Origin of the sequence: Streptomyces sp. NPDC059788 (assembly GCF_042732265.1) — a bacterium.
Taxonomy (GTDB): domain Bacteria; phylum Actinomycetota; class Actinomycetes; order Streptomycetales; family Streptomycetaceae; genus Streptomyces.
Genome location: NZ_JBHWHY010000001.1, coordinates 1 through 102,112, shown reverse-complemented (window position 1 = coordinate 102,112; position 102,112 = coordinate 1). Strand labels below are relative to the sequence as shown.

Genomic DNA, 102,112 nt, shown 5'->3' with positions numbered 1-102,112 from the left:
CGGCGCACTGCCGCCGGACGAGACGCCCCCTCCGCCGCCGCCCACGGGCACCGAAGAGGCGTGGATCATGGCCTGGGTGGACTGGGGCCTCGCCACCGTGCTGGCCCGCCTCGACCCCGCCAACACCCCGGTACGGGCGGCGCCCCTCCCCCAGGGCCCTCCCCTGTGCGACGACGCCGCGCCCCGCAAGCTGCCGCCGGCCACGGACGCGGACGCCGACGGCCGTCCGGGCGGCCCCGGCGCCTCCGTTCACGAGGGCTGGGTGTCCTGGTCCGTACGGATGGGGAAGCTGTCCTCACTGGCCCTGCCGGGGCTGGACGGGCCGGTGCACGACGCCGCCCGGTCCGGCGTCCTGGGCCTCGCCCGTGGTGCCACCCGCGCCACGCTGCGGCGTGACCACCCCACCGCCGCCCGGATCACCCGCTGGCTCGCCTGGCTCCGCGCCGACGGGGTCGAGCTGCCGCTGGACCCCGCCCCCCTGACCGAACACATCGGGCTGCTCGGTGGCGGCGACCGCCCCGCTCTGGACACCGCCGTCGCCCGCCGGCTGCTCGGCCTGGAGGACATATGAGCCCGGCCCCGGCACAGACCGCGCACACCATCGGCTCCCGGGCCCTCGCCTGGCTGCACGCCAACCGCGAGCACGGCAAGCTCTCCGACTGCCCCCGGGCCGACCTCGTCGACGACGCCGACGCGTACAAGGGCCTGGGCGAGGCGGCACTCGCGGCCTCCCTGGTCCTGCGCAGCGGTGTCGCCGGCACGGCGGAGCTGGCGATGGCCCGCGAGCTGCTGGAATTCTGCTGGCAGCAGGTGGACGGCGGTGCGCTGCTGTACGAGCGGCTGCTGCGCCACCCGCTCAAGACCGACCCGATGGAGACCTACGCCCACTTCGTCCGCGGCGGCTACCGCCACCCCCAGTTCGAGCGACTGGTCGCCCACACCGTCACCCTGCGCTCGACGCACGCCGTGGAACACGTACCGAACCGGCGGCTCGCCGTCGCCAACTCCGCGCGCGTCGTCGGCCTCGACCAGGGCCAGGCAGCCTACGACTGGGCCACGCTGACCCGCGCCACCTGGCTCGGCGCCATGCCCGAGCCCTGGCACATCGACTGGCTGACCGGCTACGGCGTCACCCACGCCGCCTTCCACCTCACCGACTGGGGCCGCCTGCCCACCGGGCTCCCCGCCGACCTCGTGGACTACCTCGTCCGGTGGCTGCCGGTGTGGACCGAGATCTGGGCCGAGTGCGGCCAGTGGGACCTGATGGCCGAGCTGATGATCGTCGGCACCTGTCTGCCCGAGCCCTGGACGGAGACCGACGACTGGCAGCGACTGGCCGGCCTCCAGCGCGAGGACGGACTCGTGCCCCGCGACGACCAGCCCGTCGAAGGCGACCCGGCCGAACTCTTCGACGCCCACCAGCACCCCACCGTCGTGGCCGTCGTCGCCGGGACCATCGCCCTGACCCGGGCACTGGGCGGGCCGGGACAGCCCGGCCCATGACGGCGGGAGCACCGGCCACGGCGGCCGGCGGCCTCCCCGAAGCACTGCTGCGGGGCCTGCCCGAAGCGCTGCTGTCGGCGGCCCCGGGCGCGAGCGCCGTCGCCGTCGGCCTGTACCGGCACGGGCAGCGGTCCTTCCTCGTCCGGGGCAGCACCGCGCGCGAGGACGGCGTGCCCGTGGAGCCGTCCACCCGCTTCGAAGCCGGCTCGCTCACCAAGACGTTCACCGCGCTGCTCTTCGCCGAGCACGCCGCCCGGGGCGACGTGGGCCACCACGACCCCGTCGCCCGCCACCTGCCTCCGGGCACGCGCGTCCCCGTACGCGGTACGGACATCACCCTCACCCACCTGGCCACCCACACCTCGGGCCTGCCCCGCCTGCCTCCGGGGCTGCTGCGCTCCGCCCCCCACCGGCTCCTGGCCGACCCGTACGCCGGCTTCACGCGCGCGGACGTGCTGCGCGCCCTGTCGCGAACCCGGCTGCGGGCCCGGCCGGGCACCCGGATGCGGTACTCCAACTTCGGCGTCGGCCTCCTGGGGCACGCCCTGTGCGGCGCGGCCGGCGGGCTCCCGTACGAAGACCTGCTCGCGGCCCGCGTCCTGCGGCCACTCGGGCTGCGCGACACCACCGCAACGGCCTCCCCGCCGCCTGGGGCCGCCCAGGTCACCGGCTACTGGCACGGCCGCACCCGGCCACCGTTCAGCATCCCGGGGCTGCCCGGCGCAGGCGCCGTCCGGTCCAGCGCGCGCGACCTCCTGACACTCACCGAGGCACTGTCCCGCCCGGGAACCGCGGCCGTCAGCGGCGTACCGTCGGCCCCCTTGCGCACCGCCCTGGAAGACGTCACCCACCCGCGGCTCGTCCTGCCCCGCCGGACATCCCAGCTCGCCCTGATCTGGAACATCCGGCCCCGGCCCGACGGCTCGGACCTCTACCACCACTCGGGCGGCACCCGTGGCTGCACGGCCTTCGCCGGATTCTGCCCGCGGCGCGACACGGCACTGGTCGCCCTGGCCAACTGCGCGCCGGGCTTCGGCGCCGCGTTCGTCCAGCAGGCATACGAAGCCCTGTCGGACCTGATACGCGCTTCCGCCTGATCCGGGGCATACCGATACCCGGTCCCGTACGCCTACCCGTACGCCTCCCCGCCCACCTCCAGGCCCGCCGTGCCCGCCGTCGCGTCGGCCAGCCACGCGCGGAAGGCGTCGAGGTCGGACTCCGGCAGCCCGACCTCGATGCGCACGTCGGACCCGTACGTCACCTCGCGCACATCCCGGCCCGTGGTCCGCAGGTCGTTCTCCACCCGTCCCGCGCGCTGGTGGTCGACGGCGACGGTGACCAGGCGGAAGCGCTGCCGGGTGACCGTGCCGAGCGTGTCCAGGGCCTCCCCCACGACGCCCCCGTACGCCCGGATCAGTCCACCGGCACCCAGCTTGATGCCCCCGAAGTAACGGGTGACCACCGCGACGACGTACCTGACCTCGCGACGCACCAGCATCTGGAGCATCGGCACCCCCGCCGTGCCGCCCGGCTCCCCGTCGTCGCTCGCCTTCTGCACCCCGCCGTCGGCCCCGAGCACGTAGGCGAAGCAGTTGTGCCGCGCGGTCGGGTGCTCCTTGCGGACCCGGGCGATGAAGTCCTGTGCCTCGGCCTCGGTCGCGACGGGCGCGAGCGCGCAGATGAAACGGGACTTGTTGATCTCGATCTCGTGAACGCCCTCGCACGCGAGAGTTCGGTACTGCTCCTGCATCAGGCCACCCTATGCTCCGCCGTGAGCGCCCGAGCACTCCGTACACAGCGATTCCGGCCCCCCGGGAATCTTCGACGCCACGCACACGTTGGCGGATGCAGACGGCCGCCGGCGTGCGGCCGCGACCGGCGGACCCCGGTCCCACCCACGGGAGGCAGCTGTGTACGGCGATCCGGCGACGATCCGCAGGATTCTGCGCGAATCCGGCGACACCTGGGCCGTCGTGGGTCTGTCGACCAACCGCGACCGCGCCGCGTACGGCGTCGCCGCCGTCCTCCAGCGCTTCGGGAAGCGCGTCGTCCCGGTCCACCCGAAGGCCGAGGAGGTCCACGGTGAGCAGGGCTATCCGTCCCTCGCCGCGATTCCGTTCCCGGTCGATGTGGTGGACGTCTTCGTCAACAGCGGGCTCGCGGCCGGCGTCGCCGACGAGGCGGTCGGTGTCGGTGCCAAGGCGGTCTGGTTCCAGCTCGGCGTAGTCGACGAGGAGGCGTACCGCAAGGTACGGGCCGCGGGGCTGGACATGGTGATGGACCGCTGCCCGGCGATCGAGATACCGCGGCTGGGTTAGCGTCCGGTCATGATCGCGACACGTGCGGCGGGCCCCGGGGACGCCGAAGAGCTGGTACGGCTGCGCCGGTTGATGTTCCGCTTCATGAACGGGCGGGACGAGCCCGGGGAATGGGAGCGGACCGCCGTCGAGAGTGCGCGGCGGCAGCTTTCCGGGGATGCGCCGTGGCTCGTCGGATTCGTCGTGGAGGCCGCAGGCGGGGCGGGGCTGGCGGCTTGTGCGGTGGGGCGCGTCGAGGAGCGGTTGCCGGCTCCGGGGCACCCTTCGGGACTGTTCGGGTTCGTCTTCAGCGTCTGTACGGACCCGGAGTATCAGGGGCGCGGCTGTGCGAGGGCCACGACCGAGGCGCTGCTGAAGCATTTCGCGGAGCGCGGGGTGTCGCGCGTCGACCTGCACGCGACACCCGACGCCGAACGGCTCTACCGCAGCCTCGGGTTCGCCGAGCACTCCACACCGCTGTCCCTGGACCTGCGTTCGTGGCGGGGGCGGAGCGGCGCCGAAGGGTGAGGATGGTCCAGGGACAGGTCAGGGGGCGGGGTCGATCAGGAATGCCTGGCCGTCGCCTCCCGTGCACCGTTGCAGTGTCACCTCGGCACCTGCGGTCGTACGGGAGTCCCTGACGCCCAGGCAGTGTCCGTCGTCGGTCCGGAAGACGTAGCGGCCGACCGCCCCAACGGCGGTCTTCCCTGAGGTGCCGGACGGCTCGGCCTCGGGCGCGGGATCGACGCGGAAACTGCCGGCCCGGGCACACGCCTCCCACGGCTCCAGCAGCCCGTCCGCCGCTCCGCCCGACAGGGCTTTCAGACAGCCCTTGCCGTGGTCGGGGTGGAACCAGGCGATGCGGTACGTGTCCGTGCCCACCGGTTCCAGTTCGGTGCGCTGCGGCGGGACGTCCCCGCACGGCCGCTGTACGGCGACCAGCGACTCGTAGCGCTTGTCCTGGACGAGTCCGTCGGTCACGCACAGCGTGGGCGCCGCCGTCGGGCGGATGCGTATCCAGCCTGCGGGGACCGCGGCCTTCCGGGAGCGGACATCGGCCGCCGCGCCGGATTTCGTTCCGGCCGCCCCGTTGCCGCGGCCGGCCTGCCGGGCGTGCTGTCCGCCGTTTTCGGAGGGCGCGGCGGACGCTCCGGCCGGAGATTGCCCGGGTGATCCGCCGGTGGTCAACAGCCAGACCGTGGTCCCTGCGAGGGCGAGGGCGAGCGCGACCGTTGCCGCGATCAGTACGGGGGCCCGGCGCGCGCCGGCCGGGAGCGGCAGGCGCCGGGGGCGTTCCACGGTCGGCGGTTCCGTCGCCGATCCCGGCCCGGTGCGGCCCCTCGCCGCGACGTTCTCACGGGCGTCGAGCCAGACCGCAACCTGCTCGTCGCCCTCGCCGCAGGCGCGTACGAAGACGGCCAGGACTTCGGGGCGGGGCAGGCGTCTGCCGCTCAGCACGTCCGCGAGGGTGCTGCGCGCGAGTACCTCGCCCCGCTCGGCGGCGCGCTGTTCGAGCTGCCGGTAGGTCAGGTTCCGGCGTTCCTTGAGTTCCCGCAGCATGGCGAGGAACTCCGTCACGTCACGGGCCTCGGACGGGCCCGTGCTCCCCCTGGTGTCCATGGCGCGAATGATCGGTGGACGTACCGCCGTACGGCTATAGGAGATTCCGCCAACTCCGCGCGCCTCCGGACGGTGGCCGGACATCGCCCGGACGCGTCCGGATGTCTCCGGACAGGCTCCCCACCTGCCCGGACATCGGTCGGCACGCCCGGACGCACGCCGGGCAAGCGGGGCGTACGGCGCTTATGGCGGCTGTTTCCGGACAGTGCGACGAGGGGTCCCGCACGCTCGGCGGGGCATGCGCCCACCGCGTCCCGCGGCCGAAAGCCCCGTACCGCCGCGCGGCTCCCCGGCCCGCTCCGCCTATTCCCCCGGTACGGTCCCCAGCCCGTCCAGGACCGTCGCCCCCGGCAGTTCGGCCAGCGCCTTGCCCGGCACGATGAGCTTGCCGCGTCGGCTGCCGCTGCCGATCAGGGCGTACGGGGTGTCCGCCACGGCGGCGTCCACGAACAGCGGCCAGCTGTCGGGCAGCCCGATGGGCGTGATGCCGCCGTACGCCATGCCGGTCTCGCTGACGGCGGTGTCCATGGGCGCGAACGACGCCTTTCGGGCGCCGAGTTGGCGCCGTACCACTCCGTTGACATCGGCCCTGGTGTGCGAGAGGACGACACAGGCGGCGAGGGTGACCGCGCCGCCGCGCTTGCCCGCCACGACGACGCAGTTCGCCGACTGTTCCAGGAGCCAGGCGCCGTGGTGCTCGACCAGGACGGCGGTGTCCGCGATCGCCGGGTCGGTGTCCACGTAGCGGAACTCCTCGACGGGCACGGTCCCCCGCCAGTCGCGGAGCGCGGCGGCGACCGGCGCGGGCAGCAGGTCCAGGCAGTCGGTGGCCGGGTGGACCTCGTCGAAGGCGTCCATGGGCACGGGCATGCCGCCCAAGCTAACAGTCCGGCCGGTCCGTACGCCGGGCCGTCTCAGCCGGTGAGCGGGATCAGTACCGCCATGGTCATCACCAGCGGCCGGTCGCCGTCGTTGCGGTAGCCGTGTGCCGTCTTGGCCTCGAACGTCGCCGAGCCGCCCGCGGGCACCGTGTGCTCCGCGCCGTCCACCAGGAGCGTCAGCCGCCCCTCCGAGACGTGCAGGAGTTCCACCGTGCCGGCCGGATGCGGGTCGGAGGTGCTCTGCTCGCCGGGCATCAGCCGCCACTGCCACAGTTCGAAGGGGCCCGGCGCCTCCCCGCCCACCAGGAGGGAGGTGTAGCTGCCGGCCTCGGTGGACCACATCCGTACCGCGTCGCCCGGTGCCACGATCCGCACGTCGGGCCCCTGCTCGTAGTCGAGCAGGGTGGTGATGCTGACGCCCAGCGCGTCGGCGATCTTGACGGTGGTGCCCACGCTCGGATTGGTCCGGGCCTGCTCGATCTGGATGATCATGCCGCGGCTGACTCCGGCGCGGGCGGCCAGCGCGTCGAGGGTGTAGCCGCGCTCGGCCCGCCAGTGTTTGAGGTTGCGGGCCAGCGACTGGGTGAGCTGGTCGAGATCGGTCACGGTCCGGTCCGTCCAAGGGGTCGGGGCGCAGCCCCACGCGGGCGGTTTCCGGGCACGGGACTACGGCGTGGTGTACTGCGGCGTTCAGCACACTGTACTGCGGTGACGGCGGCCCCGGCCCCGCCCGGAGCACCAGCCCACCCCGGCTGTCCGGCCCGGCGGCCCGGCGGCCTCAGCGGTGCCGTTCGATGAGCGTACGGCCCATGTCCTGCGCCCGGCGGGCGGCCTCGGTGTCGCCCTCGGCCGCCGAGATGATCGAGCCCTTCATCAGGATGTGCCAGGAGCGGGCGAAGCCGTCGGTGTCCGTGAGCCCGGCCTCCTCGGCCAGGGACCGCACGATGGCGCGGATGTTCTCCAGGTAGCCGATGCTCGCCTGCCCCAGCGGATGGTCCGGGCCCATCTCCAGCAGCACGTTGACGAAGGCGCAGGCGTCGAAGTCGGGGCGGCGGAACCACTCGTCGAACACGTCGAAGATGGCGAGGAGCCGCTCCTCCGGGTCCGCGCCCCGCAGCCGCGCGCCGGCCTCGACGTAACCCAGGGTCCAGCGCTGCTCACGGCGCTGGAGGAACGCCAGCACCAGGGCGTCCTTGGACGGGAAGTTGCGGTAGAGCGTGGCCTTGGCCACCTGGGAGCGGGCGATCACCTCGTCGACGCCGACCGCGCGGATTCCGCGTCGGGAGAACAGCTCGTAGGCCGTCTCCAGGATGCGTTCGCGCGCCTGGGCGGGCGGACGGGCCGCCGGCAGCGTGGTTTCCGCGGCCGACGCGTCTCCTGGAGCCATCGTGTCTCCCTGACAAACGTGGTGGTGATTGTGGACAGGCTCGTCCGACCCTGACACGGTAAGGGCATGGCCCCTGAGACAGAACTGTCTGGCCCGGACTTCGCAAACATCTTGACGGTCCGCACCCATCTGCACGGCGACCGTGCCGTGCTCAGCCCCAGAGGAGAGATCGACTGCGCTTCCGTACGCCTTCTCGACCAGGCCCTGGACGGCCTGCCGCCCGTCACGCACAGCGTGACCCTGGACATCGCCGAGGTCACCTTCATGGACTCGGCCGGCCTGCACTTCGTGGAGCGCCTGCACGACTTCGGCCACCGGCGCCGCATTCCGGCCCGCACCCGTAACTGGGGCAGCCAGCCGAGCCGACTTCGGGAACTCGTCCGCCGCCCCTGAGCCTTCCTCCGGCGGCCCGGTCGGTACGGCACCGGGGTGGTCACGCCCGGGTGCCGGCGGCTAGCGTCCGGGCATGGATGGAGTCCAGGCAGTCTTCGATCCCTGGTCGCCGGATTTCGTCGCCGACCCGTACCCCGCCTATGCCGAGCTGCGCGCCCGCGGCCGTGTGCACCGCTTCGAGCCCTCGGACCAGTGGCTCGTCCCGCACCACGCGGACGTCTCGGCCCTGCTCCGCGACCGCCGGCTGGGCCGTACCTACCGGCACCGTTTCACCCACGAGGAGTTCGGCCGCGCCGCCCCGCCGCCGGAGCACGAGCCGTTCCACGTCCTCAACGACAACGGGATGCTCGATCTGGAGGCACCCGCCCACACCCGCATCCGCCGCCTGGTCTCGAAGGCGTTCACGGCCCGTACGGTCGAGCGGCTGCGGCCGTACGTCGAGGACCTGGCGGACCGGCTGGTCCGGGACCTGGTGGCGGACGGCGGCGGGGACCTCGCGGCGCGGGTCGCCGAGCCGCTGCCGGTCTCGGTGATCGCCGAGATGCTCGGCATCCCGGAGGGCGACCGGCACCTGCTGCGCCCCTGGTCGGCGGCGATCTGCGGGATGTACGAGCTGAATCCGCCGTCCGGTACGGCGCGGCGGGCGGTCGCCGCCTCGCTGGAGTTCTCCGGCTACCTGCGGGAGTTGATCGCCGCTCGGCGGGCCGCGCCGGGAGACGATCTGATCTCGGGTCTCATCGCCGCGCACGACGAGGGCGAGTCGCTCAGCGAGCAGGAGCTGATCTCCACCTGTGTGCTGCTGCTGAACGCGGGGCACGAGGCGACGGTCAACGCCACGGTCAACGGCTGGTACGCGCTCTTCCGGCACCCGGCTCAGCTGGCGGCCCTGCGCGCCGACCCGGCCGCGCTGCTGCCCACGGCCGTGGAGGAGCTGCTGCGCTACGACACACCGCTCCAGCTCTTCGAACGCTGGGTACTGGACGACATCGAGATCGACGGCACGGTCGTACCGCGCGGCAGCGAGGTGGCGTTGCTCTTCGGCTCGGCCAACCACGACCCGGCGGCTTTCGGCCGCCCCGGGCAGCTCGACCTCGCCCGCAAGGACAACCCGCACATCTCCTTCAGCGCCGGCATCCACTACTGCATCGGCGCTCCGCTGGCCCGCATCGAACTGACCGCCTCGCTGGCGGCGTTGCTGCGCAGGGCCCCGTCCCTGCGGCTGGCCGCCGTCCCGGAGCGCAAGCCGAACTTCGTGATCCGGGGGCTGCGCAGCCTGCTGGTCGAGGTGTGAAGGGGGCCCGCGCCGCCCCGTCCGGGCTGCGGCCGCGCGCTATCCCGCCCGGCCGGACACCGCCTTCTCCGGTACGAACACCACCCACACCTGACCGGGCGCGAAGTTGAGCGGCGCGCCCGAGGAGGTGGTGAAGTCCGTGCCGCCGTCGGGGGTCGACCGCGACCAGTGGGCGTCGTAGGCCTTGCCGTCGCGCAGTACCCGTGCCGCCCCCGAGCCCGTGGTCTCGGTGTACGGGGAGTAGGCGCCCCAGCGGTCGTGATAGCGCGAGGAGCGGATGCGTACGCCCTGGACGACGACGGTGGGCACGGCGAGGCGCTGCCCGGAGGCGGCCCGGACCGGAGCGCCGTCCATGGACACCAGCCAGCCCCGGCGCTCCGCCGACCAGTCGAAGGAGAAGCGGGCAGCCGGGTAACGGGCCGTGTACGAGGGCGTGTTGCGTCCGCCCGGCGGTGCGGCGCCGAAGCGGAAGCCGATGTCGCGGGCGTTGCTCGCGCCTTGGGCTGCCTTCAGGGCGCGCTCGGGGCGGAGGTAGAGGTTGTGCGGTGCCGCGCGGTCCTGGTTGCGGAAGTAGGCCCCGCCGGCCTTTCCCGCCGGCAGCGGGTACAGCGGAGCCGCCTCGACGACGGGCTCCAGCTTCGCCTGCGTACCGGAGTAGGCGAAGGCGGGGGTGCCGAACTGGCGCAGCAGTTCCAGATCGGATTCGCGGGCGCTGCGCACCGGGCCGACGGTCGACGGCAGGCGGGAGGAGTAGACGGCCAGCAGGCGCGACAGTCCCGATTCGACCCGTTCCACGTAGACGATGTCGGCGCTGTCCAGGCCTGTCTGCGGACGCGCGGGCCGGACGTTGTCGATCTTCACGGCGAGCACCGGGGCGGCCCGCGCGGCCTTCCCCGTGAAGGGCGAATGCCCGTCGGCCACGCCGCTCTGCCGGCAGCCGCTCGCCACGCCGGCCAGCAGGACGCAGAGGAACGCGGCCCCTGCCGACACCGTACGTCTGCTCGTACGCTTCCTCGCCCGCACCGCCGTCCTCTCGTCCAGCGCGACCCCGCCCGTCGAGGACACCACAGGAACGGCCGTGTGGCGAGAGGGCGCAGGCAGCCATCGGCCGCCTGCCACGGTGGCGACGACCCGGTACGCGCCCGGTTGCGGCGCGGTGGCATCCTGTCGGCGTGAACCGACCCGAGATCCACTTCAGCGTCGCCCCCGAGCTGCGGCTCTTCGTCTCCGCCGACCGGCGCCGGGGCCGGTCGGCCGTGCGCACCGACGGGACCTCCACCCTCGGACATGTCGTGGAATCGCTCGGGGTCCCGCTCACCGAGGCGGGCCGCCTGCTCGTGGACGGGCGGGAGGCGCCGGTGTCGCATGTGCCGCGGGACGGCGAGTCGGTCGAGGTGTGCGCGGTCGCACGGCCGCAGGAGGTGCCGGGCGCCCCGCTGCGGTTCCTGCTCGATGTGCATCTGGGGACCCTCGCGCGGCGGCTGCGGCTGCTGGGCGTGGACGCCGCCTACGAGAGCGAGGACATCGGCGACCCGGCCCTGGCCGCGCTGTCGGCGGCCGAGCGGCGGGTGCTGCTGTCCCGGGACCGCGGCCTGCTGCGACGGCGGGAGAACTGGGCGGGGGCGTACGTCTACAGCGATCGCCCCGACGAGCAATTGCGCGACGTCCTCGGCCGGTTCGCGCCCCGGCTCGCGCCGTGGACCCGGTGCACCGCCTGCAACGGCCTGCTCAAGGAGGCCGAGAAGGGCACGGTGGAAGAGCGGCTGGAGGGCGGTACGCGGCGTACGTACGACGTCTTCGCGCAGTGCACCGCCTGCGAGCGCGTGTACTGGCACGGGGCACACCACGCACGGCTGGAAGCCATCGTGGACGACGCGGTGCGCGAGTTCGGCGGCGCGGCGGCTTTCCGGGAAGGCTCCACCACGTTCGAGTGAGGAGGGGCGCACGCGGGCGCGAGGGAACTCGCCCTCAGGCCCCCGTCCTTCAGGGAGCTTCCGCGGCCCGTGGCTCCGGCTCCACCGGAAGCGCGCCGCCCGCCCCTCTCTCCAGCGCGGCCAGAGCCATGAGTTCCCTGGACGTCACGCCCTCGGGCACCGGCACCGGCGCCGGGGTGCGCAACGGCGGCTGCCACCCCGTCTGCGGGTCCCAGGAGCGGACGACCTTGGCGGGCGCCCCCGCCACCACCGAGTGGTCGGGGAACTCGCCCCGGACGACCGCGCCGGCCGCGACCACCACGTTGCGGCCCAGCCGGGCGCCCGGCAGTATCACCGCCCCGGTCCCTATCCAGCTGCCCGGTCCGATCGCGACCGGTTCGCTGCGCGGCCACTGCTTGCCTACCGGCAGTTCGGGGTCGTCGTAGCTGTGGTTGGTGGTGGTGACGTACACGCCGGGGCCGAAGAAGCAGTCGTCGCCGATGGTCAGCCGGACGTCGGCGATCACATGGCTGCCGCGGCCCAGGACGACACCGTTGCCGAGGGTGAGGATCGGGTCGGCGCCGAGGTCGAGGTCGGGCATCATGCCGGCGGTCAGGGTCACGTCCTGGGCGATGATGCAGTACGCGCCGATCTCGATCCACGGGTCGCCGAAGACGGTGCCCTGGGGGAAGGCCAGCCGGGTGCCGGCCCCGAGCCGGCGGAAGCGGTACGGACCCGGGCGCTCGGCGGTGACGGCGCCCGCCTCCCGTACCCAGCGCGCTCCGCGGTGCACCGCGCGGGACACCGCCCGGCGGCGCCACGCCGCCACGGATGAGAACACGTTCTGCTTTTTCGGCACCCGCTCACCGTACTCAGGCCGGTGCGCCGCCGCCCCCGCCACCCCCTGTGATCTTCACCCCAACGGCGGGTCAGGTCCGGACGGCCCGCGCCGACGGGACAGACGCCCGCGGCGCGCCTATCGTTGCGCCATGGAACCTGCCCGGCAGGCTCACAACGGCCGCCGGGAGTCGGAGGAAGAACGGGCCGACCGGCGGTGGAACGAGCTGTTGCAAGAGGTACGGGTCGCCCAGACCGGCGTACAGATCCTCTTCGGCTTCCTGCTCACCGTCGTCTTCACGCCCCGCTTCCCCGGCCTCGCACCGTCCGAGAAGGCCATCTACGTGGTGACCCTGTGCCTGGGCGCGGCGGCCAACGGAGCCCTCATCGGCCCGGTCGCCTTCCACCGCTTCGTCACCGGGCGGCACCTGAAACCGCAGACGGTCATCTGGGCCTCCCGGCTGACCATCGTCGGCATCATCCTCCTGCTGGCCACGATCATCTCGGCGTTCCTGCTCATCCTGCGCGTCGCGCTGCACGACAGTGCCGTCCCGTGGATCGTCTCCGGGCTGGTCGCGTGGTTCCTGCTGTGCTGGTTCGCGCTGCCCGTCTGGGCCCGGCGCCGGTACGCGGCGAAGCGGTGAGCGCGGCCGGGCGGTGACGAGCCGCCCGGCCCCGGGATGCGGCGGGCCGGTATCCGGCGTGCGATGGTCGCGGAGGTGGTGCGGGTCATGGCACGAGCCATGTGGAGCGGGGCGCTGTCCTTCGGGCTGGTCAGCCTGCCGGTACGGATGTACGCGAAAGGACCACGGCAAGGTCTACGCCCTGCTGCACAAGGCCCTGAAGGAGTCCAACAGAGCCGGCGTCGCCACCTTCGTGCTGCGCAACCGCGCCTGTCTGGTCGCCGTGCGGGCGGAGGGCGACGTCCTGGCCCTGCACACGCTGCACTGGGCGGACGAGATCCGCGATCCGCACGACGAGATCGGCGACCTGCCCGGCCGGACGAGGGTCGCGGAGCGGGAACTGTAAACCCGGGAACGCCGTTCCGGGAAAGGCGGCGGCCGGAGCCGGAAGCCCTCCCGGGCCGGCGACCGGGCCGACGACCTCGCCCGGCTCAGCAAGGCCGAACTCTACGGACGCGCCACCGAGGCCGGCGTCTCCGGCCGGTCCTCGATGACGCGTGACGACCTCGTCGAAGCGCTGTCCGGCAGCGGCGGCCGGAGCTCTGCGAAGGCCTCCTGAGCTGTGGTTCCACCCGCCGGCGGCCAGCAGCGGCGCCCGGCGGGCCCGGCACGGCCGCGGCGCCCGCGGGCCAGGCCGTGCCGGCAGGCGGGCGCGGCCGGTTCAGCGTGACAGGTCGGGATCGTCGACGATGTGCACCGCGGCCTCCTCCGCCGACGCCGCCCCGCCGTCGATTCCGACATCGCGGCCGATCTCGTCGTTGCGCAGGCGCAGCGCGTCGCCCTCGTCGGTGCCGGTCATCCGCCCGGCGCGCTCGTCACCCACCTGGCCGTCCACCGGTTCGCCGTCGGCGTCCTGCTGGTCGCCGATGCCGTCGCCGTCCGGCGGCCGGACATCCGGCTCCTCCCTGGCGAGCCGTTCGTCGAGGCTCTCGCCGTCCCGCTGCTCGCTCGCGGTGGTGCCCGTCCGGTTCACGGCCAGCGGCTTCTCGGGGGGTGAATAGCCCTGGTCCAGCATGTCGTCGTAGTCCGGTTCGTCGAGCGCGTCTTCCATATCCGGCTCGTCGGACGATCCCTGATTGTCGGACGCGGCCGGCTGATAGACCTCGTCGCCCCTCGCTTCATCGGACATGACAGCTCTCTTTCCAGCGCGGTGCCGGATCTGTGCCCACGGCGGGGCCGTCGTCGGCACGGCCGCCCGCCGGGGCGGAATTCCGGCGGCATCGGTGACAGTCGGTCAGTGGCTCAGCGGGCGCGGTGCCGCTACCTGCCGAGCCCCAGTGACTCCACGATGCGCTGTGCGTTCTCGTACCGCTCGTTGTCCGGCAGGCGCTGGGCCAGTTCGACCAGCCGGTCCGGGGCGTGGTTGTGCCGGAGCGTGTCGATGATGGTGCCACGGTCGGCCGGGTACATCTTGCGGTTGAGGTGCTGGGCCATTTCGGTACGTATTTCCGCGGCCTGCGGCGTCATTCCGCCCGGAGCACTGCCCGGAGCGGGAGTACCGGCGGTCCGGTCCACCCGGGGCTGGTCCTCTCCCGACGGTTCCGGCTCGTGTTCCTCCGCCGCGCGCAGCGCGCGGTCGGCCTTCAGTTCCCCCTGAAGGTGTTTCTTCATCATGTCGTCCCGGGCCGGGCCGGTCTTGTTCGTACCGTGATCCATTGCTTTTCTGCCTCCAGGACTCACTGGCTTCTTGCATCCCCGCCCCGCACGTCCGAACCCTCCCGTGCCATGCGTTACGGAGTGCCCGGCGGCCCCTCCGCGAAACAGCCCGAAGCCGAGAGCGAAAGGGCCGGCCGAAGGGCTCACCGGTCGCGTAACCGGCTCCCGGCGCCGGTATGCCGATCGGCCGGCACCGGTTTGCCGATCACCCCGGTACGGGCCGGGCGAACGGGCCGGAGTCGGCAGGACCGGTGATGATCCACCGGGCGACCTCGGTCAGCTTGCGCTGGTGGGCGCGGGCGTAGCCGCGCATCAGGGTGAACGCCTCGTCGGGGGTAAGCCTCAGGCGCTCGGCGAGCATCCCCTTGGCCTGCTCGATGACGACCCTGCTGTCCAGGGCGGCCTGGAGCTGTCCGGCCCGGTCCCGGAGGCCGTGCAGGTCCTTGCGGTACGCCAGCCCGATGGCCACGGCGTCGGCCAGCGCCTGCCCCAGCGAGATCTCCCGCCGGGCCAGCCCCCGGTGCTGGTGGAAGAGGTTGAGGGCGCCCAGCTGCCGGCCCCGGTAGCGCACCGGCAGGGCCGTGGTGGCGCTGAAGCCCTCGTCCAGCGCCTGGGCGGTGAAGTGCGGCCAGCGGGCCCGGCAGTACGGGTGGCGCAGCGGTACGTCGGTCAGGCTCTCCCCCGTACGCCAGGCGTCCCGGCAGGGTCCCTCGTCGAGGTCGGCCTGGACCCGCTCCAGGCGTGCCGCGGTGTCTCCCCAGCCCACCGCCAGCGCGGGCTGTTCCCGGTCCCGCCCGATCAGCACACCGCCCGCCTGCACCCCCGGAAGCCGTACGCAGTACTGGGCCAGCCTCTTCATGGGGCCGGACACGTCCTGCCCGCCGGCCGGGTCGGCGAGTTCGAGCAGGGCGGCGACCAGCAGTTCTTCCCGGTCGGGCGAGGACATGGCGGGGTCTCCCTTCGGCGGGCCGCACCGTCGGCCGTCGGTCGACGGGCGGTATGCCACCCCGGGTATCCCGGAACCGGACGTACAAGCTCCCGGCGGGAGTACGGGCGTGCATCGGGGCGCGGGTCCGGTGGCACGCGCCGGAGCAGCACACGGGCCGCGCGCCGGAGCACCGTACGGGCCACGGCGGCACCGGAGACGGCATGCCGCGCGGAACATCTCCCTCCGGCGTACGGAATGTCCACCCCCTTTGGCGGGCACCTAATCAGGTTGGGACTCAAGCGCTAAACCGGGCCGGAAGGGGTACCCGCACAGACATGCGCTTAGCCGTCCTGGACGCGGGATCGAACTCCGTACACCTGCTCATCAGCGAAGTGGCCGGCGGCGTGCCGCTGCCGGCCCACTCCCTGAAGGACCCCGTCCACCTGGCCGAGCACGTGGCCACGGACGGCACGGTGTCCCCGGAAGGGGCGCGGCGACTCGCCGCGGCGGTGGCGCGGGCCCGTGAACAGGCGGGCCGATGGCGCTGCGACCGGCTGTTCGCGTACGCCACGGCGGTGGTCCGGGACGCCGCCAACCGCGACGAGGTGCTGGAGACGGTCCGGACCGGCAGCGGGATGCGGCTGGCGGTGCTGCCCGGCGAGGTGGAGGCGGAGCTGACGTTCCTCGCGGCCCGGCGCTGGACCGGGCTGCGGGCCGGCCCGATGGCGCTGCTGGACATCGGCGGCGGGTCGCTGGAAGTCGCGTTCGGCCGCGGCGCCGTGCCGGACTTCGCCCTCTCCCTCCCCCTGGGAGCGGGGCGGCTGACCCGGGAGTTCCTGCCGGGCAAGGACCGGCCCACGCGTGCGGCGCTGCGGGAACTGCGCGAGTATGTGCGCGCCACGCTCAAGGACGTGGCGGCCCGGGTGCGCTGGGAGGAACCGCACACCGTGGTGGCCACCTCCCGCATGTTCCAGCAGCTGGCGCGGTTGTGCGGGGCCGCACCCGGCCGCGACGGCCCGTTCGTCGCCCGCCATCTGGCCCGTACGGATCTCAAGGCGGCGGTACGGCGGCTGTCGGAGCTGACCGCCGCCGAGCGGGCGGCCCTGCCGGGCATTTCGGCCGCCCGCTGCCGCCAGGCGCCGGCCGGGGCCGTCGTCGCCCACCAGGCGATGAAGAGCATGGGGATCGACCGGGTCACCCTCTGCCCGTGGGCGCTGCGCGAAGGGGTGCTGCTGCGCCATCTGGAGCAGGGCGGCCGGGACTGGTGGCCGAGCCCCGTGCCGCGGCACGAGAACGACGGGACCGCCACCACACCCGTCAACAGACCCTCGCCCCGCGTGCCGCGCCCCCTGGCGCCGGCCGACTGAGGGCCGGCCCGGCCCCGCCCCGCCCCGCCACCCACACCCATGTCACGCCGGGCGTCCGCGCCCCGCGCCGGAGTCATCATGAACCTGTCAAACTACCGCATCGCCGACCAGCTCGTCATCGAAGTCCCCGAGATCATCGACATCGCCAACACCGGCCAGGTCGCCGCCGGCCTCCAGGGCCTGCTGCGTGCCCCCGAGGCCAGCGGCGTCGTCATCGACCTGCGCGCCCCCATCATCACCGTGGCCGGGCTGCAGACCCTGCTGCGCTGCCAGCGGACCGCGCGGGAACGCGGCATGACGCTGAGCGTGGCCGCGGACCGCCCCATGGTCCGCAAGGCGTTCCAGCTCACCGGAGTGCACCGCGCCATCCCGGTGCACAGCTCGCTGGAGGACGCCCTCGCCGCTGTGTGACGGCGCACGGGGCGCTCGTTCCGGCCGTCACCCGAAAGAGGTGTTTACGGTACGGGGCAGCGAGTTACCCGTCCTCCACCCTTCCGCAAGCGGCCGCCGGAAGGCAGGCGCCGGGCCGGTTGAGACCACAGCCGCCGGCGCCGCTGCTCCCGGCCACCCGCCAGGTCAGGAGGAAGGCCGGTGCCCGTGGCGCCGAGGAAGCCGCTGGGGCGCGCCGGCCTTGAAGACCAGCGGGTGGGCGGGCAGCCGGGTCAGGGACGAGGAGTGCCGGTAACGATCGATGGAGGCGGCCCGGCCGTACGGGCCCGGCCTGCGGTACTGGCGTCCGCGGGCGACCGCGGCCTGCGGCTCGGCCTGCGGCGGCTGTTGAGGTCGGCGGGGGCGGAGCAGGGCGTCTTCGTACCGGCCCAGGGCAATCACGAGTCCGAGCATCGCCAGAGGCCAGAGGGCGGCGAGCAAGGGCATGGCCGCTCCCTTCCTTGCCGGTCTTACACGCTGGCTGGAGCTTCACGTCGTCTCTCGGGTCACCCCGCGGCGTGCGGGCAAACCACCGGGTGAGCGCGACCACTCCACCGGTCGTGCGGCCCGCCGTTTTTGCGGCCGCCCCCTCCGGCTCCCGAGGGACGGGGTACGGGCAGGTCAGCGCGGTGCGCTCGCTCCCCGGCCGCCGACGACACGCCCGCGAAGCGCTGTTCGGCGACTTGCGGGACGGGGCCGGATATGCAGCCGCAATCCCCCTGTCGTAACGGTCCTCGCCCGCCCGCTCAGTCCAGCCGGGTGAGATCGGGCCGCAGCCGGTGCCAGGTCGGCTGCCGGAGGCGGTCGGCGGAGGTCCAGCCCGAGAAGGTGATCTCGGCGACGAGCCGCGGTTCGGCCCAGTGGGCGCCCGGCACGTCCACCGGGTTCACGAAGGGCGGCGTGTCCCGCCGTACGACCTCCAAGTACCCGGCGAGTTCCCGGCGTTCGCGGCCGGAGAGCCCCGATCCGACGGACCCGACGTAGCGCAGTCCGCCCGGCTCGTCGAGGCCCGCCAGTACGGCGCCGGGCAGCCCGGACAGACCGCCGCGGCCCTCCGTCCAGCCGCCGATGACCACGTCGAGAGTCACCAGGTGCTTGGTCTTGCGCCACTCGGACGACCGGACACCGGAGACGTACCGAGAGGTGAGCCGTTTGGCGACGACCCCTTCGAAACCGGCGTCCAGAGTCGCCTCCCAGGTCGCCCGCGCGTGCCCCGCCACATACGCGGGCACGGACCAGTGCGGGCCGTCGTCGAGCCCCAGCCCGGCCAGGACGGTACGGCGTTCCACGTACGGGAGTGCCGCCGGCGCCTGCCCGTCGAGGTGGAGCACGTCGAACAGGACGAGGTGGACGGGGTACTCCCCCGCCAGAGTGGCCGCGCGGCGCCGGCCCGTGACGCCCATCCGGCGCTGGAGCAGCCCGAAGTCCGGCCGTCCCGCGGCGTCCAGGACCACCACCTCGCCGTCGAGGACGGCGGGTCGGCCCCGCAGCCGTTCACCGAGCGGCGCCAGCTCGGGGTACGTCGCCGTCGCGTCGTTGCCCGCCCTGGTGACCAGCCGCAGCGTCCCGTCGCCCGGCGCCTCGGCCAGGCACCGCGCCCCGTCCCACTTCACCTCGAACGCCCACTCGTCCTCTTCTCCGGCGGCGGGCAGCGGGCCGGGGGTGGCCAGCATGGGCCGGAGCGAGGGCAGCGCGGCGGACGGGACCATGCCCCGATGATCGGATGCCGCCCCGCACCCGGCCACCGGGAGGCTTGGGAGAGCCGACAGAACCTAAAGGTCCTCCGCCGCCGCGCGATGGCTCTTCGACAGTTCGACGTACATCGTGGCGTTGAGCCGGATGCCGTCGCGCTCCTCCTCGGTCAGCTCCCGCCTGACCTTGGCGGGCACCCCGGCGACCAGCGAACCCGGCGGCACCCGCATCCCCTGCGGTACGAGCGCCTGCGCCGCGACCAGCGACCCGGCGCCGATGTGCGCGCCGTTCAGTACGGTGGCGCCCATGCCGATCAGGACGTCGTCCTCGACCGTGCAGCCGTGCAGGACGGCGTTGTGGCCCACCGACACCCGCTCGCCGACCGTCACGGGGAAGCCCGGGTCGACGTGCACGGTGCAGTTGTCCTGGACGTTGCTGTCCGCGCCCAGCACGATCGGGCCGCAGTCGGCGCGCAGGACCGCGTGGTACCAGACGCTCGCACCCGGCGCCAGCGTGACCTCACCGACCACGACCGAGGTCGGCGCCGTGAAGGCCTCGGGATCGACCGCCGGTTCCTTGCCGCCCACACCCGCGACCAGTGCTCGCTGCTCCATAGCCGTACTCCTCGTTGCCGGACCGTTTCGGGTTCGCGCCTGGTGGCACAGTAGGCGACGGGCCGCCGGGCGCCGATGGCGGGACCGCGCAGGTCGCGGGCCGGGAGCGGCACGGGCCGGGAGACGTGGGCCGAGGGGCCGGGGCGTGGGGCCGGGCCGTGGGTCAGGACTTCGGCCGGGTCTCCATCGGCACCGGCCCGAGCATCTGCTCGCTGATCCAGTGCAGCGACTCCGGCATCCGCTGGATGTACGTGTGACCGCTGTGCCGCCCGTCGGGGATCTCGAACAGCGTGTGGTGGATCGGGCCGCCGGTGTGCTCCTGGATGAACTTCTTCACGTACGGCACCGCCTGCTCGTTCGAGCCCAGCTCGAAGGCGAGGTAGACCTCGGGACCGCCCTTGGCCTTGAGCTGCTCGGCCAGCAGGCGCGGGTCGTTGGCGCGCTTCTCCGCGGGGTGCCCGTTCCACATCGGCGAGTCCGGCACGGTGTCGGGCCCGTTCGCGATGACCGCCTTGAACTTCCGCGGGTTCTTCAGCACGGCCTTCAGGCCCGCGAACCCGCCCGACGAGGAGCCCATGAACGCCCACCCGTCGCGGCTGTCGTACGTGCGGTAGTTGGCGCGCGCGAAGGCCGGCACGTCCTCCGTCAGCCAGGTGCCCATCTTCGGCTGGCCGGGGATGTCACTGCCGTCGTAGTACTTCTTCTTCGGGTTCAGGACCGGCATCACCAGGATGAACGGCAGCGTCTTGCCGGACTGCGACCACTCGGCGATCTTCTCCTCCAGCTTGAAGTCGCCGCCGATCCAGTAGTTGTTCGGGTAGCCGTACGAGCCGGGCAGGGCTATCAGGACCGGGAAGCCGCTCTTGGCGTACTGGGGCTGGTTGTACTGCGGCGGCACCCAGGACCATATGTCGCCGGTGAAACCGGACTTCTTACCGTGCCAGCGCGTCTTGACTATCTTGGTGCCGTCGTCGCCCGTGGTGCGCTGCGTCACAAAGGTGGAGCGCGGCCCGGTGGGCTGGACGACCTTGGCGCTCCCGCTGCTCGCCTCGCGCGCCTGCGAGCGCAGCTGCGGCACATGGGACGCGTCGACCTCGTCCTGGTCCTGCTTACCGCAGCCGGCCATGAGCCCCACCGCCATCAGACTCACCGCGGCGACCGCCGCGGTACCGCTACGCAGGCGCTTCATCGGGACGAACTCCTTGCAGACTCAATGCCGGGCGGGGGCAGCGCGCGCCACCTCCACCGCGTCGGGCGAAAGACACCAGAATAAGATCAACTGGTCGGCCGGTTACGGGGTCCCCCAGGCCACCGGTCCGGCCGCCCGTCACACGACGGGGTCACGGCCGCGCACGCCGTCGTGCGCTTCCAGGCATATGGATGTCGAACAGGCGGGTCCAGGTTCCCTCGATCGGTATGCCGGGATGAGGTTGATTCGCGCCCTCGGCTCCGGGCATCGTGTTTTTTCGACCGATGACGGCGCGGCACGAGGTGGTGCCGCGGACGGGGTGATCGATGAGCGCAGGGGCCGAGGGCCCGCCGCCGCCCGGGATCGCGGGGCGCGCGGCGGAGCACAGCGCGCTGCGCGGGCTGCTCGCCCGCACGCCGCTGGTGACCGTGACCGGTCCCGCGAACGTGGGGAAGAGCACACTCGCCCGCACCGTCCTGGAGGAGGCCGCACGGAACGGCGGCGGCCTCGACGGCGGCTTCGTCCGGGTCGGCTGCCGCGAGGACGTGGACGCGTCGGGCGTGGCCGCGGCCCTCAACCGGGCAGCGGGCCTGCCGTACGACACGCCGCCGGAGGCGCTGGCCGCCCACTGCGCCCGGCGTGGGCTGACCGTCCTGCTGGACGACTGCGATCCGATGACCGGCGCGTGCGCGTGGCTGGTGCGGCAGCTGCTGCGGGCGGGGGGTCGGCGGGAGGCCGGGGCGGATACGGGCGCGGGTACGGATGCGGGTGCGGATACGGGTGCGGGGTCTTCGGCGCGGGCCGGGCTGCGCATCGTGGCCACGTCGCGGCAGCCGCTGGGGCTCGGTGCGGAACACGTCGTGGCGGTGAGGCCGCTTCCCGCGGCGGCCGGCGGACCGGTGGAACCACACGTACCGCGTGCAGCACACGAAGCACACAACCCGCCCGATGTGCCTGATTCATCCGCGGCGGCGACGCTTGGCACCGCCGTCCCCCCAACCAGCAGCCCCCTCGGACCACCCCGGCCGGTGCCCGCACCGGTCGCCGCCCCCGGCCCCCACTCCCCCACCGACCGCCTGGTGTGGGCGCGGCTGTCCGTTCTGCCGGGGGACTTCGACGGCTGGCTGGCGGGGTGCGTCGCCGGGAGCAGTGACGTTTCTGCGCAGCAGGTCGAGGCCGCGCTCGAACGCCTGAGCCGGGCCATGGTGCTCGACCGCCTACGGCAGCCCCCGGCCACCACCGCACCCGCCCGGCCGCCCTCCCCGCCCCGCTACCGCCTGCCCGCCACGGCCCGCGCGATCGGCCTGGCACGCCTCCGGGCGGCGGGCGAGGAGGCCGCGACACTGCGTGCCTTCCGGATGGCCTGCGCGGCGCTCGCCGCCGAGGCGCAGATCGCCTGGCAGGGGCCCGACCGGCGGACGGCCGTACGCCTGGTGGAGACCGAGCGGCACCACCTGCAAGCGGCACTGACCCGCCCCTCGCAGGGCGCGGACGACGCCCTCACCGCACTCGACATCGCCGTCTCGCTGTGGTTCCGGTGGGCCGTGTGCGGCCGGCGGCGGGAAGGGCGCGCGCACCTCGACCGGCTGCTTCGACGCTCCGGGGACGACACCGCCGTACGGGCCCGCGCCCTGTGGCTGGCGGGCTGGCTCGCCGCGCAGGACCACGCCCGTCGCGCCGCCGGGTCGCTGCTCGACCGGGCCGCGCGGGCGGCCGCCCGGCACGCCGACGCGGACACCCTGGCCCGCGTCGCGCACGCCCGCGGCGTACTCGCGCTCCGCCGCGCGGACCCCCGCACCGCCGCCGCGTACCTGCGGCGGGCGGCCGAGCACCCGTACCAGGACGCCTGGTACGGGCCGGGGCCCGCGTACAGCCGGGCCCTGCTGGCCATCGCCCTGGCCGCGCCGGAACCGGCGGGCGCCCCGGCGTCCGGCCCGGCGGCCGTCGCGACGGCCGGCGCCACCACCGCCGGTTCCGGCACCGGCCGGGCCCTCGCCGCAGCCTCCGCCCCTGCCGTACAAGGCAAAGCCCGCAGCGGCCCCCTCCCGGGGCCCCGCTGCGGGCATCACTTCACCTGACGGAACGTCCGTCCGTCGTCACTCCGCCATCGCGTCGACCGGCTTGGCCTGGGACACCTCGCGCTGGGCCGCCGCCTTCGCGGCCCGCCGCTTCATCACGACGAACGAACCGATGCCGAACAGCACCGCGGCCACCAGCCCCAGCCCCGAGAACTTCTTCAGCCAGGGCTCGGCGACCATGCCGACGCTGTAGATCAGCGCGGTCGTGCCGCCGGCCCAGACGATGCCGCCGAGCACGTTCGCGATGAGGAACTTCCAGTACGGCATGTTCAGCACGCCCGCGAGCGGACCGGCGAAGATCCGCAGCAGGGCGATGAAGCGGCCGAAGAAGACCGCCCACATGCCCCACTTGTCGAACTTCTCCTCGGCCATCGCCACGTGATCGGGCCCGAAGTGCTTGGGGAACTTCCGCCCGGCCCAGCTGATCAGCGGCCGGCCGCCCTTGCGGCCGATCAGGTAGCCGATGGAGTCCCCGATGATCGCGCCCGCGGACGCGCAGGCCCCCAGCACGACCGGATTGATGTGGTCCTGCGTCGCGGCGAGGATCGCCGCGCTGACGAGGACGATCTCGCCGGGCAGCGGAATGCCGAGGCTCTCCAGGCCGATGACCAGCCCCACCAGGAGGTACACGCCCACGGCCGGTACCGTCTCCAGCCATTCCATCTGCAACGCCGCTTCCTCCACTAGGTGTCGGGCCCCCGTGGGCCGCTGCCCGGCGTCCGGCGACGCCTTCGAAGATCGCAAGTCCCCCGTGCGCGCACGCCGTCGCGCGCGCCCGGGAAGCCTACTCGATCTCCTCGGGCCGCCCCGCTGCCCGCCGTCACGGCCCCGGCCCGCCGCGGGTGCGCGAGGGGCCGGCCGGACACGGGAGCCGGGGGCCGGTGACCGGGCCGTTTCTCCGTACGAGACCTCGTACGCGTTCTCGGTACGAGCTCTCCGTACGAGACGCGGCCCGGTGGCGTGGAGTTGCCTGGGACCTGGGGAAATTTCCCCGCGGTCCCCCGTGGGGGCGCCGGGCGCCCCGCGCGCCGGGGCGCCGCGGACACCCCGGAGCGGGCCGTCCTACGCGGCGGGGTTGTTCGGACGCAGCGTCCACACGATGGTCATCTCGCCGGTGACCGCGCCGTCCTCCCTGGTGATGGCGACGTTCACCGGGAACTCCGGCCGCTCCCCCGCGTCCAGCCCGGCCACGATCTCGGCGGCCGGCCGGCCGAGTTCGGCGGTGGCGGTGACCGGGCCCATGGCGAGCTTCTTGTAGCCGATCTCGGCCCGTACGGCGAGCGGCACCGCCCGCGAGAGCTGGTCGCCGAAGGCCGCGAGCACGATCGCGCCGCTGGCCGACTCGGCGAGCGTGAACATCGCGCCGGCGTGCGGTCCGCCGACATGGTTGTGGTAATCCGCCTGGTCGGGCAGCCGGACCACGGCCCGCTCCGCGGTGGTCTCGGTGAATTCGAGGTTGAGCGTACGGGCCATCGGCACGGTGGCCGCCATCATTTCGCCGATCGACGGCTTGGTCTCGGAGGACATGGCGGCATGTTACCTACGAGTAGCTTGCCGGGGAAGCCCCGCCCGGCTTTCCGGCCCGGCGGCCGGGACGCTTATCGTGGTGGCCCATGTGGCCAGGTCAGCAGCCGCCCGGAGGCGAGCAGAACCCGTATCCCGCGCGGCACGCGGTCCCATGGCGCACCCGGGTGCGGCCGTGCTGACCACCGACCGCGCGGACGACCGCGACGGCACCCGCCGCCCCCGCCGCCGCCCGGACTGGGCCGGCCGCAACTACACCCTGCTGACCACCGCCGCCGTCGTCGCCAACCTCGGCAGCGCCGGGTCGCTGATCGCGGCGGCGTTCGCGGTGCTCGGCACGGGCGGCTCGGCCACCGACGTCGGCCTGGTCGCCACCGCCCGTACGATCCCGCTCGTCGTCTTCCTCCTGATCGGCGGCGCGGTCGCCGACCGGCTGCCGCGCCACCGCGTGATGGTCGCCGCGAACGCGCTCAACTGCGTCTCGCAGGGCGCCTTCGCGCTCCTCGTCCTGAGCGGGGAGGCGCGGCTGTGGCAGATGGCGGTGCTGGCCGCCCTAGGCGGCACCGGACAGGCGTTCTTCGCCCCGGCCTCCGAGGGGATGGTCCTCTCCAGCGTCTCCGGCGAGCACTCCGGCCGGGCCTTCGCCTTCTTCCGTATGAGCATGAACGGCGCGAACATCGGCGGCGCCGCGCTCGGCGGCGCACTGGTCGCCGCCGTCGGCCCCGGCTGGGTCCTGGCCATCGACGCCGCGGCCTTCGCCGTCGCGGGCGCCCTGCGCGCCTTCCTGGACGTCGGCCACATCCCCGAGCGCGCACCGGCGGCCGGACTCCTGAAGGACCTGCGCGACGGCTGGCGCGAGGTGGTGTCCCGGCCCTGGCTGTGGGCCGTGGTCGGACAGTTCGCGGTCGTCAACGCCGTCGTGGTGGCGGCCGAGGCGGTGTACGGGCCGATGGTCGCCGAGGAACACCTGGGCGGCCCCCGGCCGTGGGGCCTCGCGCTGGCCGCGTTCGGGGCCGGCACGGTCGGCGGCGCGCTGCTCATGATGCGCGTCAGACCCCGCCGCATCCTGCTCACCGGCGTCCTGTGCGTCTTCCCGCTCGCCCTGCCCTCGGCCGCGCTCGCCGTACCGGTGCCGGTCACCGCCCTGGTCCTGGTGATGTTCGGCACCGGCATCGCGGTCGAGGTGTTCGGCGTGATGTGGATGATGGCGCTGCACCAGGAGATACCGGAGGAGAAGTTCTCCCGGGTCTCGTCGTACGACTGGTTCGGCTCGCTGGCGATCACTCCGCTGGCCACCGCGCTCGCCGGCCCCGTACAGGACCTCATCGGGCGGACCGCCGCGCTGTGGGGCTGCTCCGCGCTGATCGCGCTGCTGACGGCCGCCGTACTGTGCGTACCGGACGTGCGCAGGCTGACGCGCCGGTCGGGCGACGCCCCGGGCTCGCCGGACGGGGAGCCGGAGGAACTCGGGAAGGCCGCTCCGGCCACCTAGACCGGCTGCCTGGCGGGAAGGACGGACTAACGGAAGGCCGGGCCGGCTCCCGAACCGGCCGCGCCTCAGCCGATGCTGAAGGCGCCGTCGGGCGGCCGGGGCGACGGCACGGACTGCGCGTCGTGCACGGGCGCGGCGTCGCCGGTCAGCCGCCGGAGCGCGGCGCCGTGCTCGACCCGCGCGGGGAACACGTCGGCGGCGGCACGCCGGGCCAGCTGCGCGAGGGGCAGTTCGGCACGGGACGCGGCCAGCACGATGTTGCCGAAGCGGCGCCCGCGCAGCACCGCGGGCTCGGCGATCACACACAGGTGCTCGAACACGGTGGCGAAATTCGCCAGCTGGGACCGGAGGAAACCGAAGGGCGCGCTGTCGGCCAGGTTCGCCGCGTAGATCCCCTGCGGGCGCAGGACGCGGGCGGCAGCACGCGCGTACTCGACCGAGCCCAGGTGCGCGGGCACCCGCGAGCCGCCGAAGACGTCCGCCACGATCACGTCCGCGCTCCGCTCCGGCGCCGCTTCCAAAGCCGTACGGGCGTCCTCGGCACGCACCGCGATACCGCAGTCCGCAGGCAGCGGCAGCTGTTCGGCGACCAGGGCGAGCAGCCCGCGGTCGGCCTCGACGACGTCCTGGCGCGAGCCGGGGCGGGTCGCGGCGAGGTAGCGCGGCAGGGTCAGCGCCCCGCCGCCGAGGTGCAGTACGTCCAGCGGCTCGGCGGGGTCGGCAGCGGCGTCCAGAACGGCCGCGAGCCGGCGCGCGTACTCGAATTCCAGGTCGGTCGGCGCGTCGAGATCCACGTACGACTGCGGGGCGCCGTCCACGGTCAGCAGCCAGGCACGCGGGCGGTCCACGTCCGGCATCAGCTTGGCGATACCGCAGTCGACGGCTCGGGTGACGGGGACGGGATCGCTCGTATCAACCTCTGGCACAGGATCGGCCGCCGGTACGGCCGACCCTGCCGCCCGTACCGCCTCGCCCCTCGTGCCCGGTATCTGCTCGGCTGCTTCGTCCACCGTCCTATTGTGCCGGTACGAGCAGGCGCCACACCCCTCCGGGAACCGGCTCCTTCACCCCGCCCACACCGACCGGACCTCCTCCAGGTGCGCCGCGGCCTGGCGGCGTCCCGCGCGGGCCGCGTCGGCGCGCTTCGCCGGGTCCAGGACGTTGCGGCCGAAGGCGGCGCGGGCCGCGCGGTCGGGCACCATGACGCACACCCGGGCTCCGCGCCGCGCCAGGGCCGCCCCCTGCGACCGCGCGGTGGCGACGGGCCCGCCGCCGGCCGCCACCGGCGCCAGGACGACGACCCGGCCGTACCCGTCGGCGAGATCCGCGTTGGCGCTGGAGTGCACACCTCCGTCGATCCACCGTTTGCCCCCGATGTGCACCGGCGGCCACACGCCGGGCACCGCGCAGCTCGCGCTCACCGCGTCGACCAGGTCCGTCCCGCTCGCGCCGTCGAAGGCCGTGCGCTCGCCCGTCGCCGCGTCGACCGCGGTGATCAGTAGCCGCCGCGCCGGCCAGTCATGGCTGGCCAGCCGCCGTGCGATGGCGTCGCGGCGGCTGGGTCCGGACGCGGCGCGGGCCGCCAGCGCGAGACGCCCCATCCGGACCCCGAAGTCCGCGGCGTCGCGCGAACGCAGCGCCAGATACCCGAAACGGACCAGCTCCCGCGCCCCCATGCGCGCCGCGCTCTCCTCCGTGACCGGGGCCAGCTGCCGCGCGAACAGCTCGTCCGCCGTCAGCCGGCCGGACGTGAGCTGGGCGCCGACGATCGAACCGGCCGAGGTCCCGATGACGACATCGGCGCTGTCGAGGTCGACACCGGCCTCGACGAGACCGGCGAGCATCCCGATCTCCCATCCGATGCCCGTATAGCCCCCGCCGCCCAGCACCAGCGCCGTCCCCGTCATCGCCGCCCCCTTCCGGTTCGGTCCGGAGCACCTCGTACGGCGCCCCGCAGGCAGCCCGGCATGGCGCCCCGCGCAGGCACCCCCGTACGGCAGTGTGGCAGCCCGTACCGGGCGCGCTGGGGCCGGTGGAACCACCGGGTCAACAGGGGCAACCGGGACGGAACGGCACGGCCCCGAAGCGGGCGCGGCACTCCAACCACGCCCGCCCCGGCACCCCTGCCCCTACATCCCGGCCACCGTCAGGACCGTGCCGGCCCCCACCGTCCTGCCGCCCTCACGGATGGCGAAACCGAGTCCGGGCTCCAGCGGGATGTCGCGTCCCAGCTCGACGGTCATCGTCACCGTCTCGCCGGGCCGGGCGATCCCGCGCCCGCCGAGGTCGACGTCGCCGACCACGTCCGCCGTACGGATGTAGAACTGTGGTCGGTAGCCCGTGGAGAGCGGCGTGCGACGGCCGCCCTCCTCCGTGGACAGGACGTACACCTCGGCGGTGAAGCGCCGCCGCGGCGTCACGCTGCCGGGCGCGGCGACGACGTGCCCCCTGCGCACCTCGTCCCGGTGCAGGCCGCGCAGAAGCAGCGCGACGTTGTCCCCGGCCTCGGCCGACTCCATCGGCTTCCCGAAGGTCTCCACCCCGGTCACGGTGGTCTCCGTGTCCGCGCCCAGCACCGCCACCCGGTCGCCGACGCGCACCGTGCCGCGCTCGACGGCGCCGGTGACGACGGTGCCGCGCCCGGTGATGGTCAGGACGTTCTCCACGGGCAGCAGGAACGGCGCGTCGAGATACCGCTCCGGCGTCGGCACGTAGGTGTCCACCGCGTCGAGCAGCGCCTCGATGGCCTGGCTCCAGCGCGGGTCGCCCTCCAGGGCGCGCAGCCCGGATACCCGTACGACGGGTACGTGGTCCCCGTCGTAACCGTGCGCCGTCAGCAGCTCGCGGACCTCCAGCTCGACCAGGTCGGTCAGCTCGGGGTCACCCGCGTCCGCCTTGTTCAGCGCGACGACGATGTACCGGACGCCGACCTGCTTGGCGAGCAGGACGTGCTCGGCGGTCTGCGGCATGATCCCGTCGAGCGCGGAGACGACCAGGATCGCGCCGTCGAGCTGCGCCGCGCCGGTGACCATGTTCTTGATGAAGTCGGCGTGGCCCGGCATGTCGACGTGGGCGTAGTGCCGGGTGTCCGTCTCGTACTCGACGTGCGAGATGTTGATGGTGATGCCGCGGGCGGCCTCCTCCGGGGCCCGGTCGATCCGGTCGAAGGGCACGAAGGTGCCGCTGCCGCGCTCGCTGAGCACCTTGGTGATCGCGGCGGTCAGGGTGGTCTTGCCGTGGTCGACGTGGCCCATGGTGCCGATGTTCAGGTGCGGCTTGGTGCGCACGTATGCCGTCTTGGGCATGGCTGTTCTTCCTCGCAACAACGCGGTGAATACGGCGGCGTGACGCGCCGCCGTGGGAACCCCTGAACCCCACCGACCCTCCCCCTGCGGGGTCCGCCGGTCGATCCGGAGAGGGTCAGCTTCGCGCGCCGTCGGTCGCGGGGACGGCTGCGCCTGCCGCTGCTGCGGCGGGGGCGGCGATGCCTGCTGCGACGGTGTCGGTGTTATCCGCGGCGACTGCGGCGCCGGGGAACGGCACGGCGTCGGCCTCGGTCTTGAGGGCGGCGATGAGGGCCGCGATCGAGTCGACGGCAGCCTTCGGCGCGTCCGCGACTGCGGACGTGAGCGCGAGGTACGGCTGCCGGAACATGGACCGAGGATCTCGCGCGGCGGCCCGTCCCGTCGAACGATTTATTCACGCCCCGAGTTGGCCCTCCCCACCCCTGGCCCCCTCTCCTCCCTTCCACTCCTCCTTCCCCACCACCCCCTTAACCCTTGATCGATCACGAATACACCTGCTCGCCACGCTCGTCGGTTACGCTCCCGGGATGCTCGAACCCGCAGCAACGCCCGACGGCCTCGCCGCGCGCTGCACGCGTGTGCTCTTCTCCCCCTGGGCGCGCCTGGCCGTACTCCTCGTCCTGCTCGCCGGCGCCGCCGTCGCGATGATCGTCTGGCAGCCGCAACGGCTGCTGGCCCACGGCTGGCCACCGGCGTGGGCCGGTGGCGGCGCCGTCGTGATCTTCGGGCTCGCGTACGGGCTGTGCACCACGGCCTTCGTCCCCCGGCCGGTCCTCAACCTCGCCGCCGGCGCGATCTTCGGCAGTCTGTCCGGCTTCCTGTCCGCCCTGGCCGGTACGGTCCTCGGCGCGGGCCTGGCCTTCGGGCTCGGCCGCCTGCTGGGACAGGACGCCCTACGGCCCCTGCTGCGGGCCCGCTGGCTGACCGCCGCCGACCGGCAGCTCAGCGAACACGGCTTCCGCTCCATGATGGCGATCCGGCTCTTCCCCGGCCTGCCGTTCTGCGCCACCAACTACTGCGCCGCGGTCTCCCGCATGGGCTGGGGCGCGTTCCTGCTGGCCACCACTCTCGGCAGTGTGCCCAACACCGCCGCGTACGTCATCGCCGGCGCCCGCGCCTCGTCCCCCACCTCGCCGGCCTTCCTGATCTCCACGGCCTTCATCGTGCTGTCGGGTCTGGCCGCGGTGCTCGTGGCCTGGCGCAAGCGTGCGTCACTTCGGGGGCGTTGACCGACAGGCGTCCGGAAAGAGTCCTTTGACCACTCGGACACTTTCGGGCGCTACGCTGCCCCTCGGCCGGTCGCTGATCCCGCCGGCCACCCGCACACACTCCCGTCCCTTTCGACCTCGTGTCCGCCCTCGTGCCGCCCGACCCGCGTCTTCGCTGGGTAAGCGCTTGATCACCCTCTGGATAGCGTAGCTTCGATGCACTGGTTTGAATCCTTCATCCTCGGCCTGGTCCAAGGGTTGACCGAGTTCCTGCCCATCTCCTCCAGCGCGCACCTGCGCCTGACCGCGGCGTTCGCGGGCTGGCACGACCCCGGCGCGGCCTTCACCGCCATCACGCAGATCGGCACCGAGGCCGCCGTACTGATCTACTTCCGCAAGGACATCGCGCGGATCATCTCGACCTGGGCGCGCTCCCTCGTCAACCGCGACCTGCGACACGACCACGACGCCCAGATGGGATGGCTGGTCATCGTCGGCTCGATCCCGATCGGCGTTCTGGGCATCACCCTCAAGGACGCCATCGAGGGCCCCTTCCGCGACCTGCGCCTGATCGCGACCACCCTCATCGTCATGGGCGTCGTCCTGGGCATCGCGGACCGCCTGGCCGCCCGCGACGAGTCCGGCGGCCGGCACCGCGCCGTCAAACAGCGCAAGACCCTCACCGACCTGAACGTCAAGGACGGCCTGCTCTACGGCGTCTGCCAGGCCATGGCCCTGATCCCCGGCGTCTCCCGCTCCGGCGCCACCATCAGCGGCGGCCTCCTGATGGGCTACACCCGCGAGTCGGCGGCCCGCTACTCCTTCCTCCTCGCCATCCCCGCCGTACTGGCCTCCGGCGTCTACGAACTCAAGGACGCCTTCGGCGACGACGCCACCGCGAGCCACGTCTCCTGGGGCCCGACCATCTTCGCCACGGTCATCGCCTTCGTCGTCGGCTACGCCGTCATCGCCTGGTTCATGAAGTTCATCACCACGAAGAGCTTCATGCCGTTCGTCATCTACCGCATCCTCCTCGGCATCGCCCTGTTCGCCCTGGTCAGCGCAGGCGTACTGAGCCCGCACGCGGGGGAATCGGCGGGCTGAGGGGGCGGTTCGGAGCCTAGCCGAGCCAGCCGAAAAGACGGACTTAGTTAGCGCAAGTTATCGCGTACTACCGCTGGTTTACCTTGATCATCTCCCATAATTCTCCCATCGCCACGCACACGAAAGCCGGCCCCGGCGCGCACCTTGGGGGGTGACACGGCGAGCCGGGGCCGGCGTCTTGCCCAACGAGCGCTTCGCGGAGTGATGACGCCCGGCGGCACGCTCGGTCGGGTGATTGTGGCGGCGGCGATGACGGGCGGACGTGACCATCCACCCTGGCCACCTAGGTAGATGACGAGTCAATAACTACCCTGGCACATGACACTGACAATGACCGGCAGCTGTGCAGCATCTTGATATATCAAGCCCGATGCCGACTTCCTAGCCTGGCGATCTCACCGAGGGAAGATCGCTAAGGGGCTGTCGTGGAGGCGCTGCATCGCCGCATCGCAGCCGACCTCACCCGCCGCATACAGCGAGGCGACTGGCAGCCCGGCGACCGCATCCCCTCCCGCGCCGAGCTCGCCGCGGAGTATGACGTCCACGAGCAGACCGTCCGGCTGGCCGTGACGCTCCTGCGAAGGCGCGGCATCCTCGAAGGCGAGCAGCGCAGCCGCCTGCTCGTCGCGCATCCTCCTGCCGTGCGCGCACTCATCGCCCCGGACGCCGACTGGCCGCATCCGTCGGAGACCACCGACACCACGCCGCGCCGCGCCACCGCCGAACTGGCGGCCCGCCTGGATGCGCCGACCGGTACGCGCCTGCAGCACGAGACCGTCGAGTGTCTGGACCCGGGCGGCCGGTCGGCGATGCTGGTGTCGTCGTGGTGGCGCGGCCGGCGCCAGCCGCACAGCTCGTTCGTCGTCGAGGTGGGCGTCGTCGAGCTGAGCGAGAGACAGGCTCACGCGCTCGGGCTGACTGTGGACGCGCTCGCGTACCGGCTCGTCAGGACGCGCCTGGACGTGGCGGGTCGGGCTGTGGAGACGGCTGATCTCGTCCTCCCGATGGACCGGTGGGTACTCCGGCTGGGTCCGCAGGGTCTGGGCGGACGTTCATGTAACAGTAAACTATTGCCCTGACGCATGTGCCAGGGTGTGAGCCGAGTTCCCGCGGGCGCTCTCTTTACACCCCGTGTGAATCCGTCACCCACCGTGCGAGCTGCGGCCTGAGGTGCGCGGCAGCAGGTCGCGCAGCGCGGCGGGGTCGGTGAGCAGCGGCCGGTCTTCGGGGTGCAGGCGCCAGAACAGGCGCCGGCTGCGCTGCTGGAGGCCGGGTACATACAGCTGCCCGTCAGGGCGGGCACCCTCCCACGGCGGCAGCTGGTGCCCGGAGGCGGTCCCCAGGGGCACGAGCCAGGTCATGGTGGGCCAGCGCTGGTGGTTGTCTTCGATGACGGCGCCGGAGCCGAGGCCGAGCGCGGCGAGGAGCTGCTGGCCGACCGGTCGCGGTACGCACACGGCGTCGACGCCGAGCGCGGAGATGTCCGTTATGACTTTCAGGCCGGCGCCGCGGGGAATCCAGGCGGGAAGCGGCGCTGTCAGGCCCAGAGGGGTGGTCTTAGGATCGGTCATGGCTACCTGCTCATCTCAGGTTGTCCGTGCCCCCGGGCCGGTCCCACGGTCGCGGGGGTGTTTCATGACTGTACCGCTTCATGGAGCGGTATAGAGCGGTAGGCCGCTACCTGGCGATCTGCGCAGCTCAGTGCCGGTTTACGGTGCTGCCATGGCTGATGATCATGGCGTGCCGCCGGTCGACCCGACCCGTCCGGTCTACGTGTACGTGCAGGTGGCCGACCACATCGCGGCGCGGATCGCGTCCGGCGAGCTGCGCCCGGGTGCGCGCCTACAGGGCGAGCGGGACCTCGCCGAGGAGTACGGGGTGGCGATCGGCACTGCGCGGCGCGCGATCCAGGAGCTGCGGGACCGCAGCCTTGTCGTGACGCTGCCAGCGAAGGGCACGTTCATCGCGGAGGCGGCCGACGAATAAGCAGGGGCCGCTGTCAGTCCCCGCCCGTAAGATCCCGACCATGTCGACGACCGAGGCGAATGAGGCGATCCGCGCCTTCATGGCCGCCCGCGCCGGCCGCCCGCTGTGGCCGGAGGAGCGGGCGAAGTACGAGCGCCTGCTGGAAGCATGGGCTGCGGCGGTGCGGGCGGAGCTGGTGACGGCCGCCTAGGGCCGCCATTCCTGCCGGTAGTCGGGATGGTCGGCGTAGGACAGGGCGAGCAGCTTCACCGTGTCGCAGGGGTATTCCCAGTGCGCGCCGCCCATGCAGCCGCAGGAATCGTTCCCGTCGTCGCAGATGACGCAGCCGTCGTAGCTGCTGCTCTTGGCGTGCACCACCAGCAGGCGCCGCTTGGCGTCGACTTCGGCGAGGACGCGGGCCGGGTCGTGGCGGGCGATGTGCTCCGAGACTGACTTCGCCGCCGGGGTTGCATGCGGGCGCGCGATCTTCACGACCTCCCAGTGAGACAGTCGAGAGTCGCTGTCGTCTCCGGCCCCGGCGGCGTCCCACTCGTCGTAGGGCTGGCGCTCGGTGGTCGCCCGCGCCGCTGCCTCGTCTTCGCCGAGCCTGTCGCGCAGGAACTGCGTCAGGTCGTTCACGGTCCCCTCCAGGTAGCCGTTCGCCCCGCCCGGACAGCGGCCGGGCGGGGCGGTTCGAGCAGCGCTCCCAGCATGAGCGCACACATTGAATGTGGTGATTCGAGGGTACGGCCCGGCACTGACAACGCCGGTCGGTCAGCGGATCGCCTGCAGCGCGGCGATGAAAGCGGCAAGGATGACGGCGGTCACCGCAGCAACGGCGACGGCGCGGCGGTAGGCGGTGTCGTGGAACCAGCTCCGAACGTTCCGAATCATGGACGCCTCCGGTGAACGGCCCCGCCGCACGGGGGACGCGGCGGGGCCTGTGGACAGCATGGCAGAGCGGCGGCACTCGCGCGGGCGTCGTGCGGATGCGCACCCGCCGCACCTCCCGCACGCTGGTGTCATGGCCGCGCGCATCATCATCCAGGAGCCGTCCCCGACGGGCGGGCGGCGGGTGCGCGCCGACGGCACGATCCTTGGCCTCGCGCACTCCGACCGCGACGTGATCGAGTTCCTGCGGCGGGCTGGGCTGCCCGACTCCGAGCCGCTGCTCGACGACCCGGCGTGGGTGGAATGGCGCGGCGGGAGCCCGCACGACTACGGCGGACCGAGCCTCAGCAGCGCGTGACGCCGGGCCGATCAGCCCTCGGCGGCGATGCGTTCCCGGATGACGTCGAGCTGAGCTTCCATCTCGTCGCGCGTCAGGCGGTCGTCACGCCGCATAGCGCGCCAGGTGTACCAAGCCAGCTCGTAGGCCGCCTTGGCCGGACAGTCACCGTACTGCGGCTGCTCACCCATTCCCCCAGTATGGGTGACCACCGCGGCGAGGACGACGAAGCGCCCCGCCGCCTGCCGGAGCAGGGGCGGGGCGTGTGGTTCATGCGTCGAGCCACGGAGGCCGCAGGGCGGCGACCATAGCTGCCAGGCTCACCGTCGCCTGCTATGCCGCGTGCGGCTTCACGCCGGTCGATTGGTGACGCGGGATACGACGCTCGATCTGCCGGAGCGCGCGCTCTGTGGAGGGGTAAGGGCGAATGGCCATGTCTCATGATGCCTGACCCCGCCGACAATGAAGGCCAGTTACATGACTGTCGCGTCGAGCGTCTCGGTGGGCGGCGGTGGCGGCTCCGGTGACGGCACGGGCGGCGGCTCGGCGAGGCCGAGTTTCACCAGGCTGCCGAGGTCTCCGGCGGTCTCGTCGACGCGCGGCTCGGCAGGTTGCGGGGCGGGCTGGTCGGGCATGGTGTCACACTCCGGTGCGGTTGTACTCGTCGACGAGGTCGGGCGGCGCGGGCGGGGTGACGCCTCCGGCGCGCATCTGCAGGGTCAGCTCGCCCACGTACCCGGCGAAGGCGCGGACGATGGACCGCAGGCGCGTCGTCTCGGTGCGCAGTTCGCGGATCTCCTCCTGCATGTCGTCGCGGATCGCCTTGAAGGCCTCCAAGTCCGCGCGGCGTTGCTCGGGTTCGGCCTGTGCTTGAGCCGAAGCCCGCGCCGCTTCCGCGGTGGCCTGCGCCGCGGACTTCGTGGCGCGCGCGGCGAACCAGGCGGCGAGCGCCATACCCAGCGCGCCGACGATTCCGGCCCAGATGTTCGTCATGCGCCCTTGCCTCTCCGGGCGCGCGGCGCTGGGGGGACCGAGTGCTCGGGCACCGTCGCCGCCCACAGGATGACCCCGACGTGCGAGGTCAGGTACCAGATGGCGGCGTACCCGCCGCGGGGATAGTCGCCGCTGACGACGGCGACGGTGTAGGCGGTGGCCCAGGTGGTGGGGGGTACGAGGGCGACCGCGAAGCCGAGCCCGTCCCGGCCGACGCGCAGCCAGGCGCAGACGAGCATGGTGAGCCCGGCGACGATCCACAGCCACGCCCAGCAGTGCAGCGGCGCGACACGGGTCAGCAGGTCCAGGCCGACGGGATTGGGCTGGGGCTCGATGATGAAGCTCAGCCCCCAGCACGCCTTGCCGGTCCCGAGGATGAGGAGGAAAGCCCCGCGGCGGCCCAGGTGCTGCTTCAGCCGCCGGGCCACCGCGCACACTCACACCCCCGTGGCGAGCGAGGCGGAGTTCTTGACGCTGCTCCAGCGCGCGATGATGCCCTTCGCGAGGGACAGGACCGCGGCCACGCCGCCGGCCAGCGCGGCGTACCACATGGACGCGTCCAGCGGCGTCGTCACAACGACCCCGCCGATGAACGCCTGCAAGAACGTGGCCAGGACGCGCTCGACGAGATCGCGGGCGAAGGTGGCGCCGGTCTTGAGGACGGTCTCGGCGGACGGGAGGGAGATCGGTTCGGTCATGGTGGCCCCTTCAGGCGGTGAGCTTCTTCAGGAGCGCCTCGATGCGCTCCAGGCGGGTGACGAGGTCGGCCTGGCGCTGGTCGGCGTAGCGCAGGAACGTGCCTGCCTCGCGGGTGTTGTCCGCGTCGGTGTCGGTGGGACTGACCAGGCGGTGCGCCCAGATCTTCTTCACGTCAGCGTCGGTGAGTGCCACGTTCGTCTCCTCGGGGGTGGTGGGTGCGCCGGGCTTTCCGGCGAGGCGTCGGGCGATGCGGGCGCGCATGTCGGGCATGGTGAAGCCGCGCGGGTCGACCTTGTCGGCGGACCACTCCAGGTGTCCGATCGCGCTCTTCGCGGACCAGCCGTGGGCCCGGCAGATGGCGGCCGAGACGCGCTCGATGGCGTCGAGCTGGGCGGCGGGCCACGGGTCCTTGCCGTCGCCGCGGTTGATGCACTCGAAGCCGTAGAAGCGTGCGTTGCCGTCGACGCCGTTCGTGTTGCCCTTCGTCGGGCGAGACGGGGCGGTGCCGTAGGACTCGTCGGTGACCTGCTGCAGAACGCGCGGGTCGCCGCCGCCGGCATGGTTCGCGCGGCCGTAGCCGACGAGGTGCACGACGCCCGTCTTGTCGATGACGCCGTGGCACAGCGGGCCAGGCAGGCTGCTGTACCCGTCGCGGCAAAGCTGCACGGACGACGCGGTCCCGGAGGTCACGGTGTGGTGGATGACGACGCCGTGGACCGGCCCCCAGGCGCCCTTCGAGTTGCGGTTGTGGGTACGCCAGGAGCCGACCTCGACAACCTTGACGCCCTCGGCACGGAGCGCCGCGAGGAACGCAGCGGCGGGCAGGGGTGTGGCCATGGGGCCTCCAGATACACGAAAGGCCCCGGCATGGCGGGGCGTTGAGGGTTTCCCGGGGCCGGGAAATATGCAGGTCAGAGACTGTAAAAGAGCCCGTTGAGCGAGATCCACGGCGGGGTGATGCGCTCGGTCGCGTTGCTCGCGGTGGTGCCCACGATCTTCAGGTGTCCGTCGGGCTGCGCGTCCAGCTTGAGGCTGAGCGAGTCGGAGGTGACGGCGGAGCAGGCGGCCGGCACGGTGCGCAGCGACCCGGGCCGGGCGGCCGACGGCAGCGCCGCGCTGGTGATGATGCCGCCGTTGCTGATCACGGCGGGGCTGCCGAAGTAGGTGATGTCGATGCCGCCCTGCAGCATGACCGTCAGCTCGCCGAAAAGATTCACGACCCTGTACTGGGCGCTGCCGTTGGAGTTCCCGTTGTGGGCGAAGCCGCTGGCCAGAGGGATCGTCGTCCATGCCGAGGTGCCCGCAGCAACCACCGTCCAAGCTGTTCCGTCGTACACCGTCAGGAGTTTTTCGGCGACCAGGAAGGCGGCCATGCCCGCGACCGGGCTGGTGATGGTGGCGTTGCGGGCGGACGCGGACGCGAAGCGCATCACGCTGCGCGGCACGAGGCCGACGGCGAGGTTGCCGGCCAAGGTCTCAAGGTTGGGGGCGTCCGGCAGGGCGTAGACCTGTACGCCCTGCCCGTAGGTGTCGGTGGTGGGCATCAGGCCCCCGGCGCCGGGAGGAGCGTCACGTCGTGGCCGCCGGTGTAGACGAGGGTGGCGCGCGTCTCCGGGGACCCCTCGGCGCCTTCCAACTGCTCGGCGGCGAAAGTGGCGATCGTCTGTGTGATCCGGTCCAGTAGTGCAGGGGTCACGCCCTGGCCGCGGCCGTCGAGCTGGAGTTCGGCGGTGTACGCGAACATCGGGCTGTCGGTCAGCAGGTCGATGACGCGGACCTGGTGGACAACGCTGCGCGGGTAATACCCGTCGGCGGGGTGTGGCACGGGGCCTCCTAGATGAGTCGGTAGCGGACGCCGTCGAGAGCGGCCCACGTAGCGTTTCCGGAGTAGTCCTGCACCTGCAGGCTTCCGGTGGCGTTGACGTCGAGGACGCCGTGGATGGCGGACGCGACCTCGGTCGGGAAGCGGCTCTTCGACGTGGGCACGATGGCAGTGGGCAGGGTGCACAGGGTCTGCGGCTGGAGGGCGCTGGCCGGGGCTTTCGCTAGCCCGCTCAGGGACACGGTCCCGTCGCCGTTGATGCGGTAGGACGGTGTCCAGTACGGGGTGCCGTAGACGGTCCAGCCGCCGGAGAGGGTGAGGGGCTGCCACGTGCCCGCCGTCGACGACGCCGCGGTGCGGCCGTGGGCAAGCCAGTTGCCTGAACTGGAGATGCTGACGACGACCGTGTCGCCGGCGGCCGGGGTGAGGTAGGTGGCCATGCGGCGGGCGATGATGCCGTCGGTCGTGGTGACGGTGCCGTCCGTGCCGATGGTGGCGACGACGGCGAGGCGCCAGTCAGCGCCCCGCACCGCGGGGCTGGTAGCGCCGGCTTGGACGGCTTGCTGCTGGAGGGCGTCGGCGAGGTCGGCATGTACCGCGATGTCCGAGCTGCTCACGCGTCCTCCTTCGCGGCGATCGTGGTGATCGGGAAGTCGCCGCCCACGTCGAGCGGGATGCTGAGGCTCTGGATCTGGTGCAGCTCGCGGGTGCCGTCCGGGTAGACGATGCGGATCACGTCGCCGGGCTCCAGTGCGGGGTTGGGCAGGCTGCTCAGGTCGCCGGTCGCGTTCGGCGCCTTGGCCGCCCGGAGCTTGAGCCGCGCGGCGCCCTCGGCGGCGATCGAGTTGGTGAGCGTCGAGCTGGTGTAGAAAGCCGGTCGGTGCCCGAATGGCCCGGACCAGTACGTCGGCGACGTGGAGTCGTCGTCCACGACGAGCGCTGCCACCGGCGCGACGTTCGTCTCGGTGTTCTCGCCCCTGGCCAGAACCGCGTTGTAGACCTTGTCCGAGGTCATGCCGCGGTCGGCCTTGATATAGGCGCCGCCCTCCCCCGCCGCCACCGTCCACGCCGGGGTGGTGGTGAGCAGGTCGGGCAGCTCGGCGATGACGAACACGCCGTCGGCGTCGGCGTAGCACTCGGCGCCGATCGCCGCCGCACATTCCTGCACCGCGGCCCACGGGTCGCCTTCGACATCCCAGGTGCGCGGGCCGATCGCGGCGTCCGTCGCGCGGTTCACGACCGCGGCATCGGGGATGCTGCGCTGGATCAGTGCGGTGACGGCGCCGACGGCGGTGCCCGAGGCGCGATACGGCGCGGTGAACTTGTCGTCCTGCACCACCGCTTCGAGGCCCTTGCCAGCCAGCGTGACTGGCCCCTCCTCGACGTCGCCTTCGACGGAGTCCAGCCGGAACACCCCGAGCGGTACCAGCTCCTTGGCCCCGTCGCCATACTGGGCGCCGCGGGAGATCCGCAGGCGTGCCCCGTACACGCTGAGCTTGTCGCTCGGGGTGCGCGGGATCAGTGAGGTGTCGGCGATGGTGACCGTGCAGGTGCGGCGGATCGCCTGCCCGCGGCCTACCGTCACCGAGCCGCCGGTGATGTCGAGTGTCTCGACGCGGCCGTCTGCCCGGAAGAGGACGACCTCGACAGATGGCGTGTGCGACTCGGTGAGCGCGGCCAGGAACCGCGCAGAGACGGGGTACACGTCACCCCCTGCGCCGGTTGAACAGAAGGTCTTCGCCGGTCGCGTAGGCCGCGAGCAGGTCATAGCCGGTCGCGAACTCGACGAGCAGATCCTGGCCTGTACGCCCGGCCGTGCCGCCGACACCCACCGAGACCGGCATATCCGCCTCGACGAGCGGCAGCTTCCATGTCCGCCACGGCTCCTGCGCCGGGCCGCCGATCCGCCCCTCGGTGACCTCGCCGACGGTGACGTACATGTCGCTCACGCCCATGCCCGGGGCGGCCTGCCACAGCAGCGTGTTGCCGGAGTCGAGCAGCCAGTGGAGCCGGTGCCGCTCGTCGTCGGTGCGCGTCCAGATCGAGAGGTCGCCCTCAAGCCCGCCACGCAGACCGGACAGTACGACGGCGTTGCGGCGGCCCTTGACCCGGTAGGTGGCCTGCTCGATCGGCCGCGACCAGTCCGGCGCCTTCTCCACCAGCACCTTCGTGTTGCGCTGCGGCTGGCCCGGGCCCTTGAGCCAGGCCTCCTGCGGGTCGCCGGCGTCGATGGTGACGGTCTCGGTGGTGCGGATCTGGATGCTGCCCCCGGCCGCCGGGACGATCTCGATCCGGTAGGCGACCGGCACGCCGAGCGGTGCCTCATAGTCCTCAATCGCCATCAGGTCGCTCGTGATGGTGGCCTTGTCGAGGAGCCCGGACGGGCCGCGCACGAGCGTCTGGCTGCCGTCCTGACCGGTCCGGTACACGGTGATGAGGTAGCCGATCGGCAGCTCCCGCAGCGTCAGCGTGATGGCCGCCGCGGCATCGTCGACGTCGAGGTGCTGGAGTGGCAGTGCCGGCCACAGCGACGCCACGTCCAGCCTCAGCACGCTGCTGGCGCTGGTGGCGGTGAGCGTCCACTCGATCGCCGCCTGCGTGGCGTTGGCGGGCGCCACCCAGTCGTTGGTCAGGATCCACCAGCCCGAGGCCGGTACCGCGCTCGATGCGACGCTGGACAGGCCGAGGCTCACGCCCCCTGTGTCGTACCAGCGGATGCCGCGCACCGCCGTCCAGCCGCCCGCCGTGACCTGGCTGTAGACCTCCGACCGCCAGTTCAGGCCGACGCCCGGGGTAAGCGGGAAGAGCGGGCTGCGCAGGGTCGAGGCGGTCGCGGTCGCGCTGGTGACGGTGAGCGCGTAGGAGCCGTCGACACCGTAGGCCCCCCATGGCGTGCTGCGCGCGACGGTGGCGGCGCCGGACGTGACGGCCCACCCGCCCGCGTCCTGCTCGAACGACATGCTGCGGTACGGAATGACCGTGCCCGCGCGAGCCGTCGGCGCGACGATGACCGAGGTCTGCTCCAGGCGCAGCACCTGCCCTGCCGATGCGCCGTTGATGCCCGCGGCCACGCCGCATGTCACCGCGGTCGCCGGGGCCACTGCCGAGACCCGCTGCCGGTACCAGCCGGTCCCCGGCGCGGCGAGCGAGCCGCGCGAGACACCCACCTGGACACCGCCGGCATCGTAGAAACGCAGCTCGATCCAGGTGTCTGCGGCTGCCGTCGGCGGCGACAGGTAGGCGTAGGCCAGGTACTCGGTGCCCGGCGTGACGACCGGCCGCTCGACAGTGACGGCCGACGCGTTGCCCGGGGCCGTGGCGGTGACCGCGATGACGTGACCGCCCACCGAGTACGCGGTCGCCGACCAGGTCACCGGCGGCGCCTGCCGGGCGATCGTGGCGTTGGTCTCGGCCATCCAGCCGGAGCTGTCGACCTCGGTCGTCTCCGTGTTGAAGCCGAGGAGGTTGCCGGTCGTCCTGAGCGGCAAGCCCAGGTAGACGTTCTCCCAGAAGTGGTTCACAGCGCCTGCGGCCGGCGTGCTGGACAGCAGCACCTGGCAGCGGGCAGCGTTCACCGGCGCGGCCCCGGCCACGCTGACCCGGTGCCAGCTGGCCGAAGCTGCCGACGTGGTCAGCGACCAGGTCACCGAGATCTCGGCGTTGGCCGCGGTCAGCCAGCGGATACCGATCCGCTCCGCCACCGTGCCCGAGGCGTCCGCGAAGACGTGGTAGACCGTGCCCGGGACGACCGGGTAGGAGCTGACGGTGCGGGCCTGCATCTCGCCAGCGGCGACGCTCTTCACGGTCAGGACGCCGTCGCCGTTCCGGCCGCCGGAGCCGAGCGACAGCGTGCAGTTCAGCTTGGCCGTCCAGCCGCTGGTGTTCGGGTCGACCGTTTCCGTCGTCGGCGACAGCAGATTCCCGGGGATCGTCACGGTCACCTCCTCCCTGCGCGCAGCGTCTGGACCAGTTGGCCATTCGAGCGGCGGACTTCGGCCCGCGCGATGTCGGTGATCTCCCGGTCGCCCACGTAGACCTGCACTTGGAGGTCGCCGAGCTGCCCGCCGTCTGAGCCGCGCATCGCCGCTCCGGTCAGGGCGTTCATCTGCTGTACGGTGAGCACAGGCTCCGGCCGCCCGGTGCCGTTGTAAGCAAGGTTGAGGCCGGGCTGAAGGTAGCCGCCGGAGTCGTAGCCAGCCGGCGGGCGGTTCGCGTTCGCCTGCTGGACGCGGGTGATGTTGCCGTACCTCGCCACGATGTAGCGGATCGCGGCGGCCACGTTCGCGACCGGATCGAGGATGCCCCGGCTGCGCAGCGAGGCGGGCACGTAGGCGCTCCACGTCGACGGAATCGTCTGCGCCAGGCCCTGGCTCGGGTGCCCGGCCCGCGCGTTGGAGTCCCAGTTGTTGCGCGCCCGCGGGTTCCAGCTGGATTCGCGAGAGACCAGCGTGTTCATCCCGGCGAGCCACTGAGGCAGAGTGCCGGGCGGCGGCACATGGGCCGCAGCCAGCGCCTGGCTGATGATGGCCCGCCGCTGCCCCGTCGGGATGGCGCCCCCGAGGGCCCCGCCACCGCCGGTCAGGTACGGCATGGGGTCCACCGGGCGTCCGTTGAGGCGTGCCTCCAGGTGCAGGTGGGGGCCGGTGACGTTGCCGGTGGCGCCGACCCGCCCGATCTGCTGGCCTTGTGCGACGCGGGCTCGCAGAGTCGTGAGGATCGCCGACATGTGGGCGTACAGCGACGACAGGCCACCGCCATGGGCGATCTGCACGTGCTGGCCATACGGCCCGCCGGTGGCGACCTGCGAGACCGTGCCGGACGCCACCGCCCGGACCGGGGTGCCGGTCGCGGCGGGAAAGTCGAGGCCGGTGTGCCGGCCGGAGGACCACATGCGCCCGGCGACACCGAACTTGGTGCCGTAGCCGGTACTGACCGGCTTGACCCACTGGCCGCCGCCCATGCTCTGCTCGTCCTGGCCGCGCAGGAACGACAAGATCCCGGTCGCGACCTTCTTCGGGACGGCTCGTATGGTCTTGCCCAGGCCGGTGTTGGCGCCCGGGATGCGCGCCAGGGCGCCGTCGACGACCTTCATTCCGGCGTTGAAGAACGGCTCCAGCGCGCCCGCCGCCACCTGGCCAGCGGCCTTCAGGACGTCCTTGCCCCGGTCGGCGAGCCAGCCCGCGCCGGACTTGATGCCGCCCCAGATGGAGCCGAGAATGCCGCCGCTCTCCATGAGCTGGGTGCCCGCCGCGGCGTACAGGGCTTGAGCCCTGCCCCGGTACTTCGGGTCGGTGGGAATGACGTACTCGGGGTAGCGGGGGTTCCCCTCGCCGACGATGGCGGTGGGCCGGTTGACCCGCATCGGGGCAGCAGCGCCCCAGCCGTCGCCGACGGTGCCGCCCGCGGCGAGGAGCTTCGGGGCGTTGGGGAGCTTGCCGAGGCCGACCCAGCTGGCCACGCCGTCCCACAGCTTCTTGATGCCGTTGGTGTAGACCCACTTGATCACGAAGTTGACGGGCTTCTTCGTGATGTCGGCGATTTTGTCCCAGGCGCGGCCGATGGCGTCCTTGGCCTTGCCGAACGCCTCGCCGACCAGGCCGACGGCCTTCCTGATGGCGTCGAAACCAGGCCTGATCAGCGTGCGCCAGACCCAGCCGACCCGGTCGCCGATCCAGCCCATCACCGGCTGCACGATGGTGCGCCACAGCCACGAGAAGGCGGAGCCGACAACGCTCAGTCCCTGCCGCAGGAGGTTGAAGCTGGGCTTGATCCCGTAGGTCCACAGCCACACGGCTCGGGCCGCGATCCAGCCGAAGACCGGTTGCACGATGGTCCGCCAGAGCCAGGAGAACCCGGCGCCCACTGCGGAGACCGCCGCGCGGATGAGGGCCAGCTGGGGACGGATGAAGTTCTGGTACAGCCACACGGCTCGGGCGGCGATCCAGCCGAAGACCGGCGAGATGATGTTCTGCCAGAGCCAGGAGAAGACCGCGCCGACCGCCCGGACGGCGAGCTGGAGGGGCAGCAGCACCGCGACCACGACGATCGCGAACAGCACCCGGGCGGCTGTCGATATGAAGCTGAAGACCGGCGACAAGATGTTCTGCCACAGCCACGTCGCCGCAGCAGCGACCGCCCGGAAGGCCGCGGCGAAAGCGCCGAAGATTGGCTTGAGGACAGTGTTCCACGCCCACGATGCGGCGGTTTGGATGCCCGCCCACACGGCCTGCACGCCGGTGCGAAACCAGGAGAAGCGGTTGTAGGCCCAGATCACGCCCGCGACGAGTGCAGCGATGGCGATACCGATCAGAACGATGGGGTTCGCGGACATCGCGGCGTTGAGGGCGATCTGCGCGATGGTCCACAGCTTGACCGCCACGATGATCAGGTAGATGGCCTGGATCATCCACGGGGCGTGCGTCGCGATGATGCTGATGCCGCGGGCCAGTTCGGCGATGACCGTGAGCAGCGGCCCCGAGATCGGAGCCAGGGCCTGCCCGATGCTCAGGAACGCCGAGCCGATCTGCCGCACGGCCCCGCTGAGCAGCGGAGCCGTGCGGGAGGCGTAGGACAGGAACCGCTCGAACTCGGGGCTCCCCTTGAGGCTCGTGCCCCAGTTCGCGAACCGGCCCGTCAGAGCCTGCATTCGCTGGCTGATGTGATCCATGTGCGGCAGGAATGCCTGCACGATCCCGGCCATGCCCTTGAACACCCGCCCGAAGGAGATGCCGAGCCCGGTCAGGGCAGGGATCACCGATGCGGCGAGGTCGGTCTTGAAAGACTTCCACCAGGGCGACTTGAAGCCGCGCGATACCCGGTCCTGCAGCGCGGTGATGGCGCGCGCCGCGGCCAGCACGAACGGCGTCAGCCCCGGCAAGCTGTTCTTCAGCCCGTTCAGCGCCCGCGTGAAGATGGGCATCACCGCAGGCTGGAGGCTTGTCGACCACGCCTTGAAGGCGCCGCGGAGCGAGGTGAACGCGTTGAACGTCTCCCGCGCCGACGGGGACAGCTTCGCCAGAGCCTGCCGGTACTTCTCCTGCGCCGTCGCCGCGGCGTTCGCCCCGCCGGCCGCCGACAGCTCGGCGGACTGGATCTGGCGCTGCGCCGAAGCGACACTGTCCGCCGCGGACTGCTGGGCCGCGACGAGCTGCTGCTGGGCACGCGCGACGGACCGTGCGCCGTCCTCCTGGACGCGAGCGACGTTCCTCTGCGCAGCGGCGACCTTGTCCTGCGCGGCGGCGATGGCCTGGGTGTTCTGGATCTGCGTGCGGGCGGCGTCCTGCTGGGCTTTCGCGAGGCCCTTCTGCTGCGTGGCGACACCGCGGCGTGCCGCGGCGAGGCGCTCCTCGGCGGACCGGACGGTCTCCGATCCGGCGACGCCCGCCTTGTCGGCGCTCGCCTTCTCCGTGGTCAGGCGCCGCGTCTCGGTCTGCTGCTCCTTGAGCCGCTGAACAGCCTGGTCGTAGGCGAGCTGGGCACGCTGCTGGTCCAGTAGCGACGCCTTCGACCCGGCGGCGCGGGTGGCCTCCAGCCGGGCGCGGGCCTCCTGTACGGACAGTGCCGCATCCCGCTCGCTGAGCTGCGCGTCGGTGAGCCGGTTGGACAGGTCCTCCAGCTCCATCGCGGCGTCACGCCGGGCCTGGGTGAGGTCCTGCTGTGCCTGCCGGGCTGTGCGCTGCGCGTCAGCCAGGGACTGCTCGGCCTGCTGGACACGCTCGCTGGCGGCCCGGCTGCGCTCTGCGGCCTGCTGGTAGACGTCCGCGAGCGCCTGCCGGGCCTGCTTGACCTGATCGGCGGCGTTCGCGTTGTTCTGCGCGGCCTGGCGCACGGCGTCGGTGACGCCCTGCTCGGCCTGCGCGATCTGCCGGGCCGCGTTGCGGTGCGCGGTCGCCAGAGCCTGCTGCGCCCCCGCCATCTGCAGGGAACGCTGCGCAGCCTGAGCGGCGGCCTGCCCGCCAGTCGCCGTGGCGGTGGCCGCGGCGTCCTGCGCCTGCTTCTGCGCGTCCAGGGCGCCCTTGATCCCGACGAACGCGGGGATCGCGACGGCGGCCAGCGCGCCGACTCCAGCGCCAGCGGCGACCGCCGACGAGGCGATGGCGCCGATCCCTGCGGCCAAAACCGGGACCGCGGGGATCGCGGCGACACCGGCCAGGGCGACCGTCAGCTGGAAGACCGCCGAGAGTGCGCCGCTCGTGTCGACGTCGATGCGGGCGGTCTTACCGTCGACCGCCTCTATCTCTGCTCGGACGGCAGCCAGCTCGGCCGCCGCGCTCGCGGTGTCCGCCCTGACCTGGACATTCGGGTGCTCGGCGCCGAGTCGAGTCAACTCCGCCTCGATCAGGCGAATCTCGGCCTTAGCGGCTTCGGCGTCGATGTCGATGCCGATCCGCTTGCCCGCCAGGGTCTCCATCCGGACCCGCAGCGCCTGCAGGTCAGAGTCAGCCTCGGAAGTGTCCGCGCCGATCTGCAGCTTCGGCAGCGACCGGAACGCGGCCTCCAGGCGCGTCTTCAGCGACCTGGAGAAAGCCCCGCCGGTCTCGTCGCCCTGCCGCACGGCGGCAGCGCGGGCCTGCGCGCCGCCCTGCGTGACACCGGCCCGCATCGAGTCACGCACCGACGCGGTGATCCGCGCCGCCATCTGACGGCCGATCTCCTCGCCGATACGCAGGCCGATGCCACCGACCTCACGCTGCATCGCCGATCCGAACGACTGGCCGGCGCTGCGGCCAGCGTCGTTGCCCGCTCGGGAGCCGGCAGGCTCCAGTTGGGAGCGCAGCCGCCCGTAGATCCCCTGTGTGTTGGGGACGACGTCGACCTCGACGGAACCGACGCTAATGGCCACAGGAGGTCTCCCTCCTGCGCTACGCGGCGCCTCCGTTGATCAGGCGGAACAAGGTCTCGGCCGCACCATCGGTCATCGCGGCGGGCTTCTTCTTGCGAGGTGCGGCGCCCGGTCGGCGCAGCGGCTCCGGCGGCTGTGGCCGGTCGCGCTTCTTCTCGGTGTTCGCCGAGATGAGCACGTACTCGATGCGCCCGAGCCGGTCATACACGGCGGCGAGGAGCTGCTCGGCCTGCGACCAGCGGCCTCTCTCCGGCTCTCCCTGGTCTGCCTGCCGATCCAGGTCTTCGGCCGGGAGGGCGTTGCGCAGCGCCGTCATCGTGTGCGACTCCGGCGGCAGGTGCTGGATGATGACCCGCAGCCGCCGCCACGTCATCCGGCCGCGGTACACGTCCAGCAGGTCGTGTCCGCGGTCCAGCAGGTCAGCCTCTACCGCCTCCGGGTGCGCCTGGATGACCGATTGGGTCCACGCGATTTCCCCAGGCTCTCACCGGAGCGCCGCGCCGCTTCTTCGACGAACGCCTCGAACTCGTCGTTCGTCGGGTCGATGTCGAAATAGAGATCGAGGTCGTCGGGATGCACCACGTTCTGCGCGAAGGCGAGGAACTGGCCTTGCGCCAGCCCGGCCTGCCACGACTGGCGCCACGCTCCGGGCGGCAGGACCCGGATCTCTTCGTCGGCCAGCCGGGCGGTCACGTAACGCCCCTCGGCCTCGATCTCCTGCGCCTCGGCGGCCGTCACGTCCTCGTCGGCGTAGTCCTCTTCGACGGGCTCCGGGGCGGCGGGCGGGCGGACCGTGCGCGTCTTGCGAGTGGCGGTGCTGCGGGCGTTCGCGGCCATGGCGCGGGCCTCCTTCTGTTAGCGGCGCGGGCGAGGGGGGTAGGTGGGCGGGCCGGGCCCGCGCCGACGGTGTCGGCCCGCCCACCAGCTCAAGAGCCAGGCGTCGGCGGCGTCGCCGGAATCGAATCCGAGTGGTAGACGGTGTTGCCCGCCGAGTCCGGGTACGCGGTGATGGTGATCTCGTAGCCGGACATCTCGTCCTGCTTGAAGCTGACGTCCGAGCGGTCCGAAACCTCGCCCTGCGGCACGTAGAAACCGCGGGCACTGTCGCCGTCGATGACCAGGAACCACCAGGCGCGGCGGTCCGGTTCGGGCGAGGCCGTCTCGGCGAAGCTGGTGATCCCGCCGACAGGCTCCAGCTCGGCGGCGGGGATGCGGTACATGATGGACTGCACCGCTACCCGCGACGTCTCCCACAGCGTCAGCCCGAACGTCCGCACGCTCTTGGTGATCTGCGTGCGGAACGGGCTGGTCAGGCCCCAGGGCGTGAACTCCTGCGAATCCTCATCGAAGCCGTAGGTCAGGCCGTCGTCCGAGATGGCGCCGAGCGGCTCCCACGGGGCGGCCGGCTGCACAAGCGGCGACGTCGGCGCGGAAGTTCCGGTGACGCTGACCCAGCCGCCGCCGTTGGCGCCGACGACCGTCAGGTCCGCGGCGCGGGTGATCGAAACCATGGTGTCTCCAGACATGGGTGGGCCCGCGCACGGGCGGGGCAGGGTCCGGCGCGGGCCCGTCCGGTCGTCAGGAGACCGGGTGCAGGTAGATCTCGTAGGTGGCGCCGTAGCGGCGCAGACCGGTGTTCTCGTAGGGGCGCCTGGCGGGGCGGGCGACCGTGGCGACGCGGCCGATGACCGCCTCGGGCAGCTTCGAGCCCCGTAGTTCGTTCAGCAGCAGGTGACGGATCTGCCCGGACATGGCCGAGGCGGCCACGGAGTCCGCGGCGTACACGTCGATGTCCAGCAGGGCGCGTTCCAGGCGGAACCCGTCGTCATCCCCGGCGGGCAGCGCTTCGACCTGCACAATGGGCAGTTCGTCGAGGAGGTCGTTGTCCAGCTCGTCGCGGGCGTCGTAGCCGCGTTCCCGCAGCCAGCCGATGAGCAGCGTCTCGACGTCAGGCCAGGCCATCACCGGCCGCCCGCGGCAGCGGCCCGCAGCAGGACGTGGTGAGCGCGGACACGTTCGGTGCCGTACTCGACGAACCGGGCGTAATAGGCGCCGTTCCGGACCGTCGCAGTCGCCCGATCCCGGCGCTGTCCGCCCCGGCGGGTGCTGGTGACGTCGAACGACGACTTGTAGTTGCCCGGGTGCGGGTCGGACGATCCACCGACCGGGGCGATCGTCACCGCCGCGGTCTTGATGACCTCGGCGCGGCGTCGCATCTCGGCCTCAATCTGCGGCGAGCGCAGGAGTTCCCCGACGCCCCTCTTCTTCATGCGGAATCGGGCTGCCAAGATGGGCCTCCTTCAACATCACCTAGGGGGCGGCGTGGAAGTCAAGGGCGTGCAGGCGAGCGTCAGCTTCGACGGAGAGTGGATCACCATCACGAAGAAGGCAGTCGGCTCACGGCCGGTCGACCACCGGCTCAGCGTCCGCAGCATCACCGGCACCACGCTCAAGCCCGCGACGCGCCTGTTCCACGGCTACATCCAGTTCCTGCTGCCCGGCATCGAACCGGCCCGCGAGAGCAAGAGCCTCATCACCGGCGGCAGGCCACCGCACGACGACCGCAACAGCCTGTCCATCCCCTACCGGTCGAACGACGCCGCCGCGAAACTCGTGGCCGCTGTCGAGGAGGTGCGAGTGCGGCTCAGCCCGTGACCCGGTCCGCCGCGAACTGGATCGGCCCGTGCGTTCCGGTGAACGGAGAGCGCCCCCAGTCACCCGGCTCGCCGGTGATGTCGCAGGTCTCGCCGCGGATACGCGCCTGGTCAGTGGTGAGCCAGTCCGATCCCGACGGGGCGTACACGGTCCAGCCGACGATGACCGTGTCCCGGCCCTGCTGCTGGGCACCGCCCACCGCAGGCGTCTCGGCCCGCGGTGTCACCACACAGCCCCGCACCGGCGTCTCAGTGAGCGGTCCGGGGATCGGCTTGCCGCGTTCGTCCCGGCCCGGTGACGGGCCACGGCGCAGCCGCACCACCGTCTCACCGTAGGGATACGGGGCGGGCATCTACGTCCACCCCCAGCCCGGCTCCCACTCCAGGCCCGGCCCGTAGGTGTCGTCGATCGGCCAGGTCGGCGACGGGTCCGCAGTCGCCGGCGTCGGATCGACAGTGAACGCACCACCCCGCCCGGCCAGCGACTTCAGCGCCGCCTTGTCGGACTTGGTCAGGTACAGGCCGCCCGAGCCGGACGGCCGCTGTACGGACATCGGGCCGATCGTCTCGTAAGAGACCTGCTGGGGGTTCACGTAGGCCCGACCCGCCACCGACAGGACGATCGCCGTGGCACGCTCCGGCAGCGGCTTGACCACCGACTCGCACAGCGCCACCGCCTGCTGGATCAGGAAGTCGGCTCGGGCCCCGTCAACCTCCGAGAGCCCAAGATAGAGGCCGAGCTGCTCGGCCGTCGGAGTCACGAACGCCACCGTGCGCCTCCTATCGGGCCAGGGACTCCACGGCGTCGCACCAGGCAGCGAGGTCGGCCGCCGGGTCCAGCTCCGCGGAGCGGGCGCGGGCGCGCTTCGCCGCGAGCCGGTACTCGGCAGGGGTCGCGAGCTTCCGCAGCACCGCCTCGTAGCCGTCGACGTCGTTACGGTCGACGAACACGCCAGCCTCGCCGAGCGACTCGCACAGTCCCGGGGTGGGGTGCGCGACGACGGGAATGCCGGAGGCGAGCGCCTCGACACCGACCCGGCCCCACGACTCGTAAGAGGAGGGCATCAGCAGCACGCGGGTGCGGGCGAAGACCCGCTCCCGCATCTCCGCCCCGTCGACGTGCTCGACGACCTCGACGTTCGGCAGGTCCGGGAGGATCTGCTCGCCGTAGGCGCCGCGCACCGCGAGGAACTCCGTGTCGGGCATCCGGCGGGCCAGCACCTCCAGGACGCGCCCGCCCTTCTCCGCATTGCAGTTGACCAACGTGACGGCTCTGCCGGGCTTCGTGCGGTACTCCTCCGCGAACACCGGAGGCCGCACAATCAGGCTGCTGTCCGGCCGGACGCTCTTCGGGTATTCGGCGAAGAACAGCTCCGCCTCCCGCTCCATCCAGAGCGAGTTGTAGACCGCGAGGGCGGTACCGCCAGCCGCCATGTGCCGGAAGGTGGCGGAGTGCGTGTTGTGGCAGACGACCACGACTAGCTTGCCGTAGCCGCGGGCCAGAGCCGACGTCGACGGCACGCACTCCAGGTGCGAAACCAGCACATCGGCCCGGCGTACCACCGTCGCGAAGTCCAGCCGCGCTTCCAGCGGCACGACCCGCACGCCACGGTAGGTGTATGGCTCGTGCGCGCTGCCGTAGCGGGACAGCCACACCTGCACGTCGTGCCCGCGCTCCACCAGCGGCCGGAGCATCGACACCAGCATGTGCTCGGCGCCTGCGTTGTGCTCCGGTGGCATGGCGTGCACACGGGCCACGATGGACAGCGGCCTGGCCGCCCCGGCCATCAGCTGCCGCTCGGCGTGCCGGTGAACTTCACGAACGCCTCGGCGTCACCGAGCACGAAACCGTAGTACGCCTCCGCCAGGAGCAAGACCAGGTTTTCCTGGAACGCGGAGTGCACGCCGCCATCCTCGTCGATGTACGTCGCCTCACGGGAGATCTTCACGGAGATGTCCATGCCGACGCCGTAGGCGGTCTGCGACCAGTCGCCGCCGATCGCCCGCAGGCCCGAGTCCGTGCTCGTGGACTGGCGGCGGACCTTGCCGGAGACGCTGCGCGAGTAGGCGATGGGCTCGCCCACCAGCGTCCCCGCCAGCGCCGCGCCGGTGCCCGGCACGGTGGTGTCCACGAGGATCGGGCGGCCGGTGGTGTCCGTCGCACCGAGGAGCTTGGGCTTGAGGCGGTAGTCGGCGACGGTTCCGGTGTAGTCCCAGTCGTCATCGACGATCTTTTCCATGCCGTCGACGACGTCCTTCCAGATGCCGCCCGTGCCCTGCGATGCCGTACCCAGCGCGACGCTCTTCGTCGTCATGGCCAGGTAGTCGGCGAACGGCCCGGTGGCGCCCTTCATCGTCTTGCCGTGGATCGTCGCCCGGTCGAACGCCCGGGAGAACGCGGTCGGCAGATCCTGCTGCAGTTGCGCCCACAGCCCGGCCGCGTTCGAGTTCGCGACCTCCATCGCGACGGGGATCAATACCGCGATCTTCTTGCCGGACATCTGCTTGATGTCCATACCGCCCGTGCCGAGCGGCTTGCGGCCTGCGACGTCCACCCAGTCGGCGGTCGGCACGTCGAGCGGCACCGGCACCGCCGTGTTGGCCGTCATGGCCAGCGGCACGCGGCGGGCCAGCGACATGACAGCCGACGTCTCGACGCTCTTCTCGAAGATGGGCGCCACGATCGTGGGCGGCAGGAACGTCGGATTGATGTCCGACAGCTTGATCGGATCGGTGTGAGCCATCAGGGGCTACCTTTCTCAGCGGCCCCCGTTGAGGGCCTTCGTGAGCCAGCCGGCGAACTCGTCCTCCGGCTTCAGGGATGGTCGGTTGCCGTTGCCCGAAGAGCCCTGCGTGCGATCCGGTCGCGGCGAGCGCGGGCCCTCCGCGGCTGGTTTCGCCAGGTGCGGCTTGCGCTTGAGCAGATCGGCGAGGCTGCGGCTGATGCCGTCGGTGTCAATCTCGCCGTCGGTGTCGACGAAGCTGTCGAGGTCGAGGAAGGCGTGCGCGTCCTCCGGATCGGCGAAGTCACCGGCGGCCAGGGCTCGTACCTCAGAGCGCACCGCGCGCTGCTGCACGTTCTTGATGCGCTCTTGAGCTGCGCTCAGCTGCTCGGTGAGTCGCTCCTGCTCGGACTTCTGCGCGTCTTCCAGCTCCTTCGCCTTGCGGGCGAGGGGCTCCAGTTCCTTCAGGCGCTCGCGCAGGCTCTTGGCCTCCGCGTTCTTCTTGCTCAGCGCCTTCTTCGCGCGCTCCGCGTCGAACGGCTCCTCCTCGGCTCCCGTGTCCGCCTCCGGGGCGGTCTCGGGCTCCTGCGGCTCCTCGACACTCTGCTCGGGCTCTTCGTTCTCGGGCATGGCGGTACGGCCCTCCAGGGGCTGAGAAAGGCCGCCACCAGGGCGGCCGTGGGGTTGGTCAGCGAGCGGCGGGCAGATGCCCGTGCTCGGCCAGCGCCCGCCGGAAACGGCGGAGCTGGTCTCCGGAGTACGGCGCTGCGTACTCCCGGTACAGCCGCTCCCACTCACGCGCATGATCGGACAGCTCAAAGCGCTGCCCGCGAAAGATCGGAACAGGCTGGCAGTGGCAGTTGTCGTGGAACTTGATGACGCTGTCCTCGCCCACAAAGGATTCATTGGCGAGCCGGCCAGCAGCGTCCAAGTCCTTGTACGTAGCGCCCCGGGACGCCATCAGCTTGCAGAAAGCGCACGCGCCAAGGGCTGCCGCTCGCGCGTACCCGATGGCGGTTCTGTCCTGCTGTACCGCAGTACGGACTACGCCGCGCCCTTGGTCGGCGACCAGCTTCTGTGCGACGCCCTCGGCCTTCTTCTCGGCCTGCTGCAGCCGTGTATCCAGCGACTCGCGCTGGGCCTCGGTCGCCTGCTCCGGCTCCCGCGGCCACACGTCCTTCGTCGCCCACCGCAGCGAGCTGTCGACCTGCTCATCCGGGGGCGGGTCCAGCAGCGGCACCGTGAACCGGCCCGTCACCCGTGCCGCGGTCCGCTGCGCGTCGTAGTAGTCGGCGGCCAGCGACTGCGACGCCTGCCCGTACTGGCCCACCAGCTCGCGCACCGCCTCGATCCAGTCCGGCACCGTGGCCTGCAGCCGCGACGGGATGATGATGCGCCGCAGACGCCGCATATCCCGCGCCAAGAGCCGCGTCAGGCCGTGCTGCGCCGCCCGCTGCCGAGCGGCATCGCCGCCGCCGTCAGAAATCGCCGTCGCCATCGCCGTCCTCCGGCTCCGGCGACTGCTGCGCGTCGTCCTGCTCGCCCAACTGCGCCAGACGGTCCAGGATCTTCGCACCCTGCGCCCGGCGCCGCTCCGCAGCCACGCGGCGGCGCTGGTCCTCGGTGAAGCCGGCCATCTCCAGCAGCACGTCCGACTCTGCCGGCACGATTCCGGCCTGTGCCAGCTTGACCGCTGCGTCCGTCTGAGCGGCGATCGTCGGCGTCGCGGGGTTGCGCCAGACCGCCTCGATGCGGCGCGTCTTGTCCGGAGGCTCCCCGTCGCGCACCCACAGGGCGAGGCGCATCGCGTCCCGGTGCGTCGCCCCGAAGCGGCGGATGCGGCGCTCGGCCTTCTTCACCAGCATCGCCTCGCTGGAACGGATGGCGTCCGCACTCGCGGGGTTGTCGCTGGTGTAACCGAGCATGTGCGGCGGCAGGCCGAGCTGCGTCGCCATGATCCGGGCGTACAGGTCAATGATTTTCGTCTGTCCGGACGGGTCGTGCGCGGTGAACGCCCCTACGGTCGGCACTTGGCCGTCCTCGTCCCGCTCCAGGGCCAGCACGCGGCCGATGTAGGTGTCCCAGGCGCTCTTGGCGTTGCCCTCGGCGTCCTGGAAGGCGCTCTCCGATGCGCCGAGGATGTAACGCTGCGGAGCCCCGAAGAATTCGCTCTGCACTTCGATGCCCATGAGCCGGCGGCATCCCGCGTCCGTGATGCTCATGACCTCGGGCGTGATCTCGCTCTTCCCGACGCGGTCCGCTGTTCGCTGGCGGTTCGCCATACGCAGCACCGGTACCACGCCGAGGCGGTGCTGGTCCCGGTCGAAGACCTCCCAGCCACCCTCCACCTCGGCGGCGTGGATCGTCTCGTCGGGCAGATACAGCGTCACCAGGCGCACGCCGTCCTCGATGCACTCCCGCAGCGCCGCCGTCGCCATCCGCGACCGCGCATCCCAGAACATCGTCATGTCCAGCGGCGACTCGAACGTGATCAGCGGCGGGCAGTCGGCGGTACCGCAGTCGCCCGAACCGACCGTCACGTACTCCCGGCCATAGGTCAGCGCGTCCAGATGTGCCAGGCTCGCCTCGTCGAAGAGATCGTTCGCCTCGGCGATCTCCTCCAGGTCCGAAGCGTCCGAGCCGTCCGCCCACCGGAACGCTTCGAGGTCCAGTCGCTGCTCCAGCGCCTCCACGCCGATCCGCGGCCAGCCGATCACCGTATGCAGCCCTTTGAGCTGCGGCGGAATGCTGATCCCGAGGTCGCGCACGATCTGTTCGCCGTTGAAGTAAGCGTCCAGCAGGTCCAGCTTGAAGCGAGAGCTGAGCAGGTCCGTTCGCAGGGCCGTGATCAGGTCCAGCTCATCCGGACTGAGGGACAGCAGCGGCAGCTCGGGAATCGTGGCGGTCATCGCAGCACCACCACCCTCCCCTTGCCGGGCCGGCCGCGCTTCGCCCACGCCGTCGAGTTCAGCATCATCCGGCGCAGCATCCGCGCCCCGATCGCACACACCGCCAGGTCGACCTTGCGGGCCGACTCGCGGTGCTCCTTGCCGATCGTGTAGCCCCACTGGTTCGTGCGCCGCCTGGCGTTCGCCACGTGCTGGCGCAGCACCCGGTGCCCGTCATGGGCCAGCTGCCGCTCCAGCACGTCCCGGTAGAAACGGTCCACGGCCTCCGTGAACGCCTGCTGGCGACGCCGGTCGCGCATGTCCCACAGCACCGCGTGCCGGTTCACGCCGCCCGTGACCGCCTTCAGCTTCAACCGCTTCCCGTACCGCTGCGCCCACGCGTCGATGTAGCCGTCCCAATACCGTTCGCCGTCCGCGTCGTCGTGGCCGGCGCCCGGGTCGGCGAAGAACGCGATCGGCCGGCAGTCGGCGAAGACCTGGTCCACCAGACCGTCAACCTCCTCGCGCGGCACCCGCCATGGCACGTCCTTCGGCCAGTTCGCAGGCCGCTGCCACACCCCGAGGGCGGTGACGAAGCCGTCGGACATGCGGCAGGCCGCCAGGCCCGTGGCGTCGTCGCTCTTGGAGCCGTCGAAGAACAGGACGATCTCGTCGTGCGGTTGCAGCCCGGCGTCGTCCTGGCGGCAGGCGTCCCACTCGTAGGGCGCGAGGAACGCGTCCTCCGCAGCGACGATCTGGTTGAACCAGAAGCGGCGGCTGCGGCTCGGAGGGTTGCGCACGTCGAGGATCGACGCCTTCAGCCGGTCGATGTCCAACCAGACCGAATCCCCGCGGACCGCCTTCAACGTCGGAACGATCCATTCCTCGGTCAGCAGAGCCTCCGCCGGCGCCTCCAGCGAGTCGTAGAACAAGCCCGTATCCGCCGCTCGGCCGGACTCGACCGACTCAAAGGCTTCCCGAGTGCGCTCGGCGACGCTGTCCTCGCCCGGCTCGTAAGCGTTGGTGTTCGCCAGCGTCCGGGATTGCCCGTCCGCCGACTTGGTGGCGTTGCGCTCGATGACCGCGGCCATCTCGTGCCCCTGGTTCGCCTCCACCCAGTGGTGGGTCTCCCCCAGGTTCACGGCGGTCGGCCGGCCGCCCTCCAAGGCCCGCGGCGAGCTGGTGACCGCCTCGATCCGCGCCCGCCCCTTGTCTGCGTAGATGATCTCCTTGCCGAGGTCGATGCGATACTCCTCGACCGCCCGCTTTGACAGGATCGACGGGAACAACGTCATCGTGTTCCGCGTCTGGTCCTGGCTCACGGCCGCGATCTGCACCCACGCCGCCGGATGCTGCTGCCCCAGAGGCTGCCCAGCCGGCACGCCCCACTCGTTGCCTTCGTCCGCGACCTCGCCGAAGCGACACGGGCCCACGAACTCGAACGCCGACCACGTCGCGATCAACGGGTCCTTGCCCCACCCCTTCAGGCGCTGCACGACCCCGTCCCGCCACCGGAACCGGTTCGTCACCGGGTCCAAGGCGTACCACCACAGGGTCAGCCGGGCCTGCTCGGGCGTGTAGTGCCACGGCTTGCCCACATAGTGCTGCAGGTAGGTGGCCGTCCAGGCCAGGCAGTGCCAGCCCAGCGTGTACTCCGGCAGCAGGAACCGCCCGTCCGGGCCGCGCTGCCATGTCGGTCCGATCGTGAACGGCTCGACGACCTCGGGGACCGTCTTCTCAGCCGCCTGCGAGGTCACGGTAAGCGTCCAGCGGTTTTACCGCGGCCAGCTGCGGCCCGGCCGGCTTGCGCTCCAGCTCGATCCGCGCCCGCCGACGGTCGCCCTCGGTCGTGAGCAGCCGTGCCATCACGCTGTCGAGTGCACTGACGTACTGGCCGTTCGGCGGCCGGTCCGACGACAGGCCCCGGGACATCAGCTCCGCCGCGTACCGGGCCACCGCCCAGTCCGACGGTTGGTAGAACGCCGCCTGCCCCGACTCCCGCAGAGACAGGTACCAGTCGGTGGCGATCGGATGCCACAGCGGATCCGGGTCGGGCAGGTCCGGCAGGTCGGCCGGTGGGCCCGCTGCGGCCTTGGTGATCGTGTCCTTCTCGTTCTTGGAGCGGTGACCCATGCGCTCCTCGGAGCGCTTGCCGATTGGTCCCCGTGCACCCATGACGACCTCCAGGGTCTCGGTGCGAACGGCCGCGCCTCCAGGACGCCGCCACGGTCTTCATGCGGCACGCCTCCGGGGCGGCCGGCCGCCCTAGGAAACCCGGGCGGAATCTCAGGTGCTATACGGCCCCGATGGCTGTGATCACCGGGGAGGGGATCACCCCCCAGGGGCGATCAAGGTGTGCGGATCATGCGTACCAGCGCTCGAAGTCGATCTCTGACGCCTTGATCGCTTCCGCTGCGAGGGCTCGCGCTCGTGGATCACTCGACGTCTGCGCGATGACCTTGAGCACGTCACGATAGAGATCGTCTTCCAGTCCGTGAGCTTGCTCAACGTCGCTGCTCGCGCTCTTGGCGATCACTGCGATGCGGTCGCGCACACGGGAGACGTCCATGCCTGCCTCCCTCGGTGCCCTGCCCGCGCCGGCCCGCCCTGCCCGTCGGGTGGGTGGCTACCGCCTGCGCCTGCTGGCCTTGGCGTGCTGTGAGGTGGTCGTGCCGGTGGCCTGCACGTGCCTGAGCTGGCAGTAGCCCTTGGCCCTCGGTCCCATGTACTTGGACACGGCGCGGACGCACCGCTTCCAGTCGCCTGGCGTTCCCCATCGGATCTTGGCTGCGCCTGCCCCGCTGCTCCAGTAGTTGCGCAGGGTCTGGGCGTTGCCTCCGCGCTTGCTGCCGCGTCCCTTGCTGGCCACGTGGATCACTCCTCGGGCTGGTCCTGGGTGCCGTCGATCGGTTCAGGTAGCGGGCTGCGACGTTTGCCTCAGTCAGTCACGATGGGCTTACGACGGCGCGCGTCCTGTCGAGCCCACTTGGCCTTCGAGCAGGGATAACAGGTCCGATGGTTCGGCTGCCCCGGCGGAACGTACCAGTTGGCGGGGTCTTTAATGTCGTGCAGCCCCGCCTTGCACAGTTCGCGCGCTCCGTACCCCATGCTGCTGCGCCGGAGATTTTCGGACGCAGTGACCGGCTCCAGGTGCTGCGGGTTCACGCATCGGCGGTCTCGGCAGAGGTGATCCAGTTGCAGGCCCTCCGGAACGGGGCCGACATGCTTGAGATAGAAAGCCCGATAGGCGAGGTTCGTGCCCTTATAAACCCGACTCATCTGGCCGTATCCGTTGCTCTGAAAGAGCGGTCCCGTCCAGATCCAGCAGCCGTTGTCTGCGACCTCGTACCGGGCGAAGTTGTTGATCCTCGTGTCTTCAACACTGCCGGTTCGATACCAGCGCGCCGAGTGCATGTTGCACCAGCCGAGACGCTTTACCGGACGGTCACAGTCTACGACCTTGCATATAGCATGGGCCACGTCGATCTCCTCGCTAGATCGGCCACGCCCCGGGAGTGTCACCAGCACTCGCCGGGGTTTCTTGTTGCCACGATCCTATCGGTCATCTCGCAGGATTCCGGGGTGAACTTCCCTCGGGTGACCGCGAGTTGGAGGAAGTTTTTCACGTTGCGCGTCGTTACCTTGCTTCGAGGAGAGCTGCATGTGACAAGGAGCGCAAACGCCGCGAAGGGCTTCGGGCCGGTGGTCGTCGGTCTTGGCCTGGATGTGGTCGCAGTGTGTGGACGGCCGTACCCCGCACAGCTTGCAGATCGGATCGCGGGCCAGAACGCGGGCGCGGATCGTCTTCCAGCCGGGCGGGAGGCGCTTCACGCGGTCCGATCCCTGCCAGCTGCCGCTCATGACAGCGCGTCGATGGACATGTCGTCAGCCTCCAGCTCTCTGCAGGCGGCGTGCACAGCGGGTTTCCAGGGCCGCATGGGCCTGCGCCCGGCCGATGCCGGAGAGCGCATAGTAGGTCCGCGGAGGACGTCCCGGGTGAGGTTCGGCCTCGACGCGGGCGGTCACCCAGCCGTAGGTCTTGAGGCGGTCGAGGATCGGGTAGACGGTGCCAGATCCGAGGTCGGCGTCACGGCAGATGCTCAGCCCCCAGGCGGGGGCGTCATCGGACGCGGACAGCAGCACCTCCAGCACGGCGATGGTCGGCTTGGTCAGCCTGGGCAGTTCGAGGATCTGGATGCGGGCCATCGGCGCGGGCCTTTCATGGTCGGGCGCGGCTGTCCCATCGGGGTCCGCGCAGGGTTTCAGGGACATCACTCATGGGCGTGCGCGCGGGGATGGCGAGCCAGTGGGCGACGCGCGGGCGCCGTTCGGGCGGCTCGGGCCTGTCGAGTCCGGCGAGGATCTCGTCGGTGAGCCCGTGGGCGTGCGCGAGATCGAGCAGCTCGGGGCAGTCGTTGAGGTTCTCGGTGTTCGGCAGGCCCCACTCGTCGGTGCCGCAGCCCTCACAGGCGGCGGTGAACGCGGTCTGGCTGGTGTCGAGGGTGTGCCGGGCCAAGATGCGGCGGTCGGCTTCGCAGCGGCGGAGCACGGCGGTCTCTGCCTCCAGCGGAGCGAGGCGACTGTCGAACGGGGCTGCTTCCCGCCCGGTGACGGTCAGCTCCAGCCCTTCGGCGCTCTGATCGACCTCGGTGATCGTCCCGGTGATGGCTCGGCTGCCGTCGTTCGGGCAGACGACGACCTTGCGGCCGACCAGTTGGCGGCGCGCCGCCTCCTCGGCGGCGTCAACTCGCCGGGTGATCCAGGCGTGCAGGCCCATCGGCGCCGGCTTTTCGCGCTCACTCACGCCGTGACCACCACCAAACCCCGAGCGTGTGCCCGCGTATGCCTTCGAAGCCGTACCCGCGGCCTCCGGTGAGGCTGCGGAGGACGTCTTCCATGTCGTCGGCGTCCCAGTGGTGGACGTGCTCCTCGGCTGGGTTGCCGTCGACTTCGCCCTGGGGTGCGTCGACGATGGGCACGGACACGAGGATGTGCCACGCCCCGGCCGCCTCAATGCGGCGGAGCAGGTCGACGGCGTCTTCGCGGGGCATGTGCTCCAGCACGTCCCCGCAGATGACGAGGTCCCGGTGGTAGAGGTGGCCGGGGGCGCGGCGGGCGTCGAGGTGGTGCACCTCGTCGTACTTGGCCTTGAGCTTGTAGCGGCCGATGTACGGCTTGTGGATCTCGACGGCCGTCCACCACACGCCCGGCTCGTCGGGCTCGTGCGGGCGCAGCAGCTTGGCGTAGGTGCCGTCGCCGGGTCCGACGTCGGTGACCGTGTCGGGCTGGTGGCGCTGGAAGTGCTGGAGGGACCAGTCCTTGCCCTCGTCGATGCTCGTGGGCATGGGCGGCTCCTCTCGCGTCGGGGTGCCTGCTGCCCGGCGGGCCGCCGGGGTGCCGGGCAGCAGGCTGGGCCCGCCCTGGGGGACGTCGGGCCCGGTCGGGGGTCAGGCGGCGCGGGGTGCGCGCTGGGGGGTGGGCCGGTAGGTGGGGGCGAGGGCGCGTATCTCGGGGAGGGCGTACATGGTGCGTGCGCTGTGGCCGAGTCCGGTGGGCCGGCCGTCGCCCTGGAAGCGCTGGATCTTGCCGCGTGAGGCCCATTTGCGGATGACGGTGGCGGGGACGCCGGTGAGGCGTTCGGCGTCGTGGGCGTAGACGAGGTCGTCGGGGAACAGCTCGTGGGGCCGCATCGCTGCACCTCCCCGGCATGCAGAAAGCCCCCGACCGTGTCGGGGGCTCCTGGTGGTTGAAGGGCACACTACTGGTGCCTGCGGTCACTGTGACATAGCGGTGATCGACGGTCAAGCACAGACGGAAATCAGCCCCGTGCGTGGCGCTCCCGGCCCAACGCGATGGCGCGTGCGACCTGTTCGTCGGTAAGCCGGTCGGCGGTCGTCCCGGCTTCGGCTGCGATCTCGTTCGCCGCGTCCACGATGGCCATCAGCGCCGGGTCGGTCAGGGCTCCGGGACCGAGGGTGCGGACGACCGCATGCTGGTTCACGGCGGGCTGCTCGGGGGCGTAGGGCTGCTGCACCATGGGCTTCGCGCGAGGCTTCATGGCTTCATCCTCTCTTCATCGACCCAGTACGTGCCACGGGAACGGCTCGGCCTGCACCTGCGTGAGGTGCGGGTCCCAGAACCAGCGGAACGGGAAGCTGGGGACGCCCATCTCCAGGGCGATGACGGCCCGGGGGTGTCCCTCGTAGACGAACACATGCCGGTCGCGCTCGCGGACGCCGATCAGCAGGGGCTCCTCGATCCCCCGCTCCGGGATCGTGGCCCGCAGGTGCGCCAGCGTCTCGCGGCTGCGCCGGTGCCGCTCGTGGTAGCGGCGCGCACCCTCCCAGGTGGAGAACTCGGCGGGGTGCACGTGCCGGCCGAGGAGGGACGTCTTCATGCGGCCGGTCCAGGGTGCCATCTGCTACTCCTCAGTGGATGTTGGTGGTGTTGCTGCCGAACCAGCGGCTGGCGGTGTGCACGGTCGTCGTGACGTTGTACGTGTCGCCGCCGCTCCGGCCGCGAGGCAGCTTGGCGGCGAGGACGATGACGGCGAGCCAGAACAGCGCCCCAGCACCGAGTCCGGTGAGGCCGTTGGCGGCCTGCCCGACTCCGTAGCCGACACCGGCGGCGAAGATCCCACCGCCGATACCTCCGCCGAGGAGCCGCTGCGCCAGCGGATCGAACAGGGGCTGCGGGGTGAGGTCGCGGGGCGGGGTGGGCTGGACGGGCGCCGGGGCCTGGGAGCGGCGCATCGGCACCATCTGCCCGTAGGCATCCGGCACCCACACGACCGGATCGCGCTCGCCGTACAGCTCCACGGGCCCGTGCAGGGGTGCTTCGACGGGCCAGCCGGGCAGCCGCTGCCCGCCGTGCTGGTGCTGCGGGTCGGGCAGCGGCTGCGGGGACATGAGGCTCCTCTCGGGTCGGGTCAGTCGTTGAAGTGCTGGTTGAGGCGGTCGCTGGACTCACGCGCCGCGTCGGCGATCTCGCGGCGCTCCTCGGCGGCGCGCCGGTGTATCCCGGCTGCGGTGGTCTTGCCGTCGGCGGTCAGGCGGTCGGCGATCTTCTGGGCCCGGTCGGCCGACTGCTGGTAGTCGGCGGCGATGGCCGCGCGGTCGGCCTTGGTGTAGCGGCGCCAGGCCATGGGGCTCCCCTCAAGGGCGGTTGTTGTCGATGGCGGCCTGATGCTCGGTGTTGATCCAGCCGCCGACGTGGCACACGATCCGATCGTCGCTGACGGTCCATGCGGGGTCGGCGCTGGCCGCCTTGAGCGCGTCGTCGGCCGTGGCGAAGTGCTGGGTGAAGTCGGTGAAGTCGTCGCTCCAGCCCGCGCCGCAGACGTCGCAGCGGGCCACGTAGCAAGTCTCGGTGGTGATGGGCATGGTGCTCCTCTCAGGGGCGGTTGGTGTCGGTGCGGTTGCTGGCGGCGCCGCGCAGGAGCGCCAGCTGGCCTTCGATCAGGTCGGCGTTGCCGGTCAGCCAGCTGGCCCTGTCGGCCTGGGATGCGGTGGCGACGGCCTGCCGGAGGTGGAAGAGGGCGGCGGCCATGTGGGCGACCGGCGCGGTCTCCTGCGGCGGGAGCCCTTGGTACGCCTCGCAGTCGGTCATTGGGCCGGTGGAGGGCCGGCGCAGGTGTCGGCGGGCCTTGGCGCAGGCGGTCAGGTGCCGGTCGGTCCAGTCCCACGCCCTCTTCAGACCGGTCTTGTAGGGCCCGTCGACGTACTTCTGGGCGCTGCCGTGGACCTCGCCGATACCGAACGGGACGGTGGTGGTGCAGGTGTGGCAGTGGGCGACGGCCTGTACGGCCACGTCGATGACCACGCCGCCGTCGGCGCTGGTCGCCCGCATCTGGTGGCCGGGGGGCAGCGGGATGTCATCGGCGACCTCGCGCCGGCTGATGTCGGTGTCCATGACGCTCTCCTTCGGGTTCGGCGTCGGGCGGGCTGCCCGGCGTCCTCCTCACCGCCCGGCCTGTGCCGGGCGGATCGGGGGCGGCCGGTCAGCGCGTCTCAGGTGTCGAGGTCGTCAGCGTCGCGACGGGTCTTGGCAGCCCACTGCTCGCAGACCTCGGCAGCCGCTGTGTCCCCTTTCGCGCGGAACGCGGCGGCCTGACGCTCCGCATCGGCTGCGGCCTCCCGCTTCCCTTCGCCCGTGTCGAACGGATCGGGATCGCTGGTCTTTCGGCTGAACCAGCCCATGGCGGGCTCCTCTCGGTTGACGGGTTGGGGCAGCCGGTCAAGCGCGGCGGGCCCGGGAGCTGACGACGCGAGCGCCGGGCTCCTGCGCGAGCGCTGCCTTCTCGGCGCCGTTCAGAACCTGGTCGCCGGTCTCGTCGTCGGGGCCGACGCCGTCACCGCGGTAGGTGACGCGGGAGCCGTCGGACAGTTCGAGTTCCACCTCGGCCTCGTAGCGGGCGTTCTTCTTGGACATGTGCCTCTCCTCTGGTCAGGGGCGGGTCAGCGGTTGCGGTAGGCCTGTTCGGCGGCGGCGGTCGCGTTGTTGATCTGCTCGACGAGGGTGGACAGGTCGAGCGTGACGCTGAGTTCCGTGGAGGCGCTGCGCTTCACTTCGAGGCGCTCACGACTGTCCGGGGCGAGGGTCGCCGCGTGCGATTCGATCAAGTCAGTGGCAGCCTGGAGGACCGAGAGGGCGTCGTAGACGGTGTCGGCGGTCCAGGTGTAGCGGGGCGGCTCGAAGGTCATTTCGCTCTCCGTTTCGTGGCGGTTTGTACCCGCTGTCAGCCAAGGGGGTGCCAGCGGGTGTCAGAGGTGGGTGTCAGCTCGCGCGCGCACGCGCATTACCTAAGGCGGGGAGGGGTGTCAGCGGCTTCTGACACCCCTTCTGACACCTGATCAAGGTGTCAGCGGTGTCGGTGCAGGTCAGGCGGGTGTCAGCTCGGGATCGAGCAGCTTGTAGACGCCCACCTCGTCGGTCTCTTCGAGGTACACGCCCTCGTCGGCGAGGTCGGTGAGCTTCTCCGAGACCCAGGAGCGGGCGCGGCCGATCCGCGAGCCCTTGCCGAAGGGCCCGAAGTCCTTCGGCCCGACCGTCTCTCGGCCTTCGGCGCGGAGTTCGGCGAGCATGGCCAGCAGCCCGGCCAGAGCCTCCTTCGGGCTGCGGTTGTCGCCCTGAGCGGGCGGCTGGTTGGGGAACTTCCACGGCTTGGCCACCGGCGGGATCTCCGCGTCGGGGTCGACGGCGGGCTCCGGGGTGTCATCGTCGTCGCCGACGGCCGCGACGATGTCGCGTTCGACCTGGCGTTCCAGGCGGGCTTCCTCCTCCCGCTCGGCGTCCTGCTTGGACATGACGGCCTCCTTCGGGTTGATGCTGGTCAGGGACTGGCCGGGCGTGTAGATGGCGCGGTTGGCGTATGCCTCGCCCGCGGCGACGGTGGTCGTCGTTCCGGCCGGCGTGTGGACGGCGTCGCGCTCCAGGACCTGCCGGATCTCGTCGTCGGTGATCGGGTCCCAGTGGCGGGCCTTCATCGAATAGCGCTCTTCGTCCACGCCCGGTGCGACGAGGTAGTGGTAGCCGGGCTTGCGGTTCTCCCAGGCTTCGGGGCGGGCGCCGGCGTCACGGACGTCGTCGGGCAGAGCCATGTCGGCGGTGGTGGCTCCCTTGACGCCGTAGCAGCGGACGCCGCCGAGCTGCTCGCGCACGTCGGTGGGCATGGACGTGGATGAGGGGCGCTGCTGGCTGACCTCGACACTGATGCCCGCCGACCGGGCTGCTTCGACGACCGGCTCCAGCTCGCTGCCGTTGCGGAAGAGCTTCGCGGACTCCTCAAGCACGACGACCATGTACGGCATGCCGAGCTTGTGGAACGCCTCGGGCGTCCAGTTCTTGAACCCGTTGCGCCCCAGCTCGTCGGCGCGGGCGGTGATGACATGCGGCAGTGCATCGACCATCGCTTCACAGCCCGCCTGAGTGATCTCCACCCAGTCCATGTAGGGCAGCAGGGGGCCGAAGGTCTGCATGCCCTTCGCCGGATCACCGCCCCACACGATGGCGTTGTACCTGGTCAGAACCTCGATGAGGGCGTAGACCGTGCCGGTTGACTTGGCGGAGCCGTTCATGCCGAACACGCCGAAGTGCGTGGCGTTGCGGCGCGTCTTCTCGTCGGCCGGGTACCAGAAGCGTTCGGGCTCGCCGTCCTCGTAGATGCCGTTGACGATCGGTTCGGTGATGCAGCCGCCCGGGGCGGACGGTCCGGGGTACGGGACTCCGCCCGCGAGCATGTCCTTGGGGACGAACACGAACTCGCCCTCGGATGCGTTCTCGGTGTTCATCACGTTGCGGATCGCTGCCGCGGAGATGCCCAGCTCACCGGCGATGTTCTCGATGCGGCGGCCGATCTCGGCGCTGGTGAGCGCCCCAGGATCGGTGATCTTGTAAGGGGCGGTGACCTTGTTCGGTTCGACCTTCGGCTCTCCCCGCAGCGCCAGCTTGGCCTTGCCGAGGCTCTTGACCAGCAGCCCGGTCTCGCCTGCGGCTTGCTCGCCGGACTTCGCGTCGGGGCTCGTGCGCAGGGCCTGGCGGATGTTCCAGCCGCCCGCCGCTACCGCACCGCCGATAGCCCAGGTGGACGCGAGGAAAGGGTCGAAGGGGTCAGCGACTGTGGCGACGACCAGGAAGGACGTGCCCGCGGCGGTGGACAGGGTGGCGTGCAGGCGGCGCGCCTCGCTGGTGCCCTTGCCTGCCCACCAGGTGGAGACGGTGAGCAGGCCCGCAGCCAGGGTGAGGCCGACACCGGCCGCCGGCGATCCGCCCCACAGGGCGTGGGTGCCGACGCTCGCCGGCATGGACGCGGCCACGGTCAGCCACGGCCGGGCCCTCGGGTGCTTGAGGGCCTTCCACAGGTCGCCTTTGACGGTGTCAGCCACGGTGTCACTCCAGATGTCAGTGCAGGTGAGAGGGGTGTCAGCGCGCGAGGGCGGCGATGAAGACGTACAGGACGAAGAGGACGGCGGCGGCGATCAGGCCGTCGCCAAGCAGGACGCAGTAGCGGACCCGCAGCCACAGGGCGAATGCCAGCCCTGCGGCTGCGGCGACGAGCAGATCGATCACCAGTTCTTCCAGGCGGTGTTGCGGCCGGGCTGCTGCCGGTGGCGCGGATCGCCTCGGCGGTGGCCGCTACTGACCTGGGCCAGCTGCGCCTCGAACTCGCGGGTGAAGATCGCCCACAGCAGGGCCCCCTGCTTGGCGATCAGCTTCTCCGCTGCGGCGATGCGCCGCAGCGGACGAGCCACGCGACGGGCCCTTGCGCGGGAGCCGGACATGGAGCCGTACTGGTCGGGCAGGGAGCGGAGGACCCCTTCCAGGGTCTCGGCGTCCAGGGCCCGCTCGACGGCCCGCGGCCGCGCGTCCTTACGGATGGCCTCGGAGAAGGCACGCAGATCCTCGTCGCTGGTGAAGCCGCTGCCGGGCAGGGCCTTCCTGTCTCCGGCGCTGCTTCCCCCGCCGTTGACGACGGTCTTGTTGAAGCTGAACGTCATCGGCGGCAGCAGGCCGTCGGCGGGCAACAGGCTCAGCTTGTTGACCTCGATTTTGGTGTTGCGGGTGCGCTGCGGTGGGGCGTAGGGCTGCTGGGCCACCGCCTGCCGGTACGCACGGACCTGCTCGGAGGGGGAGGGGCGGCGCCCGTTGGTGGGCGGGTAGTTCGGCTGCGGCGGAACCTGTGCGCCGGAGCCGTTGGCGGCTGCCATGTCATCTCCTGTCGGTGAAGTGAGTGCGGGCGCGGTACCGGGCGGCGGTCCGGCGCGCGCGGCCACGGGCCGCAGTAGCGGTACCGGGCGGTCAGGACGCGAGGGCGGCGCGGCGCACACGGCGGCCGTAGGAGTCGCCGGTACCGAGCCGGTTGCCGATGTCGGTACCGGTCATCTCGGGGTTGTCGGCGAGCCATTGGCGGGCGGTACTGACGTGCTCGTCGAAGCTGCCGGTGATCTTCTTGCGGGCGGTACTGGACCGGGTGGTGCGTCGTGCCCGCCGTACCGGTACCGCTGTCTCGTGCTGCGGCTCCGGCTCCGGTACGGCCTGCAGTTCCGGGCGCGGTACCGGCCCGCCCGGTACCGGCAGTTCGCGGGACCCGTCGGCGGTACCGGCAGGCGGTACCGGGCTGGTCTCCGGTACCGGTACCGGCTGCTGTGCAACGGTGACGCGCACGGCCTCTGCGTCGGGCTCCGCGGGCGGTACCGGTACCGGCTTGGCGGCCGGTACCGCGAGGGTGTGCACCCGCCAGATCACGAGCGGTACCAGAAGCGACACCGCGGCCACGAGCGGTACCGATACGGTCGCAACGCGGGCCTCCAGCAGGTGCGCGGCGATCTGGGCGGTACCCATCAGCACGAGCGACAGGGCGATGTCCCGGCCGCGGGACCGGCGGATCGCCGCCACCACGTACACGTCGATGGCGAGCGGCAGCAGTACCGCCACCGGTACCGCCGCCCCGATGGCGCGGGCGAGCTGGTACTCGGCGTAGGCGGTGAAGCCGACACCGGCCACGAGCGACACCGCGACGAGCGGGTCCCAGCGCTTACGGGTCGTCTGCGTGGACACGAATGGTCCTTTCGGTCAGTGGATGCGGCCCGCGAGGAGGCCGGCGACGTACAGAGCGAGCAGGACGGCCGGGACGACGACCCCGAAGACCAGGTAGAAGGTGCGCATCACACACCCCCGATCGCGAGCGCGGCGGTGAGGAGCGCGACCAGTCCGGCGGCCTTGAGGAGCAGTACCGCCCCGGTGAGCAGGCGCATCTTGGCGTGGCAGATCCGTGAGATGTTGCGCAGCTCGGCACGCAGCTCGGGCTGAGCAAGGGCGGCCTCCAGTTCCTCGTCACTGCACCGGGCGTAGTGGACGAAGTAGGCCCGGCCGCCGGCCAGACGTGGCCGCACCACGTCGAGCAGGAGCCAGGCGCCGCCGCCGACGAGGGCCGCGGTGGAGACGGCCGGAATGCCGGTGGCCCAGCCGCGGTGGACGAGGTCGCCGACGTGGTCGGCGAGCGGTCCGGCGACGATCGCCAGGGCGGCCAGGAGGATCGACGCCTTCGTGTCGGCGCGGGCGATGTCCGAGCGGACCTCGGCCATCCTCGTCTCGATACCGCCGGCGGCCGGCGCGGTGGTCGTCATGCCGCCTCCGGCCCGTAGTGGCGGGCGAACGCGGCGACGTCCGCGTACATGGCGCGTGCCGCGTCGGCGGTGAGGCCGGGCTGCAGGTGCCAGGCCCAGGCGTCGGCGTAGGGCGCGCCGGTGGCGGCTCGGATCAGCAGTTCGATGACGGCGCCGACGACGTAGCGCGTGGACTCGGTGTGTGCCGTCTCGTCGGCGACCGCGCCGGGGCCGCCGGGCCGGAACGGGTCGGGGACCTTCCAGGTGATGGTGTCGAGGTGTTCGGCGGCGGCTTCGGCGTGCGCGGCGACCTGCTCGCCGGTCAGCGGCTCGCCCGCGTATCCCCGCCACAGGCGGCCCGCGGGGTACTTCTGCTCGTACAGGTCGTAGGCCCGGTCGATCAGGGTCGTGGTCGTGGTCATTGCTGTCCTCTCAGGTACGGGGTTCGGGCGGGGTGGTGACCTTGATGGGCACGCCGCGGTCGTCGCGGCGGTAGACGCGGGCTTCGTTGATGCGCAGCTTGCGTTCGACCGCGTCCTGCAGATCCACCCCGGTCATGTCGGCCAGGCCGGCGAGGAAGAGGAGGATGTCGGCAAGTTCCTCGGCGAAGTCCGGCAGGTCCCTGCGCCAGGCGGTGAAGGCTTCGCCGACCTCGGCGGTCAGCAGGGCGACCTCCAGCGGTACGTCGGTGGTGTTGAGCCCTTTGGCGCGCTTGTTCGCGACTGCGGCGGCCTGGATGGCGCGCAGATCCATCACGCCACCTCCGGCCGGCGCACAGAGTGGCAGCCGGCCGCGTGCTCGTTGGCCCGGTCGCGGGCTTCGCGCCGCTCGCGGTAGCCGCGCTCGTAGTAGGTGTCGCCCTCTCGGGCCACGGAGAGGCAGCCCAAGCAGCGCCAGCCGAAGCCGTCGATCTCGTAGGGCTCGTTGGCCGCATACGGTGCGCCGCGGTGGTCGAAGCGCGCGGCGAAACGCAGCGTGTGGACGTCGACGTGGGCGCCTCCCTGGGTGCGGAAGCGCATCACCACGCCGTCGGGCCACGCCAGCTCGTCGGCGGGGGCTTCCGGCACGGGCTCGGCGGGGCGGCGGAACAGGCGCAGGTTCACCGGGCCCACCTCCGCCCGTACTCGGGCCGCATCGCGATCCACACGAGGGTCGCGGCGAGCGCGGCGCCCGCGGCCAGCGGCGTGGACAGCACCCATCCGACGGCGGCCACAGCAGCGGACGGCAGGGCCGGGCAGGCGACGACCAGCGCCACGGCCAGGGCCAGGGCGACCCACGCGGCGGGACGCATCACGCCGCCTCGCCCAGGTCGGCGCCGTACAGTTCGGCGGCCACCGACGGCTCGTCGGGGTGCCGGCGGTCGTAGCGGACGGCCTCGGCGTACAGCCGCAGCTGCTCGAACGGGTCGCCGCTGGAGTGGTAGGCGGTGACCAGCTGCGCACGGTAGGCCTCCGCGGCGGTGTAGCGGGCGACGTCGGGCAAGTCGTACAGCTCGGCGGTCGTCATCGCTCTCTCCTGTCGATATGTCGATACGAGTGGATGGCCGGGCCCGGCGGCGCGGGCCCGGGGTGGGTCAGTCGGCGGTGACGAGGTGCAGTGCGGGCCGCTCCGTGCGGCCGATGCGGCGGTCCACCGCGTCCTGAGCGAGGCCGGTGACCGGCGTCGCCCGCCCGTCGTCGTACAGACCCCGGGTCAAGCAGTGCACCTCCGTGGACAGCAGCGCCGTCTGGGAGGTCAGCGCGCGGATCACGCGCAGCACCAGTTCATCGGGCAGCTCGAAGACACCGGCCACACGCCCGGCATCAGGGCCGGACAGCTGCGTGACGGTGATGGCGACGTCGTCGGCGATGCGGTCGTCCGGCAGCAGCTGTGAGCCGATCCTCTGCAGCTCCTCCAGGTGCTCGGCCAGCCGGGCCGCGCCCGAGTCCGACGGCGGCACCTGCGCGACCGCGCGGCCGGCCATACGGGCCCGGCGCACGGCCTCGTCGGCCTGAGACTCGGGGGTGCGGAAGTCGGTCACGACTCCCCCTTCGGCGCGATCTTGAACATGTCGCCGTGCGCCGCGTACACCACGTGCACGTCCTCGCCCGCCGCGCGCAGCACATCGGCGACCGCGTCGAGGATGATGTCCGACCGCGGGTTGCCCGCGGGCAGCTGGCGCGGCAGACGGGACAAGTCCGCGGCGGAGAGGGTGGCGGTAGTCATGACGTCCACCCCGTCTCGCCGCTCGTGATCGCCTCGAACTGGTCTGCCATGGCGTGCAGGCGGGTCAGGTGATCGCGGACCTTCGCGACGTAGGCGCGCAGCTCGTCGGGCGTCAGGTGCACCCAGTCCTCGCCCCCGGCGTCGAACGCCAGCTCGGGGCGGCCGGTGTCCGGGTCGTAACTGATCTGCGCGACGAGCACCTGGTGCGGGGACCCGTCGATGTAGCGGCCCGCCGACGAGTCCAGACTCGTCTCGTACAGCGGGGCGTCCGACAGGCGCACGGCAGCCGGGGTCAGGGAGTACGGGACGGGGGCGTCGGCAGTGGCCGAGGCCGGTGACGCGACGCCTACGGGGAGGCCCGTAGAATTCGGGATAGCCATCAGGGGACCCTTCAGAGATTCCTGGTGGTTAGGCCCTGGCCTGGGAGTGGAGTCCCAGCGTCGGGGCCGCCTTTGTTTTTGGGGTGCTGGTGGAGCAGCACGATCCTGCGCCTCGGGCCGGTGGAGCGACCCGAGTGGCACTCCACTAAGTTAGCGCCCTCTCTAGCGCGTGGCAATCCACTGTGGGAAGATTTCTCCATGCCAGCCGGAGTCCACCTCAAGCCAGCGCGCACCTTCCGCCCCGAGAGTCCAGAGCTGTACGAGGATGCGAGGGCGGCGGTCAAAGCGGTCGACTCCACCATGAACAAGCACATCAACGCATTCTTGCGCTGGCTCACACACGAGACCGACGAGCTGCCAAGACGCCCTGCCGCGCCCCCGGCCAAGCGGTCGTAGTTTCGACTTGCTGTCGTCACGATCCCTCCTGCTGGAAAGGTGGAACTTCACCCTTCCGCTACGGATCACACCGCGTCGGGATCCTGTGATGACAGTCTGAGAGTCGATCACTCACACATCACTCATAGGCACAGGGGGAGCGATGCAGGCGGCAGCCGAGGCGTTCATCGCCGAGCTGAAGCACTGGCGCGACGTGCGTGGCAAGAGCCAGTCCAAACTGGCCCGCGAGGTCGGCTACACGCCGTCCTATGTGTCAAAGGTCGAGGGCGGCCAGCTGCCCGCCTCCGGGGAGTTCGCCGTCAAGGCGGACGACGTACTGCAGGCCGGCGGCGCGATCCGCCGGGCCTTCCGCGAGATCGAGAAGCACGGCCGCCCCGTGGCACCGCATCCCGCGCCGAACGGCGAAGATGCGCACGCGACGAGCCTGATCGTCGAGCACGAGGACACGACGCTCCACTACGACGGCCACGTCTACCGGGCCACGCAGCGGCGGCGCCTGTACAACGACTCGCCCGATCCCGTGACCCGCTATCTGATCCGGATCTCCGTTGACCGGTACCCCGGCGACCCCGAGCGGTCGAACCAGCACTACCGCGCTAACCCGCTCACCTGGGAAGAGATCGGCCTGAGCGCATCGATCGACGGCGAGCCGCTGATGTGGCGGGTAAAGCATGATCGGGACGCATTCAAGGAACTATGGCTCCTGTTCGACCACTCGCCGCTCTACCCTGGTGAATCCGCCTGGCTGGAGTACAGCTACACGGTGAGTGATCAAAAGTGGGGTTCATGGTTCCAGCGTGCGGTGCGCCTCCCGACGCACCGCATGAGCGTGCGCCTGGACTTTCCCGCAGAGATCGACCCCATCGTTTGGGGTACCGAAACGACCATGACCGCCGAGGGCGGCCCTCTTCGCACGCCGATCCGGCGCAGCGAGGAGAGCGGTCGGCGGATCTATGCCTGGTCGACGGAGGACCCGCCACTGCACGCCCGGTACCGGCTCGAATGGAAGTTCCGCCAACGTCCCGATCTTGAGGAGTCCCGGCAGGTGACAGAGACCATGACCGATGCCACGGCGAGCGAGCGAATGCGCGCCATCGGAGTCGTCCAGGAGGGCGACCCGATCCTCGCGAAGGCCGCGAGAACGTTCGACCTGCCGGCCGAGGCAGAGGATGCTCGTCGCGTCGTCGCCGAGCTGGTCTCCGCCTGCGAAAGGGCCTCTACGGTCCATGTTTTCGGGAAGGGCATGGGTATGGCCGCCCCGCAGATCGGCATCGACCGGGCCGCCGCGATCGTCCGCAGCCCTGAAGGCGACTCGATCACGCTCTTCAATCCGCGGATCGTCGAGGAGTCACCCGACACTGATGAGCAGTACGAAGGCTGCCTCAGTTTCTTCGACGTGCGCGGCAAGGTCCCCCGCCCCCTCGCCATCTCGGTCGAGCACTGCGATATCGACGGCACCGAGCGCATCACCATCTTCGAGCGCGGCCTCGCACGCCTCGTCGCTCATGAGGTCGACCATCTGCATGGCCGGCTCTACCGGAGTCGGATGCGAGAAGGTGTTGAGCCGATCCCCGTATCGGAGTATCGCGGGACCGGCAGCAACTGGCAGTACGGGCAGGTGCGGTGACCAGGCCCGCTCGCTCGCTTGCCCGCGAGGCCGAGTTTCGGGCCCGAGTCGAGGAGTTAGGCGGCCGTGTTCTTGAGCCGAAATGGCTCGGAGTGCTGAATCGTCATCGCGTCCTGTGCGCTAAAGGTCACGAATGCGCTCCCCGACCGAGGTATGTACTTGCCGGTGGCGGCATGTGCCGCACCTGTTCCGGCAATGACCCACGTGTAGCCGAGGCGGCTTTCCGTACCCGCATAGCAGAGCTGGGTGGAACAATCCTGGAAACCCGGTGGCTTGGCGCCGACCGCCCTCACCGGGTTCTCTGCGCCGCCGGGCACGAGGGCAGGCCTCGACCAAGCGACGTGAAGCAGGGTGACGGAATATGCAAGACCTGCGCGGGGACGGACTCGCGGGTGGCGGAAGCTGCCTTCCGGGCCCGTGTCGAGGAACTGGGCGGCGCGGTCCTTGAGCCGAGGTGGCTCGGGTCGCTCAAGCTGCACCGCATCCAGTGCGCCGCCGGGCATGAAGTGAAGCAGCGGCCCAACAGCGTGCTGCGCGGACAGGGGCTCTGCCGGGCCTGCGCCGGAAACGATCCGAAGATTTCCGAGGCCCAATTCCGGGCACGTGTCGCAGAGCTGGGCGGCACGGTCCTTGAAACCGCATGGCTCGGAGTGAAGACACCTCACCGCGTTCGGTGTGCAGCCGGACATGAGAGCACACCGCGGCCAACAGCCGTACAGCAAGGCGGAGGTATCTGCAGGCTCTGTATGGGCAAGACCTGGGACGCCTTCTACGTCGTCCTCGATGACGAGAACCAGACCGTGAAGTTCGGAATCACTTCCGGCGACTCTCGCCCCCGCCTGGCCACCCATGCCCGAGATGGATACCACATCACGGTGCGGCTCATGCGGAACCTCCCGCCGGGCGCTGCTCGACAGGTAGAAAAGGCAACGCTCGCCGCGCTGGCGCTCGCCAATGTCGAGCCGGTTCGCGGCCACGAGTACTTCCACGCGGCGGTGCTTCCCATCGTCCTCGACATCGCCGACAACTACCCACTCCCACCCCAGACGGTGCGTACCGATGAGACGCCAGAAGTGGAGCAGGCGGCATGACCACCACCGAGCCCGCCGTCGCTGCCGCGGTCATCGTCAGCGACGGCCGCGTGCTACTGATCCGCCGCAGGGTGCCCGAGGGGGACCTCGTCTGGCAGTTCCCCGCAGGCGCGATCGAGTCTGGCGAGTCCGCCGAGCGGGCCGCGGTGGCGCGAGACGCTGGAGGAGACCGGTCTCACCGTCGCGGCGACCGAGCTGATCGGTGAGCGCGTCCACCCGAAGACGGGGCGCTCGATGTCGTACACGGCCTGCTCGGTGGTCTCCGGCGAGGCGCATGTGGCGGACGACGAGGAGCTGGCCGAGGTGGCGTGGGTCGCGCACTCGGAGATCGGCGAGTACGTGCCCTACGGGCTGTTCGGGCCGGTGCAGGAGTACCTGGACGGCGCGCTGGCGCGCTGAGCGAACACGCAAGAGGCTCGCCCGGCATCCGGGCGGGCCTCTTGCGATCAGGCTTCGATGTACGCGACGACGATCTGGGTTCCGAGGGTGGTCGCGTAGTAGATGACGCGCGTGCTGGCGCCTTCTTCGCGATACTCGCGCCACGGGGCGTTGCCGGGCACTTCCGTACCGATGCCGGGATCGGTCTGTATCGCGACGATGGCACGGTCAACGGCGATGGTTTCCGGAATGTTGAGTCGCCGGATCTGCCGCTGCGCAGCGTCGCCGAAGGTCACGTTGGCGCGTCGTGGACCATGCTTAGGCGACATGCCACGAGTCAACCACGATCCCGAGCCGCGCATATTGCTCGTCGCGCACCTGTTCCCAGGGGGTGCACTCATCCGGGGTCGGCAAGCCGTTAGCCGCGAAGGCGTCGAGGATGTGGGCCAGTTCGGGGGCTCGCTCACGCTCGCGGTCCGCCCAGTCACGGAGGTTCGCGGCTGCTTGCACATCGATCGGCTCCGGCATAGCCGTCCTCCAGGTCGGGATGAGACACCAGATTAGCGTCCTCTCTTGCGCGTGCACTAGAAAACCGGGCCCCGTCGAGGCGGGGTTTCGTCATGCGTCCAGGGCGCCGCGTCGCTTCAGTTCCGCCACGATCCGCTGCGAGAGTTCACGAATCTCGCGCGCGGTGAGGTTGTCGGTGACGGCGATGGCCGACATGGTGACCGCATCCTGTAGCTCGTCTTCCGAGAGCTTGGCGATGTGGAACCCCTCCGCTTCCTTGCTGATGGAGACAGGCCCGGCGGCGCCGTCGAGGATCTCAACGCCGGAGCCGGCTGCCCATCCGAGCGCCTCCTCGACCTTCGCCAAGGTGCGAGGAATACGGGTGCGAGGCAGCCCTGATTCCAAGTTCTGCACGCTGCTCTCGGACATGTCGGCGCGTTTGGCGAGGTCAACCTGCGTCATGCCAGCAGACTCGCGCGCCCGCTTGATCGCGTCAGCGAGCCGTCTCCAGTCCCGTTCCATGTCGCGAGTGTGCCGGGCCTTGAGTGTTCATGCAACCTTTTTGGGTTTCTATTGCGTGAGCACCCAACGAACACCTACCTTCGAAGCGAGGGCCCGCCCCGAACCGCCAAGTACCGAGCGGGCCCCAGTCGATCAATCCGCTGTGTCCAAACAGACCGGAGAGACCATGACCATCGTCGCATCAACTGGGCAATCCCCGTTCGAGCACCTCAAGCAGACACGTCCGGACGGGTCCGAATACTGGCCTGCCCGCGACCTCCAGCCGACCATGGCCTACGACCGCTGGGAGCGGTTCGAGGGCGTCATCGAGCGCGCGATCGCCGCCGCAGAGAACTCCGGCGTGAACCCGGCGGCTCACTTTCGCAGCTCCGCGAAGATCACGAAAAACGCCCGTGGCCAGCAGCGATCCACCGCAGATTGGGAGCTGTCGCGCTACGGCGCCTACCTCGTCGCGATGAACGGCGACCCTCGTAAGCCGGAGATCGCAGCCGCGCAGACGTACTTCGCCGTAAAGACCCGCGAGGCGGAGACGACTCCCGCACTCCCCCAGGACTACGAGGAGGCGCTCGTCGCCCTGCTCGGCAAGGTCCGCGAGGCGAAGGCGCTGGAGTCGAAGGTCAAGGAGCTGGAGGCCCCGGCCGCCGCGTGGAACGTCCTCGCCGACGCGTCGGGCGACTACTGCCTGCGCGACGCGGCGTTCATTCTGAACCGTGACCCCGCGATCTCGACGGGGCAGCAGCGGCTCATGAAGTTCATCCGGACGCTCGGGATGGTCGACCGCAACGGCACCCCTTACGCGAAGCACGCGGCGCACCTCACGGAGCGCCCCCAGACGTACCTGCATCCGCAGACTCGCGAGGTGATGCTGGCCCGGCCCCAGATCCGCATCACGGTCCGGGGCCTGCAGTATCTCCACCGCAGGCTCGGCGGTGTCGCGCCCCTGCGGTACGACCAGCCGGAGCTGGGCGCGGCCTGACCGCCCCCGTCCGCGGCGGCGCTTCGGCGTCGCCGCCTGGCCTGCAGGGCATGGGCGGCCGGGGTTTCGCTGTCGAACCATCGGTCCTTCGTGCCATTGAGCTATCGGTCCATCGTTTCTCGCTAGGCTCGCACGGTCATCACACGCCGGAGGGAAGTCCACAGTCATGCGTCCGCAGCGGTTCCAGGATTTTGTGATCGAGACGCTCACCAAGGCGCCTGACGTGCAGGCTGCCGAGGCGTGGCAGGAGGGGGTGCAGCGGCCTTTCGGTGTGCGCGTGGTGTTCTCGTCGGGTGCCCAGCTGTGGGTGGCGGTGATGTGCCAGATGCCGCCTGGGCACAGCTGGGAGGAGCCGGAGGTGCCGGTGACCGGGGAGCCGCCGTCCGATGTGCCGGTGCCGGACCTGTACGAGGGCGGCAAGGTGTCTCCGCTGCGGGCGGAGGCGTATCTTGCGGCGGTGCTGGCGAACTCGGGTAGCGCGGAGATCGCGCGTACCTACGGCTATTCGGACGGGGCGACGTCGACGCGGCCGACGGCGCACCCAGGCACGGGTGTGGTCTTCCATAGTGGCGGCCGGGGCTTCCTGCTGTTCGAGTACTCGGCGCGGGCGGGGCAGGAGCGGGGCGGCCGGTCTTCGGAGCTGCAGTCCGCCTTCTGACCCTGCGCGCGCCCTGGTGACCAAGATGCCGTCGCGGGCACGCTGGGAGCCTCCAATGCGGGAGGCGCCATGCGGTGCGACCCAGCGCGATGTGACGGCAGCTGCCCGGTATGCGGGGCTTGGGTGGGTTCCGAGCCCGGCGAGCCGACGACCACCCACCAGCCGGCCGACGACCGGGGCACCTGCCCCGGCTCCGGTCAGCCGGCCCTGTAGGACAGCGCGAAAGACCCCCGCCCGATGACTTCCGGGCGGGGGCTTCGTCGTGTTCAGCCGCGGTTCTTCTTCACGGCGAGGATGGAGGTCAGGGGGCCTGCGATCCACTCCTTGCCGTTGGAGAACTCGAAGCCGATGCGCCGCCGGGCCTACACATCCACGAGTGCCGGCATCCAGCCGGTCAAGCCCCGCACCACAGCTAGGGCTTCTTTCGCCCTTCACGAACGCTCGGCCACGGATGCACCTGGCGGAACCGGTCCGCGAAGTCCGGGTCCGACCGGCACCAGGCTTCGCACCGGTACCACGTCACACCCGCCTCACGCCGGGTTTGCTCCAGTGGCCTGCCAGCCGACAAGGCGGACAGGAACCGCTCCTTCGCCGCCTGTGTGCCCTGATCCGCGGCCTCCTTCGCACGGGCGGCGAAGTCCTGGTCTCTTTGGGACCAGGCCACAACCCTGCCCGCCTTCAGGCCCAGTTGGCGCGCCGCCGCGCTGAGACTCACGTCTCCCGACCGCATGATGTGCAGCACACGCTCCTGCTGCCGGGCCACTGCCGCCTCTTTCTGTTCCTGCGGCCCGGCGGCCGGGGACCTGCGAGCTTGATACTTCCGGGCCAGACGGGAGAGCTCTTTAGCGGACAGGCCGAATGTCTCCACGATGCTTTTGATCGGTTCACCGGCCTGGTACGCAGCGATCACCGCGGCCGTGTCCCCGTCCGGCGGCGGCCGCCGCCGGGAGCGCTCCTTGACGGCTACCGCCTCACGGCAGCGCGGGCAGGAGCCGCCGTACTGTGGACCGTTGAGCGTTCCGCAGAAGGAACCCGCAGGGCATGATTCTTCTTCGGCGCGCGGCATGCGGGTTCCGGGCGGACTGGTGATCGCTTCTTCCGCCGTCATGCCGGCCAGGTAACGCGCCTTGATGGTTTGCCCCTCCACTGCCGCGCGCGGATCGCGGCCCCAGGTCAGAGCTGGCTTCGTCTCGCCGAACGCGGTCAGTTCCACGACGGTGCGTTTTCGGCGCGGCTTCCATGTCTTCTGCATCATCCGGCGCTCCAGCTCGGTGAACCCCGGCGTGGTGCGCCACAGGGCCAGCTCATCGGGCGTCTGCTGCGGGCCGGCTCCCGTCCGGGGCTCAGTCAGGGTCAGCAGGTAGGCCACGACGTCTTTTAACTCATGCTGACCGGCCCGCTCTTGCTCGGTGTTCGCCAGGGCCGCGGCCAGCCGTGGGTGGTCGGCCGCCGCCGCCCGCACGCTGCGCGGGTACAGACCCAGTTCACGGGCGACAGGCGGCAAGTCCTCCCCCTGCGCGATCCGCGTGGCGATGTGGTCCAGCAGCGCCGGGTCGGGGGCGGTGCGCTGGCGCCGGTAGCGCGCGGTGTCCTCGTTGTGCGCCTTGCGGCAGCGGGGGCACCGGCCGCCCTTGCGCCATCCTGCTGGGGTTCCGCAGGTGCGGCCAGAGGCCTTGCATGGCTCCGCTGTGGTCACTGGCCTGGTCACACCGGAACCCCCTGCGCGGCCACGGCATCTGCATACGCGATGGCCAGTGCCGGTACCTGCAGGGCGATACGGGCGACGACCGCGCGGTGCCAGGAGGCCGGGAACAGCGGGTCCAGCTCGGGGTGCGCCGACCAGTACTCGGCATCCGTCCGGTAGGTGATCAGCCCCGGCTCCGGGAGGTCCTGCAGCTTCTCAGCGGCCCCGGCGATGAACTCGCCAGTGCGCTGCTCCAGGTCCTCCATCTCCAGGCGCACCCCGTCCGGGATCTGGTACTTACCGGCTTCCCAGTGCCGGACCGTGCGCGCGGACACTTTGAGGTGGCCGGCCAGCCACTCGGGGGTCAGCCCCAGGTACTCGCGCACCACGCGGAACTCGGCGTCGGTCATCCGTTCGTCCTCGGGCATGCCGGGCGGGTCGGTGTACTCAGTCATCGGTTCTCCAAGGTGATGCCGCCCCGGTGGTGGCCGGGGCGGCGCGGGGGTGAAGAGTCGCGGAGGGTCTCAGGCGTCGTCCTCGCCGAGGCCGTCGCGCAGCCGCCGCAGGTAGTCGTTCACCCCTTCCAGCACGACCACGCTGCTGCCGCTGCCGCTCACGCCGGCCAGGTCCTGACGGATCTGCTCCTCGATCTCGTCCAGACGGTCGTCGGTCGTCTCGGCGGTGATGCTGTACTCGTCGGCCTCGCACCCGTTGGTGGCGCTGTCCACGTCCCAGACGGTCACCTGGTCCGATTCGGCGAAGCGGTCCTCCAGCAGCGCGTCCAGTTCCTCCTCGGCGGCCTGGGCGTCCTTCCCGAGGCGGGCGACCAGGTTGTTGCCGTCCCAGACCTGTTCCCAGTCGGCGAGGATGCGGTCGGCCAGCGGCGTGACGTCGCGCAGGGCCTGGTTGGCGGCCTCGGCGTGCAGCAGGGGAATGTCGTAGCGGCGGTCGAAGCCGTAGTGGACGCTGAACGGCACGGCGTTGCCGATCTCGGCGTTGTAGCTGGCGAGCAGGACGCCTTCGCGCAGGTCCAGTTCGATGTAGCAGGGCTGGGGTTCGCTCTGGCCGGAGTACTGGCGGTACAGCTCGTCCGGGCTGGTGCACTCGATGACGCGGATCGTGGTGGTGGTCATGCCGGTCCCCCTTCGGGACGGAGCGGACGTGGCGGTGTCGGTGTCAGAGGGCCGCGATGGCGGCGCGGATCCCGGCGACGACGGCGGCCCAGACCTCTTCGCGGGAGGCGACGCGGGACTCGGTGACGCCGTAGCGGCCGTGCAGCTTGCCGTCGGCGGTGTCGAACCACACCTTGTCGAGCGTGGCGAGCAGCTTGTACGCCTGCGAGTTGGAGATGGCCTCGCCCTGCCAGGAGGCGGAGGAGATGTTGCCGGTGTTGTAGTGGTCGGTCTCCAGCCCGGCGAAGGCGGCCCAGTCGTTGAGGTAGACGCGGTCCTTGTCGCCGCGCTGCCAGCGCCTGCCGCCGATCGCGGTCATCGTCTCGACCGAGTAGACGACCGCGGCGGGCCTGCGGGCGGGGCGCTTGAGGGCGCCGAGGGCGATGCGGTGGGCGAGGGACGCGGCGTCGATGACCCAGCGGCCGGCGCGCTTGGCGGCGGCGACGGCTCCGATGCGGCACCAGGTGCGGACGGTGGCAACGGTGACGCGGGCTTCGAGTGCGGCAGCGGTGGTGTTCATGGGCCGGTTCCTTCCGGCGGGGCCTGGGGCTATTCCCCTGACCTCACAACACCAAGCTAGCTTCCAAATCTGGAAGCCGCAAGAGGGTGGGGCAAAGAAAGCGGCCCGCCATCCTGACCGCGGCTGTTCCGTCACTGCACGTACCGGCGCAGCACCTGATGCGCCCGCTCCAGCACCCGCCGGGCCTGTACCGGGGCGGCACCGGACGCGCGGAACAAGGAGGACAGTGGAACTCGAACCTCTTCGTGCGCAGATCGACTGGCCCGCGCCTGCCCGTCATCACGGCGGGCGAGGCGCGGGCCGCAGTGGCGCTGCTGGCGCATTACGGGCGGGGCGGCGACGAGGCGGCGAGGCTGGCCCGCAGGTGGTCAGCGAACGTGGCCCGGCGGCTACCGGCGGAGTAGCCGCGCAGCGTTACAGATTCGGTCCGCTGCTGACCTGGTAGGTGCTGGCTGTGTTGAAGCCGTGCGCGAAGGCGGTGGCCAGCAGTTCCTGAAGGCGGAGTTGACGGGTTGAGGGATCGTCGAGGTCGGCGGCCAGCTTCCCGAGCTCGTATGTGGTGGCCGCTCCCAGCGATACGGCGTGCAACGTGTCTGCGTCGAGGGGGCTGTCACCGGACCACGGGTCGCCGCCCTCGATGGCGTGGCGGTACTTGACGACGATCTGCTCCAGCGCCGCGGCGTGCGCGGTATCCATATCCATACGGCCGACGGTAGGCCTGTGCAGCCTGGCGCCCGAGGCGAAGCGCGGAAATGCGCTCTTTTTGACAACGGAAGATCGACGCGTGTGGGCGGGGCGCCGTGCTGCGTCAGCCCCACCACGAGCAGAGCAGCCAGCCCGGCCGCCTCTGCCTGGGCCTGATCCCTAGCGCGTCGAGGGCCTGGCGGAGCTTGGCGTCGGCGCCCTGTCGCGTCACCTCGTCGGCCAACTGTGTAAAGCCGACCGGGGTGGCGCAGCCGCGGTGGGCGGTGACGCCCACCGCGATCAGCAGGTACATCGGGGAGCGGTCGGAGCAGTGCGTCTCGAACTCCACGCCGAGCGTGGCCCTGGCCTCCCGCTCGCGCTGGAAGTAGCCGTCCTTGCCGGGCTCCCAGGTTTCGGTGAAGCCGGTGAGCGTGGCGAGCAGGTGCCGCTCGGCCGCCGTCTGGAAGTCGTCCTCGGGGCCGTACCAGGGCAGTTCGGGCAGTTCCCCGTACTTGCCGAGGCCTTCGAGCTCCCATCCGCTGTCACCTCCGCCGAGGTGGTAGCCGTAGACGAGCATCGCGTCAGTGGACTGGCCCATCGGGTGCTCCTTCGTGGTAGTCAGGCTGCGTCCCGGTCGGCGAGCGGCAGGTCGCGGAGGTCTTGCCAGGTGTGCTGGGTGCCGCAGCGGGCGCATTGCCGGCCGGGGGTGGTGAGGGTGATCGACAGGGTGGCGCCGCACGGGCACGCGACGTGGATTTTGCATTCCGCTTGTTCGCCGGTGACGAGCCGCTGGGCGTGCCCGTGGTGGGCGCGGATCTCGTGGTGCAGGTCGGCGGCGCCGCTGAAGCTGGCGTAGATCCACGGGGTGTTGGCGGCGAGGAACGCGACCGTACCGGCGAGGGTCTGCCGCAGGTCGCCCCGGAACCCGGCCGCCTCGTAGCCGAGTTCGTCGCGCACGGCGGCCTCCCAGTCGGCGAGAACGGTCACCAGCCCGCCGCGGGCCCGCAGATCGAGTACGTGCAGCGAGCACGGCAGCGGCGCGCCCTTCGTTCCGCTTACGCGCCCGCCGCCCCGCCCGGACCCCGGCTCCAGGAGGTCGCCGAGCTGGTCGTACAGGCCCGGCAGCGCGCGCAGCATCTCGGTGCCGCGCTCCTGGCAGATGCGGCACCCGGCCCGGCCCCACTCGTCATCGCGAAGGTCGCGATTGCACATGCTGCACGTCGGGTTGACATCGGTCACGGCGGTCTCCTTGCGGTCGTGCGGGCGGGGCGGCAGCTGTCCGCCGCCCCAGGGCGGGTCAGAGGACGGACGTGCCGGGTTCGGGCGGGCAGATGCGGTCACATCCGGGGCACGGCCAGTCGACGCAGTGCTGCTTGCGGGCGTGCCAGGCTCCGCCGCAGTCGCAGGCGGAGTCGTCTCCGGCGTCGGGCGAGTCGGCGTAGGGGTCGGTTTCGGTGTGGTCGGTCATGGGTTTCTCCTTGTCAGGGGCGGGTGACGTGCAGGCGGCGCCTGCCGCCGCCGGGCATCTGGTCGGGGACGACGTGGTAGCCGTGAGCACGGAGTTCGGTGGTGTACGCATCGAGCCCGGCCTCCTCGCCGGGTCCGTCGTGGAAGACGTTGACCTGGCGGCGCCCGGCCTGGACGGCCCGGTAGCCGGGCTCCCAGCCGTGCCGCGGGTCGTACTCGGACGGCTCGTAGCCGCCGGCAGCGAGGGCCTCGCCAACGTCCCGGGCGCGGATCACGCGGGGCATCAGGCGGCCTCCCCGCGGATGGCCCGCAGGATCTGCTGGGCCCGCTCGGGCGCCGTGCCGGCGAGTCCGTCGGCCAGGTGCGCGGCGGCGGCTTCGTCGTCGGCGGGTACGTGGTGGCCGCCGCGCCACTGCAGCGCCCCGGTGGCGATCAGGTCGGCGGTGTAGCAGGCGGCCGCGGTGAAGCCGGCAGCGAACCCGTCGTGGATATCGCTCGGGCGGCGCAGCTCGCGGCAGCGTTCGGCGCACCGGGCGTGGTGCGCGGCGTCGGTGATCAGGCGGGCGAGGAGGGCGTGAAGCTCTGTGTGGCCGCCTGCGGCCTTCTCGCGGGGCTCGGGGCAGTCGGGGACCTCCGGCGCCCGCGCGGCGCTCTGCGGGCCGCCCAGGGCGGTTCCGGGGCCCGTCTCGGCGGGGCGCTGACCAACCGGCGGCGCTGGGCGCCTCTCTGACGGCCTGTCGGCAGTCCGGGCATGCCTGGCGCCACCGGAGCCCTCCCGGGCCGTCTCGCGGGCACTCAGGGCCTCCTGCGGGGCTGCCGCGGCGTCACGGCGGCCGGCGGCCATCAGCTTGCGGACAGCCACCCGCAGCGCGTCCCTGTCGCGGTACAGGTCATCGAGCTGGGCATCAGTGATCGTCGAAGCGGTGGGGCGGACGGTCATCAGGCGGCCTCTCGGGTCTGCCGCCCGGCGCGGCGGCGGTGGATGTCGGAGTAGGCGGGCAGCTGGCGGGCGGTGGCCCACTGGTGGCCGCAGCCGGGGCAGCGGTAGCCGTGCGCGATCTGGTTGCCGCGTCGGCGCTCGGCGCACGGAGGTATCCGGCGGCGGCAGCAGGCGGGGCAGGTGTCGGTCATCGCAACCTCTCAGTGCTCGCGGCCGAGGGACCGCAGGCGGGCGAAGTGGCCTTGGAAGACGAGCGGGATGATGCGCCCGGAGGCGCCGTTGCGGTTCTTCGCGATGATCAGGTCGATCTCTCCGGCGCGCGGCCCGGTGTCGGTGCCGTCCTCGGCGAGCGGCCGGTGCATGAGCACGATCACGTTGGAGTCCTGCTCGATGGCGGAGGAGTCCTTGAAGTCGGAGACCATCGGCTGCCGGCCGACGGCGTTGCGGTTGAACTGGGCCAGGGCCACGATCGGGATCTCGAACTCCATCGCGAGGAGCTTGAGTCCGCGGGAGAGCGTGGCGACTTCCTGGGCCCGGTTCGTCGTGGACGTGGAGCCTTCGGGGGTCATCAGCTGCAGGTAGTCGGCGACGACCATGGCGGGCGGGTGGCCGGTGGAGCACATCCACCGCATCCGGGCCCGGATCTTCGACAGGGTCAGGTTGGGTGAGTCGTCGAGGATGAAGTTGCCCGCGTTCTGCAGCCGGTCGGACGCCTTGGTGATCTTTGTCCAGTCGCTGTCGTCCAGCTTGCGGCGGATCAGCCGGTCCAGCGTCACCGATGCCTCGGCGGCGGTCAGCCGGGCCATCAGCTCGGAGCCGCCCATCTCCATCGAGGCGACCAGGACGGGCCGGGCGCGGGTCAGGGCCACGTGCGCGGCGAGGTTCATGCCCAGCAGCGACTTGCCGCCGCCGGTGGCCGCGCCGACCGTGACGAGCTGGCCGGGCTTGAGTTCGATGGCGTCGTTCAGGTCGTGCCAGGGCGTGTCCAGGGCGCGCGGGTCCTTGCCGGCTTCCAGCTCGTCGAGGAACGCGGCCCACCGGTCGCCGACCGAGAGCTTGACTTCGACCGCGGAGACGCCGGTGGCGGCGGACTGCAGCTCGGCCATGGCGTCGTCGAGGATCTCTGCGGCGGCGCCACCGGCGGCATAGGCGCGGGCGGTGGCCCGGGTGGTGGCTTCGATGACGCGCCGCAGCTGCGCCTGCTCGTGGACGATCTCGGCGTATTCGTCGGCGTGCCCGGTGACCGGCACGGTCTGCACGAGGGTGTGCAGGTAGGAAGCGCCGCCGACCTTCTGGATCAGGCCCTGTTCGGTGAGGTCGGCGGTGACGGTGATGGGGTCGACCTTCGGGGTTCGGCTGCGGCCGTACAGGTCACAGATCGCCGTGAAGATCGTCTCGTGGGCGGGGCGGTAGAAGTCCTCGGGCTCGACAGAGGCGATGACGGGGTCGATGACGCTGGGGTTGAGCATCATCGCGCCAAGCACGGCCTGTTCGGCGGCCAGGTCGTTCGGCGGGACGCGCTCGATGGCGTCGTACTGATCGTCGGTCATGCGGCTCGGTGCTCCTTACGGGAGGGGTGGCAGTCGGGGCAGCGCTTGAGGGACCGGATGCCGTTGTCGTGCTCGACTTCGCGGTAGCGGGTGACGGGGTCGCAGTCCGGATCACCGCAGTGGGGCGGCTTCACATCCGAATCGGCCTGCGGCGGCGGTGGAGTTGCAGCAGGAGGAAGCCCCCGCCATCCGCCGCGGAGGAAGAACGTGGCGTAACGGATGGGCTGTCTGGTGGCGTTCTTGGTGTCGCGGGCGAAGGCCACCATGGCGGGTACGCCGGCGTGCTGAACGATCGCGGCGATGTCGAGCCAGTCGGATGCCTTCATGCTCCAGCTGACGGTGATCCCGGCTTCGGTCATGGCCCGGACGAGGGGCTGGCAGCGGGCGAAGGCGTCGGGCTGTCCGGCCTCCGTACCAGCCTGCGTAGTTTGGGTATGGGGAAGTGCCCCGGTTTTCGGGGCGCTACGGCTCAGAACCGGGGCGCTACGGTTTTTTTGTGCCCCGGTTTTCGGGGCGCTACGGGAACCTTGATCGTCAGTTTGTGCCCCGGAATCCGGGGCGCTAGCCGATTCTTGTGCCCCGGATTCCGGGGCGCTACGAACGGCCTCTCGCACGAATCCGACCGCCTTCGGCAGCTTGTAGAGCGCCGCCCGGCGCCCCACTCCCCGCTCCAGAACCTCAAGTTCGCCGAGATCCTCAGCCGCCTTGACGGCCTTCTCCGCGGTGCCCTTGGACGGGGTGTTCATGGCACGCATCAGCTCCCGCTGGCCGACCCGCACCTCGCACGCCGAGGTCCGCACCTGGTCCGCCACATAGAGCAAGACGAGCCGGGCGTTGCCTCTCGACTGGGACTGGGACCACACCCAGTGCATGGCGTCCAACGTCACGGCGTGCTTCTTTCGTTTGGAGCGGTCGGATACGCGGAGGGTGCCGGACGCACCTGACAATCGGGACGCCTGGTTCCGCCTCGCGGGTGGTGCGCGGGGCCGGCCGGGGGCTCTCACACGGCGGCTCGCTGCTGCATCTGCCACCGCTGGCGGGGTGTGGTGCCGCCGCGCACGCCGGCTCGCTCCCGGAAGTGCTGGCCCGCCTCTTCGGAGAGGGCGGCGTCGAGGCAGGGCCGGCGCACGGGGCAGCCCGCGCAGGCCTTCTTGGCGTTGGTCACGTCGGCATCGGAGTAGCTCTCGGGCGTGAAGACGTCAGGGGCCGTCTGGGCGCAGACCGCCTCGTCGCGCCAGCCGTCGGCCCTCATGCCGCGCTCCTCATGTTGCGGATGAGGTCGTGGACGTAGGCGGGGGCCATGCCGAGGCGCTCGGCGATCTCGTGTTCGGGGATGCTGTAGGCGGCGAGATGCGTGATCTCTTCGCGGCGGAGGGCGGCGAGTTCGCGTCGGCCCAGTTCGGCGTCGTCGCGGCCCGCGTCCGGAACGCAAGCAGGATCGTCGATGTCGTCCCAGGCGGCGGGCGGTGGCCAGCCTTCGCGCGCGGCCCGGTTACGGGACCGGGCCGAGGTGCCGGGAATGCCGGCGAGCTTGGCGTAGCCCTCGGCGATTCGTTCATGAACGTGCTTGGCCACGGTGTCGGTGCGGCCGGTGACCAGTTCGCTGACCTGAGTGTGCTCGACGGTGGTCGCCCCGTAGATGGCCTTGCAGGTGTGGCCGATGGCCAGGAGTGCCCGCGTCCGCCGGATGGCCCCGATGGCCGGTACGCGGCGGCCGGGGGGCGTGGCGTCGCCCGGCCGGATGGCCAGGAACTTGTTCGCGGTGGTGCGGCGGATCTGCTTGACCTTGCCGTGAAGGATGGCGCTGATGGTCGCGTTGGACGACTCGGCTACGTCGCGGAGCTGGTTCCATCCGGCGCCCGCCGCGAAGAGGGCGCGCAGGTGGTCGGCGACGGGGGCTGCGGGAACCATGAACGTGCGGCCGGTGCCGTTGAGGAGACGGCGCCGCTTGTTGTAGCGGTTCTCGGCGTCGCGGCAGGGCAGGCAGGGGCATCCCTTGATTCCCGCGGCAGGTCGGCCCTTGGCGCGCGCTGTGCTGCCGTGCGGCGGCAGCGGCTTGGTGCTCATCGTTCCCCCTGTTCGGTGTGCTTGAGGATCTGCTGGCAGATGGCGAGGTCGTGTTCGGCGAGGGCCCGCGCGTCGGCCGCGGCCGGGTCGTCATCGAGAGGCTCGCGGCGGAGGAGGAAGTTCTCCTCGGGCAGCGCGTCCCGGCGCTCCAGGCGGGCTTCGGCGGCGGCGATGCGGCGCTGGAGCGCGGCCCGGTTGTCGTGTGCGAGCGTGAAGAACCGGTAGACGATGTAGGCCGACAGGGCCGCGGTCAGCGCGAGGGTGACCGGGCTCATGCGGCCGCCCTCCGGCGTCCGGCGCGGGCGGCGCGGCGGTCCTCGCGGCGTCGGCGGGCGACGGCTTCGCGGTGCTCGGCCGGGACGCCGATCCACACGTGCACGAGGCTGAGGTGGGCGCGTTCGCTGCCGCCGTAGCCGTAGTGGCGGATGACGCCCGCGTTCTGCAGGCGGGCGGGCAGCGACCCCCACTGCGACTTGGGGCAGGGCGGGTCGGGCAGCTTCTTCTTGCGGGCGACCTCGTCGACGGTGAACGGCTGGCCGGTGTCGGCGACTGCGACGAACGCGTCCCAGACCTCGGTGACCCAGGCTTCGAAGTCGTCGACTATGCGGCGTGCTTTGGCGGGGGCCGGGGCGGCGAGTTCGGTGCCGTCGAACGCGGGCTGGATGTGGGTCATGGCGTGCGCTCTCCTTGGGGTGCGGCGCCCCGCCCGATACCGGCGGGCGGGGACAGCCGCGGGTTACGGGGTGGCGTCGACGACTTCGGCGGGGTAGGCGCCGTCCTCGTCGGGGTCGGCGGCCTCCGCCTTGAGGCGGTCGGCGATGGCCGCAAGCCGACCGATCAGGTCGTCGTCGAGGTGGCCGACGGCGTGCGCCCGGCGGTACACGTCGCCCACGTCGTCCGGGGTGAGCGCGGCCTCGGCCTCGGCGAGGTAGTCGGGGCGGGCCGCTTCGAGCGCGGCGACCGCCTGCCCGGCCCCGGGCGGGTCCAGGGCGACCGCGGCCGTCATCGGCCCGGCGAGTGCCTGCCGGGGTGTGACCCCGCGCAGCTCCACCACGACGACCGGGAACTTCTTGGTCTGGCCCTCGCGGACGACCTGCCGCGGCTCGATGCGCAGCGTGACCGGCACGAAGCCGCGGCCGTCGGTCCCGGCGAGAACGATGTCGACCATGGCACCCCATTCGGACGCGGCATAGAAGCTGTGGGTCTCGGCCCGCCACACGCCCATGCCGGACAGGTCGGGCAGCATGACGTTCAGGCGGGAGGTGGCGGAGCAGACGACGCCCTTCTTCTGCTGGTGCCAGTCCTCGCCGAAGCGGGCGGAGCAGATGCACGGCCGACGGGAGAGCAGTTCGGTCTCGCCGTCGCAGCGGCGCTGGCAGCCACCCTTGGACCACAGCTCGTTGTACTGGTTGAGCGGATCACCGGGAGTGATCAGCGCTTCGACGGACGCGGACTTGGTGATGACGCGCCACTGGGAGATCGAGGAGTTCAGCGGGCTCCACTGCTCAACCTCGCCGCCCCACAGCGCGGCGGCGGTGCGGACGTGTTCTTCGGAATGGGAGGTGACGACCCAGGTCGCGGAGCGGACCGGTTTGCCGCCCTGGGTGCAGCCGGTGCGGAGCCGCCCGTGTTCGGCGGCGCGGCGCTGGATGTTCAGGAGCCGGGAGCCCATGTCAGGCTGCCTTTCGGTGCGAGGGCGCAGCCGCCGACGGCGGGAGCAGCGCGGGATGCGAGGAGGCGGCTGCGTGCAGCCACCGCGTCGTTGCGAGAGCGCCGCGGAACGCCTTGTGCGCGGCCCGACCGGCGGGCATCGGCACCAGCGCGTGCGACTTCGCGCGCAGGTTGAGGACGCCGGTCCGCTCGATGCGGGGCATCGGCGCGTCGGAGTCGTCCGGGAGCAGGACGGTTTCGGCGTAGCGCAGCGCGGCCAGCTGGAGGCAGTTCTCCGGGTAGACGCTCTGGGCCGGGCGGGTCGCCGACGTCTTGTAGTCGATCAGCCACAGCTCAAAGCGCCTGCGGGGGCCGGTGGGCAGCCACACCATCAGGTCGGCAGTGCCCGCGTAACCGAGACGCCGGTGCATCACCGTAATCTCGGTGGCCTCAATGTGCTCGGCCAGGTCCACGCCCCACGCGGCCAGCCACAGGTCGAGCTGCGCGATGTACGGGGCGACCTCCGCGTCGGCCGGTACCGGGGCGCCGAGGACGCGGGCTTCGGCGGCGGCGTGGATGCGGTCGCCGAGGTCGGCGGCGCGCTCCTTCGCGTCGCGGTGCACGGCCTTGATCTCGGTCGTGAGTCCGGGCCGGTCGGCGACGACGCGGCTCACGATGCTCATGACGTTGTCGAGGACGTGCTCGACGGTGAGCTTGACGCCCCACGGCACCAGCGCACGGCTCTTGTTGACGGCGGTGTCGATGACGTTGGTGACGGATACCAGGTCGGGGCCGCCGGCCGGGTCGGTGTAGTAGCGGCCGTTGTCGGTGTCGAATGCGCGGCGGGGAGCGGTCATCAGAACGGTGCCTCCTCGAAGCTGCGCCGCCGCCAGAGGGGGATGCGCCAGGTGCGGATGTCGTCGAGGCAGGCGCAGCCGTCCCAGTCGGGTCCGTGGCCGGTGGGCCTCCAGCCGCCGCCGGTGCCGCCGCAGCGGCTGCAGTGCGGGTCGGGGCCTCGGAAGATGTGGAGGGCGCGCTGGTGCCAGTCGGCTTCCCAGCGGCCGATGCGAATGATGCGGCCCATATGGACCTCCAGAAGGGTGCGAGGGCCCCGGTCGCCCGCGGTTCGGGGGATGGTGCGGGCGGCCGGGGTGCGGGCAGGGCCCGCGCGGCGGGTGGTGGATCGCCGGGCCGCCGGCCGGAGTCATCCGGCGGCCCGGCTGGCTCTATGCGGCGCCGACGTCGGCCTGCTTCGTGCTGGCCGGGTCGACGTAGTACGGGGCGCTGTCGAAGAGGCCGTCCTCCTGCGGCGGGAGCTTCTTCTCCGCCCGCTTGAAGATCCGGCGCACGGCCCCGTCGCACGACGGGCACAGTGCGATCAGCCGGGAGGCCGACAGGGACGCGGCGGTCGTGAAGTCCACCGACGGGTCGCGCGGCACGGCGATCAGCTTGATCTCGCCGATCTTGCTGACGTTCATTCCGTTCTCGTGCGGGCAGCGCATCTGCCGCCCGCGCCGCTCGGGATCATGCTTGCTTCCGCACACCCCGCGGCACTCGCAGCGGCCGCCAGCGTTCTTCATCACCATGTTCCACAGGGCGGCTCCGACGAGCGGCGGGCGGGTCATGCCGCCACCTCCGCCTGGGCCGCCGCCGCGAACGCCTCGCCGACGTAGCGGGCGTAGGCTGGCGGGATCGCCTCGCACACCTCGCGGATGCCGAGCTTGATCCGGTCGACGCCGGCATCCTCCGGCACCTTGATCCACGGCATTCCCATGGCGTCGCAGGCGGCGCGCTGCCACGCCCGGGAGTGCTTGCCGCCGTGGATCGACATGAACGGCCGCTCCGGCGTCGGCAGATAGCCGTTACGGACGCACCGCTCCACGTGCACCGGATGCCCGGGCGCGGTCAGATCCCAGTCCGTCTCGAACAGTCGGTGCCGGTAGACCCTCAGGCCGAACATCGGGCCGCACAACATCAGCGGATCCCTCAGCTCGGCCGCCGCCGCCTCCACGTTCTCGATGACATACGGCAGGCCGGCCGTCTCGAACGCCTTCCGGGTCGGCGCGATCAGGTCCGGGTAGACCTTGTGGTTGTAGGCGTTCAGCGGCGTGTAGGCCTGGCACGGCGGGCTGCCGTGACCGAGGTCGAACTCGCGGCCGTGCTCGTGGATGTACTCGATGGCGTCGCCCTGGACGAAGGTGAACGGGTAGTGCGGCTGGGGCTCGATGTCGACGCCGACCACCTCGAAGCCGGCCAGGTGGTAGCCCATCGCCATGCCGCCGGCGCAGCAGAAGGCGTCCAGGACGCGTAGGCCGTTCGGCCGGCGGGCGGGAAACACGCTCACGACACCACCTCTTCCTTCTCGGACCGGGCCGCGAGCGCTGCCCGTAGCCGGTCGTTCTCGGCGGTGAGCCGCACGACGGCGCACGCCAGGTCGTCGCACTCGGCGCGCAGTTGGCCCGGGGTCTTGCCGCGGTGCCGGGCCCGGGAGCGGACGGCGGCGATCGGGGACCTCATGCCGCACCGTCCTTGTCCTGCAGCCCCTCGATGGCGCTGAGGAGGTCGGCACCCATGGCCCGCGCGAGCGGGTCAGGGGCGTCCCGCCAGACCTGCGCGAGGCCAGTGACGCGGGCGAGGGCGTTCTCCAGCTCGACGGCGATACGCCGGGCCTGCTCCAAGCGGTCGTCAGCCACGGCGCGCCTCCAGTTCGCTCACCCGCTGCTGGACGCGGCCCAGGTGTGCGGCGAAGACCTGCTCGGGTTTGTCGACGACCGAGGCGAGCGCAGTCGCCGCCGTGATCATCACGTCGCACAGTTCGTCGGCGACGTCCTCACGGGTGTGGGTGACGCCCTTGCGGGGGTTCTGGCCGGTCATGCCGATCCAGGCCTGGGCGACCTCCCCCGCCTCCTCCACGATCTTCAGGATGCGGAGGGTCTTCTCCTGCTCGTCGCGGCCGTTGGCGTCGTCCAGCCACGCCACGAAGCCGCGGATCGACGGCCACATGTCCGTGGCCTCGGCGGTCAGCAGATGCGGGTAGCTCACGCCGCCACCTCGCCCGTCACGTCGATGTGGGTGAGGCAGATGCCGCCCGCGTAGCCCTCGACGGACACGACGGCCGCGCCGTGGCCGAGCGTCCAGGCCGGGGTGCGGGTCACGGTCACCAGCCGCCTGCACAGGTCGACATCGCCCGGATCGACGTAGCCGCCGGACTCCTGCCGCTTGCGCACCGCCACGGCGAGCGGATGCTTCGGGCGGACGCCGGGGTAGGCGATGACGGGCGTACCGACGGGGTGCTTCTCGTTCCACTGCTCGGCGTTCATGCCTCAGTCCTCGTCGCAGTAGTCGTGGGTGTGCGTGCGGCCGGTCGTGTGCTTCGGCGTCTTCGCCTTCGGCTTGGCCGCCTTGCCGCGCGAACCGCTGCGGGCGCCGGGGCCGGGCTTCAGCGGTACGGACACCGCCGCCGGGGCCATGGACAGGGCGTCGCAGTCGTCGTCCCGGTCGGTGCACGCCGTCAGCGCGGACGCGGCCAGCAGCAGCGCGACGGTGACGGCGGTGATGCGGCGGAGGTAGCTCATGCCGCCACCGCCTTCGCGGCGTCGTACCGGGCGATGCCCCACACGATCGCGTGGCAGGCCCACAGGAACCACCAGTCGTAGTCCTGCGTAGCGCTGAACCACTCCCAGGCGTCCTCGAAGCGGACGTCGGCCTCATAGCGGTAATCGAATTCCTTCGAGGGGTCGTTGTAGAACTCGAACTCCTCGACGGTGCGGTACGCCTCGTCGGCGGTCGCGTACATCCCGCCCTCGACGATGTCGTCCTTGATCGTCTGCCGGAACCGGTCCACCTGCTCGGGCTCCACGTGCTCCTGCTCGATCAGGTGATTGGCCTGCTCCCAGACGACCTTGACGAACAGGTCTTCCTGGTAGCCCATGACGCTGCCGCGGTCGCTGGCCAGCTTCTCCGACCAGTAGTGCGGGTTGAGTTCGATCGTCCCGTCGGGCCTGAGACCGGAGCGGAAGAACTCGAACATGTCCGTGATGCGGCGGAAGACGAAGCTCTCGCCATCGCCCGAGAAGACGAGCTGACCGGGCGTCGTGATGAGTTCGAACCAGTAGAACGAGTGGTTCGTCTCACGGAAAAGCAGGTGCCGGTACAGGCCCTCGTCATGCAGGACGGTCATCTCGTGCCGGGCCGTGTCGCGAGCGAACCGCCCGGCAACATCGGGCTCGGGGCGCGCGGCCCTCTCAGCTGCAGACCGCAGCTCGGTCGGAGCGCAGATCAGGGCGGCCCCTTCGGCGACGGTGAGCGTCTTGTTGTCGGTCACTGGTTCCCCCTGGGTCGCGGCCCGTACTCCAGCCGCCAGTTGATGTGGTCGGTCTGCTGCTGTTCGACGCTCAGCCGGGCCCCGGCGAGCTGGTCCTCCAGGTCGCTGATGCGGCGCAGCAGCGCGACCAGGACAAGGAAGTCGACGACGGCGACGGACGGCGCGGCGGTCACGCGGCCCTCACCTCCGCCAGGGCCGGGGCCCACAGCTGCACGACGGCCTCCGGCTCGGGCCTCGGCTTGCCGTGCTCCGGCTCCGGCCACGTGAACGTGATCGCGATGCGGGCCGGGTCGTCCACGTCCAGCAGCCGCCACGTGCGGTGCTCGCCGACCAGCGCGAGTACGGTCATCGCGTCGTCGGGATCGGCGGTGGACAACTTGCCGGAGATCAGCGGCAGGCCGTCGGGCGTCACCCCGATCTCCCATCCGCAGGTGTCCGGGAGGCGGGCATCGTCCTCCGCTAGGTCGCGGAAGACCCGGGCCGCCACCGCCACCAAGCGTGCTTCGCGTGTCACGACACACCCCCGCAGGTCCAGTCGGGGTAGTCGGCGGCGGTGGAGCAGCACTCGGGGTGCTCGACAGCCAGCCGGGCGAACGCGGCGTCGGCGGGGTCGACGGCGTGGTTCTGCTCAATGAGCCCGGCGCGCACCCGGCAGCAGTGCTCCTCGGTCGCATTGTCCACGACCAGCCGCTTCTCCTGCCGGTCCCAGAGGGTCGCGAACACGCCGGTCCGGCCGATCACGTACCGCTCTTCCTGCGGTGCCTCGACCGCGGGGCGCGGGGTCGTCGTCTTCACCACTCACCCCCGGTGCGGGCGAGGGCGGTGCTGGCGTCACGTTGTGCCTGCACCAGCAGCAGGGACTGCCTGGCGACCAGGAAGCGCAGCCGGTCCACCTCAGCAGCCAGCTCACGCCCGGCCGCGCGCAGTTCAGCGGCAGAGGCGGTGTCGCCCCACAGCAGGTCGTCGATCTCGGCGCGGCGGCCGGAGGGCAGTTCACGCACGGGACTCATGCCGCACCTCGCACGACCAGCGACTGCCGCGACGGCACCGTGGCCAGCGTCTTGTTGGCGCGGGCGATGCGGGACAGCTGCACCGCGCGGGCCTCGGCGTACAGCGGGCCACGGGCCAGCCGGTACGCGTACACCGCAGCGGCCTGGGCGCGCACGGCGTCCGCCACGTGCGGCGGGAGACGGCGGGCCTTGAGCGCGGTCACCGCGTCGGGGACCGGGACGGGGGCCAGATCCGCGTTCATGCCGCACCCCCGAGCTGCCCCTGCGACGGGTAGCGGTCCGCGTAGAAACGCGTCCACGTCTCCTCGAACACCTGCAGATCACGGCGCGTCCACGCATACGTCTCACGCACGCTGCCGTTCGGCAGGTCCGTCTGCCGCTTCCCCGGCTTGGCCCCGTGCCGCTCCTCGAACAATGCCGCAGCACGCCGGCCGAACCACGACTGCACCGACTCGACGTCCCGGCGCTTCAAGCCCTTGGCCTTCAGGAAGTCGGGGATGTACAGCGGCGCGTCCTGCGGGTCGGGCTCCGGCTCCTCGCCGAGCGCCTTCGCCGCCACCAGCCGGGCCCTCGCCTCCAGCCACGCCGCATCCACGATGCCCTCCGCGGCCTTCAATACCCGCATCCGCGCCTCGGCCAGGACCACGCTCTCGGCAGCCTCGCCGCGGGCCTCCGGCGCCGCGGCCTCCTCCACCTCCAGCAGGTAGGTGCGCACCCGGCGGGCCACGTCCGAGTCGGTCAGCAGCTGGCCGACGTTCAGGATCGTGCGGCGGGACAGGACGGTCAGTGACCGGGCCTTCGGATTTGCGTCCGTCAGGTTGACGGAGACAAACGCCCGGTACTCCTCGCCGCGCAGGACCCGCAGCCCGTTGTCGGCGAGCTCGTCGCGGTTGCGGCGGATGACGCTCTCGATGGCGTCGACGTCGACCTCGTAGTAGGAGGCGACGGAGGGGATGTCGGCGTGCACACCGTCCGGCAGCAGCGCCAGCGCCTTCACCTTGTCGAGCACCTCGACACGGCCGGCGGTCTGCGCCCGCATCGTGCGGGACTCGGTCAAGACCAGCTCACCCGGCCGGTCTGGGATCATGTGGGACACGGGGTCCTCTTCTCTCTCGCAGGATGGATGCGTGCAGAGGGGTGGATCTCGTAGGCCCCGGCTGCCGGTGTGTGAGAGCCCGGCGGTTGGGGCCGCATACCGTTAGGCAGCGGTGGGGGTGCGGCGGCGGGTGGTCCGGCGACGGACACGGCCGCCTGCGTGGCACGCTTCGTAGAGCCCGGCTCGGTCGGCTTTGCTGGTGACGATCCGGCGGCCCATGCGGCTGTGCAGGCCGGTCTTCTTGACCAACTGGCGGGCCAGGGTGACGCCGATGCGCAGCACGTAGGCGGTCTCCTGGATCGTCATGTACTCGGCATCCGGGTCCGCCGGCGGGATGGGCCGGGCGTACTTCTCGAACTTCTCGCTGGCCACAGCTACCTCTCTAGTCAGGTTCCTCGTGCGGAAGGCGGGCGAGGAGCCGCTGGTCATCAGGGTTAAGGCCCAGTGCCGTTCGGAGTGCGGCGTATCGCCCCGGCCGCATGCGGTCGCGGTAGCCGTTTTCGAGGTGGTTGAGGTAGCGCCGACTGATGCCAGCGCGCTCGGCCGTCTCGGACGTGCTCAGACCTGCGGACATGCGGATCGTGCGTATTGCCGCCCCGTTCACCCGGAAGGTGGGAAGGGGTCTGTGCATACGTAGAAGCTAGCGTGAGTTAGCGTATTCCGCTAGGTAGCTATCAAGATTCTTAGCGTAGATAGCGCCCACGGTGGGCGATTGTCGGCTACCTGTGCGCAATTTCCAGCCCACCTAGCCCCCGGTCCTATCTGGTCCTAGCCGGTCCTGCGATGATGGCCGCATGGCCTCCCCCACAGACCTGACCCGGCTGGCGGACTACGTACTGCACCGCCGCCTAGACCTGCGCCTCTCCCGGGCCGCCGCATCCGCCGCGGCAGAGATGTCGAAGGACACTTGGCATCGTGTCGAGCGCGGACAGCCTGTGCGCGAGATGAATTACAAGAAGATTGACAAGGCGCTCGGGTGGGCGCCGGGCACCTGCCTGTCCGTTGCGGACGGACAGGAACCCGTCCTCCTCACGGGCGAGTTGGCCCCGGGCCAGTACGGCGCGAAGATCGTCGAGCCGCAGGGTGTCGATGCCGCCGCAGCGGTGCAGCGCTCGGTGGAGTCCGCATCGATCGCCGTCACCGATCACTTGACCGCGCAGGAGATCCGGGATCTGAGTGCTCGCGTGGTCGCCGACCTGAAAAAACAGGGCATCATCCCCTGAAGATCAACCCACCGCAGTACAACCATTTCGTGCGACCGAATCGCAACATGCCATGTACGGGATCACTTTGGTCCTAGCCGGTCCCACAAGACGTTGAATGTGGCACAGTCGAAGCACACACCTTGGGGGGTTCCCCGAACCCGAGAAGGGGGAGCCATGGTGCGCGGAGAGCTGTACATAGCCGACTATGGGCCGCAGTTCACCGGTTGGATCAAAAAGCAGGCTGAGAGGATGGTCTGTGTAGCAACACCACGGGTCCAGTCCGATGTGACCGCACGCGCGGCGATCCGCGAACTGGTCCGGGAGGCGGGAGCGGACTGCGCCGAGTGCGGAGGGTGCCTGATAGCAGAAACGATCAGGGAGGCCAGCTAGCGCAGCTTGAGAGGCCGGCGGTCAGTCCGCCGGCCTCCGCGATTTCACGGGGAGGACGGTCATGCCCTGGATTGAGTGGCGAGGGCGCAGTTGCCGCGTGCGATGGGACACCGGCCGGGTGGACCCTGAGACCGGCAAACCGATCTATGATTCCAAATCCAGCATGGACTGGACCGAAGATGAGGCGTACAACTACGGTCTCGACCGCGAGAGCGACATCCGTAACGACCGCTACATCAGCCGTCGCGACGGCTCGGTGCTGATGCGCGACTACTGTCGCACGTGGCCCGAGACTCTGGAGGTCGGCCACCTGCGGGACAAAGCCATCCGCTCGATGCTCCGCCTGTACATAGTGCCCCGTTGGGGCGAGACGGCCGTCGGCGACATCAAGCCCTCGGCGTACCGGACCTGGAAGAAGCAACTCAAGGCCCTGCCGAGCGTGGGCGAGAAGTACGGCGAGGAGATCCTTACGGTCTTCTCGATGCTGATGGACGACGCCGTGGATGATGAGCTGCGGCAGTCTTCGCCCGTACCGAAGGGCAAGAAGCGGCGCCGCGGCAAGTACAGGAAGAAGCCCCGCGAGAAGAAGCGCGAAATGCGCATGGAGGATGTCCATCAGCTCGCTCTGAACGCCCTCACGTTCTGGGGCCTGCCCGGATACGTATTCGTGCTGACGATGTCGTTCACCGGGATGCGCCCCGCCGAGCTGTACGCGCTGCGCCGCGAGTTCTGCCACCCGGCCTGGCCAGATGCCGATCCCGACGCCGAGCGGCGAGTCGAGAGTCTGGGGAGGTACGCCGGCGAGCGGCGCATGCCTGTCATCCGGGTGCAGTGGCAGCACCAGCGCGAAGAGGGCGAGCCGAAGCTGTTCCCGCCTAAGTACGAAAGCTACCGGGACCTGGTCATCCCGCCGTTCCTCGCCGAGTTGCTGGAACTGCTGCTGGCGAGCAGCCAAGACGAGTGGGTGTTCCGCAGCGTCAACGGGTCGCTGCTCGTCAACGCGAACTTCACCTACCACTACTGGCGTCCGATCGCCGACGGGCGCCTTGCATCGGGGGTCTTCGAACGGGTCCGACTGGGGCAGCGGCAGACGGTCGTCTCCCGGCGACCGCTTCCGGAGATCCCGGCGACGGCCTACGCCGGCAAGCGCCTGTACCTGCTGCGGCACGGGCACAAGGAATGGCTCGACGAGGACGGGCACAGCCGCATCGCGGTGGAGACCCGGATGGGCCATGAGATCGCAGGGGTCGAAGGTCTGTACGCGAACGTGACAACAGCGATGGAGCAGCGCATCATGGACACGCTGCAGCAGCGGTGGCTGCGCTTCGTGCGCTCCGTGGGGCCGGACATGGCCGCCGCTTCTCCCATCTCCCTCCCATCTGATCTTCGGGACTGGGTGAAGGCGCAGGTCAAAGCGGCAGAGGGCCTTGGACGATGAACTGGTTCATGAAGTTCATCACCACGAAGAGCTTCATGCCGTTCGTCATCTACCGCATCCTCCTCGGCATCGCCCTGTTCGCCCTGGTCAGCGCAGGCGTACTGAGCCCGCACGCGGGGGAATCGGCGGGCTGAGGGGGCGGTTCGGAGCCCCTGGAACTACCGGTTCCCGCTCGCGCCAACACGCAGGAACCGGCAGATACCCGCAGCTCCGCGCGGGCGATTTCCTTGATCGACTCCCATTCCTCTCCCATTCCTCTCGCATTCCTCTCCCATTCGGCTCCCAGTCGACCTTTCCCCCCGCCGCCCCACCCCGTTCCCGCACCGCGCATGACCGGAGGCAGGGTCCTGGACGAGGAATGCGCCTTGCCGGCATGGGCAACCGGGCCAGGAGACTCCCCTGGGGCAGGCCGTAGTAGGGGGTTGAGGAACATCCATGTCAGATCGAGCGCTAAGCGCTCGCGGCCTCGATTGGCGCTTTGACCTGGGCTGATCGTACGGCGCAGCCTTCGCGGGTCGATATCGTCGATCTTCGGAGGACCGGGTGGCAGTCGAGTTCCTGTCTGATCAACAGGCAGCCCAATACGCGGCGTTCAACGGAGCGCCGTCTCGTGCGGAGCTGGAGCGGTACTTCTTCCTGGATGACTCGGATCTGGAGAAAGTGCAGGCCAAGCGGCGTGCGCACAACCGGCTCGGCTTCGCGGTCCAGCTGACGAGCGTGCGCTACCTGGGCTGGTTTATGCCGGACCCGCGGCAGGTGCCGGTGCAGGTCGCCGAGTACCTCGCCGAGCAGTTGGGGATTGCGGATGCGTCGTGCCTGAAGGAGTACGGCGAGCGGGACGGGACGGCCCGCACACACGCTGGTGAGATCCAGGAGGCCGGAGGCTGGCGTGACTTCGCCGAGGTGCGCGACGAGCTGAGCGAGTGGCTGGATGCGCGGGCCTGGACGACCGGCGACGGGCCGAAGTCGCTGTTCGACGCAGCGGCCGGGTGGCTGCGCGAGCGCCGGGTGCTGCTGCCCGGGGCCAGCCGTCTGGCCCGGCTGGTGGGCACGGTTCGGGAGACGGCGAACAACCGCCTGTGGGACACCCTGTACGGCCTGCTGAGCACCGGCCAGCAGGCGGTGCTGGACTCGCTGTTGTCCGTTCCGCCGGGCGCCCGGATCTCGGAGCTGGACCGGCTGCGCCGTGGGCCGGTGCGGATCTCCGGGCCCCAGATGAAGTGGGCTCTGGAGCGAGCACAAGAGATCGCGGCCTTCGGGATGGGCGAGGTGGACGTGTCCGCGATACCGCCGCGGCGGCTGGCGGAGCTGTCCCGGTACGGGATCGACGGCAAGGCGTCGCTGCTCAAGCGGCACGGTGACTCCCGGCGCCTGGCCACGCTGCTGGCCACTGCGGTCTACCTGACGTCCCGGGCGGTCGATGACGCCCTGGACCTGCTGGAGGTGCTGATCGCGACGAAGCTGCTGGCCAGGGCGGAGCGGGAGACGGTGAAGGAGAAGCTGAAGACCCTGCCGCGCGTGGAGAGGGCGTCGGCGAAGCTGGCCGCCGCGTTCCAGATCGTGTTCGACACCACCAGCGAGCAGGTCGACACCGACACCGGGGAGATCAGCCCGCCAGAGGTGGAGACGCTGGAGGCGATGTGGGAGCGGATCGAGCAGGTGGTGCCCCGGCGCGAGCTGGCGGCCGCGATCGCCGCGCTGTTCGAGCTGACCCCGCCGCTCGACTCGGACGCGGACGAGGCATGGCGGACCCAGCTGGTCACCCGGTTCGCCGTCGTGCGGCCGTTCCTGAAACTGCTGGTGGATGTGGTCGACTTCGATGCCACCCCGGAGGGCGTGGCGGTCCTGGACGCGCTGAAGTCGCTGCCGGACCTGATGGGGCGCAAGAAGGTCGGCCCCGCCGAGATCGCTACCAGGCTGCTGGCCGGGTCGTGGCGGCGGCTGGTGCTGTCCGCGCCGCACCTGGAGCCGGGCACGGTGGACTGGAAGGCGTACGCGTTCTGCGTGCTGGAGCAGGTGCACCGGATGATGCGGAGCAAGCAGGTTTTCGCGAAGAACTCCTCCAAGTGGGGCGACCTCCGCGCGAAGCTGCTGAACGGAGACGCATGGGAGCAGGCCAAGCCAACCGTTCTCGCCTCGCTCAACCTGCCCGCCGAGGCGGGTGAGCACCTGGCAGCGCGGGCCGCGCTGCTGGACGGCACCTACCGTGAGGTCGCCGCACGGGTGCCGGCGAACTCGCAGATCGTGTTCGACGACGGCCGCCTGCACTTCGCCGCGCTGGAGCCGGAGCGGGAACCCGCCTCCCTGCGCCAACTGCGGGAGGCAGTGGAGGCGATGCTGCCCCGTGTCGACCTGCCGGAGGCCCTGCTGGAGGTGTTCTCGTGGACCGGCGCCGACCAGGCGTTCACCTCGGTCACCGGCGGCGAGGCCCGGCTGAAGGACCTGCACGTGACAATCGCCGCGCTGCTGGTCGCGCACAGCTGCAACGTCGGCTACACCCCGGTCATCGGGGCCGCGGACGCCCTGAAGTACGGGCGCCTGTCCCATGTCGACCAGACGTATCTGCGGCTGGCGACGTACTACGGGCGGATCGCCAAGACCCTGCACATCCTGCGCCTGGCCGACGAGCCCGGCTACCGGCGGCAGATCAAGAGCCAGGCGAACCTCCAGGAGGGTCGCCACTCCCTCGCCCGGAAGATCTTCCATGGCCGGTCCGGGCAGCTCTACCAGCGCTACCAGGACGGCATGGAAGATCGGCGCCCTGGGCTTGGCCCTCAACGCACTCGTGCTGTTCAACACGCGGTACATGGACGCCGCGGTGAGCGAACTGCGTGCGGACGGCTTCGACGTCCGTGACGAGGACGTGGCCCGCCTCTCGCCGTTCGTGCGGCGTCACGTCAACATGCTCGGCCGGTACTCCTTCCAGCTTCCCGACCTGCCCGGCGGCCTGCGTCCGCTGCGCGATCCGGACGCCACCGACGAGGAATAACCCGGCCCCGCGCCGCCGGATGGGAGGACCCTGGAGCTATGGCCAGGAGGTATGTCCGGCGGTGCGCATAACGAGATCGCCGGCAGAGCCTGGAATTCCCCAGCCCTGGTCACCAGAGCTGGGCGACATGTGCTCCGCAGGTGGCCGCAAGCGGGGTGGAGCGGTTCTTCGGGCAGGTGTAGCCCGTCAGGGCTGCCGGGTCGACGGTTTGCTCGTGGATTCCGTGTCCTGCTCTAGTCCGGTTGTGGCGGACCAGCTGGCGAGCAGCTTCAGGCCGTCCTCAGCGGCGGTTTCGGGGGGCGCGCTGTAGACAACCACGCTCAGGCCGCTTTCGTCTGGCAGGCTCATGGTCTCCTGATCGAGTTCGAGGTCGCCGACGAGCGGATGGTGGAGGCGTTTGGTGCTCTCGCGGAAGACATGCACGTCGTGGGATCCCCACATCACACGGAAGGTGCCGCTGCGGGTGGACAGTTCACCGATCAGGTTCGACAGTTCCCGGTCGTAGGGGCTCTTCCCCGCCTCGACGCGCAGCGCGCCCACGGCGAAGCGGGCCATGCGCTCCCAGTCGGTGTAGAACCGCCTGGCTGCCGGATTGAAGAACGCGAACCGGGCGACGTTCGCCCCGCAGGTCGCATCGGCGTACATCTCCGAGTACAGGGCCCGGCCCAGTGGGTTGGCGGCCAGCACATCGAGGCGGTCGTTCATCACGTATGCCGGCATCCCCGGCATGCCTTCGACGATCCGCGCCACGCTCGGCCGCACCGTCGGCCGGACCTCCCGCTGCCGGGGCGGCGCCGTAGGGGCCGGGCCGGCCGCGCGGGGGCGGGGGTAGAGGTACCAGGGCTCGGTGGCATGCAGCCCCAGGGGCAGGGCGAGGG

At 71.2% G+C, this 102,112-nt stretch carries 145 protein-coding genes and 3 pseudogenes (1 of these 148 cut by a window edge); 31 read left to right on the top strand and 117 right to left on the bottom strand.

Translation table 11 applies throughout. The features are described 5' to 3' along the window. The 3 genes in view from ACFV57_RS00740 to ACFV57_RS00730 are tightly spaced (each overlapping or abutting the next) and all read left to right on the top strand, a layout consistent with a single transcriptional unit that may run on beyond the window. Positions 1–571: the 3' portion of a hypothetical protein gene (locus tag ACFV57_RS00740; protein WP_385224197.1), read on the top strand. 257 nt of this gene lie to the left of the window's left edge; 571 of the gene's 828 nt are visible here — the last part of the coding sequence; its start codon lies off the left edge, out of view; its stop codon occupies positions 569–571. Continuing rightward, positions 568–1,503, top strand: a complete 936-nt coding sequence (locus ACFV57_RS00735) for a DUF6895 family protein (RefSeq protein ID WP_385224195.1) — start codon at positions 568–570, stop codon at positions 1,501–1,503. The genes ACFV57_RS00740 and ACFV57_RS00735 overlap by 4 nt, the downstream gene beginning before the upstream one ends. Continuing rightward, positions 1,500–2,600: a serine hydrolase domain-containing protein gene (locus tag ACFV57_RS00730; protein ID WP_385224193.1), complete on the top strand. Its 1,101-nt coding sequence runs from the start codon at positions 1,500–1,502 to the stop codon at positions 2,598–2,600. The genes ACFV57_RS00735 and ACFV57_RS00730 overlap by 4 nt, the downstream gene beginning before the upstream one ends. A gap of 32 nt (positions 2,601–2,632) precedes the next feature. Here the strand turns inward: ACFV57_RS00730 and ACFV57_RS00725 are convergent, their stop codons facing one another. Beyond that, positions 2,633–3,253 (bottom strand): YigZ family protein, encoded by a 621-nt coding sequence (locus ACFV57_RS00725; RefSeq protein WP_385224191.1) that lies wholly within the window; start codon positions 3,251–3,253, stop codon positions 2,633–2,635. A 160-nt stretch (positions 3,254–3,413) separates the two neighbouring features. Between ACFV57_RS00725 and ACFV57_RS00720 the strand changes: the two genes are divergently transcribed. Next, positions 3,414–3,821 carry a CoA-binding protein gene (locus tag ACFV57_RS00720; protein ID WP_385224189.1) on the top strand — a complete coding sequence of 136 codons (408 nt, stop codon included), beginning with the start codon at positions 3,414–3,416 and terminating at the stop codon, positions 3,819–3,821. 9 nt (positions 3,822–3,830) lie between these two features. Next, a complete protein-coding gene (locus tag ACFV57_RS00715) occupies positions 3,831–4,328 on the top strand; it encodes a GNAT family N-acetyltransferase (RefSeq protein ID WP_385224187.1) in 498 nt (165 codons plus the stop codon). Positions 4,329–4,346: 18 nt separating this feature from the next. On the opposite strand, the gene ACFV57_RS00710 is transcribed toward ACFV57_RS00715, so the two are convergent. From ACFV57_RS00710 to ACFV57_RS00695, 4 genes are all read right to left on the bottom strand, one after another. Next, on the bottom strand, positions 4,347–5,420 hold the full coding sequence (locus ACFV57_RS00710; protein ID WP_385224185.1) for a helix-turn-helix domain-containing protein: 1,074 nt from the start codon (positions 5,418–5,420) through the stop codon (positions 4,347–4,349). A gap of 303 nt (positions 5,421–5,723) precedes the next feature. Next, positions 5,724–6,290, bottom strand: coding sequence for a YbaK/EbsC family protein (locus ACFV57_RS00705; protein ID WP_385224183.1), 567 nt, complete (start codon positions 6,288–6,290; stop codon positions 5,724–5,726). A 44-nt stretch (positions 6,291–6,334) separates the two neighbouring features. Next, complete coding sequence (locus ACFV57_RS00700; protein WP_385224181.1) at positions 6,335–6,907, bottom strand: helix-turn-helix domain-containing protein; 573 nt, start codon at positions 6,905–6,907, stop codon at positions 6,335–6,337. 172 nt (positions 6,908–7,079) lie between these two features. Further along, positions 7,080–7,688 carry a TetR/AcrR family transcriptional regulator gene (locus ACFV57_RS00695; RefSeq protein ID WP_385224179.1) on the bottom strand — a complete coding sequence of 203 codons (609 nt, stop codon included), beginning with the start codon at positions 7,686–7,688 and terminating at the stop codon, positions 7,080–7,082. Between the two features lie 66 nt (positions 7,689–7,754). Between ACFV57_RS00695 and ACFV57_RS00690 the strand changes: the two genes are divergently transcribed. Together ACFV57_RS00690 and ACFV57_RS00685 are read left to right on the top strand one after the other, a co-directional pair. Then, complete coding sequence (locus ACFV57_RS00690) at positions 7,755–8,081, top strand: STAS domain-containing protein (RefSeq protein WP_385224177.1); 327 nt, start codon at positions 7,755–7,757, stop codon at positions 8,079–8,081. Positions 8,082–8,154: 73 nt separating this feature from the next. After that, positions 8,155–9,372 carry a cytochrome P450 gene (locus ACFV57_RS00685; protein ID WP_385224175.1) on the top strand — a complete coding sequence of 406 codons (1,218 nt, stop codon included), beginning with the start codon at positions 8,155–8,157 and terminating at the stop codon, positions 9,370–9,372. Positions 9,373–9,411: 39 nt separating this feature from the next. Here the strand turns inward: ACFV57_RS00685 and ACFV57_RS00680 are convergent, their stop codons facing one another. Next, entirely contained in the window at positions 9,412–10,440 is a 1,029-nt protein-coding gene (locus ACFV57_RS00680; protein WP_385224173.1) for a DUF3048 domain-containing protein, read from the bottom strand. Between the two features lie 104 nt (positions 10,441–10,544). Between ACFV57_RS00680 and ACFV57_RS00675 the strand changes: the two genes are divergently transcribed. Further along, positions 10,545–11,306 carry a Mut7-C RNAse domain-containing protein gene (locus ACFV57_RS00675; protein WP_385224171.1) on the top strand — a complete coding sequence of 254 codons (762 nt, stop codon included), beginning with the start codon at positions 10,545–10,547 and terminating at the stop codon, positions 11,304–11,306. 49 nt (positions 11,307–11,355) lie between these two features. Here ACFV57_RS00675 and ACFV57_RS00670 read toward each other — a convergent pair whose 3' ends face one another. Continuing rightward, complete coding sequence (locus ACFV57_RS00670; protein WP_385224169.1) at positions 11,356–12,144, bottom strand: acyltransferase; 789 nt, start codon at positions 12,142–12,144, stop codon at positions 11,356–11,358. Between the two features lie 130 nt (positions 12,145–12,274). Here ACFV57_RS00670 and ACFV57_RS00665 point away from each other — a divergent pair, with 130 nt between their 5' ends. Both ACFV57_RS00665 and ACFV57_RS00660 read left to right on the top strand, forming a co-directional pair. After that, positions 12,275–12,766 carry a DUF6328 family protein gene (locus ACFV57_RS00665; protein WP_385224167.1) on the top strand — a complete coding sequence of 164 codons (492 nt, stop codon included), beginning with the start codon at positions 12,275–12,277 and terminating at the stop codon, positions 12,764–12,766. Then, positions 12,666–13,151, top strand: coding sequence for a Ku protein (locus ACFV57_RS00660; RefSeq protein ID WP_385224165.1), 486 nt, complete (start codon positions 12,666–12,668; stop codon positions 13,149–13,151). Before ACFV57_RS00665 ends, ACFV57_RS00660 begins: the two co-directional genes overlap by 101 nt. Before the next feature lie 315 nt (positions 13,152–13,466). Here the strand turns inward: ACFV57_RS00660 and ACFV57_RS00655 are convergent, their stop codons facing one another. The 3 genes from ACFV57_RS00655 to ACFV57_RS00645 all read right to left on the bottom strand — a co-directional run bounded on the left by ACFV57_RS00655 (position 13,467) and on the right by ACFV57_RS00645 (position 15,407). Next, positions 13,467–13,934, bottom strand: a complete 468-nt coding sequence (locus tag ACFV57_RS00655; protein ID WP_385224163.1) for a DUF5709 domain-containing protein — start codon at positions 13,932–13,934, stop codon at positions 13,467–13,469. 131 nt (positions 13,935–14,065) lie between these two features. Next, positions 14,066–14,461, bottom strand: coding sequence for a DUF2795 domain-containing protein (locus tag ACFV57_RS00650; RefSeq protein ID WP_385224161.1), 396 nt, complete (start codon positions 14,459–14,461; stop codon positions 14,066–14,068). A 205-nt stretch (positions 14,462–14,666) separates the two neighbouring features. Continuing rightward, positions 14,667–15,407 carry an ANTAR domain-containing protein gene (locus tag ACFV57_RS00645; protein WP_385224159.1) on the bottom strand — a complete coding sequence of 247 codons (741 nt, stop codon included), beginning with the start codon at positions 15,405–15,407 and terminating at the stop codon, positions 14,667–14,669. Positions 15,408–15,724: 317 nt separating this feature from the next. Between ACFV57_RS00645 and ACFV57_RS00640 the strand changes: the two genes are divergently transcribed. Together ACFV57_RS00640 and ACFV57_RS00635 are read left to right on the top strand one after the other, a co-directional pair. Further along, on the top strand, positions 15,725–16,756 hold the full coding sequence (locus tag ACFV57_RS00640) for a Ppx/GppA family phosphatase (protein WP_385224157.1): 1,032 nt from the start codon (positions 15,725–15,727) through the stop codon (positions 16,754–16,756). A 78-nt stretch (positions 16,757–16,834) separates the two neighbouring features. After that, positions 16,835–17,167, top strand: coding sequence for an STAS domain-containing protein (locus ACFV57_RS00635; RefSeq protein WP_385224155.1), 333 nt, complete (start codon positions 16,835–16,837; stop codon positions 17,165–17,167). A 165-nt stretch (positions 17,168–17,332) separates the two neighbouring features. Here ACFV57_RS00635 and ACFV57_RS00630 read toward each other — a convergent pair whose 3' ends face one another. The 4 genes from ACFV57_RS00630 to ACFV57_RS00615 all read right to left on the bottom strand — a co-directional run bounded on the left by ACFV57_RS00630 (position 17,333) and on the right by ACFV57_RS00615 (position 20,680). After that, positions 17,333–17,632 carry a hypothetical protein gene (locus ACFV57_RS00630; RefSeq protein ID WP_385224153.1) on the bottom strand — a complete coding sequence of 100 codons (300 nt, stop codon included), beginning with the start codon at positions 17,630–17,632 and terminating at the stop codon, positions 17,333–17,335. A 299-nt stretch (positions 17,633–17,931) separates the two neighbouring features. After that, positions 17,932–18,894 carry a non-homologous end-joining DNA ligase gene (ligD, locus tag ACFV57_RS00625; protein ID WP_385224151.1) on the bottom strand — a complete coding sequence of 321 codons (963 nt, stop codon included), beginning with the start codon at positions 18,892–18,894 and terminating at the stop codon, positions 17,932–17,934. A gap of 63 nt (positions 18,895–18,957) precedes the next feature. Then, the gene (locus ACFV57_RS00620; RefSeq protein ID WP_385224149.1) at positions 18,958–19,491 is read right to left on the bottom strand and encodes a gamma carbonic anhydrase family protein; all 534 of its coding nucleotides are present in this window, start codon (positions 19,489–19,491) and stop codon (positions 18,958–18,960) included. A gap of 163 nt (positions 19,492–19,654) precedes the next feature. After that, positions 19,655–20,680, bottom strand: coding sequence for an alpha/beta hydrolase (locus ACFV57_RS00615; RefSeq protein WP_385224147.1), 1,026 nt, complete (start codon positions 20,678–20,680; stop codon positions 19,655–19,657). Positions 20,681–21,006: 326 nt separating this feature from the next. Here ACFV57_RS00615 and ACFV57_RS00610 point away from each other — a divergent pair, with 326 nt between their 5' ends. Then, positions 21,007–22,758 carry a LuxR family transcriptional regulator gene (locus tag ACFV57_RS00610; RefSeq protein WP_385224145.1) on the top strand — a complete coding sequence of 584 codons (1,752 nt, stop codon included), beginning with the start codon at positions 21,007–21,009 and terminating at the stop codon, positions 22,756–22,758. An 18-nt stretch (positions 22,759–22,776) separates the two neighbouring features. On the opposite strand, the gene ACFV57_RS00605 is transcribed toward ACFV57_RS00610, so the two are convergent. Then, entirely contained in the window at positions 22,777–23,421 is a 645-nt protein-coding gene (locus ACFV57_RS00605; RefSeq protein ID WP_385224620.1) for a DedA family protein, read from the bottom strand. Between the two features lie 399 nt (positions 23,422–23,820). After that, a complete protein-coding gene (locus ACFV57_RS00600; protein ID WP_385224143.1) occupies positions 23,821–24,285 on the bottom strand; it encodes a DUF4442 domain-containing protein in 465 nt (154 codons plus the stop codon). 151 nt (positions 24,286–24,436) lie between these two features. Between ACFV57_RS00600 and ACFV57_RS00595 the strand changes: the two genes are divergently transcribed. After that, positions 24,437–25,774, top strand: a complete 1,338-nt coding sequence (locus ACFV57_RS00595) for an MFS transporter (protein WP_385224141.1) — start codon at positions 24,437–24,439, stop codon at positions 25,772–25,774. Between the two features lie 65 nt (positions 25,775–25,839). On the opposite strand, the gene ACFV57_RS00590 is transcribed toward ACFV57_RS00595, so the two are convergent. The 4 genes from ACFV57_RS00590 to ACFV57_RS00575 all read right to left on the bottom strand — a co-directional run bounded on the left by ACFV57_RS00590 (position 25,840) and on the right by ACFV57_RS00575 (position 29,428). Continuing rightward, entirely contained in the window at positions 25,840–26,631 is a 792-nt protein-coding gene (locus ACFV57_RS00590) for a spermidine synthase (RefSeq protein ID WP_385224619.1), read from the bottom strand. 207 nt (positions 26,632–26,838) lie between these two features. After that, positions 26,839–27,681, bottom strand: coding sequence for a patatin-like phospholipase family protein (locus ACFV57_RS00585; protein ID WP_385224139.1), 843 nt, complete (start codon positions 27,679–27,681; stop codon positions 26,839–26,841). Between the two features lie 222 nt (positions 27,682–27,903). Continuing rightward, a complete protein-coding gene (gene tuf / locus ACFV57_RS00580; protein ID WP_385224137.1) occupies positions 27,904–29,079 on the bottom strand; it encodes an elongation factor Tu in 1,176 nt (391 codons plus the stop codon). Between the two features lie 115 nt (positions 29,080–29,194). Continuing rightward, entirely contained in the window at positions 29,195–29,428 is a 234-nt protein-coding gene (locus tag ACFV57_RS00575) for a hypothetical protein (RefSeq protein WP_385224135.1), read from the bottom strand. Between the two features lie 178 nt (positions 29,429–29,606). Between ACFV57_RS00575 and ACFV57_RS00570 the strand changes: the two genes are divergently transcribed. The 3 genes from ACFV57_RS00570 (at position 29,607) to ACFV57_RS00560 (ending at position 32,470) form a co-directional block, all read left to right on the top strand. Further along, on the top strand, positions 29,607–30,308 hold the full coding sequence (locus ACFV57_RS00570; RefSeq protein ID WP_385224133.1) for a TVP38/TMEM64 family protein: 702 nt from the start codon (positions 29,607–29,609) through the stop codon (positions 30,306–30,308). 195 nt (positions 30,309–30,503) lie between these two features. Next, a complete protein-coding gene (locus tag ACFV57_RS00565) occupies positions 30,504–31,391 on the top strand; it encodes an undecaprenyl-diphosphate phosphatase (protein ID WP_385224131.1) in 888 nt (295 codons plus the stop codon). Positions 31,392–31,816: 425 nt separating this feature from the next. Further along, complete coding sequence (locus ACFV57_RS00560; protein ID WP_385224129.1) at positions 31,817–32,470, top strand: GntR family transcriptional regulator; 654 nt, start codon at positions 31,817–31,819, stop codon at positions 32,468–32,470. Positions 32,471–32,533: 63 nt separating this feature from the next. Here ACFV57_RS00560 and ACFV57_RS00555 read toward each other — a convergent pair whose 3' ends face one another. After that, on the bottom strand, positions 32,534–32,962 hold the full coding sequence (locus tag ACFV57_RS00555; RefSeq protein WP_385224127.1) for a hypothetical protein: 429 nt from the start codon (positions 32,960–32,962) through the stop codon (positions 32,534–32,536). A gap of 151 nt (positions 32,963–33,113) precedes the next feature. On the opposite strand from ACFV57_RS00555, the gene ACFV57_RS00550 reads away from it, so the two are divergent. Together ACFV57_RS00550 and ACFV57_RS00545 are read left to right on the top strand one after the other, a co-directional pair. Then, the gene (locus ACFV57_RS00550; protein ID WP_385224125.1) at positions 33,114–33,377 is read left to right on the top strand and encodes a GntR family transcriptional regulator; all 264 of its coding nucleotides are present in this window, start codon (positions 33,114–33,116) and stop codon (positions 33,375–33,377) included. A gap of 40 nt (positions 33,378–33,417) precedes the next feature. Next, on the top strand, positions 33,418–33,567 hold the full coding sequence (locus tag ACFV57_RS00545; protein ID WP_385224123.1) for a hypothetical protein: 150 nt from the start codon (positions 33,418–33,420) through the stop codon (positions 33,565–33,567). Here ACFV57_RS00545 and ACFV57_RS00540 read toward each other — a convergent pair. Further along, positions 33,564–33,995, bottom strand: a complete 432-nt coding sequence (locus tag ACFV57_RS00540) for a DUF6221 family protein (RefSeq protein WP_385224121.1) — start codon at positions 33,993–33,995, stop codon at positions 33,564–33,566. The two genes, ACFV57_RS00545 and ACFV57_RS00540, sit on opposite strands and share 4 nt — an antisense overlap. Before the next feature lie 385 nt (positions 33,996–34,380). Here ACFV57_RS00540 and ACFV57_RS00535 point away from each other — a divergent pair, with 385 nt between their 5' ends. Then, positions 34,381–34,605: a hypothetical protein gene (locus tag ACFV57_RS00535; protein ID WP_385224119.1), complete on the top strand. Its 225-nt coding sequence runs from the start codon at positions 34,381–34,383 to the stop codon at positions 34,603–34,605. An 11-nt stretch (positions 34,606–34,616) separates the two neighbouring features. On the opposite strand, the gene ACFV57_RS00530 is transcribed toward ACFV57_RS00535, so the two are convergent. From ACFV57_RS00530 to ACFV57_RS00450, 17 genes are all read right to left on the bottom strand, one after another. Next, the gene (locus tag ACFV57_RS00530; RefSeq protein ID WP_385224117.1) at positions 34,617–34,775 is read right to left on the bottom strand and encodes a hypothetical protein; all 159 of its coding nucleotides are present in this window, start codon (positions 34,773–34,775) and stop codon (positions 34,617–34,619) included. A gap of 282 nt (positions 34,776–35,057) precedes the next feature. After that, complete coding sequence (locus ACFV57_RS00525; RefSeq protein WP_385224115.1) at positions 35,058–35,219, bottom strand: hypothetical protein; 162 nt, start codon at positions 35,217–35,219, stop codon at positions 35,058–35,060. A 4-nt stretch (positions 35,220–35,223) separates the two neighbouring features. After that, on the bottom strand, positions 35,224–35,577 hold the full coding sequence (locus ACFV57_RS00520) for a hypothetical protein (protein ID WP_385224113.1): 354 nt from the start codon (positions 35,575–35,577) through the stop codon (positions 35,224–35,226). Then, entirely contained in the window at positions 35,574–36,005 is a 432-nt protein-coding gene (locus ACFV57_RS00515; RefSeq protein ID WP_385224111.1) for a hypothetical protein, read from the bottom strand. The genes ACFV57_RS00520 and ACFV57_RS00515 overlap by 4 nt, the downstream gene beginning before the upstream one ends. A gap of 9 nt (positions 36,006–36,014) precedes the next feature. Next, positions 36,015–36,275, bottom strand: coding sequence for a hypothetical protein (locus ACFV57_RS00510; RefSeq protein WP_385224109.1), 261 nt, complete (start codon positions 36,273–36,275; stop codon positions 36,015–36,017). Positions 36,276–36,285: 10 nt separating this feature from the next. Then, a complete protein-coding gene (locus tag ACFV57_RS00505) occupies positions 36,286–37,113 on the bottom strand; it encodes an N-acetylmuramoyl-L-alanine amidase (RefSeq protein ID WP_385224107.1) in 828 nt (275 codons plus the stop codon). 74 nt (positions 37,114–37,187) lie between these two features. Beyond that, positions 37,188–37,820 (bottom strand): hypothetical protein, encoded by a 633-nt coding sequence (locus tag ACFV57_RS00500; RefSeq protein WP_385224105.1) that lies wholly within the window; start codon positions 37,818–37,820, stop codon positions 37,188–37,190. After that, a complete protein-coding gene (locus ACFV57_RS00495) occupies positions 37,820–38,101 on the bottom strand; it encodes a hypothetical protein (protein ID WP_385224103.1) in 282 nt (93 codons plus the stop codon). Before ACFV57_RS00495 ends, ACFV57_RS00500 begins: the two co-directional genes overlap by 1 nt. Before the next feature lie 8 nt (positions 38,102–38,109). Beyond that, a complete protein-coding gene (locus ACFV57_RS00490; protein ID WP_385224101.1) occupies positions 38,110–38,715 on the bottom strand; it encodes a hypothetical protein in 606 nt (201 codons plus the stop codon). After that, positions 38,712–39,803, bottom strand: coding sequence for a DUF5047 domain-containing protein (locus tag ACFV57_RS00485; RefSeq protein ID WP_385224099.1), 1,092 nt, complete (start codon positions 39,801–39,803; stop codon positions 38,712–38,714). Before ACFV57_RS00485 ends, ACFV57_RS00490 begins: the two co-directional genes overlap by 4 nt. A 1-nt stretch (position 39,804) precedes the next feature. After that, positions 39,805–42,033: a hypothetical protein gene (locus ACFV57_RS00480; protein WP_385224097.1), complete on the bottom strand. Its 2,229-nt coding sequence runs from the start codon at positions 42,031–42,033 to the stop codon at positions 39,805–39,807. A 2-nt stretch (positions 42,034–42,035) separates the two neighbouring features. Next, positions 42,036–46,940: a peptidoglycan DD-metalloendopeptidase family protein gene (locus ACFV57_RS00475; protein ID WP_385224095.1), complete on the bottom strand. Its 4,905-nt coding sequence runs from the start codon at positions 46,938–46,940 to the stop codon at positions 42,036–42,038. Between the two features lie 19 nt (positions 46,941–46,959). Further along, entirely contained in the window at positions 46,960–47,313 is a 354-nt protein-coding gene (locus ACFV57_RS00470) for a hypothetical protein (RefSeq protein ID WP_385224093.1), read from the bottom strand. 53 nt (positions 47,314–47,366) lie between these two features. Further along, entirely contained in the window at positions 47,367–47,777 is a 411-nt protein-coding gene (locus ACFV57_RS00465; RefSeq protein ID WP_385224091.1) for a hypothetical protein, read from the bottom strand. 89 nt (positions 47,778–47,866) lie between these two features. Next, positions 47,867–48,451 (bottom strand): phage tail protein, encoded by a 585-nt coding sequence (locus ACFV57_RS00460; RefSeq protein ID WP_385224089.1) that lies wholly within the window; start codon positions 48,449–48,451, stop codon positions 47,867–47,869. A 67-nt stretch (positions 48,452–48,518) separates the two neighbouring features. Continuing rightward, a complete protein-coding gene (locus ACFV57_RS00455) occupies positions 48,519–48,902 on the bottom strand; it encodes a hypothetical protein (RefSeq protein ID WP_385224087.1) in 384 nt (127 codons plus the stop codon). Next, positions 48,902–49,228, bottom strand: a complete 327-nt coding sequence (locus tag ACFV57_RS00450) for an HK97 gp10 family phage protein (RefSeq protein ID WP_385224085.1) — start codon at positions 49,226–49,228, stop codon at positions 48,902–48,904. The genes ACFV57_RS00455 and ACFV57_RS00450 overlap by 1 nt, the downstream gene beginning before the upstream one ends. Positions 49,229–49,262: 34 nt before the next feature. Between ACFV57_RS00450 and ACFV57_RS00445 the strand changes: the two genes are divergently transcribed. Beyond that, positions 49,263–49,595 (top strand): DUF4429 domain-containing protein, encoded by a 333-nt coding sequence (locus tag ACFV57_RS00445; protein WP_385224083.1) that lies wholly within the window; start codon positions 49,263–49,265, stop codon positions 49,593–49,595. Here the strand turns inward: ACFV57_RS00445 and ACFV57_RS00440 are convergent. The 38 genes from ACFV57_RS00440 to ACFV57_RS00255 all read right to left on the bottom strand — a co-directional run bounded on the left by ACFV57_RS00440 (position 49,585) and on the right by ACFV57_RS00255 (position 70,893). Beyond that, complete coding sequence (locus tag ACFV57_RS00440; protein ID WP_385224081.1) at positions 49,585–49,947, bottom strand: hypothetical protein; 363 nt, start codon at positions 49,945–49,947, stop codon at positions 49,585–49,587. The two genes, ACFV57_RS00445 and ACFV57_RS00440, sit on opposite strands and share 11 nt — an antisense overlap. Beyond that, on the bottom strand, positions 49,948–50,364 hold the full coding sequence (locus ACFV57_RS00435) for a hypothetical protein (protein ID WP_385224079.1): 417 nt from the start codon (positions 50,362–50,364) through the stop codon (positions 49,948–49,950). Positions 50,365–50,374: 10 nt separating this feature from the next. Continuing rightward, positions 50,375–51,334 (bottom strand): glycosyltransferase family 4 protein, encoded by a 960-nt coding sequence (locus ACFV57_RS00430; RefSeq protein WP_385224617.1) that lies wholly within the window; start codon positions 51,332–51,334, stop codon positions 50,375–50,377. Positions 51,335–51,381: 47 nt separating this feature from the next. Further along, positions 51,382–52,338, bottom strand: coding sequence for a phage major capsid protein (locus ACFV57_RS00425; RefSeq protein ID WP_385224077.1), 957 nt, complete (start codon positions 52,336–52,338; stop codon positions 51,382–51,384). A gap of 15 nt (positions 52,339–52,353) precedes the next feature. Then, the gene (locus ACFV57_RS00420) at positions 52,354–52,947 is read right to left on the bottom strand and encodes a hypothetical protein (RefSeq protein WP_385224075.1); all 594 of its coding nucleotides are present in this window, start codon (positions 52,945–52,947) and stop codon (positions 52,354–52,356) included. Positions 52,948–53,005: 58 nt separating this feature from the next. Further along, positions 53,006–53,815 (bottom strand): hypothetical protein, encoded by an 810-nt coding sequence (locus ACFV57_RS00415; protein WP_385224073.1) that lies wholly within the window; start codon positions 53,813–53,815, stop codon positions 53,006–53,008. Beyond that, positions 53,796–55,226, bottom strand: a complete 1,431-nt coding sequence (locus ACFV57_RS00410) for a phage portal protein (RefSeq protein WP_385224071.1) — start codon at positions 55,224–55,226, stop codon at positions 53,796–53,798. Before ACFV57_RS00410 ends, ACFV57_RS00415 begins: the two co-directional genes overlap by 20 nt. Continuing rightward, positions 55,223–56,962, bottom strand: a complete 1,740-nt coding sequence (locus ACFV57_RS00405; RefSeq protein ID WP_385224069.1) for a terminase — start codon at positions 56,960–56,962, stop codon at positions 55,223–55,225. The genes ACFV57_RS00410 and ACFV57_RS00405 overlap by 4 nt, the downstream gene beginning before the upstream one ends. Then, the gene (locus ACFV57_RS00400) at positions 56,943–57,380 is read right to left on the bottom strand and encodes a hypothetical protein (protein WP_385224067.1); all 438 of its coding nucleotides are present in this window, start codon (positions 57,378–57,380) and stop codon (positions 56,943–56,945) included. The genes ACFV57_RS00405 and ACFV57_RS00400 overlap by 20 nt, the downstream gene beginning before the upstream one ends. Positions 57,381–57,567: 187 nt before the next feature. Beyond that, a complete protein-coding gene (locus ACFV57_RS00395; protein WP_385224065.1) occupies positions 57,568–57,774 on the bottom strand; it encodes a hypothetical protein in 207 nt (68 codons plus the stop codon). 57 nt (positions 57,775–57,831) lie between these two features. Continuing rightward, positions 57,832–58,074 carry a hypothetical protein gene (locus ACFV57_RS00390; protein ID WP_385224063.1) on the bottom strand — a complete coding sequence of 81 codons (243 nt, stop codon included), beginning with the start codon at positions 58,072–58,074 and terminating at the stop codon, positions 57,832–57,834. A gap of 68 nt (positions 58,075–58,142) precedes the next feature. Then, positions 58,143–58,685 carry an HNH endonuclease signature motif containing protein gene (locus ACFV57_RS00385; RefSeq protein WP_385224061.1) on the bottom strand — a complete coding sequence of 181 codons (543 nt, stop codon included), beginning with the start codon at positions 58,683–58,685 and terminating at the stop codon, positions 58,143–58,145. 405 nt (positions 58,686–59,090) lie between these two features. After that, complete coding sequence (locus ACFV57_RS00380) at positions 59,091–59,411, bottom strand: PadR family transcriptional regulator (protein ID WP_385224059.1); 321 nt, start codon at positions 59,409–59,411, stop codon at positions 59,091–59,093. Positions 59,412–59,424: 13 nt separating this feature from the next. After that, complete coding sequence (locus ACFV57_RS00375) at positions 59,425–60,009, bottom strand: hypothetical protein (RefSeq protein ID WP_385224057.1); 585 nt, start codon at positions 60,007–60,009, stop codon at positions 59,425–59,427. Beyond that, positions 60,002–60,550 carry a class I SAM-dependent methyltransferase gene (locus ACFV57_RS00370; protein WP_385224055.1) on the bottom strand — a complete coding sequence of 183 codons (549 nt, stop codon included), beginning with the start codon at positions 60,548–60,550 and terminating at the stop codon, positions 60,002–60,004. Before ACFV57_RS00370 ends, ACFV57_RS00375 begins: the two co-directional genes overlap by 8 nt. A gap of 102 nt (positions 60,551–60,652) precedes the next feature. Further along, positions 60,653–60,895, bottom strand: coding sequence for a hypothetical protein (locus ACFV57_RS00365; protein ID WP_385224053.1), 243 nt, complete (start codon positions 60,893–60,895; stop codon positions 60,653–60,655). A 128-nt stretch (positions 60,896–61,023) separates the two neighbouring features. Next, positions 61,024–61,263 (bottom strand): hypothetical protein, encoded by a 240-nt coding sequence (locus ACFV57_RS00360; RefSeq protein ID WP_385224051.1) that lies wholly within the window; start codon positions 61,261–61,263, stop codon positions 61,024–61,026. Positions 61,264–61,278: 15 nt separating this feature from the next. Then, positions 61,279–61,623, bottom strand: a complete 345-nt coding sequence (locus ACFV57_RS00355) for a hypothetical protein (RefSeq protein WP_385224049.1) — start codon at positions 61,621–61,623, stop codon at positions 61,279–61,281. 10 nt (positions 61,624–61,633) lie between these two features. Further along, positions 61,634–62,113, bottom strand: a complete 480-nt coding sequence (locus ACFV57_RS00350; RefSeq protein ID WP_385224047.1) for a hypothetical protein — start codon at positions 62,111–62,113, stop codon at positions 61,634–61,636. Positions 62,114–62,133: 20 nt separating this feature from the next. Next, a complete protein-coding gene (locus tag ACFV57_RS00345; RefSeq protein WP_385224045.1) occupies positions 62,134–62,349 on the bottom strand; it encodes a hypothetical protein in 216 nt (71 codons plus the stop codon). Positions 62,350–62,359: 10 nt separating this feature from the next. Further along, positions 62,360–62,587: a hypothetical protein gene (locus tag ACFV57_RS00340; RefSeq protein ID WP_385224043.1), complete on the bottom strand. Its 228-nt coding sequence runs from the start codon at positions 62,585–62,587 to the stop codon at positions 62,360–62,362. Positions 62,588–62,597: 10 nt separating this feature from the next. Further along, positions 62,598–63,116 carry a hypothetical protein gene (locus ACFV57_RS00335; RefSeq protein ID WP_385224041.1) on the bottom strand — a complete coding sequence of 173 codons (519 nt, stop codon included), beginning with the start codon at positions 63,114–63,116 and terminating at the stop codon, positions 62,598–62,600. Positions 63,117–63,214: 98 nt separating this feature from the next. Next, the gene (locus ACFV57_RS00330; protein ID WP_385224039.1) at positions 63,215–63,403 is read right to left on the bottom strand and encodes a hypothetical protein; all 189 of its coding nucleotides are present in this window, start codon (positions 63,401–63,403) and stop codon (positions 63,215–63,217) included. Positions 63,404–63,440: 37 nt separating this feature from the next. Then, positions 63,441–63,635: a hypothetical protein gene (locus tag ACFV57_RS00325; RefSeq protein WP_385224037.1), complete on the bottom strand. Its 195-nt coding sequence runs from the start codon at positions 63,633–63,635 to the stop codon at positions 63,441–63,443. Between the two features lie 26 nt (positions 63,636–63,661). After that, complete coding sequence (locus ACFV57_RS00320) at positions 63,662–63,907, bottom strand: hypothetical protein (RefSeq protein WP_385224035.1); 246 nt, start codon at positions 63,905–63,907, stop codon at positions 63,662–63,664. A 177-nt stretch (positions 63,908–64,084) separates the two neighbouring features. After that, entirely contained in the window at positions 64,085–66,088 is a 2,004-nt protein-coding gene (gene traB, locus ACFV57_RS00315; protein WP_385224033.1) for a plasmid transfer protein TraB, read from the bottom strand. 37 nt (positions 66,089–66,125) lie between these two features. Then, entirely contained in the window at positions 66,126–66,272 is a 147-nt protein-coding gene (locus tag ACFV57_RS00310; RefSeq protein ID WP_385224031.1) for a hypothetical protein, read from the bottom strand. Further along, positions 66,269–66,910, bottom strand: a complete 642-nt coding sequence (gene traA / locus ACFV57_RS00305; protein ID WP_385224029.1) for a plasmid transfer protein TraA — start codon at positions 66,908–66,910, stop codon at positions 66,269–66,271. The genes ACFV57_RS00310 and traA overlap by 4 nt, the downstream gene beginning before the upstream one ends. 91 nt (positions 66,911–67,001) lie before the next feature. Continuing rightward, a complete protein-coding gene (locus tag ACFV57_RS00300) occupies positions 67,002–67,760 on the bottom strand; it encodes a hypothetical protein (protein WP_385224027.1) in 759 nt (252 codons plus the stop codon). Between the two features lie 107 nt (positions 67,761–67,867). Further along, complete coding sequence (locus ACFV57_RS00295) at positions 67,868–68,329, bottom strand: Pycsar system effector family protein (RefSeq protein WP_385224025.1); 462 nt, start codon at positions 68,327–68,329, stop codon at positions 67,868–67,870. After that, on the bottom strand, positions 68,326–68,730 hold the full coding sequence (locus tag ACFV57_RS00290) for a hypothetical protein (protein WP_385224024.1): 405 nt from the start codon (positions 68,728–68,730) through the stop codon (positions 68,326–68,328). The genes ACFV57_RS00295 and ACFV57_RS00290 overlap by 4 nt, the downstream gene beginning before the upstream one ends. 10 nt (positions 68,731–68,740) lie before the next feature. Then, positions 68,741–69,061 carry a hypothetical protein gene (locus ACFV57_RS00285; RefSeq protein WP_385224023.1) on the bottom strand — a complete coding sequence of 107 codons (321 nt, stop codon included), beginning with the start codon at positions 69,059–69,061 and terminating at the stop codon, positions 68,741–68,743. Beyond that, complete coding sequence (locus tag ACFV57_RS00280; RefSeq protein WP_385224021.1) at positions 69,061–69,411, bottom strand: hypothetical protein; 351 nt, start codon at positions 69,409–69,411, stop codon at positions 69,061–69,063. Before ACFV57_RS00280 ends, ACFV57_RS00285 begins: the two co-directional genes overlap by 1 nt. Then, positions 69,408–69,599, bottom strand: a complete 192-nt coding sequence (locus tag ACFV57_RS00275) for a hypothetical protein (RefSeq protein WP_385224019.1) — start codon at positions 69,597–69,599, stop codon at positions 69,408–69,410. The genes ACFV57_RS00280 and ACFV57_RS00275 overlap by 4 nt, the downstream gene beginning before the upstream one ends. Then, a complete protein-coding gene (locus tag ACFV57_RS00270) occupies positions 69,599–69,814 on the bottom strand; it encodes a hypothetical protein (protein ID WP_385224017.1) in 216 nt (71 codons plus the stop codon). Before ACFV57_RS00270 ends, ACFV57_RS00275 begins: the two co-directional genes overlap by 1 nt. A 67-nt stretch (positions 69,815–69,881) precedes the next feature. Further along, positions 69,882–70,328, bottom strand: a complete 447-nt coding sequence (locus ACFV57_RS00265; protein ID WP_385224015.1) for a hypothetical protein — start codon at positions 70,326–70,328, stop codon at positions 69,882–69,884. Further along, positions 70,325–70,513, bottom strand: a complete 189-nt coding sequence (locus tag ACFV57_RS00260) for a hypothetical protein (protein WP_385224013.1) — start codon at positions 70,511–70,513, stop codon at positions 70,325–70,327. The genes ACFV57_RS00265 and ACFV57_RS00260 overlap by 4 nt, the downstream gene beginning before the upstream one ends. Continuing rightward, positions 70,510–70,893: a DUF6907 domain-containing protein gene (locus ACFV57_RS00255; protein WP_385224011.1), complete on the bottom strand. Its 384-nt coding sequence runs from the start codon at positions 70,891–70,893 to the stop codon at positions 70,510–70,512. Before ACFV57_RS00255 ends, ACFV57_RS00260 begins: the two co-directional genes overlap by 4 nt. A gap of 538 nt (positions 70,894–71,431) precedes the next feature. On the opposite strand from ACFV57_RS00255, the gene ACFV57_RS00250 reads away from it, so the two are divergent. From ACFV57_RS00250 to ACFV57_RS00240, 3 genes and pseudogenes are all read left to right on the top strand, one after another. Further along, complete coding sequence (locus ACFV57_RS00250; RefSeq protein ID WP_385224009.1) at positions 71,432–72,916, top strand: peptide deformylase; 1,485 nt, start codon at positions 71,432–71,434, stop codon at positions 72,914–72,916. Positions 72,917–73,308: 392 nt separating this feature from the next. Continuing rightward, the gene (locus tag ACFV57_RS00245) at positions 73,309–74,007 is read left to right on the top strand and encodes a hypothetical protein (RefSeq protein WP_385224007.1); all 699 of its coding nucleotides are present in this window, start codon (positions 73,309–73,311) and stop codon (positions 74,005–74,007) included. Continuing rightward, positions 74,004–74,406, top strand: a pseudogene (locus tag ACFV57_RS00240) (NUDIX hydrolase). The gene ACFV57_RS00245 and the pseudogene ACFV57_RS00240 overlap by 4 nt, the downstream one beginning before the upstream one ends. 47 nt (positions 74,407–74,453) lie before the next feature. Here the strand turns inward: ACFV57_RS00240 and ACFV57_RS00235 are convergent. The 3 genes from ACFV57_RS00235 to ACFV57_RS00225 form a co-directional block, all read right to left on the bottom strand. Further along, positions 74,454–74,681 carry a hypothetical protein gene (locus tag ACFV57_RS00235; RefSeq protein WP_385224005.1) on the bottom strand — a complete coding sequence of 76 codons (228 nt, stop codon included), beginning with the start codon at positions 74,679–74,681 and terminating at the stop codon, positions 74,454–74,456. A 22-nt stretch (positions 74,682–74,703) separates the two neighbouring features. Beyond that, positions 74,704–74,913 (bottom strand): hypothetical protein, encoded by a 210-nt coding sequence (locus tag ACFV57_RS00230; protein WP_385224003.1) that lies wholly within the window; start codon positions 74,911–74,913, stop codon positions 74,704–74,706. Positions 74,914–75,003: 90 nt separating this feature from the next. After that, positions 75,004–75,414 carry a multiprotein-bridging factor 1 family protein gene (locus ACFV57_RS00225; protein ID WP_385224001.1) on the bottom strand — a complete coding sequence of 137 codons (411 nt, stop codon included), beginning with the start codon at positions 75,412–75,414 and terminating at the stop codon, positions 75,004–75,006. Positions 75,415–75,580: 166 nt separating this feature from the next. Here ACFV57_RS00225 and ACFV57_RS00220 point away from each other — a divergent pair, with 166 nt between their 5' ends. Together ACFV57_RS00220 and ACFV57_RS00215 are read left to right on the top strand one after the other, a co-directional pair. Beyond that, positions 75,581–76,390, top strand: coding sequence for a phage antirepressor KilAC domain-containing protein (locus ACFV57_RS00220; RefSeq protein WP_385223999.1), 810 nt, complete (start codon positions 75,581–75,583; stop codon positions 76,388–76,390). Between the two features lie 166 nt (positions 76,391–76,556). Further along, positions 76,557–77,048: a hypothetical protein gene (locus ACFV57_RS00215; protein WP_385223997.1), complete on the top strand. Its 492-nt coding sequence runs from the start codon at positions 76,557–76,559 to the stop codon at positions 77,046–77,048. A 412-nt stretch (positions 77,049–77,460) separates the two neighbouring features. Here ACFV57_RS00215 and ACFV57_RS00210 read toward each other — a convergent pair whose 3' ends face one another. From ACFV57_RS00210 to ACFV57_RS00195, 4 genes are all read right to left on the bottom strand, one after another. Next, positions 77,461–78,744 carry a hypothetical protein gene (locus ACFV57_RS00210; protein ID WP_385223995.1) on the bottom strand — a complete coding sequence of 428 codons (1,284 nt, stop codon included), beginning with the start codon at positions 78,742–78,744 and terminating at the stop codon, positions 77,461–77,463. Positions 78,745–78,752: 8 nt separating this feature from the next. Next, positions 78,753–79,187, bottom strand: coding sequence for a DUF1870 family protein (locus ACFV57_RS00205; protein WP_385223993.1), 435 nt, complete (start codon positions 79,185–79,187; stop codon positions 78,753–78,755). Positions 79,188–79,256: 69 nt separating this feature from the next. After that, positions 79,257–79,865, bottom strand: coding sequence for a hypothetical protein (locus ACFV57_RS00200; protein ID WP_385223991.1), 609 nt, complete (start codon positions 79,863–79,865; stop codon positions 79,257–79,259). 43 nt (positions 79,866–79,908) lie between these two features. Continuing rightward, the gene (locus ACFV57_RS00195; protein ID WP_385223989.1) at positions 79,909–80,424 is read right to left on the bottom strand and encodes a hypothetical protein; all 516 of its coding nucleotides are present in this window, start codon (positions 80,422–80,424) and stop codon (positions 79,909–79,911) included. Positions 80,425–80,510: 86 nt separating this feature from the next. On the opposite strand from ACFV57_RS00195, the gene ACFV57_RS00190 reads away from it, so the two are divergent. After that, positions 80,511–80,828, top strand: coding sequence for a hypothetical protein (locus ACFV57_RS00190; protein WP_385223987.1), 318 nt, complete (start codon positions 80,511–80,513; stop codon positions 80,826–80,828). Between the two features lie 10 nt (positions 80,829–80,838). On the opposite strand, the gene ACFV57_RS00185 is transcribed toward ACFV57_RS00190, so the two are convergent. The 32 genes from ACFV57_RS00185 to ACFV57_RS00030 all read right to left on the bottom strand — a co-directional run bounded on the left by ACFV57_RS00185 (position 80,839) and on the right by ACFV57_RS00030 (position 95,843). Next, on the bottom strand, positions 80,839–81,126 hold the full coding sequence (locus tag ACFV57_RS00185; RefSeq protein WP_385223985.1) for a hypothetical protein: 288 nt from the start codon (positions 81,124–81,126) through the stop codon (positions 80,839–80,841). Positions 81,127–81,232: 106 nt separating this feature from the next. After that, positions 81,233–81,706, bottom strand: a complete 474-nt coding sequence (locus ACFV57_RS00180; protein ID WP_385223983.1) for a hypothetical protein — start codon at positions 81,704–81,706, stop codon at positions 81,233–81,235. 20 nt (positions 81,707–81,726) lie between these two features. After that, the gene (locus ACFV57_RS00175; RefSeq protein WP_385223981.1) at positions 81,727–82,347 is read right to left on the bottom strand and encodes a hypothetical protein; all 621 of its coding nucleotides are present in this window, start codon (positions 82,345–82,347) and stop codon (positions 81,727–81,729) included. 58 nt (positions 82,348–82,405) lie between these two features. After that, a complete protein-coding gene (locus ACFV57_RS00170; protein ID WP_385223979.1) occupies positions 82,406–82,576 on the bottom strand; it encodes a hypothetical protein in 171 nt (56 codons plus the stop codon). A 13-nt stretch (positions 82,577–82,589) separates the two neighbouring features. Next, positions 82,590–82,859, bottom strand: a complete 270-nt coding sequence (locus tag ACFV57_RS00165; RefSeq protein WP_385223977.1) for a hypothetical protein — start codon at positions 82,857–82,859, stop codon at positions 82,590–82,592. After that, positions 82,859–83,515 carry a hypothetical protein gene (locus ACFV57_RS00160; RefSeq protein WP_385223975.1) on the bottom strand — a complete coding sequence of 219 codons (657 nt, stop codon included), beginning with the start codon at positions 83,513–83,515 and terminating at the stop codon, positions 82,859–82,861. Before ACFV57_RS00160 ends, ACFV57_RS00165 begins: the two co-directional genes overlap by 1 nt. Then, a complete protein-coding gene (locus tag ACFV57_RS00155) occupies positions 83,515–83,706 on the bottom strand; it encodes a hypothetical protein (RefSeq protein ID WP_385223973.1) in 192 nt (63 codons plus the stop codon). Before ACFV57_RS00155 ends, ACFV57_RS00160 begins: the two co-directional genes overlap by 1 nt. A gap of 9 nt (positions 83,707–83,715) precedes the next feature. Beyond that, entirely contained in the window at positions 83,716–85,065 is a 1,350-nt protein-coding gene (locus ACFV57_RS00150; protein ID WP_385223971.1) for a replicative DNA helicase, read from the bottom strand. Beyond that, the gene (locus tag ACFV57_RS00145; RefSeq protein WP_385223969.1) at positions 85,062–85,952 is read right to left on the bottom strand and encodes a hypothetical protein; all 891 of its coding nucleotides are present in this window, start codon (positions 85,950–85,952) and stop codon (positions 85,062–85,064) included. Before ACFV57_RS00145 ends, ACFV57_RS00150 begins: the two co-directional genes overlap by 4 nt. A 113-nt stretch (positions 85,953–86,065) precedes the next feature. After that, positions 86,066–86,317, bottom strand: a complete 252-nt coding sequence (locus tag ACFV57_RS00140) for a WhiB family transcriptional regulator (protein WP_385223967.1) — start codon at positions 86,315–86,317, stop codon at positions 86,066–86,068. Next, complete coding sequence (locus ACFV57_RS00135; protein WP_385223965.1) at positions 86,314–87,132, bottom strand: hypothetical protein; 819 nt, start codon at positions 87,130–87,132, stop codon at positions 86,314–86,316. The genes ACFV57_RS00140 and ACFV57_RS00135 overlap by 4 nt, the downstream gene beginning before the upstream one ends. Continuing rightward, positions 87,129–87,407, bottom strand: coding sequence for a hypothetical protein (locus ACFV57_RS00130; protein ID WP_385223963.1), 279 nt, complete (start codon positions 87,405–87,407; stop codon positions 87,129–87,131). Before ACFV57_RS00130 ends, ACFV57_RS00135 begins: the two co-directional genes overlap by 4 nt. Continuing rightward, positions 87,404–87,805 (bottom strand): hypothetical protein, encoded by a 402-nt coding sequence (locus ACFV57_RS00125; protein ID WP_385223961.1) that lies wholly within the window; start codon positions 87,803–87,805, stop codon positions 87,404–87,406. Before ACFV57_RS00125 ends, ACFV57_RS00130 begins: the two co-directional genes overlap by 4 nt. A 63-nt stretch (positions 87,806–87,868) precedes the next feature. Further along, positions 87,869–88,804 carry a hypothetical protein gene (locus ACFV57_RS00120; RefSeq protein ID WP_385223959.1) on the bottom strand — a complete coding sequence of 312 codons (936 nt, stop codon included), beginning with the start codon at positions 88,802–88,804 and terminating at the stop codon, positions 87,869–87,871. 1 nt (position 88,805) lies between these two features. After that, complete coding sequence (locus ACFV57_RS00115; protein WP_385223957.1) at positions 88,806–89,639, bottom strand: hypothetical protein; 834 nt, start codon at positions 89,637–89,639, stop codon at positions 88,806–88,808. After that, a complete protein-coding gene (locus ACFV57_RS00110; protein WP_385223955.1) occupies positions 89,639–89,866 on the bottom strand; it encodes a hypothetical protein in 228 nt (75 codons plus the stop codon). Before ACFV57_RS00110 ends, ACFV57_RS00115 begins: the two co-directional genes overlap by 1 nt. 142 nt (positions 89,867–90,008) lie before the next feature. After that, positions 90,009–90,407 (bottom strand): hypothetical protein, encoded by a 399-nt coding sequence (locus ACFV57_RS00105; RefSeq protein ID WP_385223953.1) that lies wholly within the window; start codon positions 90,405–90,407, stop codon positions 90,009–90,011. Then, complete coding sequence (locus ACFV57_RS00100) at positions 90,404–91,126, bottom strand: SAM-dependent methyltransferase (RefSeq protein ID WP_385223951.1); 723 nt, start codon at positions 91,124–91,126, stop codon at positions 90,404–90,406. Before ACFV57_RS00100 ends, ACFV57_RS00105 begins: the two co-directional genes overlap by 4 nt. Continuing rightward, positions 91,123–91,299 (bottom strand): hypothetical protein, encoded by a 177-nt coding sequence (locus ACFV57_RS00095; RefSeq protein WP_385223949.1) that lies wholly within the window; start codon positions 91,297–91,299, stop codon positions 91,123–91,125. Before ACFV57_RS00095 ends, ACFV57_RS00100 begins: the two co-directional genes overlap by 4 nt. Continuing rightward, complete coding sequence (locus ACFV57_RS00090) at positions 91,296–91,475, bottom strand: hypothetical protein (protein WP_385223947.1); 180 nt, start codon at positions 91,473–91,475, stop codon at positions 91,296–91,298. Before ACFV57_RS00090 ends, ACFV57_RS00095 begins: the two co-directional genes overlap by 4 nt. Beyond that, positions 91,468–91,824, bottom strand: a complete 357-nt coding sequence (locus ACFV57_RS00085; protein ID WP_385223945.1) for a MazG-like family protein — start codon at positions 91,822–91,824, stop codon at positions 91,468–91,470. The genes ACFV57_RS00090 and ACFV57_RS00085 overlap by 8 nt, the downstream gene beginning before the upstream one ends. Then, entirely contained in the window at positions 91,821–92,102 is a 282-nt protein-coding gene (locus tag ACFV57_RS00080; RefSeq protein ID WP_385223943.1) for a hypothetical protein, read from the bottom strand. The genes ACFV57_RS00085 and ACFV57_RS00080 overlap by 4 nt, the downstream gene beginning before the upstream one ends. Positions 92,103–92,105: 3 nt before the next feature. After that, positions 92,106–92,357, bottom strand: a complete 252-nt coding sequence (locus ACFV57_RS00075; RefSeq protein WP_385223941.1) for a hypothetical protein — start codon at positions 92,355–92,357, stop codon at positions 92,106–92,108. Continuing rightward, entirely contained in the window at positions 92,354–93,106 is a 753-nt protein-coding gene (locus ACFV57_RS00070) for a hypothetical protein (protein WP_385223939.1), read from the bottom strand. Before ACFV57_RS00070 ends, ACFV57_RS00075 begins: the two co-directional genes overlap by 4 nt. Continuing rightward, positions 93,103–93,279, bottom strand: a complete 177-nt coding sequence (locus ACFV57_RS00065; protein ID WP_385223937.1) for a hypothetical protein — start codon at positions 93,277–93,279, stop codon at positions 93,103–93,105. Before ACFV57_RS00065 ends, ACFV57_RS00070 begins: the two co-directional genes overlap by 4 nt. After that, positions 93,276–93,620, bottom strand: a complete 345-nt coding sequence (locus tag ACFV57_RS00060; protein ID WP_385223935.1) for a hypothetical protein — start codon at positions 93,618–93,620, stop codon at positions 93,276–93,278. Before ACFV57_RS00060 ends, ACFV57_RS00065 begins: the two co-directional genes overlap by 4 nt. Continuing rightward, positions 93,617–93,901: a hypothetical protein gene (locus tag ACFV57_RS00055; RefSeq protein WP_385223933.1), complete on the bottom strand. Its 285-nt coding sequence runs from the start codon at positions 93,899–93,901 to the stop codon at positions 93,617–93,619. The genes ACFV57_RS00060 and ACFV57_RS00055 overlap by 4 nt, the downstream gene beginning before the upstream one ends. Beyond that, positions 93,898–94,116, bottom strand: a complete 219-nt coding sequence (locus ACFV57_RS00050; RefSeq protein WP_385223931.1) for a hypothetical protein — start codon at positions 94,114–94,116, stop codon at positions 93,898–93,900. The genes ACFV57_RS00055 and ACFV57_RS00050 overlap by 4 nt, the downstream gene beginning before the upstream one ends. Beyond that, entirely contained in the window at positions 94,113–94,358 is a 246-nt protein-coding gene (locus ACFV57_RS00045; RefSeq protein ID WP_385223929.1) for a hypothetical protein, read from the bottom strand. The genes ACFV57_RS00050 and ACFV57_RS00045 overlap by 4 nt, the downstream gene beginning before the upstream one ends. Continuing rightward, positions 94,355–95,203: a hypothetical protein gene (locus tag ACFV57_RS00040; protein WP_385223927.1), complete on the bottom strand. Its 849-nt coding sequence runs from the start codon at positions 95,201–95,203 to the stop codon at positions 94,355–94,357. The genes ACFV57_RS00045 and ACFV57_RS00040 overlap by 4 nt, the downstream gene beginning before the upstream one ends. Before the next feature lie 111 nt (positions 95,204–95,314). Then, positions 95,315–95,584, bottom strand: coding sequence for a DNA-binding protein (locus tag ACFV57_RS00035; RefSeq protein WP_385223925.1), 270 nt, complete (start codon positions 95,582–95,584; stop codon positions 95,315–95,317). A gap of 10 nt (positions 95,585–95,594) precedes the next feature. After that, a complete protein-coding gene (locus ACFV57_RS00030; protein ID WP_385223923.1) occupies positions 95,595–95,843 on the bottom strand; it encodes a helix-turn-helix domain-containing protein in 249 nt (82 codons plus the stop codon). 163 nt (positions 95,844–96,006) lie between these two features. On the opposite strand from ACFV57_RS00030, the gene ACFV57_RS00025 reads away from it, so the two are divergent. The 4 genes and pseudogenes from ACFV57_RS00025 to ACFV57_RS00010 all read left to right on the top strand — a co-directional run bounded on the left by ACFV57_RS00025 (position 96,007) and on the right by ACFV57_RS00010 (position 101,234). Next, on the top strand, positions 96,007–96,435 hold the full coding sequence (locus tag ACFV57_RS00025) for a hypothetical protein (RefSeq protein WP_385223921.1): 429 nt from the start codon (positions 96,007–96,009) through the stop codon (positions 96,433–96,435). 433 nt (positions 96,436–96,868) lie between these two features. Further along, on the top strand, positions 96,869–98,245 hold the full coding sequence (locus tag ACFV57_RS00020) for an integrase (RefSeq protein WP_385223919.1): 1,377 nt from the start codon (positions 96,869–96,871) through the stop codon (positions 98,243–98,245). A 2-nt stretch (positions 98,246–98,247) separates the two neighbouring features. After that, positions 98,248–98,379, top strand: a pseudogene (locus ACFV57_RS00015) (undecaprenyl-diphosphatase); the annotation flags it as partial. 409 nt (positions 98,380–98,788) lie between these two features. Beyond that, positions 98,789–101,234: pseudogene (locus ACFV57_RS00010) on the top strand (DUF4158 domain-containing protein). Between the two features lie 186 nt (positions 101,235–101,420). Here the strand turns inward: ACFV57_RS00010 and ACFV57_RS00005 are convergent. Next, on the bottom strand, positions 101,421–102,112 hold a 692-nt coding region (locus tag ACFV57_RS00005), incomplete at its 5' end, for a transcriptional regulator (protein ID WP_385223917.1).

Excerpts from the sequence above, each read along its gene's own strand:
- ACFV57_RS00725 (WP_385224191.1), bottom strand. The coding sequence starts at position 3,253 with ATGCAGGAGCAGTACCGAACTCTCGCGTGCGAGGGCGTTCACGAGATC.
- ACFV57_RS00665 (WP_385224167.1), top strand. The coding sequence starts at position 12,275 with ATGGAACCTGCCCGGCAGGCTCACAACGGCCGCCGGGAGTCGGAGGAA.
- ACFV57_RS00510 (WP_385224109.1), bottom strand. The coding sequence starts at position 36,275 with ATGACCGAACCGATCTCCCTCCCGTCCGCCGAGACCGTCCTCAAGACC.
- ACFV57_RS00555 (WP_385224127.1), bottom strand. The coding sequence starts at position 32,962 with ATGACCGATCCTAAGACCACCCCTCTGGGCCTGACAGCGCCGCTTCCC.
- ACFV57_RS00025 (WP_385223921.1), top strand. The coding sequence starts at position 96,007 with ATGGCCTCCCCCACAGACCTGACCCGGCTGGCGGACTACGTACTGCAC.
- ACFV57_RS00610 (WP_385224145.1), top strand. The coding sequence starts at position 21,007 with ATGAGCGCAGGGGCCGAGGGCCCGCCGCCGCCCGGGATCGCGGGGCGC.
- ACFV57_RS00355 (WP_385224049.1), bottom strand. The coding sequence starts at position 61,623 with ATGGCACCCTGGACCGGCCGCATGAAGACGTCCCTCCTCGGCCGGCAC.
- ACFV57_RS00150 (WP_385223971.1), bottom strand. The coding sequence starts at position 85,065 with ATGACCGACGATCAGTACGACGCCATCGAGCGCGTCCCGCCGAACGAC.
- ACFV57_RS00260 (WP_385224013.1), bottom strand. The coding sequence starts at position 70,513 with ATGACTACCGCCACCCTCTCCGCCGCGGACTTGTCCCGTCTGCCGCGC.
- ACFV57_RS00605 (WP_385224620.1), bottom strand. The coding sequence starts at position 23,421 with ATGGAATGGCTGGAGACGGTACCGGCCGTGGGCGTGTACCTCCTGGTG.
- ACFV57_RS00320 (WP_385224035.1), bottom strand. The coding sequence starts at position 63,907 with ATGACCTTCGAGCCGCCCCGCTACACCTGGACCGCCGACACCGTCTAC.
- ACFV57_RS00335 (WP_385224041.1), bottom strand. The coding sequence starts at position 63,116 with ATGGACACCGACATCAGCCGGCGCGAGGTCGCCGATGACATCCCGCTG.
- ACFV57_RS00595 (WP_385224141.1), top strand. The coding sequence starts at position 24,437 with ATGGCGCACCCGGGTGCGGCCGTGCTGACCACCGACCGCGCGGACGAC.
- traA (WP_385224029.1), bottom strand. The coding sequence starts at position 66,910 with ATGGCAGCCGCCAACGGCTCCGGCGCACAGGTTCCGCCGCAGCCGAAC.
- ACFV57_RS00570 (WP_385224133.1), top strand. The coding sequence starts at position 29,607 with ATGCTCGAACCCGCAGCAACGCCCGACGGCCTCGCCGCGCGCTGCACG.
- ACFV57_RS00350 (WP_385224047.1), bottom strand. The coding sequence starts at position 62,113 with ATGTCCCCGCAGCCGCTGCCCGACCCGCAGCACCAGCACGGCGGGCAG.
- ACFV57_RS00105 (WP_385223953.1), bottom strand. The coding sequence starts at position 90,407 with ATGACCCGCCCGCCGCTCGTCGGAGCCGCCCTGTGGAACATGGTGATG.
- ACFV57_RS00600 (WP_385224143.1), bottom strand. The coding sequence starts at position 24,285 with ATGTCCTCCGAGACCAAGCCGTCGATCGGCGAAATGATGGCGGCCACC.
- ACFV57_RS00200 (WP_385223991.1), bottom strand. The coding sequence starts at position 79,865 with ATGACCACCACCACGATCCGCGTCATCGAGTGCACCAGCCCGGACGAG.
- ACFV57_RS00715 (WP_385224187.1), top strand. The coding sequence starts at position 3,831 with ATGATCGCGACACGTGCGGCGGGCCCCGGGGACGCCGAAGAGCTGGTA.
- ACFV57_RS00180 (WP_385223983.1), bottom strand. The coding sequence starts at position 81,706 with ATGGGCCAGTCCACTGACGCGATGCTCGTCTACGGCTACCACCTCGGC.
- ACFV57_RS00380 (WP_385224059.1), bottom strand. The coding sequence starts at position 59,411 with ATGGCCCGCATCCAGATCCTCGAACTGCCCAGGCTGACCAAGCCGACC.
- ACFV57_RS00635 (WP_385224155.1), top strand. The coding sequence starts at position 16,835 with ATGAACCTGTCAAACTACCGCATCGCCGACCAGCTCGTCATCGAAGTC.
- ACFV57_RS00710 (WP_385224185.1), bottom strand. The coding sequence starts at position 5,420 with ATGGACACCAGGGGGAGCACGGGCCCGTCCGAGGCCCGTGACGTGACG.
- ACFV57_RS00020 (WP_385223919.1), top strand. The coding sequence starts at position 96,869 with ATGCCCTGGATTGAGTGGCGAGGGCGCAGTTGCCGCGTGCGATGGGAC.
- ACFV57_RS00430 (WP_385224617.1), bottom strand. The coding sequence starts at position 51,334 with ATGCCACCGGAGCACAACGCAGGCGCCGAGCACATGCTGGTGTCGATG.
- ACFV57_RS00415 (WP_385224073.1), bottom strand. The coding sequence starts at position 53,815 with ATGGCGACGGCGATTTCTGACGGCGGCGGCGATGCCGCTCGGCAGCGG.
- ACFV57_RS00080 (WP_385223943.1), bottom strand. The coding sequence starts at position 92,102 with ATGAACGCCGAGCAGTGGAACGAGAAGCACCCCGTCGGTACGCCCGTC.
- ACFV57_RS00365 (WP_385224053.1), bottom strand. The coding sequence starts at position 60,895 with ATGCGGCCCCACGAGCTGTTCCCCGACGACCTCGTCTACGCCCACGAC.
- ACFV57_RS00640 (WP_385224157.1), top strand. The coding sequence starts at position 15,725 with ATGCGCTTAGCCGTCCTGGACGCGGGATCGAACTCCGTACACCTGCTC.
- ACFV57_RS00530 (WP_385224117.1), bottom strand. The coding sequence starts at position 34,775 with ATGGGTGAGCAGCCGCAGTACGGTGACTGTCCGGCCAAGGCGGCCTAC.
- ACFV57_RS00690 (WP_385224177.1), top strand. The coding sequence starts at position 7,755 with ATGGCCCCTGAGACAGAACTGTCTGGCCCGGACTTCGCAAACATCTTG.
- ACFV57_RS00395 (WP_385224065.1), bottom strand. The coding sequence starts at position 57,774 with ATGGACGTCTCCCGTGTGCGCGACCGCATCGCAGTGATCGCCAAGAGC.
- ACFV57_RS00230 (WP_385224003.1), bottom strand. The coding sequence starts at position 74,913 with ATGCCGGAGCCGATCGATGTGCAAGCAGCCGCGAACCTCCGTGACTGG.
- ACFV57_RS00130 (WP_385223963.1), bottom strand. The coding sequence starts at position 87,407 with ATGAGCCCGGTCACCCTCGCGCTGACCGCGGCCCTGTCGGCCTACATC.
- ACFV57_RS00345 (WP_385224045.1), bottom strand. The coding sequence starts at position 62,349 with ATGGCCTGGCGCCGCTACACCAAGGCCGACCGCGCGGCCATCGCCGCC.
- ACFV57_RS00705 (WP_385224183.1), bottom strand. The coding sequence starts at position 6,290 with ATGCCCGTGCCCATGGACGCCTTCGACGAGGTCCACCCGGCCACCGAC.
- ACFV57_RS00565 (WP_385224131.1), top strand. The coding sequence starts at position 30,504 with ATGCACTGGTTTGAATCCTTCATCCTCGGCCTGGTCCAAGGGTTGACC.
- ACFV57_RS00630 (WP_385224153.1), bottom strand. The coding sequence starts at position 17,632 with ATGCCCTTGCTCGCCGCCCTCTGGCCTCTGGCGATGCTCGGACTCGTG.
- ACFV57_RS00170 (WP_385223979.1), bottom strand. The coding sequence starts at position 82,576 with ATGACCGACCACACCGAAACCGACCCCTACGCCGACTCGCCCGACGCC.
- ACFV57_RS00535 (WP_385224119.1), top strand. The coding sequence starts at position 34,381 with ATGGCCGCGCGCATCATCATCCAGGAGCCGTCCCCGACGGGCGGGCGG.
- ACFV57_RS00500 (WP_385224105.1), bottom strand. The coding sequence starts at position 37,820 with ATGCCCACCACCGACACCTACGGGCAGGGCGTACAGGTCTACGCCCTG.
- ACFV57_RS00290 (WP_385224024.1), bottom strand. The coding sequence starts at position 68,730 with ATGACCACGACCACGACCCTGATCGACCGGGCCTACGACCTGTACGAG.
- ACFV57_RS00050 (WP_385223931.1), bottom strand. The coding sequence starts at position 94,116 with ATGAGTCCCGTGCGTGAACTGCCCTCCGGCCGCCGCGCCGAGATCGAC.
- ACFV57_RS00215 (WP_385223997.1), top strand. The coding sequence starts at position 76,557 with ATGCGTCCGCAGCGGTTCCAGGATTTTGTGATCGAGACGCTCACCAAG.
- ACFV57_RS00295 (WP_385224025.1), bottom strand. The coding sequence starts at position 68,329 with ATGACGACCACCGCGCCGGCCGCCGGCGGTATCGAGACGAGGATGGCC.
- ligD (WP_385224151.1), bottom strand. The coding sequence starts at position 18,894 with ATGGTCCCGTCCGCCGCGCTGCCCTCGCTCCGGCCCATGCTGGCCACC.
- ACFV57_RS00520 (WP_385224113.1), bottom strand. The coding sequence starts at position 35,577 with ATGACGAACATCTGGGCCGGAATCGTCGGCGCGCTGGGTATGGCGCTC.
- ACFV57_RS00115 (WP_385223957.1), bottom strand. The coding sequence starts at position 89,639 with ATGACCGCTCCCCGCCGCGCATTCGACACCGACAACGGCCGCTACTAC.
- ACFV57_RS00645 (WP_385224159.1), bottom strand. The coding sequence starts at position 15,407 with ATGTCCTCGCCCGACCGGGAAGAACTGCTGGTCGCCGCCCTGCTCGAA.
- ACFV57_RS00165 (WP_385223977.1), bottom strand. The coding sequence starts at position 82,859 with ATGCCCCGCGTGATCCGCGCCCGGGACGTTGGCGAGGCCCTCGCTGCC.
- ACFV57_RS00420 (WP_385224075.1), bottom strand. The coding sequence starts at position 52,947 with ATGCCCGAGAACGAAGAGCCCGAGCAGAGTGTCGAGGAGCCGCAGGAG.
- ACFV57_RS00135 (WP_385223965.1), bottom strand. The coding sequence starts at position 87,132 with ATGAGCACCAAGCCGCTGCCGCCGCACGGCAGCACAGCGCGCGCCAAG.
- ACFV57_RS00140 (WP_385223967.1), bottom strand. The coding sequence starts at position 86,317 with ATGAGGGCCGACGGCTGGCGCGACGAGGCGGTCTGCGCCCAGACGGCC.
- ACFV57_RS00655 (WP_385224163.1), bottom strand. The coding sequence starts at position 13,934 with ATGTCCGATGAAGCGAGGGGCGACGAGGTCTATCAGCCGGCCGCGTCC.
- ACFV57_RS00110 (WP_385223955.1), bottom strand. The coding sequence starts at position 89,866 with ATGGGCCGCATCATTCGCATCGGCCGCTGGGAAGCCGACTGGCACCAG.
- ACFV57_RS00650 (WP_385224161.1), bottom strand. The coding sequence starts at position 14,461 with ATGGATCACGGTACGAACAAGACCGGCCCGGCCCGGGACGACATGATG.
- ACFV57_RS00545 (WP_385224123.1), top strand. The coding sequence starts at position 33,418 with ATGTCGACGACCGAGGCGAATGAGGCGATCCGCGCCTTCATGGCCGCC.
- ACFV57_RS00455 (WP_385224087.1), bottom strand. The coding sequence starts at position 48,902 with ATGGCCTGGCCTGACGTCGAGACGCTGCTCATCGGCTGGCTGCGGGAA.
- ACFV57_RS00205 (WP_385223993.1), bottom strand. The coding sequence starts at position 79,187 with ATGACTGAGTACACCGACCCGCCCGGCATGCCCGAGGACGAACGGATG.
- ACFV57_RS00195 (WP_385223989.1), bottom strand. The coding sequence starts at position 80,424 with ATGAACACCACCGCTGCCGCACTCGAAGCCCGCGTCACCGTTGCCACC.
- ACFV57_RS00095 (WP_385223949.1), bottom strand. The coding sequence starts at position 91,299 with ATGAGGTCCCCGATCGCCGCCGTCCGCTCCCGGGCCCGGCACCGCGGC.
- ACFV57_RS00275 (WP_385224019.1), bottom strand. The coding sequence starts at position 69,599 with ATGCGTCCCGCCGCGTGGGTCGCCCTGGCCCTGGCCGTGGCGCTGGTC.
- ACFV57_RS00400 (WP_385224067.1), bottom strand. The coding sequence starts at position 57,380 with ATGGGTGCACGGGGACCAATCGGCAAGCGCTCCGAGGAGCGCATGGGT.
- ACFV57_RS00225 (WP_385224001.1), bottom strand. The coding sequence starts at position 75,414 with ATGGAACGGGACTGGAGACGGCTCGCTGACGCGATCAAGCGGGCGCGC.
- ACFV57_RS00255 (WP_385224011.1), bottom strand. The coding sequence starts at position 70,893 with ATGGCTATCCCGAATTCTACGGGCCTCCCCGTAGGCGTCGCGTCACCG.
- ACFV57_RS00470 (WP_385224093.1), bottom strand. The coding sequence starts at position 47,313 with ATGACGTGGCGGCGGCTGCGGGTCATCATCCAGCACCTGCCGCCGGAG.
- ACFV57_RS00250 (WP_385224009.1), top strand. The coding sequence starts at position 71,432 with ATGCAGGCGGCAGCCGAGGCGTTCATCGCCGAGCTGAAGCACTGGCGC.
- ACFV57_RS00285 (WP_385224023.1), bottom strand. The coding sequence starts at position 69,061 with ATGGATCTGCGCGCCATCCAGGCCGCCGCAGTCGCGAACAAGCGCGCC.
- ACFV57_RS00360 (WP_385224051.1), bottom strand. The coding sequence starts at position 61,263 with ATGAAGCCTCGCGCGAAGCCCATGGTGCAGCAGCCCTACGCCCCCGAG.
- ACFV57_RS00220 (WP_385223999.1), top strand. The coding sequence starts at position 75,581 with ATGACCATCGTCGCATCAACTGGGCAATCCCCGTTCGAGCACCTCAAG.
- ACFV57_RS00735 (WP_385224195.1), top strand. The coding sequence starts at position 568 with ATGAGCCCGGCCCCGGCACAGACCGCGCACACCATCGGCTCCCGGGCC.
- ACFV57_RS00590 (WP_385224619.1), bottom strand. The coding sequence starts at position 26,631 with ATGCCGGACGTGGACCGCCCGCGTGCCTGGCTGCTGACCGTGGACGGC.
- ACFV57_RS00425 (WP_385224077.1), bottom strand. The coding sequence starts at position 52,338 with ATGGCTCACACCGATCCGATCAAGCTGTCGGACATCAATCCGACGTTC.
- ACFV57_RS00125 (WP_385223961.1), bottom strand. The coding sequence starts at position 87,805 with ATGACCCACATCCAGCCCGCGTTCGACGGCACCGAACTCGCCGCCCCG.
- ACFV57_RS00440 (WP_385224081.1), bottom strand. The coding sequence starts at position 49,947 with ATGCCCGCCCCGTATCCCTACGGTGAGACGGTGGTGCGGCTGCGCCGT.
- ACFV57_RS00030 (WP_385223923.1), bottom strand. The coding sequence starts at position 95,843 with ATGCACAGACCCCTTCCCACCTTCCGGGTGAACGGGGCGGCAATACGC.
- ACFV57_RS00585 (WP_385224139.1), bottom strand. The coding sequence starts at position 27,681 with ATGACGGGGACGGCGCTGGTGCTGGGCGGCGGGGGCTATACGGGCATC.
- ACFV57_RS00155 (WP_385223973.1), bottom strand. The coding sequence starts at position 83,706 with ATGACCGACACCTGCCCCGCCTGCTGCCGCCGCCGGATACCTCCGTGC.
- ACFV57_RS00525 (WP_385224115.1), bottom strand. The coding sequence starts at position 35,219 with ATGCCCGACCAGCCCGCCCCGCAACCTGCCGAGCCGCGCGTCGACGAG.
- ACFV57_RS00160 (WP_385223975.1), bottom strand. The coding sequence starts at position 83,515 with ATGACCGTCCGCCCCACCGCTTCGACGATCACTGATGCCCAGCTCGAT.
- ACFV57_RS00465 (WP_385224091.1), bottom strand. The coding sequence starts at position 47,777 with ATGGCCGCGAACGCCCGCAGCACCGCCACTCGCAAGACGCGCACGGTC.
- ACFV57_RS00620 (WP_385224149.1), bottom strand. The coding sequence starts at position 19,491 with ATGGAGCAGCGAGCACTGGTCGCGGGTGTGGGCGGCAAGGAACCGGCG.
- ACFV57_RS00075 (WP_385223941.1), bottom strand. The coding sequence starts at position 92,357 with ATGAGCTACCTCCGCCGCATCACCGCCGTCACCGTCGCGCTGCTGCTG.
- ACFV57_RS00505 (WP_385224107.1), bottom strand. The coding sequence starts at position 37,113 with ATGGCCACACCCCTGCCCGCCGCTGCGTTCCTCGCGGCGCTCCGTGCC.
- ACFV57_RS00325 (WP_385224037.1), bottom strand. The coding sequence starts at position 63,635 with ATGTCCAAGAAGAACGCCCGCTACGAGGCCGAGGTGGAACTCGAACTG.
- ACFV57_RS00685 (WP_385224175.1), top strand. The coding sequence starts at position 8,155 with ATGGATGGAGTCCAGGCAGTCTTCGATCCCTGGTCGCCGGATTTCGTC.
- ACFV57_RS00730 (WP_385224193.1), top strand. The coding sequence starts at position 1,500 with ATGACGGCGGGAGCACCGGCCACGGCGGCCGGCGGCCTCCCCGAAGCA.
- ACFV57_RS00695 (WP_385224179.1), bottom strand. The coding sequence starts at position 7,688 with ATGGCTCCAGGAGACGCGTCGGCCGCGGAAACCACGCTGCCGGCGGCC.
- ACFV57_RS00370 (WP_385224055.1), bottom strand. The coding sequence starts at position 60,550 with ATGCCCACGAGCATCGACGAGGGCAAGGACTGGTCCCTCCAGCACTTC.
- ACFV57_RS00045 (WP_385223929.1), bottom strand. The coding sequence starts at position 94,358 with ATGAACGCGGATCTGGCCCCCGTCCCGGTCCCCGACGCGGTGACCGCG.
- ACFV57_RS00550 (WP_385224125.1), top strand. The coding sequence starts at position 33,114 with ATGGCTGATGATCATGGCGTGCCGCCGGTCGACCCGACCCGTCCGGTC.
- ACFV57_RS00615 (WP_385224147.1), bottom strand. The coding sequence starts at position 20,680 with ATGAAGCGCCTGCGTAGCGGTACCGCGGCGGTCGCCGCGGTGAGTCTG.
- ACFV57_RS00120 (WP_385223959.1), bottom strand. The coding sequence starts at position 88,804 with ATGGGCTCCCGGCTCCTGAACATCCAGCGCCGCGCCGCCGAACACGGG.
- ACFV57_RS00270 (WP_385224017.1), bottom strand. The coding sequence starts at position 69,814 with ATGACGACCGCCGAGCTGTACGACTTGCCCGACGTCGCCCGCTACACC.
- ACFV57_RS00040 (WP_385223927.1), bottom strand. The coding sequence starts at position 95,203 with ATGATCCCAGACCGGCCGGGTGAGCTGGTCTTGACCGAGTCCCGCACG.
- ACFV57_RS00410 (WP_385224071.1), bottom strand. The coding sequence starts at position 55,226 with ATGACCGCCACGATTCCCGAGCTGCCGCTGCTGTCCCTCAGTCCGGAT.
- ACFV57_RS00185 (WP_385223985.1), bottom strand. The coding sequence starts at position 81,126 with ATGGATATGGATACCGCGCACGCCGCGGCGCTGGAGCAGATCGTCGTC.
- ACFV57_RS00330 (WP_385224039.1), bottom strand. The coding sequence starts at position 63,403 with ATGGGCTGGTTCAGCCGAAAGACCAGCGATCCCGATCCGTTCGACACG.
- ACFV57_RS00460 (WP_385224089.1), bottom strand. The coding sequence starts at position 48,451 with ATGGTTTCGATCACCCGCGCCGCGGACCTGACGGTCGTCGGCGCCAAC.
- ACFV57_RS00340 (WP_385224043.1), bottom strand. The coding sequence starts at position 62,587 with ATGCCCATCACCACCGAGACTTGCTACGTGGCCCGCTGCGACGTCTGC.
- ACFV57_RS00575 (WP_385224135.1), bottom strand. The coding sequence starts at position 29,428 with ATGTTCCGGCAGCCGTACCTCGCGCTCACGTCCGCAGTCGCGGACGCG.
- tuf (WP_385224137.1), bottom strand. The coding sequence starts at position 29,079 with ATGCCCAAGACGGCATACGTGCGCACCAAGCCGCACCTGAACATCGGC.